The organism is Legionella bononiensis, assembly GCF_016786215.1.
GTDB classification, from domain to species: Bacteria; Pseudomonadota; Gammaproteobacteria; order Legionellales; family Legionellaceae; genus Legionella; species Legionella bononiensis.
Window position 1 is genome coordinate 1 of the sequence record NZ_JADOBG010000017.1, and the last position, 95,133, is coordinate 95,133.

The window sequence follows — 95,133 nt, forward strand, 5'->3', positions numbered from 1 at the left end:
GGAGATCCTTCACTGCGTTCAGGATGACGAAATTCTTGTAGTTGGAAATGGTAACGTCATCCCGAATGCAATGAGGGATCTCCTTGGCGTGGCATTGTGCCTGAGCTTGGAGATCCTTCACTGCGTTCAGGATGACGAAATTCTTGTAGTTGGAAATGGTAACGTCATCCCGAATGCAATGAGGGATCTCCTTGGCGTGGCACTGTGTCTGCACTTGGAGATCCCTCATTGCGTTCAGGATGACGAAATTCCCGCGGTTATTGTAAAGTGACTTATAGATTCATTAAGCCTTTGTTTCTTCTTTGTTTTTTATACCGCAACAGCTGCATTTACAACAACTGAATTTATTGTACAGCCAGGCAATTAGAAAACCGGTAATGAAGGCATTAATAAATCCACAGATACCGCCGATAATGCTGCCTTTTATGGAAGGTTCATAGCCTAAATATAATGAGGCTACCGCTTCAACAAAGGGTTTGCCATAACTGTAATAATAAGCAGATAACCCCAGGAATAACATAGATACTCCCCAAAGAACACCTAAAGACAGGCCTAGTCCAACCGGGCTTAGTTTGCAACCGTTCATAACAATCTCCTTATAAAATTGATGTGGAATAGTTCTGGGTATTTAGAGTATTCATCTATCCAGCGATGAAGCTCCAATCATTCTTATATTGACATATAAATTAATTGTTCGGTACTATATTTTCTGCTGCAGAAACAGGTGATTACAACTATTCTCGATTCCTCCCGAGTTGTGACGACAATCCTGTTTTCAGGACGAGGGATACTTTAATTTCTTTTTATTAAGGTGTCTCTATGTCTGATTTTAACCCCTATCTGAATAAACCTTCTGTCGCTATAGAACTATCCGATTTTCCAGGAGGTGTTGCTGCCTGGGGGGCTTTGCCTGCTGTGTTTGACAGTCATGATCAATCCTTTGATCGAGGAGTCCATATTCATGCCCGATTAGCTGAGATTGGTAAAAAAGTAATTGATAAATCGTTTTCTGAAATCGAAGTGATATGGCAAGGAAAAAGCATGCTGCTCACCGAAGATAGTGCCGTGAGTTATACCATGAGTTCTATTTTTGATTTTGCCATAGTCAGCATTGACTGTGATCAGTGCGGAGCTGAATTGCTCGATAAAGGCTGGTCCGCTGTACGTCCATCAATGGAACATTATTGCAGTCAATGTGGTGGTTTAACTGCAACTGCTCAACCGTGTGTTGCCAATCCAATTATTGGGTTCAAAGAGTGGCTGGGAGACATTCAGGTACAAAGACCTTCAATACGTCCCTCCAGAACAATAAGATTGGATCGTGATCGATATCCGGGCGGTTTTCAGATTTGGGGCTCAAATCCATCAATTATCTGGACAGCCAAACGTCCTGAAGAAAGTGCCATACATGTTCATGCGTATTCCAGTGAAAACAAACGTGTGGTTGATAATACCTACAGTGAGGTGTGGGTAGATGACATGCTTTTGGATATTGAAATGGTGCGTGTGCTGCAGATTCAAAGGGCAATTCCAGAGCTTCGCCATGTTTTATTCAGCCTCAATTGCCCTGATTGTAACCATCCCCATTTTGATGAAGGACAACATTCGGTAATTCCTCATCGACATCACCAATGCGAGGTTTGCCAGCATGTTTTTAGTACACCTGAGAGTATCAGCAATCCTTGTATTGCCATTCTGGATAAATTAACAGCATCTAATTATGGAGTTTTGGAACATGAATCAACTTAGTTTGCCAACCATTTATAAAGCAGGAGCTTTAATATTTGATTCTTATAAGCGCGTTTTAGCCGTTCATAAACGTGGAAAACCAGCCAAGGAACTCATAGTTCCCGGTGGCAAAATCGAAGGGGATGAAACAGATGAACAGACATTAAGGCGTGAGTTGTATGAAGAGCTGAATGTGGATGTACTTTCTATTTATCCTTATGGAATATTTCAGGCAAAAGCGATTTATGAAGAAGCACTATTGGTAATGCGTACTTATATTGTGAACATAAAAGGTATTCCTGTTCCTGGAAGTGAAATTGATCAATTGGTATGGTTGGATGCCAATTATGGTGAAAGTGGGTTTCAATATGCTTCTATATTGGGCCAACAGATTATGCCGCGATTATTTGCAGAGGGATTACTGGGAAACTGGAATGAAGTAAAAGGTATTCTGATTGATTAATTCGTTATGCAATGTGCATTTTCGGAGTCTACAATTAATTCAAATGAATTAATTGTGATGAAATTATGAATCCTGTTATTGGTTGGTTCCTGGGTATATTCATAGTAATGAATTGTTATGCTGATTCAACAAGTTCAGCGCTTCCAGAAAATGTCGTTAAGGTAACCAAGGAGAATAACGCAAAATGCGTGGTCTATCTTACTTATAAGGGAGAATTGTATTGCAGTTTTGTTGCATTACATGATGATGCAGTTGATCCCCAAATATTGACTTATGAGCAACAGAATATTCATTTTGATGACAGAGTATGGAAACCTGCATGGGGACAAAAAAGCAATGCCGGGTGGACTGTTGAGTATATTCCCGCAGGAGATAATATTAATCAATGGAAGGAGCTGGTTACGTCACAGTTTATACCAGGAACGGAAGGAGTGACTCCTGCCCAATTTAAAAAAACATTTATTACCAATCTGAAGAAAACAGGTGTTACGTATTCTATTAACACTATAAATGAACAACCCAATCAGCTGATTTTTGAATTTAAAGTGACAGTACCTGTTAATCTGCAACAAGATGAAATTCAAAAGATTACTCGAGGTAAAAACGGTATCTATGTGCTTCATTATACAATTAAAAAAGCAGAAATGAGTAAAGCGAATCGACAGAAATGGATAGAGAATTTAAAGAACAGTTCCATTAAGGAATAGTCTGTCTTGCCATGTTAATGAGTGAATATTCATAGTGTTGCCAGAACCACTGATTCGCTAAGACATCATAGGAAGGGGGCTTTAATTTCCACTTAGGTTCTATAGGGAATAAAAAATCACAAATAACTGTTCGTACTGATCTTATCTGCTTTATAATCAACTCATTATAAAAAAAGGAATTATTATGAAATTGACCTTTATGGGTGCGACGGGTACGGTGACAGGTTCCAAATATCTAATGGAATTAAATGATAAAAAAATCCTGGTGGATTGCGGATTGTTTCAAGGGTTAAAAGAACTGAGGTTACGAAACTGGGCTCCTTTTCCAATATCGCCCAAATCGATTGATGCCGTTGTTTTAACCCATGCCCATATAGATCACAGCGGCTTTATTCCTTTACTGGTAAAGCAGGGCTTCAAGGGACGAATTTATGCGACCAAGGCTACAAAAGAGCTTTGCTCCATTCTTTTGCCTGATAGTGGTTTTTTACAAGAAGAAGATGCGCGAAGAGCAAATAAATACGGGTACAGTAAACATAATCCAGCAGTACCCTTGTATACTCAAGAGGATGCCTATAATTCATTAAAGCATTTTGATGAAGTCGAGTACGATACTCCTTATCCCATGCCAGGTGATTTTGAAATAAGCTGGCATCGCGCCGGTCATATTCTTGGATCGGCATTCATACAATTTCAATACAACCAAAAGAAAGTATTGTTCAGTGGGGATATTGGTAGATTAAACGATCCAATTATGCGACCTTCAGAACTCATGAAGAGCGCGGATTATTTAATTTTGGAGTCGACTTATGGTGATAGACTGCATGATAAATCAGATCCTCTTAAAGTTATCGCCAATATCATTAATACAACATACAATCGAGGTGGCACTGTATTAATACCCGCATTTGCGGTAGGGCGATCTCAATCGATTCTCTACTATATTTATCTTTTAAAACAGAATAAATTAATTCCGGATATCCCTGTATATCTGGATAGCCCTATGGCCATTGACGCGACGGAGCTGCTGTTGAAAAACAGCAATGAACACAAGCTTAGCCCTGAGTTATGCCGTGCTGTGTGTCATGTGGCGAATTACGTCCAGACTTCAGAGGATTCCATGGCTATTGACCGGGATCACGAACCTAAAATCATTATTTCCGCCAGTGGAATGATGACTGGTGGCAGAGTGCTTCATCATTTGAAAGTGTATGTGACCAATCCCCTAAATACCATTTTGATGACCGGATTCCAGGCATCAGGTACCCGGGGTGATAGAATGTTAAGACATGAGCCTACAGTCAAAATTCATGGCGATCAATATCCTGTTAATGCCCAATTGGAAGTATTAACCAATGCTTCTGCACATGCGGATTATGAGGAAATTTTAGCCTGGTTAAGCCATTTCGAAAAAGCGCCTAAAAAAGTGTTTATCACTCATGGTGAACCATCGGCTTCCCAGGCATTGAAAGAGCATATTGAAAACACATTTAAGTGGACTTGTGAGCTGCCAACTTATTTGCAAAAGGTGGAGCTCAGTTAACGCTAGGGATAATAAATGCGTCGCAAGATTGCCTGGTCGCGAATAAAAGACTCTACCTCTACTGAGTGGAGTCTTGATAATGCGGATGTGATAAGACGCCGAAATCAATATGGACTTAATGATATTGCTGGCATAAAAGTAAATGTCTGGTATGAATTAATCATCAATACCATGACTGATCCCATGATTTGGTTTTTGTTAATTACCAGCATACTGTTTGCCTGTTTGGGTAATAATCGTGAAGCAATCATTCTGGCTTTAGCCATTATTCCATTGATTGGAATGGACGCTTTTTTACATTGGCGAACTCAATCATCGACTCAAAGCCTGATTGGAAATTTGGCGACATCAGCGAGAGTAGTTCGTTCTGGAAAAGAAATCCGTATACCTGCTATTGAATTAGTACCCGGAGACCTGGTGCTTATTCAGGCTGGGGAGCCAATACCAGCGGATGGGTTAATTCTCGCTGCAGATAAGGTACAAATAGAGGAATCCTCATTAACTGGTGAATCAATTCCGGTGACTAAAAGCTCTGGATTATCACTGCAATTAACTTATAAGGAAAGGCCTGTTGAATCCCGTTATTGGGGATTTGCCGGAACTAAAATTCTGACTGGACACGGTCTTTTAAGAGTTGTTTTTACAGGAAAAGAAACACTTTATGGACAAATCGTTCATTCTGCTTTAGCGACTGCGAAAGAGAAAACTCCATTACAGGCGGCACTCAGAAAACTGGTTTTTAATCTGATATTGGTAGCTGGTTTTTTGTGTGTGTTATTAGCAGCAGTTCGTATTGTCCAGGGATTTGGGTTAGTTGACGCTATCTTGAGCGCAGCAACACTTGCAGTAGCTGCATTACCAGATGAGTTTCCTATAGTGCTGACTTGTTACCTTGGTGTCGGTGTATATCGTTTAGCACGAAAAAAAGCATTGGTACGACGAGCAGTTTCTGTTGAGAATTTAGGCCGTATTACCGTGATTTGTTCTGATAAAACCGGAACAATTACTGAAGGGCACTTTAAAATCGCCCAATTGTTCCCCGCTGCAAGTACAGATGCTAAAACACTGTTGTATTTAGCTGCCATTGCCTCCCGTGAAGACAGTTATGATCTTCTTGATTTAGCGATCATGGATGAAGTAGACAATGCTCAGCTTAATCTTGAACCAAGATTAAGGACTTATCCCTTTACCGAGGACAGAAAACGAGAAACTTCGGTGATAGCTAAAGATTCTAAATGGTTGATTGTTACTAAAGGTGCTCCTGAAACGATTATGACGCTATCCACCTTGAATCCTCAGGAAAAATCAGAGTGGATGGATAAGGTAAAGGAGCTGGCAGCACTCCGGTTTAAGGTTATAGCGTGTGCCAAAATCGAGATGGCTGAGGATACTGATTTAAGTGAGCCCAAACAGTATTATGAATGGATGGGATTACTTGCGTTTTCGGATCCGGTTCGTCCGGGAGTCGTTGAAGCAATCGCGGAATGTCAGGGCTCACATATTCATGTATTGATGATAACAGGGGATCATCCTGCGACTGCTCAAGCTATTGCCCGGCAGATAGGGTTAGGTGCTGGTAACCCGAAAGTTATTCTTGCAGAAGAGTTGAATGAATATATCGGAGAGAGGGCGAATAAAAATTTACTGGATATTGATGTAATCGCCAGAGCCATTCCCATTCAAAAATTGGATGTAGTCAAGGCCTTGCAAAGTCAGGGAGAGCTGGTTGCGGTGACTGGTGATGGAGTCAATGATGTTCCAGCACTGAAAGCTGGAAATATAGGAATTGCCATGGGGGAGAGAGGGTCTCAAAGTGCTCGAGAAGTTTCTGATATAGTTTTGTTGGATGATAATTTTGACAGTATTGTGAATGCCATTTCTGAAGGGCGACAATTATTTAAAAACATCAGGTGCGCTTTTAATTATTTAGTGATGGTTCATTTTCCATTTATACTTTCAGCAGCCTTGATCCCTTTGATGGGGTATCCATTACCTTTTTATCCCATTCATATTGTTTTTTTAGAGTTGATTATTCATCCAACTGCTTTGTTGTTATTTCAGGACATACCTGAAGATAACGAACTTGGACCTATAGAGCGCAATAAAAATTATAATTTCTTTAGTCCTCGCGATTGGCAAAAAATAATATTCACGGGATTTGTGACCACGATTATTATCACCATGACCTTTATATTATCCCTGAAGATGGGATATACAGACAATTATGCCAGAGCGTTAATTCTGGCAATGCTCAGCTCAATCAGTATCGCGATAACCATTGCTTTGAATGGACTGAGTATTAGGGGAAAACGAATAATAATTTATATTATTGCTTTATGCACCGTCCTTTTTATTCAATTGCCAACGACTGCGGTAATTCTGGATCTTGTCCCTCTTAATTTATTGAGTTGGCTCATGGTCTTAATGACGGGGTTGATAACCTGGATTATGGTTAGGGTGAGTTGAGGTAAATGGTAGTTTGGTACGGAGCACATTAGTCTTTGTGCCGCAGCACATTATAGTACCTGCGGCAGCATTCTTCAGAATATTGCATTGAGTGTTGGATGCGTTATCTGTTTAAAGTCGGGTTGAATGATTCAATAGTTCCTTCTCGGGCCATTTTTCTTAATTCAGAAACATGAGTTGATCGAAAAAAGCCTGCTAGTCCTAGTTGAGATGATAATGAACCACTGCTTTGTTTTAAACTGGTCTCTATCATTGTTTTAAAATCTGTATAGGAGACGTGGGAATTATTTAATTTATCAATTTCTTTTAGAACTTTGGCAATGCTGTGCGGAAGGGTATAGCCTTTGTAAAAGGTTCCTCCAGAAGTTACTTTGCTCTGCCAGAAATTCATTTGCTGGTGATCATAAAAGTTAAGATTCAATCTATTGATCAGTCTATTGATGTTTTTCATGTCATTGGAAGGTTTTAAATTGGTGGACGGAATATCTGTTCGTCGTGAGATATTTGGAACAGGCCTCTTAGGTTGAAGTGCTGAAAATTGGCTCAAATCACCACTTTGTTCCCAATCGGATTGGGCTCCATTTCGTTTAAAAATTCCAACAAGTGCCTTTCCATTTTGGAATAAAGCCGCTTTAGTGGCTAATGCAGGATTTGCGTTATTGTAAATCCAGTCAAGTTGTGACATGGACGTGAATGCTTGATTGGTTATTAAGGCATTATATCTTAAATCTGCAAACCCGTTCACATTATCCGCTTTTCGCCATTCAGATTGTTTGTTTTTTCTAAAAATACCGAAAAAAACTGCACCTTCTAAAATGTATGCTGCTCGATTTTGCCCCTGGCTACAAACCCAGTATCCAGAGTGTTTCGAGGCGGGTACTTGGTCTTGCCTTATTTGAGGGGCAAAATGAGCATCAGAGAGTTGATTTTGTTGCGGTTCCAGGACGTCATGGGTTAATTGATGACGATGCGATTTTTGTAATGCAGAATAGGCTAAGCGTGGATCCGCTATCGTCGGTAAGTAGCCAATTTCCGCAAGCAATCGATTGCCTTCTTCCAGTATTAATATGCCGAGCATATTCAAACCTGAACCGTCAGGACCTGATGCCCAATTGTAGTCATGGCGACTGACTTCTATAGGTAAAACTCCTTCAACGGCCAATTGCATTGCCATTTGTTTTAGGTTGGGGTTCGCATCCAGTTTAAGACGAATAACCGTTCTCATAAATTCGAGAGTGTATGGTTCTTTTGTGACTGGATTACTGCCTCCTGCTGGGTTGTGTAGTACATGAAAATTTGCATCACAGAGTCGATCAAATTCTTTTTTATTCGGTCCAAAATAAGTGGGATAATTTTGGGTTAATTCGTCAACGATATTTTTATAATCATCAGGTAAAAAACTGGTCTTTCCTGAAAAATTATGAATGGACCATAAGGCGTTGGTTAACAGATTTTGTCTTGGATCGCTGGCACTTAGTTTGTTCTTTAAATGCAGTATTTTTTGCGCGTGATAGGCTTGTTCTGAGGAGTTCCAATTAAAAATTAAAACCTCGTTATGAATTTGAACGGTTTGGGGTACTCGGAATGTACCCAGAGGAGTAGTGTTGATTAAAGAACCATAGAAATAATCAAAATGTTTGAAAATAGCAATTTTTTGGTTGTTGATTAGAAGGTGTGGTAAAGGCATGAGATCTCAGAGTAAAAATAGTAGGTGCGAATTATAGTTATCTTAGGTCGAAATGTAAACATATTTGGCATATTTTGGCCTTCCGCTGATGTCAGAGGTTGGGTTTCAATTAGGTGATTCATTTAGATGAATGGCCGTATTTGGGTGTTAAACGGGGTGATCTCTGAAGTCGTTTAACTGTTCCGCTTCCTTACGGTCGCGGCTCGGTTTTATTGTTTTTTTTACATTCATTTCATGGTCCTTTTGGAGAGTCATTTTAATGATGGCTTGACAATTTTGAAGTTCACTCTCTAGAATGATGTGGGCAAAAATTTTTTTTATGCTCATCTTAAATCATCTTAACTTAATATATAAAGGGAACTTTAATGAACAAATTACAATTAACTGGTGCTGCTTTGGCAGTAGGTGCTGCTTCTATGTTTGCTTTAGCTCCTGCTTTCGCGGTAGAAACTACTACAGCACCTATGGTTCAATGCCAAGGCGGCAACGCATGTAAAGGTCAAAGCGCTTGCAAAACCGCTGACAACGCATGCAAAGGTCAAAATTCTTGCAAAGGAAAAGGCGTTGTTCAAATGACTAAAGAAGATTGTGATAAAGCTGGCGGCACTGTAGCTCAATAAGTCAGGTATCGCAGCAGGATTTACTCCAGGCATGTCACCCATGCCTGGTTTTACCCATTCTAAAGGGAATATATGGAATTATCAGAACTTATCAACATTCCCAAAATGCCTTTCCTGGGGTTTGGATTAGGGTTACGTCCCAATTATTATGAAGAAATCTTATCTCGTAAACCTGATTTGGATTGGTTCGAAATATTAACTGAAAATTACTTGGTTCCCGGTGGTAAGCCTTTGTATTATCTTGATAAAATACGCCAAGATTATTCTATAGTAATGCATGGCGTCTCTCTGTCTTTGGGAAGCAGTGACGTGCTTGATATGGACTATCTGCATCAATTAAAAAATCTGGCAAATCGTATTGAACCTGTCTGGATCTCGGATCATTTGTGTTGGACTGGAGTCGATAACCTTAATGTACATGATTTGCTCCCTGTTCCTTATACGGATGAGGCAATAAATCATATTGTTTCTCGAATTCAGCAAATACAAGAGTTTTTGGGACGAGCCATATTAATAGAAAACGTCTCCAGTTATCTTACATTCAAGCAATCTGAAATGACCGAATGGGCATTTTTATCTGAAATAGTTAAAAAATCGGGTTGTTATATTTTATTGGACGTAAACAATATTTATGTCAGTTCAGTGAATCATCAATTTAACCCTCTGGATTATATACATTCTGTTCCCGCAGACCGTGTCGCGCAAATTCATTTAGCAGGTCATTCCAATCATGGAGATTACATCATTGATACGCATGATGCTCCGGTTATTCAACCCGTTTGGGATTTGTATGCTGATACGATTCAAAGATTAGGGCCTGTTTCTACCATGATTGAACGGGATGATAATATGCCTCCTTTTGATGAACTTTTAAATGAACTGGATCATGCCAGGCTCATTGTGGAACAGGTCTTAGTAGAGGAGGTTCCTGCATGACGGAACTTCTCAATTTACAGAGTCAATTTCAAAAATTTTTGTTAACAGGTCATTCTGATATTAAAAATTCCATTGAACAAACGGAACGAGTTTTAATTGATACTCGTCTTGGAATTTATCGTGATGCGTATAAATTGAGATTGATTGAGAGTTTAACAACGAGTTATCCCGCATTACATGCTTATTTAGGCACTGAGGAATTTAATAAACTCTGCAGCAGTTATATCGATGCTCATCCTTCAACCTATCGCTCCATCAGATGGTATGGTGATGCTTTAGCCGATTTCGTACAACATTACTACGATAAACCCTATGCTTATCTGGCTGAGCTTGCCGATTTTGAATGGAAAATGACTCTGGCGTTTGATGCGGCTGATGATCAGGTTTTAAGGATTCAGGATATGGGCAATGTCCCCGCTGAATCCTGGGCAGGGTTGCAGTTTACGCTTCATCCATCAGTACAGCGATTGAATTATTTTTGGAATGCAATTCCTGTTTGGCACACTCTAATCAACGATCAGGATTTGCCTGAGTGGAATAAAAGCGCTAATGCAGTGTCATGGGTAGTTTGGCGAACACAGGACTATCTGATTCAATATTACAGTCTATCTGAAGAGGAGGCCTGGGCTTTAGACGCGGTGCGCCAGGGTTTATCATTCGGAGAACTTTGTGAAGGATTGTGTCATTGGGTTGCAGTAGATGAAGTAGGGATGAGAGCGGCTTCATTTTTAAAAAGCTGGATTCAAAACGGAATTTTGTCCCATTTATTAAGTTCAGATTAGATTCTGTTCGCGAACTCAAAGTGTTTCAAAGTGTGGGTTGTATTTTTGCGAAATCATCTTTGACAAGGTACACTCACATATCATTCTCCTTCAAATTAAAAAGCAATTTAAAACATAAGGATATGTCATGTTGAAGTCTAGAGAAGTTCATTCCATTGAAGATGCAAAACGCATTGTTGAAGAAAGACAACTGACTCATGTCAAAGTAGGGATATTTGATATTGATGGAGTAATGCTTGGAAAGTATTTGAGTCGTGAAAAGTTTTTTTCCGCTCTGGAACATGGTTTTGCTTTTTGTGATGTCATTTTAGGCTGGGACTCAAAAGACAAACTGTATGATAACGTACAATACACTGGATGGCATACGGGTTATCCTGATGCGCATGTTCGTATTATCCCATCGACTTGCCGCGATATCGTCTTCGAAGACAATCAATTGTTGTTTATGGCAGAGTTTGACCAACAGGCCGAATCAATTTGTCCTCGTGCCGTATTAAGACGTGTTATTAAAAAGGCAGAAGACATGGGCTTTGATGCTTATGCAGCCCTTGAATATGAATTTTTTGTCTTTGATGAGACACCTGAAAGTGTTCGTGCCAAAGGCTATCGAAATTTAAAACCGATTACTCCGGATAATTTTGGCTATTCAATTATTCGCAATACAGTTCATGCCGAGTTTTATCATCAAATACTCGATATGGCGCAACGAATGGATTTTTCAATTGAGGGACTGCATACGGAAACAGGCCCTGGAGTTCTTGAAGCCGCAATAGCCGTAGATTTGGCTGAAGCAGCAGGAGATAAAGCCGCGCTGTTTAAAACATTTATGAAAATTCTTGCCCAACGCAATAATAAAATGGCAACCTTTATGGCCAAGTGGTCTCCTAATTATCCAGGGCAGAGTGGTCACATTCATCTCTCCTTAAGGAACAGAGAAGGTGGTCAATCGGCTTTTTATGATCCGGCTACTGTTCACACTATGAGTAGAACCCAGCGCCATTTTCTCGCAGGCCAACAAAAATTAATGCCTGAATTATTGGCTATGTTTTCACCCACTGTGAACAGTTATTCGCGATTAATTCCAGGCTTCTGGGCTCCTACAGACGCAACCTGGGGGGTAGAGAACAGAACTACAGCCTTACGGGTTATTCCAGGAAGCGATAAATCCCAACGTATTGAATATCGATTAGGTTCAGCGGATGCTAATCCATATCTGGCTCTGGCCGCTGCAATTGGTTCAGGATTGTATGGCATAGAACAGGAATTGGAACCAGAACCTGAAATCAAGGGGAATTCTTATGAACAGACCCATAATAAAGAATTGGCTTTACCTCGAACATTATGGGAAGCGGCTCAAAATTTGCGTTATTCAAATGCAGCAGGCCAGTTATTTGGAAGGGAATTTGTTGAGCACTTTGCAGCAACCAGAGAATGGGAAGAACGTGAATTCAGGAAACATATAACGGATTGGGAATTAGACCGCTATTTTGAAATTATTTAACCGAATTCAGGTGTAATTTAATCGAATGACAATTGGACTAAAAATGACTGAAATTTTGAGAACTTATTCGCCTATAGATAACTCACTCTATGTTGAACGATCCTATGCAGATCAACAGGACATGGAACAGGCTTTAATTAAGGCACATTCAGCACAACAACTATGGTGTCGTTCATCCTTGGCGGAACGTGAAGAGTACTGTAATGCCGCTGTGGATGTGCTGGTTGCAGAGAAGGAGGCTATAGCCGAAGAACTGTGCTGGCAAATGGGACGGCCTATCCGTTACGCTCAAGGAGAAATTAAGGGATTGGAGGAGCGGGCACGTTATATGATTGCTGCTGCGCAATCCGCACTGGCTCCCATAGAGTTACCTGAAAAAACAGGTTTTATCCGTTATATTAAAAGAGAACCATTAGGCGTTGTTTTTGTCATTGCCCCCTGGAATTATCCTTTTCTCACCGCGGTAAATGCAATCATTCCTGCCATAATGGCGGGTAATGCCGTGATCTTGAAACATTCCGCGCAAACACCCTTAGTAGCAGAGCGTTTTGATGACGCATTTAAAAAAGCTCGTCTGCCACAAGGAGTATTTCAATTTTTGCATCTTACTCATTCTGATACAGAACATTTAATTCAATCCGAGCTGATACATTCAATTGCCTTTACTGGTTCCGTAGCCGGCGGTGAAATGGTGGAGCGTGCGGTCGCTGGTCGCTTCATTAACGTGGGCCTTGAATTAGGAGGCAAAGATCCTGCATACATTCGTGCTGACGCGAATCTGGATCATGCAGTGGAAACTGCGATAGATGGGGCATTTTTTAACTCAGGTCAATCCTGTTGCGGTATAGAGCGTATTTATGTGCATCAAGACGTCTATGAAGAATTCGTCAATAAAGCAGTACATCTGGTGAATCAATACCAATTAGGGCGCTCTGATGATCCGGCAACGACCTTAGGTCCTCTGGTTCGTGCTGAAGCGGCTGATTTTGTACGCAATCAAATTCAGGAAGCTATAGAGCAAGGCGCCGTGGCTCATGTTAACAGCGCTGATTTTAAAATGGATAAACCCGGAACACCCTATATGGCGCCGCAGATTTTGACTCAGGTGAACCACAGTATGCGTATTATGACAGAGGAGACTTTCGGTCCTGCAGTAGGGATAATGTCCGTTAAGAATGATGAAGAAGCAATACGTTTAATGAATGACAGTTCTTTTGGCTTAACAGCGGCAGTATTCACCACGGATATTAAACAGGGAATTCACATAGGTGAACAATTACATACAGGTACTTTTTTCATCAATCGCTGCGACTACCTGGATCCCGCTTTAGCCTGGACTGGAGTGAAGAATTCCGGGCGAGGATGCACCTTGTCAGCTGTAGGTTATGAGCATATGACTCGTCCTAAATCCTTTCATATAAAAACCAGTATTTAAAAGTAACAAGGAATCCATTTTTATGAATAATCAATCGTTAACCGCTAACTGGAATTATCCAACCCGGGTTCGTGTTGGTCCTGGGCGAATTCAGGAGCTGGCCAGCGCTTGTAAAGAATTAGGCATGAACGCGCCATTATTGGTTACAGATCCGGGTCTTGCTGCCACATTAATGGTAGCGAACATCATGCAAATATGTCGCGCTGCTGATTTGCATGTTGGTGTTTTTAGTCAGATTAAAGCAAATCCAACTGGCGAACAGGTTATGGCTGGGGTTAATGCATACCACTTAGGTCAGCATGATGGAGTCATTGCATTGGGTGGTGGTTCAGGTCTTGATGCGGCCAAGGCAATTGCCTTAATGGTTGGTCAAAATCGGCCACTCTGGGATTTTGAAGATGTGGGTGATAATTGGAAGCGTGTTCAGGTTTCTACCATGGCTCCTGTTGTTGCCGTACCTACGACTGCGGGAACTGGCTCAGAGGTAGGACGAGCATCAGTTATAACCGATACAGAACAACAGATTAAAAAGATTATCTTTCATCCTGGCATGCTGCCAGAGATTGTCATTATGGATCCTGAGTTAACCCTGGGTTTACCTCCATCCCTTACAGCGGCTACAGGGATGGACGCTTTATCACATTGTCTCGAAGCGTATTGTGCCACTTATTATCATCCCATGGCTGAAGGAATTGCTATGGAAGGGGTGCGCTTAATCAAGGAATATTTGATAAGAGCGTATCAAAATGGCAATGATTTGGAAGCTAGAACGAATATGTTAGTGGCTTCTGCGATGGGTGCTACCGCGTTTCAAAGAGGTTTGGGTGCCATGCATGCGCTTGCTCATCCTTTAGGCGCATTATATGACGCTCATCACGGACGACTTAATGCCATCCTGATGCCTTATGTTTTGATGGCCAATCGTCCAGCCATTGAGGGTAAAATAATTCGTATGGCCAATTATTTGTCTATAGCGAATGGGTTCGACGGGTTTATGGACTGGATTTTTCAAATGCGGTTGGAGTTGGGAATTGAACACACTCTATCTCAGATAGGTATCGATGACGCTCAATTGGATCGTGTAGCACGAATGGCTACAGAAGATGCGGCTGCTGGTTCCAATCCCATTCTGTTTGATCAGGAACAATATAGGGCTATTCTGGAAGAAGCTAAGGGAGCGTAATGAAAATAGGTATTCTTAAATGTGACAGGGTGAGTGATGTCTTTGTTGAACGGCATGGACAGTATCCAGAGATGTTTGCCAATCTTTTGCGTCCTGTAGATCCCAATATTGAATTTATAGTTTTTGATGCAGAGAATGAAGTGCTGCCCTCTGATATTCATGCAGTGGATGCTTATCTTATTACCGGCAGTCGTCATGGTGTGAATGATGGATATCCATGGATAGCTCAACTTGAAGAATTCATTCGTACTGTGCATGCAGCTCAAAAGAAGGTTATTGGCATTTGTTTTGGTCATCAGCTGATTGCCAAAGCCTTGGGAGGGAAAGTAATCAAATCACCCAAAGGCTGGGGAGTTGGTATGTCTCAAAATCAAATTGTGCAACAAAAAGATTGGATGAACCCGTTTAAAAATGAATTTAATATCCTGGTCAGTCATCAAGATCAGGTCGTGGCGTTACCTCAGGGAGCTCAGGTTCTGGCTGGAAGCGATTTTTGCCCAAATTATCTGATGCAAATCGGAACCCATTTTTTTTCAATTCAAGGCCATCCCGAGTTCACTAAAGACTATTCGCGCGACTTGATGATTTCTCGAGAAGATGCTGTTGATCAGCACCAATTTGCCCAAGGAATTAAATCATTGGAGTTACATGAAGACGACGCCCTGATTGCTCAATGGATCATCAATTTTATACGAGCTGTTTGAGGTTTGCTCATACACCGATTCATTGACTATTTTATGATCTTGGAGGATAATATATAGCCATGTAATTGGGTTTTAGAGCATTTCTTGGGGTAGTTTATGAGTAAAGTAATTGAGGCTACGGGTGATGGAGCCTGTTTATTTAATGCTCTGGCAATAGGGCTGGGTGTTGAAATAATAAGCGGTCGATTGGACGTTAAAAAAGACACGCCTGGATATCAACGATTCCTGCACGACTTTGCTCGACATCATCCTCAATTTAGACCCCAAACCTGGGATAATTTAAAAAAATGGCTGAGCTACTATAATAACTCCAGAGATTGGGAACTTATATTAGCCCCGGTCCTGTTCAAATTAAATCAACAATATCAGGAAAAACTGGAACATGACGTTTTAAATGAACTGACCAATTTTATTCGAGATAATAAAGAATCTATTGTTGGTCAAGTCGCACCTCATTATATGGATTATAGTAAATGTTCTAAAATAGATAATTTGAATTTAAAAGACAAGCAGACACTGATTAAAGAACTTATTCCATTAATTAGGGATTGGGATCAAACTCAGGATTTTAGCACCATTAAAAGTTTGGTAAGCCAGAAGGCTGGTTTTTATTTGGATTTATTGAAGCAATTAATCATGGCAGATCCCAATGCCTTTCAAAGAGGTTACAGCTGCCCAGAATTAAAAGGGATGACTGATGCTTTATCTTTACAGTTGATCGAAAATGGCTTGGAACATCCTTCTGATGAACTTATTCAAATCAGATTACAAAACAAAGAGCAGCATTGGAATGTATTGTGCAACGAATCTGACTATGAAAGGGTGATTCAATTCGGTTCACAAAAATTAGGCATGACTTCATTGGAGGCCTTTCAAGGAGTAAAACCCGTTGATGCACCAAGTGAACTGCAATTGACTTTGGATGATCAAGAGAACGTCGAGGACGTTCAACTCCACTCAGAAGAAGTTGATAATCCCGGTGCTGGAGATTGTGCTTTTTATGCCTTCGCGATTGGATTAATTAATATTATTCAGGAAGAAAACAGTTATAAAAGCAAACTCATGTTTGATCGTTTGGTTGCCTATGATGAGTCCTTGCGAGATCAATTCGATGCAATTATTAATTTTAACGTGGATTTGCCTAATAATGAATTATTGGATCAATTACAAACCACTTTAAGATTAGTCGATTATCATTATCGTCTCAATGAATTAAAAGAAGCCTGTGCCAATCCTAAAGATGATTATGCTCAATTAGTGGCAAACAGTAATTTTATCAATTTTGCCGCGCTGTATTACAATGATCCTCAAGATATCGATCCTCATTACAACGAATTTGCCAATTCAGACATCATTCAAATAGTTCTTGCCGATATTGATCGTTCACAGGTATTAGAAAATTATGAGCATTTGACTTTAGTACCATTATTTTTAACCCTGATGTACGGTGAAGAGGTTGTTCCGACCTCAATAACAAAAGATACACTTCCCAGTTCAACTTCACCGATTATTGATTGCATGAGTAATATTACCCAGCAAGCGTATTGGGGAACTCATTTGGATCTGGATTATTTGGCAAGAGCCTTTGAGGTTAATCTTCATATTTATGAAAACGCTCATCCAATTCAAGAGTTTCATGATGTACCGGAGCGTCATACAATTACCCTAAGGAATCAGAATAATGCTCATTGGGTGACTGAAGTTACAAGCGCCAAGAAAGCGAACACGGAACTTGCCAACGTTTCGCCGAAATTGAAATCGGAACAATTACGACATGAAGCAATCACTGATAAAGGGTTTAATGCCGTGAATCCTGATCAAAGTCCAGCTACGGTTTCACCTAGTCCACAATCTGTTGTACCTTCCGTTCCACCAGTAGTAACCGATACTCCCTCTCGTCCAGAGTCAAGCAGTTCCTCTGGATCTGAAAAAGCGCATCATCCTGTACAATCTATAAAAAAGAGAGAGAGTTCATCTGCTTTAAAACCAGAAGAAAGTGATGAAAACAAATTAGTTCGTTTAAAACAATGTATCGCTAATGCCACAATAGCCTATACAGAATACAGTGAAAAAAATTGTTATTTTTCGTTCTTTCATCGACATGGTAGTGCCGGTCGAGCACGAGCACGTCAGTTCAATGAAGAGTTTGCCAACGTAGGCAATTATACTGATGCGAAGAGAATGTTGGTTAATTATTTGAAAGACAGTAAAAATGGTAATACTTATGACCATTCGTATAGAACCATGCTGCTCAATGAACTGCAGATGGACAGACCCAAGGCCTCTCTGCAGAATACTTCCAAACAGTTTAATACGCTGTTGAAAACCTTAATCACTACTTTAAATGTGACACCTCTGAGTACTACGAATAGAAGATAACTGTTCGGATGTTTTAAGCGTTACAATTAACCCGGGTTTGAATTGTTAGAGCCCGGGTTGTGTATGTGAGAGTTTCATTATTTTTTAACGGGTAGTACTGTTTTTTTACCCATAAAAGTAATGATTGGCGGCAATATTGAAATTAAAATGACTCCATAGATTACCAGCGCAAAATTCTCTTTAACAATGGGTAGTGAGCCTAAAAAATAGCCAAGGCTTAAAAGACTACCAATCCAAAGCAGAGCGCTTACAAGATTGTAAAGTGTAAAATGCAGTATTTCCATAGTGCCAATACCAGCAATGAACGGTGCAAAAGTACGGATAATTGGCAGAAAACGAGCAAAAATCAGCGTTTTCCCTCCATGTTTTTCATAAAACACATGGGTTTCCTGTAAATGTTTTTTATTGAGTAACCAGGATTTTTTAGAATTAAAGATATGAGGGCCTAACAATCTGCCAATTAGAAAATTCACCTGATTGCCCAGAACGGACGCAATCAACAGTACTATTAATAAAACTATGAAACTTAAAGGATTCCCCGGTTGAGCCGCGATACTGCCTGCAGCAAACAACAGGGAGTCTCCTGGAAGGATAGGAGTAACAACTAACCCGGTTTCACAGAAAATCACTGCAAATAATGCCAGATAGGTCCAAAATCCATAGGTTGAAACAAAGGTATTCAAGTAAATGTCTATATGAAGGATGTAATGAATCAGGTCATGTAAATAGTGCATTGTCGCTCTGGATGTATGGTTTATATAAAGTATAGGCCAAGCATTGGCTTAACTCTGGTTTAATTATCTATTATCACCGAACTTGGAATTTAAACCAATCAATTCAAATAAAATAAAATTTTCTGGCGAAATTTGTATTGGGATAATACACTTAATTTAAATTGTAGGCATATATAAGGGATTTAAACTGGAGCTCTCAGGGAATAATGGTGACAATTGATGGTTTTTTCCTGAGCTCTCTTTTACTTGTTGATGACATCCCTAAGCAGGGGAGCCAGGCAAAAATGAGGACATGATCTATACCGAGTAGAGTTCTTTCTCTTGAGTGTATCTAGGCCGGCGTCCTGTGGTCAAGATGCGGGACGTCGGCAGAATAGAGTAAGAGGGGGGGGTAGAGAGGAGCAGAAGATTCTGGGGTAGATTCCTTGCTTTGCCTGGGAGGAAGAGCTAATAAGAATTCAAATTAATACTGATAAAAGAGGACTATTATGAAAATTTGGACTGAATCAGTATCGCTAATTATATTGTGCCTGGTAATTAATAATGCTCATGCCGATATCACGACGAATAACGCGTTAATTCTCAATTTTACGCAGCTGGTCAAGGCTGTTGAGAGTGGTAACGATGTGAAGGCAATTATTCATCTGGATAGATGCCAGATTACGGATCCGACCATCCAGAGTCAACTGGCGCAAAATCTTATTGGCGCATCTACTCGATTTAACTTTACTCAATACCTTCATTATAACGTACGAGTCAATGGTCAATTAAAAGATACTGTCACCACAACAATGACCAGCGCTGTAGAATTGCCTGTCCCTGGGGTATTCTGGTCTGTTTTCGGTCGATTGAGTGTTTTTGATGATGATACTGCAACACTGTATGTTGACTATTTTGATCCGCTCCATCATCACTCTCATTTGGTTGTGGAATGGCTCTGCGATATTAGTAATGGAAAAGATACTAATGGCCTGGTGCTGATTAATGGTTTTTAGTCTGAACTGGTTACAATCCATTCAGTTTTTCTACCCTCTTGCTTTGAATTGTTTCAATTCGAGTCGTAAGTTGGTTTTCAAAAGTTCATTTCCTCTGGTAATCAATAAAAAAAACATGTAATAATGATTCTGTTTATTTAAAAAAAGAATTTTTAAAGCTTCAAGATTTTGTTTTGCATGTCCGTTCCTCAGTAAACGACTCGGAGAATAAAAATGAATTTTTTAAAAAAACTCTATGTGCAGGTTCTTCTTGGCGTTTTATTAGGTGTACTTCTCGGATACATGCTTCCTGATTTTGCCGTACAGTTTAAAGTCCTTTCTGATGTGTTTATTAAAATAATTAAAATGCTGATTTCCCCCATCATTTTTCTCACTCTTGTTTCGGGCATAGCGGCGATGAATGATATGAGGCAGGTTGGGCGACTTGCAGGTGGCGCTCTATTATTTTTTATGATTATCACAACAATTGCATTAATGCTTGGATTGGGGGCTGCTGATTATTTCAAACCTGGCGTTGGACTGAATATTGATCCTGCCTCGCTGAATATAGATGAAGCCAGTTCTTATTTAGGCACATCACACAAAGCAACCAACATGACTGATTTGCTCATGAATATTATTCCCAGAACATTTATCAGCGCGTTTGTTGATGGTGAAATGCTTCAAGTGCTCTTTATTTCAATACTGTTCGCGATAGGATTAATTCTAACAGGCTCTATTGGAAAACAAGTAGTGACTGGCATGGAAGTGATTGCCAAAGTGTTTTTCAAAATAATACATGTGGTGATGTACATGGCACCGGTAGCTACTTTTGCAGCTATGGCATTCAGTGTAGGCAAGTTTGGCATAGCACCATTATTTAACCTGATTGGATTGTTAGCCTGTTACTATCTGACGTCTATTTTGTTTATTCTTTTGGTGTTGGGAACTATTTTGCAATGGTATTGTAAAATTAATATCTGGCACCTGTTACGGTATTTAAAAGATGAATTGGTCATTGTTTGGGCGACTGCATCCTCAGAAACTGTGTTGCCCAGCTTGATGCAAAAACTTGAAAATCTGGGCTGTGAGAAGTCAGTAGTAGGGTTGGTATTGCCATTAGGGTATTCATTTAATCTGGCAGGAACAGCCATCTATCTCACATTGGCAGCCATGTTTATCGCTCAGGCAACCAATACTGAATTGACCGTATGGCAGGAGCTGGCGCTTTTGGGGGTGATGATTATCAGTTCAAAAGGTGCTGCCGGAGTTTCTGGTAGTGGATTTATTGTCTTGGCCAGTTCTTTGGCGACTATTGGTCATATCCCCGCTGCTGGAGTGGTTTTGGTACTGGGAATAGATAAATTTATGAATGAAGGACGCTCAATAATCAATATGACTGGTAATGCGATAGCAACCATCATTATCTCCACCTGGCAACATTCTTTTGATTACAAACAGGCTCAATCCATTTTGAAGGAGCAAGATAAACCGGATACTCAAGCAATTTATCTCAGTGAATAGGTTATTTGTGTATTTATTTTAACCAGTTGGATGTTTTTTTAATGAAAATGTGCTATAATTTTGAGCAAATTTATGCGATTAATTATAAGTGAATTATGAAACTGCGTTCAACTGATAAGAACAAACTACTGTCCTCTGCTAATGAAGTTTATTTAGCTTATGCCGCTCTCGACTTCTTCAAATCACGAACATTTAAAACAGATAGTGGAACAAAAAGTGTTTATGAATTATGTCAACAGGCCATTAAAGAACAACAGTTCGAACAAATCGTGGTGCTCAACGGTGTGAACTATAAACTGGAGTTAAAACCAAAAAAAGATAATACCTTTAAAGTTCAGTTTTCCAAACCATTAGCTACAAAGAGCGCCCCAGTAGTTAAAAAAATAAACAGTTATCTCGATCAGGATGTACTTAATTTATTATCCAGCCAACAATTTATCCTCCAAATTCCTAAAAATAGTGACGAACCAGTCGTTTCAAACAAAATTAATAATCGAATGGTAATTGGTGGTATTGGCAAAATCGAATTGTACCGAACGCATCTAGTAACCCTTCATAATATTATTGAAAAAATTGATAGTGAAGAGGACATCAGCAATTTATTAGTCGCTTTGGCTACCGGGACAGGTAAAACCTATGTTCAGGCACTGTGGATGTTAGTTTTAACTCTTTCTGAAAATAATGGAGTTTTTGCCGTTCCTGATAGGCTGGCGCATCAGTTTTCCAAGGATTTAAAACGATTATTGCCCGATTCATTTGTTGACTCCATGTTTGTATTACGGGAACAGGAAAACAACCCTGCTGCTGAAGAAGCACTAAAATCTCTTAAAAATAAAGATACTTCTGGAACCATTATCATCGGTTCCAGTGAGTATCTTCTTGATAAGCATTATCATGACCTTGAAAATGCAGATTCAGAGCATACTTTTTTAGCATTTGATGAACAACATCTAATCATGAAAGCGGAACGTCGTCGGATCCGATTGATTGAATTGTCACAAAAGAAACTTTCCATGTTTCTCACCGCTACTCCCAATCAGGAAACTTATAAACTCTCCGGTAATAAACCGGTAGCCATTATGTCCAGTGGTCAAAAGATGGAAGCTGGGCAAGGACAGTTTCCTAAACTGGTTTCTTTTCAGGCGCGAAATATTACGGATAGAAATAAATTAAAAACCTACCAGTTTTGGACGGCTGAATTCTGGAGCAATATGTTTAACGGCTTATTGCTGCGTTTAACCAATGCCATTCAGGAAGAGCAAAGTTCAGCAGCTGTCTCTCTGGTTGACGATTTGTTGTATTATCATTTTGATAAAGAAGATGAGTCTTCTGCTCGTTGGAGAATGCAGGTTCCGGTTGCGCGTAAAATGTTGTGCATTATTGATGACAACGAAACATTGGTTAATTTTTGTAATTCTCTGCAAAACAGTGACAACTACAGTCGAGATGTGTATCGCAATGGTAATTTAGTGGATCGTTCTGATGTCGCCAATTTTTTCCATTTACCTGATGCTGAAGTTTCAGTTATTCAAAATGATTTGGATGATAAACGCAGGGCATATGACGCTTCATTAAAACCTGATGAACGGCAAGTTAGTATCTTACAAGGTCAGCCAACACTGGCAAAACAAATTAAAAATACAATTTTTCATAATTTAATAGAGTACGTGCTAACTGATATTACCGGACTTGATGAAATAGAACATAATCGTTTACGCAAGCTTAACATGAACGATTTTCAACGATTGGTTATTGAGCGGTTCCAACCACGAACGGCCATGTATTACCAACAAAAACTGGCGAAAGAAATAGACGCAGATGGAGCACGTGTTATAGGCGCGTTGCTGGCAGAATTGTCTACCGTATTGCAGCTTATGATTAACGGACAATTTGATTCCCGCCTCTCTGAGAATAATAAGGATTTAACACATTTTATCGATAACTGGTCTTTATATAATCACTTAATCGATAAAATCAAAAGAAATCGAAGGGATTTAAATCGGTCATTTGATGATTATGCTGAAAAACATTTGATGATGGGCGTGATGCAGGGCATGAAGGATGCTGAAACACCCATTGCAGAATCAAAACCATTCGCTGGATTACAGCGTCATGTTCATCGTTTGTATGACAGTAATGGAGTTCTGGAGAAAAATGCCAAAAAACGCAAACATACTTCTCTGGAAATATTAAATGATACCTCTACTGAGTCAGTATTTGATCCCTCTTATTTAAATATATCGGAAGAAGTTGCTGATAATTATTTTCGACTGGGCTTTGTCGGTATTTACGTCAGTAATAAAAAAACGGAAGGATTTAGCGATAGAAACCTGCATACAGTAATTAATATTGCTGAGGAAACCTTGAGTACTACGAATAGCCCGGATACACAGATTCAGGGCATTGGTCGAAATAGAGGGCTGGATTCTACAGTAGTACCTGCATACATACACAGTTTGGGACGTGGCCAAAAAACTGTATTTAATCTGAATAATCTGCAGAAGAATGACTATTATCCTGAATTATTTAAAGCTCAAAAAGAATATAACAATCAATATATTCAGGTTCTGGGAAATAAAGTAAGCCAACAAATCATTGATTGGGTGTACGCAAATCTTGATGAAGATGAGACTATTAATCCAGACAGATTAAAGCGGCAGGTATTAAAATTCATTGCTCACGCTTTACGAGATATCAATAATAAAAACAGCCATCAGATCAAATTGAGTCGATCACAACTGACTGATGTAGTCGATTATGCAATGAAAGGGCTTGATAAAGAAATTGCGCACATCAAGAAACCTTATCGTCTATCGTTTTTCCTGCGTGTCTTGAGCCATACATTGAATTTTATTGCTGAAACCTATTATACAGTGATACGGATTCCAGTCGCATTTCAAATTTTTTATTATTCATGGTTTGGTAATAGAACGCCTCAAGCGGACAAAAAAGATCCGAAACATCCTGATGACGTCTATATAAAAATTCTGAATAGAACCAGCTTTAAAAGTATTATTGGAAATATGTCCACAGCCCTTGAGTTTAAAAACTGGATGGGTAAAAAAACACAGGGAATAACCAAGCATATTAATAAAAATATAGTTAATTATTTGAATGAAGAGGTTATCGGTACTTATACCATGTATCAAAAGCAGTTGTTGGAACCTCTGCTAATTAATATGGTAATTGATTCGAAGAAAACTAAAGTAGCAAACGCCTTGTCTGCATGTCCTCAGAGTCTTAACTTTTTGCATGCTCATTTACCGTTTCTTGACTCTCTTGGTGCTGATAATTCAGAGCATCTTGAATCTTCTTTACTGACTTTCTTACAACAGATTCCTGGGCTTGGTGATTTGCAATCAAGTGATATAGTACATTATCCAAAGAAAATGGAGCAATTGGTATCCTTGTTCAATAATACACCAGCTGCTATTTTAGCCGCGGACTCCAAGCTGCAAACTTCTTTTACTAATCACTTGGCTCTCTTTTTACAAAATGACCTTGCAAAGTATCTTTCAGCTTTTTTAACTTACCCTGACGTGCGTGCAGTGACCGAACTATTCAGTCAAAGCAAAAATTCCCGAGCCTTTGCTAAACACCTTATGACTGATTTTATTCAAAAGGGTGTGGAATTATCTCCTGACTTAGTATTAAGTGAATTTACTACCTTTTTTAAGAAACCAGAAATTCGGTTTGTTGACGAAATTATTGAGACTTTGCAAATCAAGATCGGTACATTGCAAAATCAGATACAAGGTAATTTGTTCCAGAGTCTTAAGGTTGAAGTGGTTGATCAATTGACTGCAATAGTAGGAAAACAGCTCCTTCCTTTATTAGTGAATAATTATCCTTTGGAGTACCGTGAAGAACTGCTTGCAGAAGCATCTAATGAAGCCAATATAAAGAAATTTCTTAGTGAGCATTATCAGGAATTAATGGCTCTTGATACACACAATATAAGTCAGTTGGCTCACACTATTTTTTCAGGATTAATTGATGGACCTTTGCCAACTGCAATAAATCTAGACGTTGAAATTAAAAACGCTACTGATCTTGTTGTGAGAAAATTTGAAGAAATTGGAACTAAAAAAGTACGTAATTTGGTCGTCGGAAAAATTATGGCCCCATCATCATGGAGTTTCAACGCTAAGTATTTGTTTGACAGGCCTATTGCTGACATCTTGCAAAGTGATGAATTCCTAAATGCAATTTCTTTGTTATTGCCCTTTGATCAATGGCAGAAGTTAAAAAGTGATATGCAGCAGAATTATCCAGCTCTGATTCAAGTGGCCAGGGAGTTAATTGATATTCAAGCTGAGGGCAAGCAGGCTATATCCTCACCAGAAGTGATACTTAAGTTATTAAATAAACATCTTAAGAGACAATATCAAAGTTCAGAACAGGCCGCTCAACTAGCAATAGACCAGTTTAAGGAAGTATCGAGTAAACTGGCGGATAATCCTTTACAGAATATTTCACCCGAGTTACAAGAGCAATTTGTAGCGATTGGTTATAGTCATTTACTTCCTTTGATGGCACAGTTTATTAAAGCAGATGCTAAAAAAGAACAATTTCTTGCATTAAAACCGGAGTCTGAAAAACTCTTTGAATTGATGATTCAAAATTTTGCCAATCTGGATGGCTTAATGACCGGAAGTGACTCGGAAATTAATCTAAAAGTGTTAAATTTGATAAATCAGTTGGTTCCCGAGAGCGATAAATTAGTGGAAGCTGATATTCAAAATCCGGTGCTTCACGCTCAGACTTCCGCAGAGCAGTTAAAGAAGGATATGGTTAAGATCTCTTTAAGATCTCTCTTAAAAAGCGAACTGTTCCTGGATCTCTTAAAAAATTCATTTAATCCCCAGGATTATGAATCATTGATGGCTACATTGGGTACGGAAGAAGGGATTAATGCTTTAGCGGTGAAGATAGTTCCGTATGGAATTGAGTCCTTAAATAAAGAGACATTAGTGGCATGTATTAAATCCATTAATCCGGGTCTTGTACAGATAGAAACTTTAGATGTGCGACTGAATAATTTCCAAAAATTTATTACAGAGGTTGTTGATAATATTGGAAGTAATCTGAATAAAAATAAAACATCACTATTGTTAATGGATACAATGGCTCCTATTTTATTTCATCCAAAATTTATCAAGGTAATTGATAACATTACAGGATTTTTAAATGAACAGGATTTAACTGTAATTTTTAATGCTTTTGGACGAGAAAATCCAGATCAGGAAGCAAAGCAATTTCAACGGTTTATTTCTTTAATCAGAAATCAAAATAAGAGCAAATTGATCAAGGAATTTATGTCCATGCCAATGGATAGCAAAGAGTTTGATTTTGATCAATTACCCGCCAAAAAAATGCTGGATACGGTTTCTTCTCTTATCGAAGAAGTATTGGATTGTCATTGTTATTATAATGATCAGGACAGAAAAGGTTCAGTGGGAATGGGTGAACGGCCTAAACTTCTATCCAAAATATCGGATCAATTAGCGGGTATGCGGATCTCGTCTAATTATTCCTTTTTTAGTGGCTTCGCCAGAAAAGGATTTTATATACACGGTATTACTCAAGGGTTGAGCGCTGGTGGGGAAGTAAGTGCCGATTCCAACAAGCATATTGCGAATATTTTACAGCGAGTAAAATCACATATTTTACGCCCAATCTGGTGGAGTACTAACGTTTCTCAATTAACTCACGGGTTTATAAAGGGATGCCGCGATCTGTTGCAAAGCATGAAATCAGCATGGTATAGCACGGTTAATGGGGTTAAGTCGGCGCTTAATTGGGTGACTAACAGTCATTATTTCAAATTGACTTCCCGAAATCCTGACAGCAGCGATTTTAATGATACAGCTTTTGATTTTTCCAAAAGAGTTAATATGCTTGATCCTTTGGCAACCGATCATGTTAAAGAAAAGGATTGTCCAGTGGATGTAGTGACTCATATGGAAGATTTTGTAGCAAAACGTCCCGCAAGACCCGGCTTTTTTGGTGGTAACTTGGGTACACAAGTCAGTGTTCCAGAAGAGAGGAAATCACCACGGCCAGGTTCTGATTAATGAGCTGCTATGATTTCAACGCCTCATCAGTCCCCGTATTACGGCTGCGCCTAATACGGGCTACGATCCAGAAATGAGTGTGCCATGGCAATTACGAAAATGATGTAGCCCGTATTAGGCGCAGCCGTAATACGGGGATATCGAAGCCCCATTCCGAAGTTGTTTGTGTAATGGCATTAAAGGATCATGGTAAGTCCAAGAGTGACGGTATTCTGTTGGCCTGGTTCTCCGGACTGAATTTGAATATTTTTAAATGCCCCATAATCGTGTTCGTTTTCATATTCCACAAATACACTCAAGCCTGGCATTAATCGGTAATAAGGAGTCAGGGTGTAACGCATTTGGTTGAGCCCTTTTCCTATGGATGCTGTATTGATCGTTTTGGTTGCGAGAATACCTCTTATGCCCGTTTTAAAAAATAAATTATTGGTAATTTGAAAGTCACGATCGAATTCAAGATCGAATTTTGCACTCTCTTTATAGTAATAAGTCCTTAAATTGGTTTCAATAAAATAATTCATTAAGCCTTCAAGGCCAAATCCTAATTGCCAATAAGGCTTTGTAGCCGGTCGGTAAAAATAATTCACTCCGCCTTTAATAGCCCAGAATTGATCAATGAGATGCCAATAAAATACATCCAGATCGGCGTTTTCCACACTGCCTTTATAGATCTCTGCATCATTTGTAAATAATTGAAGTTTATTATAGTCATGGCCATATAATCCCTTAAAAGTAATTCTCTGTGCGTTATGAAAGGGATCGGCCCCCACATCAATGAACTGAGCCGCAAAAAAGCCCATAGGATGTGCCATAGGATGAAGAACCAGGGACTTATCCAGCGGTCTTGCTTCATCTACCCTGACTATAGGTCGGTTGATAAACGCCGTTTGCTTGATTTGATTTTCCGGTTTCGTTGTATCATTAACCAGCTGAATCAGAGAGGAGTACTGAAAAACACGAGACATTCCTGACATCATATGATAAATCAAATGACAGTGAAAAAACCATTGACCACTGGCATCTGTATCAACATCGGCTGTTACCATACCGCTTGGCGGTATATCAATAGTATGCAATAAAGGATCATACTTGCCATTGCCATTACGAACTATAAACCAGTGTCCATGAATATGCATGGGATGGTGCATCATGGAGTTATTGGTAAAAATCATTCGATACCGTTTACCAGGCTTTAGTATTATTGGGTTGGTTTTATATTCGGGAACGCCATTGATAAACCAGATGTAACGTTCCATATATCCATTTAAATCCATTTTTATTGTTTCTTCGATAGGGATATCAGGATCATTAGTAACCACTAATCCTGCCAGGTTCTGGTATTTGGTTCCCATGGTCTGCATCTTGGACTTTGTATTTTGGGAGTTAGCGTCGGGCATACTCTGGTGTGTTGTTTTGGTTTTATCCATAGGCATGGAGTGATCCATAGGCATGGAGTGATCCATAGGCATGGAGTGGTTCATAGGCATGGAGTGATCCATAGGCATGGAGTGGTTCATAGGCATGGAGTGATCCATAGGCATGGAGTGATCCATAGGCATGGAGTGATCCATAGGCATGGAGTGATCCATAGGCTTGGAATGATCCATAGGCTTGGAATGATCCATAGACGTGGAGTGATCCATAGACATGGAGTGATTCATGCCGGACATCATTGCTCTACTGACTGGTAACGGAGTTGGGAAAGGGGAAACTTGGGTGTAGTGTACTGATTGATTAGGAGATGTAATTAATGCCCCATATGCTGCCCCTAGGGTATCCGAAGATTCAGCATAAATAATATAAGGTTTGTTCTCTTTTATTTTGACTAGCACATCATAAGTTTCTCCAGGAGCTACAGTAAAGTCCTGAACTGAATAAGGCTTTACATCATTTCCATCCACATGGATAACCTGTGGTGTAGTATCCGGTATTTTGATGTGAAAGATGGTGCTGCCCGCTGCGCCTATAAAACGTAATCGTACCCAATCTCCTTTTTGGACTAATCCTGTCCATGGGGTGTTTTTGGTTTGACCATTCAATAAAAAAACATCATAGGCAACGTCACTAAAATCATAGATACTCATACGCATATGTTGCATCATAATGTAATCGTCCAATACATTTTTACGTTCTTCGGATGATGCTTTTTTATAGTCATGAATGAAATGCATGAGAGAGGGTTGAAGTGGAAATTTGGGTGAATAGTAATCCCCTGTTTTTTTAAGATTGGCATAGACTTGATTGGGATTGGTATTAATCCAATCGGAGAGAACCATGACAAAATCTTTGGTGTATTTATGGGGGGAGGGTTTAATCGGGTCAATGATTAATGCGCCATAGATTCCCTGTTGTTCCTGAAAACCTGCATGAGCATGATACCAATAAGTGCCTGATTGCTCTACAGTAAATCGATATTGGAAATGGTGGCCAGGAGGTATGCCTCTTTGACTAATACCAAGGACTCCATCCATTTGCCATGGAACTAATAAGCCATGCCAATGCAGGGCAGTTTCTTCTTTGAGATGATTATATACATTGATAACCACCTGATCCCCTTGTTTAAAATGCAAGGTTGGCGCAGGAATTTGATCATTAATAGCTAAAGCAGTTTTGTTTTTACCGGCGAACTGTACTGTTTTATAATCTATTGAGAAATTTACGATACGAACAGTTGCGTTAAGATTAGGTATGCTCATTAATAATAGAACGATAATCTTAAATAACATTCGAAACAAAGAGTTCCCCAGTTAACTTGAATAGCTGAGAATAAGGTTAACTTATTGCGAATTGGCTGTCACTGAAAACTATCCAATACCGTAGCGTTTATATTTATCATATGACAGGCAAAATATAATCTCACGGGCTGGAAATAGGGCCGAATATACCGATTGTAGCCCGTATTAGGCGCAGCCGTAATACGGGGTTGATGATGCACCGATCCCCGTATTACGGCTGCGCCTAATACGGGCTACATCGTATACTTAATGGACAATTGATCGTTCGTAGTGATTTTAATGGAACCTTGCTGATTAAAGAAACCGCTAGGCGCAGTGGATTTATGATCAGAAAGTTGTATTTGTTCCGGTAGAGTATTCATCAGGTAGATGAGTGCTTCATTGGAGTCCAGATGTTTAATCCATTCTTTGGAGTTGCCTCGATTATTGATGTGGTTCAGTATGAGATCAAAGAGTTTATTACAGGACGAATTATTTTTAAGTTTGCAACAATGTCTTTCAGCGAAGCGATGTAATTCACCGAACGTATTAAGTAGAAACTCCATTTGTTGTTCTGTATTTTCTGTATTGTCGCTTGGTTTATTCAATTCTTTGATGCATTTAATAATGCGTAATTGGGTTTTATAAACTTGAAGGGTGACATTGTATTTATAACAATCCAGAATTCGAGTCGCTGTTAATGCTTTATTTGTACGCGATTGATGTAAGAAGGCACTGGTATTTTCACAGTACTGGGAAATCATTTTGGAAAATTGCTTGGTTCCTTGAGGGTTCAATTCTTGTTCTGAGCTGCCATAGGCGAATATTTTAGCAGGACGAACACCTGGATTTTGTAAAAACTCATCAAGGTAATAATCTAAAATATCGATTAATTTGAAGTTATAGGAGTTATAGGCTACGTCCAGAGTGATAGCCTGGGTAATATTTTCCAATTCAAGGTCTGTAACTATAAACTGGTCGCTGTTTTTGTACGTCTTGGAATTTTGGACTTCTTTATTCAATAAGAAGCGTTGATTGGCAAGGTCATCAAAAATGACCTCAGTATCCTGATTAAATCGATTTTTAATAAATCGTTTTATTTTCAATTTTATCTCTGTATTCACTTCTTTATTTTCAGCCAGGGAAAGCGTAGACAGCTGTTTTAATAAAAGCATTCGATAGAGGATAAACTCATCTTTGACTCTGGCGGATTGTTGTAAGGGATCAAGACCTAACCCAGGTGATATTTTATTGCATAAGGACAGTAAGAACGCATAGGAATTATTGAGATAAGCGTCTATGTTATCGGCAGTTACTGATACCCCATAATCTCCGCGGGAAATTCCTAACATTTGGCGATATTCCGGATCTCCTAAAAAGATAAGCTCGGAAGTGTAACGTGGCTCGTATTTTTTAAATAAATTAAGGGCGGTCGAACATAAATAATTATAAGGATTAGCGTTATCGTTATTGTTTGAATTTATTGGAGCAAATCGCTTGATATGGTCAAAATCCGATTCATTGCCTCCTAATCCACCTTTGGACACAGGGGCACAATAAAAATCAAGTAATTTGGGAGGAGTATAGTGAGAGCAACTAATTACCTCCAATACCTGCTCTTTAATTTTTTGAATTAATTCAAATTCTTTTATCACATCAGCATGCTGGGTTTTGCTTAAATACAATTGAGTTCCGGCAATCCAGTGATTTAATAAATTGGATTTTTTCTTATTGATCGAGTTAATCAGATGTTCCGTTTGTTTTTTACTTTGAATAATCAGATCTTTGTATTCATGCCCCAGATCTATTTCCACGGCTTTACTGTGTCGGTAACGTGATGCATACTCCCTTAACCAGCCTGAAACTGAACCTCTTGCTACTTTATCGCCCTCAAAGGCGTAGAGAAATTTTTGATTGATGTGTTTGAAGTCGCGAGTATTTTCAATATCTTCCGATGAGGTTTCCTTACTTTGAATCAATTCTTTTTTTAAACGCAGATATTCATTATTGATCATGGTTATCGCATGCTGAATCTGATTCCTGTTCTCTGTATTCCGTTTGTACGTAATGAAATCGATATTATTAATAAGAAAATATGCCCCCATACTGGCAAGAAGAAACCCTACTGAAGTAATGGAGCCGATACTCCATAAAAATGCTGCCCCAAGAGTTAGCGTGACGGTTACTGCGAGAACAGTAGCTACAATAAGACCAGTTATTAGAGAGAAAACCAGAGCATGTTTTGCTAAAAAACCCGGCTGATTCATTTGTTCAAGTAAAAAATCTCGAGAGATGAGCATGAATTTTAATTGAATTTCTTGTGTAAAAGCCTGTCTGACCTTATCTGATTCGGATAATTGATTGATCCATTTAATAAATGGGGATTGAAGCTCTGATTGTATTTCAATGTCATGAACCTGATACAGCGATTGAAAACCATTGTTAAAAATTTTGCTTAATTCTCGAGCAAAATACAGTTCTATCGCAAAGTTAATTGTATCGGGTGATTTATCCTTAAGTCGTGCTCTTCTGATAAATTCAGTACGTACATCGGGTTCAATGGCTGTTCGACTTATTTTTCCCAGAAGTAACATTTCTCTGAAATGAAAGAGTTTAATGAGTTCAACTGAAATTTGTTTGCATTCGTATTTAATTAATTCAGATAATTCCTTTTGTTTGTCCAGAGTACTGGCAAATTGTTTTTGAGTATCCTCCTGGTTGCCGCTAAATTGGGTTTTGAAGTAATCGTATAAAACTTCGGTAATGGAATTTCCCAGAGTTACAGAAAACAGTTCAGCCGTAACCGAATTAAACAGTGTGTAGTCGCTTCTTTCAAAACTTAAATCAGAGACAAAATTCCTGAGTTGTTCAGGAATGAGTAGCTTGGCTTTATTGATATAATACCAGAACCCTGAAGCTTCACTGGTTAAGGATGCTGTTGTCGATGGGACCTGTTTATGGATTAGGGTATCTAGATAATGTTCGGCTAATAAACGTGTATCACCAATCAGTTCAATCCATGAATATATTTTTTCAGGATACTCTGATTGCTCTAAATACACACCGTAATGCGTGAGCATCTGATTGTGTAATTGTTGTTGATAATTGCGCTGAATCGCTTTAATTATGCTGAGTTCTCTGGAATCCAAATCTGTCATAGTGTGCTCCTGTATCGAGTTCTTACATACAGCGTTTTAATTGGATCTCTTTTGAAACGGCCAGGGAAGAGTTTTTAGATTGATGTATCGGTACGATTCATTAATAGGGTCTGTTGAGAATTCACTAGTTCAATTACCCACAAATGTCTACGTACCTCGGCTTGTCCGCGGTATCCAGTGTACTTCTGGATGGCGCGGGCAAGCACTGAGTGCTCCTCCTTTTTTATACGTCATCCTTGCGAAAGCGGGGATCCATGCGAGAATGTGGCATTGTACTAATGTTTAGGATGGATCCCTGCTTTCGGGAGGATGACAACCTTATATAAGTGCGGATTTATTGAGGACAAGCCGCACCACGTAAGGATTCTAGAGCACTTGTCAACAGCTCCTAGTCGGAAAGCTTGGTTCCATACAGCCTGTCACCGGCATCACCTAAACCAGGTACTATATATCCTTTTTCATTTAATTGTTTATCTATAGATGCTGTAAATACAGGAACATCAGGGTGTTCCTCATGGAATGACGATATTCCCTCTGGTGAAGCAAGTAAACAAAGGAATTTTATGGATTTTGGATTTATGGCCTTTATTTCTCGAACTGCTGCAATAGCAGAATTACCAGTGGCGAGCATGGGGTCTACGATAATGACGTCACGATCTTGAGTATGTTCCGGAAGTTTAAAATAATATTCTATGGGTTCAAGTGTTTTAGGGTCTCTATAGAGGCCGATATGGCCAATTCTGGCTGTGGGAACAAGTTGTAACATACCATCAAGTAGTCCATTCCCTGCGCGCAATATGGAAACAAAAACCATTTTTTTCCCTTTTAAAACAGGGGATTGCATTGTAGCCAGTGGCGTTTCGATTTCTTCATATTCTACTTCCAGATCACGAGTTACTTCGTAAGCCAGAAGCATACTGATTTCATGCATTAGAGTGCGAAATTTGACAGTACTGGTCTCCATTTTTCGCATAATCGTGAGTTTGTGTTGAACCAACGGGTGATTTATTACAACTACTTGTTTTGTGTTCATTAATATTCCTTGTTAAAAAACGGTGCCATCACTGATGATTTGTATGGGGGGGGCTCCATGAATGCGTTTTTCTTTAGCAATACGTCGACCCGCTTCCCATGTCCCTCCCTGAAGAATTTTTGCCAGGGGTAGAGAATGTACATCTTGATGCAATTGCTTTCTGATAAGGTCGGCCAATTCATCCAACAGAGCTACAGTTAGAGCCCTCCATTCGACTATTGCTTCTGACCCCGGATCTTGTGGTTTGATTAATAACTCTTTATTTTTAACATGCAGAAGTTCAGAATCAATGAGTAATCCCCCATTTCTGTACTCAGGTAAACCTGTAAGTTGATCTAAATCAGTAACTTCAACACCGATTGCTTCCAGCGGTTCGATCAAAGAGTAGGTTAACCATTGAGATAATTTATGAAATGGCACGTATTCAGAGCCGGGTTTATTTGACTTTAATGCTTTATGGGTCCAAACATCGCCCAGGGAAATACCATGGAACGATAATCTGATGGGCCACACATCATTGAAGGCATTTAAGACCGCTTGAAATAGTGTTGGTGCAGGAAGGGTCTGTGCAGTTTTTAGTGAGATAACATACTCATAAAAATCGCCAAGCCTGCCATTTTTATCAAAATATCTGGGGTTTTTTTTCAATAGTTTTCCCAGTCTATTGAGTAATGCTACTCTACCTGATACGCCCTCAAGTGGATTCGTTGCTGAAACTTGAAAACAATCGAGCAAATTCTTTTCTTCAAAGGCTATTAAACGGTCTGCGTCTACGCGATAGGGTGTTTCCGGATTATTGCTGAGCACGCCACTTTGATACAAAGCTAAACTCGCCAGCGCAAGACCTTCTGAACGTGCGTATTCTTCACCAGTCAATTTATCTTTATAACGCCATAATGAACCAGCACCAGCATCCAGAAAGACACTGATAATGACCAGTTCAAAAAGTATTTTGCCCTGTTCATCTGAAGACATATGGCTTAAATTGTTATGCAACGTCTTAACTCGATCTATGCCTCCTGCCTCAAAATGACGCCATCTGCTGTGATAGGGCACCTTAAGATCAGGGTAATTCTGCATAATGACATCAATAATGTAAGACGCAGTGGGCATCATTTTTTCAGGATTTACAGCAAAAAAGTCCAATTGATCCTGTTTTGCCAAAGCTAACAATCGATGAGCCTGACTGCGAATGGTTGCCGGATCTTTCAGTGTTTGCAGAATTTTATATATTTGTTGTTCTTCGTTATTCATGAAGACCGCGCCCCTTAGGAAGAGCTAATTCATTAATATCAATGATGCCATCCGGTGAGTAATAGCCAGCAGCTCTTTTTGCATCCATTTCAACATTGGCATCTGGTGGTATGAGATCATTGGGTATTTTAACTCGTTCAACAATTTCTATTCCCGCCTTTTGTAAGGCTTCATACTTCATATTGGACATGGAAACAAAACGGTGTATTTTGGTGATTCCCAACCAGTGAATTATATCAGACATTAATTCCTGAAAACGCATATCCTGTGCACCTGCTACGCATTCAGTTCGTTCAAAATATTTAGCAGCCGTATCTCCACCTTTTTGCCTTTTGCGTGCGTTATAGACCAGAAACTTGGTGACTTCACCTAATGCTCTTCCTTCCTTGCGATTATACACAATGAGTCCCGCACCACCTCGTTGGGCTGATTCGATGCATAATTCGATTCCATGGGCCAGATAAGGTCGGCAGGTACAGATGTCTGATCCGAATACATCTGAGCCGTTACACTCGTCATGAATTCGGCAGGTTAATTCAATTTTGGGATCATGTATGGTGGTTACATCTCCAAAAAAATAAGCAGTTAAACCGCCAATTGGGGGCAGGAAGACATCCAGATCACTACGCGTGATTAATTCTGGGAACATACCTGCAGTTTGTTCAAATAAAGTTCGGCGTAATAAGGATTCTGAAATCTGGAAGCGTTCGGCAATTCCAGGTAAATACCACACTGGTTCTATAGCTGCTTTAGTTACCACTACATCGCCTGATTCACTTAAAATTTTTCCATCGGGTTTAAGTCGGCCTTTTTGAATTGCGGTATGTAATTCCGGGATATTGATGTGGGCTTTGGTAACTGCAATAGTAGGTCTGATGTCGTAACCTGCTTTAATTTCATCTTCAAAAACAGTAGCTACCATATGACCCCACGGGTCAAGAGAGATTATTTTTCCAGGCTCACTCCATTGTTTATGAGGTCCTATTGCTACTGGTGGAGTCGTATCGGTTAGGTCCGGTACATGTTCCGGATCGAGTACACCAGCAGCTACAGCAAGCGCTCTGTAAACAGAATAAGATCCTGAATGAGTTCCTATAACGTTTCTGTTTTTGATGTTAGTCAATGATGCTACAACGGGTCCTCTTTCTTTAGGATTTGCTTCACCCCATTTGATTTTTAATGGTGCAGCAGTATGTCCAGAAGGGTGTGACGATAAAACGATATGACCTTTGGTTTTTTTCTTAATCTCTTCGGGTATCATGGTACTAATTCCTTTAGTTTTAACCTGAATTCGGCAATTAAACCAGTACGAGACACTACATTCATGCCCCTTCTTACGATTTAATTGCCTGCTTCAGGTTCAATGAACTGAGAAAAGGCAGATTCCTGGTTCAGTAACACAGGACTTACGAAAAACCCCAAGGTCGAAGCAAAAGGAATTGGTGAAACGTCTCCATTTCCTCTGAAAGTTCGTCATCCTGAGCTCAAAGAAGGTTCTACTAAAGTCAGGCACCTTGCTTGGCTTAGGAGAGCGCTCACTTCATTCGAGATGACATCACTCGAATTGATTAAAATTCCTTTTAACGAAGAGTTTGGGTTTTTTTCGTAAGTCCCGAAAAATTATCATAGCAGAAGAGATCGTCGTGTAGAAGCCGGAGAAAGCGAATCCTTTTAATAATTGGTGAGGATCAGTATAACGATTCATTGCTTCTGTCCTGAGCGTCACAGGATAGAAGCAGTGAATTGTTGTACTGGCGTCTTATACGAAATCATCCAGCCAGTCATAAACCACGGCATTGGCGTATGAAATATTTCCAACCTGACAATGACCTCCTGCTCCTTCAAAATCACTGAACACATGCGTATCAGCCCCAGTCTGGGTACAAAATTCCCTGAATTGTTTTCCGGGTTCATCCCCTTCGCTCATTCCTAGAAGAGCCAGACAGGGTATTTTCAGCTGCGTTAATGAATCTCCTACGGTAAATTTTTGTAAATATTCGAAGGTTGCTTTAAAGGTATTTTGCCCAAATCGTCTGATGAGTTGTTCTGATTGCGCTTTAAGTTGAGGGGGCATTACTTCATCGGGAATTGATTGAAGATCATTGATTCCAAAATCATCTGAATCTGGCATCTTGCATGGATCCATAGTAACAAAGGAACACATGTAGGCGTGTAAATCCAGAATGGGTGAATTGGCGATGAGCGCTTTCACTCGAGGCTCATGGCTGGCCGCACGGGTAGCAAAATAACCACCAAAACTGATACCCATTAATGCAAGGCTGTTCATGTTAATTTCATACCGAGATTCAAAATAATCAATGACTCGTTTCACGACCTGTTCAAAATCGGGCTCAAAAAAGGTAGCCGGGTATTTTCTAAAAACATCCATTTGACCTGGCCCAGCGAAATGAATGACGTTGTATCCTCTCTCGAGAGCAGCTAAACCACGCATTAAGAATTCTTCTTCCAGCGTTCCATCAAATCCACTGACTATCATTAGGGTGTTGCGTTTTACCCCATCGTTAGCAGGAGAAATAAAATAGGCAGGAAGGTTAATCCCTTTGTAGGGAATGGAATGATTTTCAAAATGAAGATCCATATTGGAAATCGCGGTACAAAAACAATCCGCTGAATTTAATCCCAAGCGTCGGTGATGTTCTGAAGAGCACGGTGAATAATATTCTGCTGCACGATAAGAGTTAGAAGCTCTGAACAGTTGCTCTCTGCCACTGATTACATGATTTTTTACCAGCCGTTCCATACCGTCTTTTTTTTGCCATTCCGCCAGCCGTTCAAATTCTCGTACCCAATCTTCAGGTGTTCCATCCGGTATCTGATGAGCTATGCTCAGGCATTCACCTACAGAGGATGCTCTGTAGGTGCTAGAGCCTAACTGCCGGATAAGCTGAAAATCCATTTCAGCATCAATAAATCCCTTGACCCTGATCGCACCACGGCTAATATCACTCACTTTTGTTTCTCCATCAATCCCTGATTTGTTGGGAGTTAATTTGTTATGTTATCAAGAATGCTGCATTGAGATAAATGACATCCAGCAGCGCTTCTATTCTATAACCTGACGTCCGCAGGGTTAATATATTGTGTCTATACGGGTTCTCAATTGAAGCCATGAGACTGAGAAGTCAGTTCACTAATACAACTCTTCAGGCGTTTTGGTTTATCTTAATTCTAGGACATAACTAATAAATTGAACAAGGACTTTAAACTCGCTATGATAAGTCCTGTTCTCATTAATCGTGTTATTGTTCAGGAAGAATCGTTTTATGACTACCTTGATTGTCTGTTTGTTGATTGCCGTTATATTGCCCTATCTGGCCAAAATCCCTGTGGGTTATGCGATGCAGAAAGCGGGTGGTTATAATAATAATTATCCAAGAGAGCAGCAGGCAAAACTGGAGGGTTTTGGTGCCCGAGCTTTGGCAGCTCATCAAAATTGTTTTGAATCATTAGCAGTATTTTCAACAGCTGCCCTGACAGCTATCGCAACCAACCATGTAACTTCAAGCATTCAACTTCTAGCTATAGTGTATATAATTTGCCGAGTAATTTATAACATTCTTTATTTAATGGATTTAGCCGCTTTAAGATCAACGGTCTGGTTTATAAGCCTGGTTTCATGTATATCCATATTGTGGTTATGCATTCCTTAATCCTGATAAATATTTTGACCGGCCATTTTTTTGCATTTATCTGCTGAGTTCATGGTACATTGTGCACGACATGACGCAGGGGAAGCCATGCATATGGATTTGAGGCAGTCATCCATATTCTCATTAATGCAATCCTGTATGTTGATTTTTACAGGAATCATATACGGATTTGTTAAATCATCCGCATAACTCAGCATGGAGACCAGCAGAAGTATCTGAAGCATCAGATGTTTTATCACGAACATTTTAGTAATCCACAGTACTGTAGTTGTTCAATAATCCCGAGAAAACACATCCCGAATTCAACAAAGGAGTTCTTGAAAGGGCGCTCTGCCAGCGTTTGGAAATCCTTCATTGCGTTCATGATGACGAAATACCAGGATTTATCGAATAGTTACAAATAAATCACATAGAGTAATGATAGTACAATTGAGTTGGTTTGTGTCAATTGTTGGCTTTTTTATGCCATTGCAGACCTGAAAAGCTTACTCTTTCTGTCAGGCTTTGGTATGGTATGTAAAGAAGTACCAGATTTTTTACAAGGATGTGAATATGTCTGACTTACAACGATTACCTAATAAAATTCATCACTTTGTTTGGCATTTTATAAAACAAAGCCCCTGGACTTACTTTCTCTTTTTTATAGCGCCTGTAGCAATGATCCTGGAAAGTAATGTGATTCCTTACTCCTTAAAAATGATTGTCGATGGGATCTCGAATCATCAAGGTGGTCGAACATCCATTTTTCAGGAAATTGCTCCTGCCCTATGGTTAGGGGGTGGTGCCTGGTTCGGTTTTATACTGATTTTGCGTTTACAGAATTGGTGGCAGGCTTATATAGTTCCACAATTACAAGCCAATATTCGAATGACGGTATATGGCTATTTAATTCAACATTCACATCATTTTTTTTCAAATCAGCTCGCCGGGAATTTGGCCAATAAAATTAGTGACTTGCCAAGATCAATAGAAGCGATACGTAAAATTATTTCCTGGAATGTTCTGACTACCTTCGCAGCAATAATCGTGTCGATGATTTTTATGTTAACGATAAACAAATGGTTCGCATTGATTTTATTAACCTGGATCGTAGTTCAGCTAACAATCAGTTTGTATTCAGCAAAGCATATCAACACATTAGCCAAGCATAATTCAGAAGATAAAAGTGAGTTGAATGGAAAAATAGTTGATTCTTTAAGCAATATAAATACCGTGAAATTATTTGCCCAAAATGAATATGAAAAAAAATACATCTGGAATACTCAAAACAAGGAAATTCAGAGTAATAAACGATTGGTTCTGTTCATAAATTTATTTCGGCTTCTGGTCGATATACCAGTCAGTATCATGCTCGTTCTCATGATTTACTCAGTCGTCAGTTTTTGGCAAAGACAATTAATCAGTACCGGTGATTTGGTGTTTATTTTCACAACATCATTTGCCATCATGAATCAAATGTGGAACCTAAGTAATGCCTTGTCCGATCTTTTTATTGAAATCGGAATAGTGAAGCAGGCGTTGGCACTTTTATCCCTACCGATAGAAGTTAAAGATAAAGCGGATGCAAAAGAATTAAAGGTTACCCAAGGGGAAATCAGATTTGAGAACGTCACCTTTCATCATAAAGAAGGGCTTAAGTTATTCAATAATAAAACATTGATTATTCCAGCAAAACAAAAAGTAGGGTTGGTAGGTTATTCAGGTAGCGGTAAAACCACCTTTATTAATTTACTGCTGCGATATTTCGATATACAAAGCGGAAAAATACTGATTGATAATCAAGACATTAGTCAAGTAACCCAGTATTCACTTAGAAAAGCAATAAGCATGATTCCGCAAGACACTCATTTATTTCATCGTACCTTACTTGAAAACATAAAATACGGTAAAGAAGATTCATCAAAAGAAGAAGTATTCACCGCCTCCTATATGGCCAATTGCATTGATTTTGTTCAAAATCTGTCAAAGGGGTTCGATACCATGGTAGGCGAAAGAGGTACCAAGTTATCCGGAGGTCAAAGACAAAGGATAGCCATAGCACGAGCATTTCTACATCATACCTCAATCCTAGTTCTCGACGAAGCAACATCCCAACTCGATTCACTAACAGAAGAATACATCCAGGAATCATTAAAACCTCTCTGTGAAGATAAAACCACCATAGTAGTAGCCCACAGATTATCAACGCTCCTCAACATGGATAGAATCCTCGTCTTCGATAAAGGAGTAATAGTAGAAGACGGAACGCATCAAGAATTAATCGAGCAAAATGGTCTATACAAATCAATGTGGGATGCACAGACAGCAGGGTTCTTGCCGGAGGAGTTGAAAGAGGGCATCATTCGCAACGAGTTTGAACAGCCGTATTTGGCGCATCTTGAACTTTCTTAAGATCAAAAAAATGCTCATGTACTGGATGTACACTCCGCTTTTTTTGACCTTAAGAAAGTCCAACCTGCACTCAAATCCGACTGTTCAAAGGAGTCCGCATGTATTTGGCGCATCTTGAACTTTCTTAAGATCAAAAAAATGCTCATGTACTGGATGTACACTCCGCTTTTTTTGACCTTAAGAAAGTCCAACCTGCACTCAAATCCGACTGTTCAAAGGAGTTTCCTGGATTACGCGCTTCGCACTTCATCCAGGCTACTATCAGAAGTAGCCCGGATGAAGCATAGCGAAATCCGGGAAGCCTATGCGCAGCATGGTACCTTTTTACTCGGTGTCTGCTTCGCGGGGCTTCCTATTAATACAGAAATTCCTTAGCCTGTCGTCTATGGGGCACGATCCGACCTGTGTGTGCTAAATGCCTGTTTACTGTTACCTATGTGTCCGGTCATTTGTGTTAGCAATGAGACCGGGTTGGACCACTCTATAAAATATGTTCCAACTTGGCTGATTTTAATTGGTCGGAGTGACAGGAATTGAACCTGCGACCCCTGCCTCCCGAAGGCAGTGCTCTACCAGGCTGAGCTACACTCCGATAATTTTAGTGAGAGAGACTAACCGTTTACTCTTCTCTTAGTTTGATAGAATGAGACTAATTATTCAAGGATTGCTGCATCTCTTGCTGCGGTTCATTCCCATGCATCATGGTATTAATTCCGGAACCTAAAAAATCAACTAAATTGATTACCGGACTGGCTAGTCCAACAATGGCCGCTATCACGGAAAAAACTAAATGAATCACGGCATCTATAATATGTATTTTCGCTACGTGTGTATTTAATTGTGTTAAATCAACAATGGATTTTAATCCCAGGTATAAGGATGCTGTAGCCAGCTCCAGGGAGATAATTGTTAGGCATATAGGTGCGGTTACTATGCTTGCTCCTTGATATAAAAATTCTTTAGGAGATTTATAAGGATTAAAAAAAAGTGATTTTATGGGTGTTTTTTTATCTAATCGGACATGGTCAAATAGATTATTGGTAGTGCCGCATTGGTCAAATAAAAAAGTATTGAATTTTTTTATGAATTCCTGGAACGTCATAAGAACCTCAGACAAATAATTGATGCATTTCATCATACATGAATAATTGTCAACTTTTAAAGAGATATTATTGAATTCAGTCGAATGATTTTGAACAGTGCCCCTGAGAGGATAGATACCCCGATGAGTTAATAAATATTCCATTAATATATTTTAGTTGATGTCATTAAATAGTTCATGTATTATACATGTTACTTTATTTTTGATCTTATTGGGCTTTTAATGAATAAATTTTTGGCGATTATTTTACTTATCCCGGGTTTTTGTAGTGCCGCCAGTATAACAAATGCTATTGGAGGTGTTGGGCCTCAAGGCAGTGTCAAACCGTATATCTGTATTCAGGATCAGAATGGAGCTGTCACTTTGGCTTTGGCGGGCAATCAATCGGGTGATGCCAATAAAGCCTCAGGTAATGCCTATTATGCTGGAGCTACATTAAGATTTGGTGGTTGTACGCCAGCGAATACTTATCTTGGTTATGTTGGTTTTAGTATCAATGCTTCCGGTAATAATGCGGTAAGTAGTTATACACCTCCTGAAGGTATTCATATTGCCTATACAAATCCTGGTATAGACAGTAGCGGTGTTGTGACTGGCACGATTAATTATACTCCAATAGAAACCAATCTGAAGTTACCACAGGCTAAAGAAAATAATACCTGGGAATTCGCAGGTATTAACTTATCTGGTCTTGAATTTGGAACAGTAATTGATCCTGTTGTTGTTCCTAATCTTTCAGTACAAGATAGCTCAGGTAGTTTTTCCGATCTGCAGGAGATGCAATCATTTATTAACGCCGGCATGAACACTGCGCGTATACCCGTCAGTTGGGGGTACTTACAATTGGATGGGGCTGGAAAGGGAACAATCAATTTAGCATATTACACGAATTACATACGTCCATTGTTACAAACGTTAACTCATGCAAAGGTACATACTATTGTTGACCTGCATGCTTATATGCGTTACTCAAAATTTGGTGAAGAATATTCTGGATGCAGTGGTAGTGGTCCTTGTCCTGATGGAACGTTGATTCTGGATGAAAAGGCTTATCAATCAGTCTGGAGCCAGTTAGCTGAGTTGATGCAACAGGATCCATTAATAGATAAAGACTATTTATTAATTGATTTGGTTAATGAACCCGTTGCAGTTCCTGATGATAAGGTATTCACCATTCAGGCCTCTTTAATCAATATGCTGCGAAACCAGAATTTTACCGGTTATATTATGGTTGAAGGCAACAGCTGGTCTGGACTTCATTCCTGGAGCAGTTATCAGTGGAAAGGAAGTGATAATCAAATATATTCTAATGCTACATTATTTACTCGTGAACATTTTGCGAAAGCAGGTATTACTGATTTATCAAAAGTTCTTATTAATGTTCACCAATATTTAGATAGTGACTACAGTGGAACTCATGATGATTGTTTGCAGGATTTAACTACCACTGGCGATAATGGTTTTAATTTGAATGAATTTGTTGATTACTTGAATCAAAATCAGTTAAAAGCCATAGTGACCGAGTTGGGTACAGGAAGAAATGCAGCAAGTTGTAAAGCTCCATTGAATGAATTTATGATTTATCTAAAAGATAACTCAGCTAAAAATAAGGAATATGGTTTTGTAGGCTGGACTTTGTGGTCTGCAGGACATGGTTGGGGGAATTACAACCTGAGGGTTAAGCCGGATTCTTATCAGATGGATGTGGTTAAGGAACTCATTCAGTAGGCTCTGTTGACCAGATATAGTCAACACATCCTGGTTTATCTCAATTAAGGTAGTTAGCACTGAGTAATCAGGGCTATTACTTTGAGAAGGAATCATCTGTATTAAAGTAGCCATGGAAGGTGTTCATTATTTTGCTCCAAGCTTCCTTGCCTTTATAGCAACTCAAAATAGGCAAGGGGATTGAGAACTGTCCTGAATGAGCAGTGAAATAAAGAAAACAGTTCACAGAATTTCGTTTTTGCTCACAACCGTTTAATCAATCCAGCCTTGCGCAATTGGTTTTTAGAAATTCTAGTAATTTCGTTGCAAAGAAAAATTGGCCAGATCAATCAGGGCAGTTTTATACTCTGAATCTGCAAGGACATTAAGGGCAGACAGTGCCTTATCTACTTCTTCTGCTGCGATTTGTTTGGTATAGGCTATGGCATTTGTTTGTTCAATTGCCAACAGGATTTCGGGTAAATAGTCTAGGCTTCCCATTTTCAAGCTGTTTTTTATTTGTTCCTGTTGAGTAGGGGTACCATGCTGCAATGCATGAATTAAAGGAAGAGTTGCTTTACCGTCCGCTAAATCATCACCAATATTTTTACCCAGTGTCTCTGCATCGGAACAGTAATCCAGCGCATCATCAATAAGTTGAAACGCATTTCCCAGGTGCAATCCATAAGCATACAGACTATTTTGTACTTCAACGGGTGAATCAGAGAGAATGGGTCCTATACAGGCAGCAGCTGCAAAGAGTAGAGCGGTTTTAGAACGAATTACATCAAAATAATCTTCAAGACTCAATGAGGGATTATGGCGGTTGGCAAGTTGCTTGACCTCGCCACAACTAATTTGGTGCGATGTATTGGCTAAAAGGTTGAGAATCGCAGAAATACCTACTTCCACCATTAATTGTACTGATTGGGTAAACAAATAATCTCCGACCAGTACACTGGCTTTACTACCCCAAATGCTGTTAGCGGTTTGTCTACCTCTTCTTAAGGTGGATTCATCAACTACATCATCATGTAATAAAGTGGCCGTATGAAAAAATTCAACCATGGCAGCCAGAGAGATATGATTTGTACCTTTATAGCCGCAGGCATTGCTGGCTAGAAGCACCAGTAAAGGACGTAATCTCTTGCCACCACTCTCAACGATGTGATGGGACAGGTCATGAATTAAAACGATCTGTGATTGAATTTTATCAATAATCAAGTTATTAACCGCGTCAAAATCTTCACTAACCAAGGCGCGTATACGGTCAATAGTCATTCTTTATCCTCTACCAATTAATCAATGCATGCTAAGGTGGGATATGTTAATTGTCAAGTGGAAGAGGGAACTTGTAGTTTTATCAAGGAGAAGATGGAGAGTTATTACTCAATTCCTGAACAGTACTTTATCAGTACTTAAATCCTTTTAAACGTTAAAAGACGAATGCAAGGCCTATTGCCTTTGTTCATTATGGTTCGATTTCATTTTTTTATTTATGTACATGTTATTGTCAGCCAGATTTAGTAAGCTCTCTGCATTGGCTGCTTGATCCGGGTAAGTCGCTGTACCGATACTAATTGTACATATTAAGTCCATTTTTTTTATATGAAAGGGTTCAGAAAATTCCTGATCTATCCGCTTGAATATAACATCGGATATTGAATCATTTGGTTTATGAGTGATAACTGCGGTAAATTCATCCCCGCCTAATCGGGCGATAATATCTTTATTCCTAAAACAGTTTTGGAGTCTTTTTGCAACTTGTAATAACAGTATATCGCCTATTTCATGACCGTATTTATCATTTATTTTTTTAAATCCATCCAGATCCATAAAAAATAAAGTTACAGCGCTTTTTGTTGATTGAGACGAATCGAGAATATTTTGAAGGTGTGTATTAAAATACGCACGGTTCGGTAAATTGGTTAACGAATCATGAGTTGAAAGGTAATGAAATTTTTGTTTATCGGCATGGAGTAAGAAATTTTGCTCCTTTAATACGGCTTCATATAGTTTATTTTCTTTCAGTAAATTATATAGAACGGTAATTATGAGTAAAAAAATAAAAACATGATTTATATTTTCAATGAAGGGAAGATATTGTTCAGGTACCTGATATACAGGTGAAATATATTGGTAGATGAAGATTGTTACTATTGAAGCAGATAAGATACTGTAGAAAACTAATCCCTCAAGTCCTATTGTTGCAGCGGCGAGTATGGGCGATAGGTAGAACCATCCAAAATAGGAACTGGATATTCCACCTAAACATAAATTGCCAACCGTCATTATCAGCAGACATAAACTGTTAAGTATATGACCGCAAACGATAATGCTGTATTTCTTTTTAAGTAGTATCAAATTACACACAGTAACGCAGCTGGCAAAAAATAATGCATAGGCAATAATCCAAAAATGCAAATATATATTAAGTGCGGTGAAATTGACGCCAATGATTAAGAGTTCAACAGTGATCATAGTTAATAGATGGTATTTTCTATCGTATTCACTGGGAAGAGACAGTTTAGTTTTATGTTTGATAACTTCCTTTTTAACCCGTGCCATTTAATGACCTCAGATCCTGGATACAAAAAGAGGTAAATTACCTCATATCAATAAGTACAGTATAGAATATTATTTGTATAGTAAGGTGTAATTAATTGTATGGCCGTTGGTCATTGGAATTGGCCTATAAATTTATGGCTCACTTGTTGTTCAAGACAGGACTTTTTTAAATACATGTTAAAACTAGTACTATCCCTGGAGTTGTCAGTTGAGAGCGTCCCAAACGGGAAGTAATCACTGACTCATGATCAGCTCATAATTCCATTGTTTGGGTTAAAACACAACTTTAAAATCTTTTTATTTTGTTACTCTTTTATTTTTATACATTGAAGCGGAAGTGCATCACATCGCCATCACATACAATATAATCTTTCCCTTCCAGACGTAATTTCCCGGCCTCTTTGGCGCCCTGTTCGCCTCGACAGCTAATGAACGCTTCGTAAGCAATGACTTCTGCGCGGATAAAGCCTTTTTCAAAGTCTGTATGAATTACGCCAGCGGCTTGAGGTGCTGTTGCTCCCTTATGAATAGTCCAAGCTCTGACTTCTTTTACTCCAGCAGTGAAGTAGGTTTGTAACCCTAAAAGATCATAACCTGCTCTGATGACTTTGTTTAATCCTGGTTCGGTTAATCCCAAGTCTGCCATAAATTCTTTACGATCAGCATCTTCCAATTCTACCAGTTCAGATTCAGTTGCCGCGCATAAGGCGACAATGCGTGCATTTTCTTCGGCAGCAAGTTTTTGCACCTTTTCCAGTAAAGGATTATTTTCATAACCATCATCATCAACATTAGCTATATAAAGCACAGGTTTTGCAGTGAGTAAAAACAGACGACGCGTTATTTGTTCTTCTTCAGAAGAAAGGCCTAAAGTTCGAACGGGATACCCAGCATCCAGATGAGCTTTGATTTTCTCGAGAGTCTTCATTTCAAAAATAGCTTCTTTATTCCCGCTTCTGCTGTTTTTTCCGGCTTTTAACATGGCTTTTTCAAGTGTTTCCATATCTGCTAAAGCAAGTTCCGTGTTAATCACTTCTATATCGCTGAGTGGATCAACGCGTCCTTCTACGTGGATTACATCTGAATTTTCAAAGCAACGTACTACATGAGCAATCGCGTCAGTTTCACGAATGTTCGCCAGAAATTGATTGCCCAACCCTTCACCACTGGAAGCGCCTTTAACCAATCCTGCAATATCGACAAATTGCATGGTTGCAGGTAGAGCCTGTTGTGGTTTTACGATCTCACTTAAGGCATCCAGACGTGGATCAGGTACAGTAACTATGCCCACATTAGGCTCAATGGTACAAAATGGGTAGTTAGCCGCTTCTATACCTGCTTTGGTCAGAGCGTTGAAAAGGGTTGACTTTCCAACGTTAGGTAAACCAACGATACCGCATTTAAATCCCATGTGTACTACCTCTTAGCTACGTTCTAAATTATTTTGCAATCGTGCAGATTGGATGATTATTTAGAATTAAGTGTTTAAATGATTCATTGCTCTGGCTATATCTCCAGACAATACCAAAGGCATGACTGCAATGCCTCTATCTATAGCGTCATAAATTTGCTGTCTATCATCGACTGAAGGTTTGCTCAGTACAAATTGATGTACCAAGTCTCTATGTCCAGGATGACCAATGCCAATTCGTAATCGGTGAAACTCACTACTTCCTAACTGCGTAATAATGTCTCTTAAACCATTGTGACCACCATGGCCACCACCGGTTTTTATTTTTATACGCCCTACAGGTAAGTCCAGTTCATCATGCACAACCATTATTTCTTCTGGTTGAATTCGATAAAATTGGCTGATTGCCCTAGTTGGCAATCCACTGTGGTTCATAAAAGTTAAGGGTAAAACCAATTTGCACAAATTGTGATTGATTTCCAGATCAGCAATTTCTGCCTGCATTTTTTTATCTAATTTATAATGCGCACTGTGTCGTTGCGCCAGAGAATTAACCAACCAACCACCAGCATTATGCCTTGTTTGTTCATAGGCAGAGCCTGGATTGCGTAAACCGATGATAAGTTTAATGGCCATAGACTGTAATTTCTTAATATGTGTATCGGATTAATCGGGTAGCAGTTGAGCGTGTTTTCATGTACGTATCTTTACAGATAACCAGGTTGAATGAACTCTGGTTATCTGCAAGAAATTAAGCCAGAGTAAACCTTACTCTGCACTTTCCTCTTCATCAGTAGTAGGTACAGCAGAAGCAGGAACTGATGTTTCTTCTTCTTCAACCGAGCCGACTTTAGGTGCATGAATACTCACGACAGGAGCGTCATGACTTCCGTCTGTAACATCAACAGTCAGATGAACGCCTTTAGGCAGTTTCAGATTGGATAAGTGAACTACATCATTCATTCCTACATCAGTCATATCCACTTCAATGAACTCAGGTAAGTCTTTAGCCTGACAACGAATTTCAACTTGCGTCATGGTGTGGTTAATGATTCCACCTGCTTTTACGCCAGAAGATTTTTGTTCATTCGTGAAATGAATAGGAACGAGTTTGATTAGAATGTCTTTTGCAGAAACACGTTGTAAATCCATATGCATTACGATTGGCTTGTATGGATGACGTTGTAATGCTTTCAAAATCACGTGTTCAACTTTACCGTCAACAGAAATATCAAAAACACTGGAGTAAATACTTTCAGTTTCCAAGGCTTTAATTACTTTATTGTGTAGAAAGTGGATTGATTTTGGTTTTTTATCGCCGCCATAGATTACAGCGGGAACTTTATTCTCAAGACGACGTAGGCGGCGGCTCGCACCTTTCCCCATATCCGTTCTTGATTCAGCTTCTAAAAGAATTGTTGACATTATATACTCCAATAAATTTAAGGATCCCTTATTTAATCCGCGACCAGATTAAATACCCGAATACTCACTAAAAATGAGTAATTTAACCGGGAAAGGGTGAAGAAGTATACAATATTTTAAAATGAACTTGAAGTCATAGCCATAATTTCATAGAATATGGCACTTTATTGAAATTGTGATAGCCAATCAGGCGAGTTGGAGAATAGTTATGTATGCGGTAATCAAGACTGGCGGTAAGCAATATACCGTAAAAGAAGGTGATGTTTTAAAAATTGAATTGCTGCCTGAAGATGTTGGCAATGAGATCAAATTTTCAGAAGTACTGATGTTGGCAGATGGCGATAAAGTCGTGTGCGGCACTCCATTTATTGCTAAAGCAGTTGTTAAAGCTGAAGTACTTGATCATGGTCGTCACAAGAAAGTAAAAATTATTAAATTCCGTCGTCGTAAGCACCACATGAAACAAATGGGGCATAGACAATATTATTCGCAAGTTAAAATTACTGCGATAAGCAAGTAAGAGGGGATAGCAATGGCTCATAAGAAGGCAGGTGGTAGTACTCGTAATGGCCGCGATTCGAATCCAAAGTTTCTTGGTGTAAAGCGTTTCGGTGGTCAATTTGTAAATGCGGGTGAAATTATTGTAAGACAACGTGGTACACGTTTCCATCCTGGAACAGGAGTTGGTTGTGGCCGTGATCATACTCTGTATGCCCTGGTTGAAGGTTTGGTACAATTTACCGTCAAGGGTGAAAAGAATCGCAAATACGTTACGATAGTTGCCGAACAAAAAGAAGAAGCTGCAAGTTAATTTGCATCAGTACATCATTATCTGTAAGAAGATTGCGGAACTTTAGATGTATTAAAAAGTGATTTCAGTATATAGGATATAGCAAATTGTTTGTAGTACCTATTTTTGATGGTATCTAGAACGTTACGATATTTGTCATCCAGTTTATAACCCCGGTAACGGGGTTTTTTTTTAGTTTTAAGGTTGGTCATGAGATTCGTCGATGAAGCAATTATTAAGGTAGACGCCGGTAATGGTGGAAATGGTTGCGTCAGTTTCAGGCGTGAAAAATTTATACCCCGTGGTGGTCCCGATGGTGGTGATGGTGGGGATGGGGGTAGTGTTTATTTTGAAGCGAGCAGTGATTTAAACACCCTGGTTGATTTTCGTTATATGCGCCATTATAAAGCAGAGAATGGCCAGCAAGGGATGGGTGGTAACTGCAGTGGAAAAAAAGGAGCTGACCTGATTATAAAGGTTCCTGTTGGCACTATGGTTTATGATATCGATACAGGAGAGTTGCTGGGAGATATTAATAAACCCGGAGAACCTGTACTTATTGCCCAGGGCGGATTTCACGGATTGGGAAATACGCGATATAAAAGCAGTGTTAATCGTTCTCCAAGACAATCCAGTCCCGGCAGTCCTGGAGAGTGTCGGCATTTACGCCTGGAATTGCGCGTTTTAGCTGATGTGGGTTTGTTAGGACTTCCAAATGCAGGAAAATCCACGTTAATTCGCGCAGTTTCCAGTTCAAAAGCTAAAGTTGCTGATTATCCATTTACTACATTGCATCCGGGTTTAGGTGTTGTTAGTGTCTCTTCACACAAGAGCTTTGTGATGGCGGATATTCCCGGACTAATTGAAGGTGCTGCAATGGGCGCGGGACTGGGGCATCGATTTTTAAAACATCTTTCTCGTACCTGTGTTTTATTGCATGTAATCGATGTTGCTCCTCTTGATGATAGCGATCCGGTAGCGTCTGCAAAGGCCATTATTAACGAGTTAGGTGAATACAGCCCGGAACTGCTGAATAAACCTCGCTGGCTGGTTTTGAATAAAATCGATATGTTACCTGATGAAGCCAGTCGACAGGAACGAATTGAGGCCATCGTAAAAGGTCTGAAATGGAACGATAAAGTGTTTGCCATTTCAGCGATTAGTGGCCAGGGAACTCAACAACTCTGTTACTCATTGATGCAATTGATTGATGAGATGAAAGAGTCGGAAGCTTAACCACTCAGCCGCATAATAGACTACCAGAGGACTGCGATAAGGTATCTGGTGTGTCTCTCCTCCTTCCTGGATTTGATTGCTGTAGTGAATGGTTAATTGCGTTGTACCTTTTGGTGGCTGTTGCAACCAATACTCTTCCAGACCACTAAGATGAAAATGTACTTGAGTGGATCTCAGATTATGAAAGTTAATTAGGTGCTGATTGCCTGGCCTTATTAATAGAGATTGTAATAAGCCTTCAGTGGCTTCATCAATTATGGTTATGGGTTCATTATTTTTTATTATCAGTTCTCTTAGATTATCGGAGGCTTTTTTGTCAATGGAAGCAATAATATGCGGTGACAGAATAGGATCGATAATTCCTTTAATTTTATCAACCATATCACTGGTACATCGAACTTTGAATTCGATATAGGGGACGTCCAGGCGGTATCCGGTTTGACAATCTATATCAGCCAGGGCCTCTTCCAGAGTCTGTGCTATTTCGCTTTCCGCCAATCCAAAAATGCGCCATTTAATAATCTGTTTGGTACTGCGTTCCATTTTCAGAAGGAAAGGAAGGGCATGGTTATTGAACATTGGCAGACATTCTCGAGGAGGTCCAGGCAGCATGATAAAAATTCTATTATTCCATTGATAATAGCACCCCACAGCACTTCCGTTAGGGTTGGGCAGTATTCTGGCTTGTGATGGAAAAAGGCATTGTTGTAAATTTCCTTCGTTAATCACTACCTGGGCGGAGTGCAGCCGTTTCTTGATATGATCCAAAGCCTCAGCATGCTGGACTAAAACATCCCCCGTGTATTTAGCCAACGCAAATCGGGTCAGATCATCTGTTGTTGGTCCAAGCCCACCAATTATTATAATAATCTCGTGGTTTTTTGCTAAAAATTCCAAACAGTTTACAATGTCCGTTTCTTTATCACTGCACGCCATCTGTAATCCCAGAGATAAACCTTCTGAACACAGGATATGCGCGATATCATGGCTGTTGGTATTGAGGGTGTCACCATGAACTATTTCATCTCCTGTAGCTAAAATGGCAATGGTCATTTATTTTTCCAATGTTAAAATTGATAATTAGAATTCTATAGCAGAATTTAAAAAATAAGTAATAATTATTAACAGGAGGTTGACATTTAGGGGCTGGTTGGGTAATTACTAAATCAAGATTTTTATTTCAGGACTTATGAAAAGCTCCCAATCTCAAAGTTAAATGGAATTTTTAATCGGGTCATTTAGATTATCTAAACTACCTTTTTAAAAATTTAAGTTACCTTGATCTTGGGTTTTTGCGTAGTTCCTGTATTTATCTCCCTAAGTTGTCATCCCGAAAGCATCTTGGGTTTTCTCCAGTGTGTGACAGAGATTATTCTTAATACCGAGAATTTAGCCACATTGTGTAGCGGTTGGATGGACAATATCTGGTGTAGTTGAAATATAAATGAGTGAAGGAGAAGTTATGGTGTTTGAAAGTCGTTATGTTGCACATGTTCCTAACGCTCAGGGTATAGTAAATTATTCGACAGAAGAAAACAGAATCTGGAATATATTATTTGAAAGACAAATGAAATTATTACCAGGTAGAGCCTGTGATGAGTTTTTGGCTGGTTTAACTACTTTGGGAATCACTGCGAATGCAATTCCTCAACTTCCTGAAGTGAGCCAAAAATTAAAGGAAAAAACAGGATGGCAGGTAGCTCCGGTCGCTGCATTGATTTCAGCACGAGAGTTCTTTGAGCTTTTGTCAAATAAATACTTTCCTGCAGCCACTTTTATACGCTGCCAAGAAGAATTGGATTATGTACAGGAACCCGATATATTCCATGAAATTTTTGGCCATTGCCCTATGTTAACTGACAAGGTATACGCTGATTTTATTCATGATTATGCCTGTAAGGTTTTAACCTTTCCAGAGGCTGATTGGCCTTTATTGCAACGTATGTTCTGGTTTACAGTTGAGTTCGGTTTGATTCATACATCGAAAGGTTTAAGAGCTTATGGCGGAGGAATTTTATCGTCCATTAGTGAAACCGTTTATAGTGTAGAAAGCGATATTCCTCTTCGTGTTCGGTTTGAACCTGTTGCCGCATTTCGAATGCCCTATCGAATTGATATGCTACAGCCGGTTTACTTTGTTATAGATGATTATCAGACCTTATATACTTTTGTATCGTCTAACATCAATGAATTATTGGAACGAACACGACAGCTAGGAGAGTATCCTCCCTTTTTTGAAGTGGATCCTGATAATCCGAATATTCATATCAGAGCCTGTTAGCAGGGGTCTCAGTTCATGATATGGAGTAGAGAGTAACGTTGTAATTTTTTAATAACTACGGAAAACGTCATTCCGAACGCGGGGTGGGAACTCCTGAACGTGATGCCCTCCTGCATCACTATGTTCGGCAAGATCCTATTTCCCTGACTTATTGAGAATTTACTGACGCTTTTTGTATCGGTTACGAAGCATAAGGAATAGGCTGTCTATGTATTGTAATGATAGAAGAGTCTTGTTAACATCGACCAACACACTTTGTTCATTGACTGGTTGGTCAAGGAGCATCATTTGATTAAAGTATTAATTGTTGATGACCATGCATTGGTTAGAATGGGTATTCGACGATTGCTTGAAGACATGTCGGATGTAGATGTAGTTGCGGATGCTGAGAGCGGTGAGCAGGCCTTGGCATTTGTCAAAACTCATAACCCTGATGTAGTTCTTTTAGATATGAAGATGCCTGGAATTGACGGTTGGGAAGTTACTCGTCGCTTAAAAAAATCAAATCCTCACATAAAGGTCATTGCGGTGACTGCAATGTGTACAGATCCTCTGCCTACCCGCGTTTTGCAATTAGGTGCCATGGGGTATCTGACTAAAGAGTCAGGAGCTGAAGAAATGGCAGCTGCAATCCGTAAAGTAGCTAAAGGTGAAAAGTACCTTAGTGCCGAAATTGCTCAAAAAATGGCAATTAATAGTCTGCAGGATGCTCAGGACTCGCCCTTTGATATGTTGTCAGAGCGAGAAATGCAAGTCATGCTGATGATTACCAGCGGGATGAATGTGCAGGATATAGCAGATCGTTTGTTTTTAAGCAGCAAAACCATCAATGGTTACAGATATCGTATGTTTGAAAAGTTAGGAATAAAAAACGATGTGGAGCTTACCTATTTGGCGATGAAACACAGAGTCATTGAACATCCTAATGATATAATTCAAGATGATTAAACTGGAAATTCGACGCAAATTTTGTAACGGAACTCCGGTTTAATTGTGTTTTAAAGTAGCAACAAAGTCCCTCAGAATACGCTATGATGCTATATAATTATCTAATTTTTGTAGTTTATGAATATTAAGCAGCCTTCCGCTGAGTTAACTCTATTTCTTAGTAAACTACCTGGTGATCCGGGTATTTATCGCATGCTTGATGAGGCAGGTACGGTTTTATATGTAGGTAAAGCGTCCAATCTTAAAAAGAGAGTGAGTAGTTATTTTAGTAAACAGAATACGGCGGTTAAAACACGATCCCTGGTAAGTCAAATTGCATCAATTGAAATTTCAGTAACCAGAAGTGAGACAGAAGCATTATTACTGGAAAGTAATCTTATAAAATCGTTAAGACCAAAATACAATATATTGCTTCGTGATGATAAGTCCTATCCCTACATTCATATTTCGAGTCATCCTGAATTTCCTCGTATTGAAAGTTATCGAAGTAAAAAAAAGCCAGTATCTGGTCTTTTTTTTGGCCCATACCCCAATGGCACTGCAGTAAAAGATACCATTCTGACCATACAAAAAGTATTCAAGATTCGAAATTGTCGGGACAGTTATTTCAATGCCCGTTCACGTCCTTGTTTGCAATATCAGATTAAACGTTGTACTGCACCTTGTGTCGCATATATAAGTCCTGAAGCTTATCGACAGTCCGTAGATGATGCCATGCGATTTTTGCAGGGTAAGTGTCAGATAATCCTGGATGAACTGACGGAACGTATGGAACAAGCCGTTGATCAGCTTAATTTTGAAGCGGCTGCAGTATTTCGTGATCAGATTAAAAATCTACGGCTGGTACAGGAGCAGCAAGCAGTGGTTCAGCTCAAAGGAGATGCCGATGTAATCGCCATCGAAGTACGCCCCGGTTTTGCCTGTATTCAGTGCGTTACGATTCGAGAAGGACAGGTATTAGCCAGTCGAAGTTTTTTTCCTTCAGTACCCAATAAGGGATTGAATGAGGAACTGGATGCTGAGGAGTTATGGCAACAAACATTTGAAGCCTTTGTTGGTTTTTACTATTTGGATTCCGTTGATAGAATCCCTGCTTTAATTATTACGAACAAAACTCTGTTGGATCATCATTCTTTAGAGGAAGTGCTGACTGATAAACGGGGTAAATCCTGTACGATACAAATTAATCCGCGCGGTATTAAATCCCGATGGATGGATTTTGCTGTAAACAATCTCCGAATCTCTATAGCAGAATACGTCAGTCAACACTCTACGATTAAGTCCAGATATCAGGCTTTGGAGAAATTATTATCGCTTGAAAAGCACATCGAGCGAATGGAATGTTTCGATATAAGTCATACCCAGGGAGAGGCAACTATAGCGTCCTGTGTGGTTTTTGATGAAGAGGGGCCATGTACTAAAGAATACAGGCGATTTAATATTGAGGGGATAACACCTGGTGATGATTATGCTGCCATGGAGCAAGCCGTTACGCGAAGATTCAAACGATTAATAGAAGCTCAATCATTACCTGATGTATTAATCATTGATGGTGGAAAGGGGCAGGTTGCCGTGGTAAAACGGGTTTTAGAGTCCTTGAAGGTACATGATATGATTTTGTTGGGTGTTGCAAAAGGGCCATCCCGTAAAGCCGGTTGGGAAAAACTGATTTTGGTTAATGAAGATCGAGAGTTTACCTTACCTGAGGATTCAAAAGCACTGCATCTCCTCCAACATATTCGGGATGAAGCACATCGATTTGCGATCACGGCTCATCGTAAAAAAAGACAAAAAGCCCGACTCGATTCTACCCTTGAGAGCATTGAGGGAGTAGGCGCAAAACGCCGACAGGCATTACTGCATCGATTTGGTGGTTTACGGGAATTGTCCAAAGCATCCATAGAAGAAATCAGCAAGGTTCAGGGCATCAGTGAACATTTAGCGATGCGGATTTATCAGTATTTTCATGGTTAACCCGCTGGACAGTATGCTATCAACCGCCCAATTTAGGTTTATCGTGCTGATCCTGAGCATCATGAGATTTATCAGAATTAGAGGGCGTATTTTCTTTTTTTGCAGGTAAGGGATTAAAGAAGTTCAGCAAGCTTCCAATGATATGCCCAAAGATGGTATCCGATGAAGTAAAGCGTTTAACTTGACTCACGGGTTCATCAACAGATATTAAAATTTTATCGATATAGGTATGACAATCATTGATGCCTACTTCGTAACGATTATAAAATTTTAATATATTACTAAGACGAACTTCATATTGTTCTTGTAAAATTTTGTGCATGGAAAGCATCCTGATTAACTGTTCTCCTGTAGTTTCTCTGGATTCTTGTTGGGAAAATTCTGTTACATCATTAGATGGTATTCCTAGCTCTATAAGTTTGGGCTTATCAACAACATCATTGATTGTAAATTTAATGAAACTATGGTGACCCAGCGAGCCTTTTAATTTGGGACTTAAAAATTCAGCTTCGATTCCCAAAATTTCATATTTTTGTTTTGTTTTCAAGAACGCGTTAAACTGTTCTGCATCACCGGAAAAATACTCCTTCAGAACCTCATCTTTTATCTCCTCCATGTAATCATGGTTTATAGAGGTAAATAGAGATTCAAATGAAGTTTCCAGTTTCCTGACTGCATGTCGGATAAGTCGAGTTTCACCTTCTTTAAGTAGCGAGTGAGGAGCGCGGTTACCTATAACAAGTCCAACAATGAATCCCGTGAATGCTCCTATGAATAAACCCGTAGGTAATCGGAAATTCTTAATATCGCTAAGGGTTAACGAAATGGATCCTACCACAGCGCCAATAATACCGGTGACTAAACCAATTATAAATCCACCAAGGTTCAGAAGCGCTTGTCTGGATTTATATAAGATACCATTTGCCCCCGTTTCCTTAATCAATGCACTGTAATTTATTGAAATTTGTTTTATGGCTTCAAATCGCTCTTTTAAGGATAACTCAGCATTTTTAATGTCGTTTATATTTTTAATAAGTGAAATTAATTGACGCGCGATAGGTTCAAGTTGTTCTGCAGAACGATCTGATGTCGCGAGATTCTCAAAGAGAGGCAATAAATAATATTTACCTTCGAATTCATTGCAACTATCAATTAATAGTTTTAATTCTTTTTGTGTTTCAGAATGTAATGACACGATAGAGTTCCTTGGTAAAATTACAGTAATTTATTCTTATGAGTTTAGACAATCCTGTTATAATGCGCTCAAACAGGATTGAATCAGTATTTATTGTTATAAATTTAACCGGTATTCTTTCGATTCCAAAGTTTGTTTGGGTTTCGATGAATCGTTTGCCGTCTCAAAAAAAACAAGTCCTTGGGAGTAAACAGGCTCTATCTCAGTTTCAGATGAATTTTCAGTGGGTTGAGATGGAACAGAAGTATTTCTGGGGGCATCTTTAAGTGCAATTGTTCTGTTGGTAGTCAAGCCAAAAACGATTGCAGTCAGACAGTTGTTTTCTAATGTTTCAATGAGCTGTTGCGTATGACTGTAAAAGAGGCCAGCATACACTTCCCTTTTATTTGCTCTAATGATGGCTAAAGCCTCTCTGAATTGATTCGTATCAAAAGTATCACTCTTGAAACACTCTAAAACGTGTTGGAGCGCTTTTATTTTTTCCCGTTTTCTTTGTGGAAAGAATAATCCCCAAAAACCCTTTAAATTAGTTTCAAGTTGTTTGATGTGTTCTTCGATATTCTTTTTGGTGGTATTTAAAATATTGGGTAATTTCTTTTCAAATTCATTTTTTTTAATTTCCAGAAGTTCTCCGCGGGATTTTTGTAATTTTGCTCCCGTTTCCAGCCATGAGGAATCATTCAACTTTCCATCTTCTGCACCTAGAAAACTCATCATTCCAAAGATGCTTTCATGCATTGAAATGGAGTTTTGTGATTGAAATGCTTTCTTTAAACCATAGTGATTAAAAGAATAAGGTTGAATGTTCTGATCAAAATAATTGGAATCAAACACATAACCGTTAAATAAGAATTTTGCTATTGCTATTGGGCCCGTGGTGCATACTACTATGGACTTTAAGTACAGGGTCCGTTCCTTTTTCATGAGATAATCCAATAATTGTTCATCAGATTTTTGAAGTATCCCTTTAATTTCATAGTATTCATTTCTAAAGAACAACCATTTAAAGAACCCGAGTTGATCCTTTAATTCACTTTTTAATCTTTGGATTACTGATTGATGGGTTTCATCAGCAGAAACTTTATTAAATTCAAGAAACTTGACTTGATCAGTCATAATTTCATTGATGTATTTCCTCAGATCTCGTGAAGTTCGCTCCTCTCCTTCGGCGAATATGCTTTTGGATCGTGCTATATAAATTGATTCTGAACGATTTTTCATGAAACTGATTAGGTATTTATTTAGAAAACTGTCTCTCCCAAATTCTTCTTCAGTTTTTTCTATAAAATCATTCGTGTATTTACCTAAGACGCTGATTATTCCTTGTTGAATTTTTTCTATTACTTCTTGTGCTGCAATTGGGTCAACTACGGCAATATAATCATTATTGGATAGTATTACGTCTTTATTTTGAGTTCGTAAACTGCCTATATTCAATAATAATGGTGCTTGTACAGGGATTCGGGCTGGGAGTTTTGACGTATCAACTGGAACATCAAAATCAGTATATGCCCCTTTTGTATAAACAGGTGATAACCATCTGAGAATGTCGCTGGCAAGAGCAGGGTTTCCTCCTTCATTGAAATGAGAAATTTCATCTTTATAAAATTCATATAATTTTTTTTCATATTCTGATTTCAGGGTGTCTGGAAATAAATGTGCATCAACGGGAGTAATTCTATGTTCTGTACAAAAGCGGTGTAAATTTTTGATTGCTTGTTCATTTAGCAAGGAAGAGTCATAAATCAGATTAATTGAATCAGTAGGGTTCTTTTCACGCATGGTGATTAATCGCATCTGATTCTCAGTATTCATAAAAATACCGGGTTTATTACTAAGCCAAATTTTGACATGAACATGAGGATTGTATTGATACAGTTTTTTTACGGCACCTGACATATTGGACATCCTGAATGCTTTGAGAACAAATTAACAACAATTGAGTGAATATTTTACATGAAAAACCTTAATAAATTATTAATTACAGTAAAAAATAAAAACAGTATAGAAATTCAGGAATGAATAAAAGCAATTTAGAAGTTGGAATCAATGGAAGGGGGCATGGAGTAGCGTACTGGATAATATCTTTGCCTATGCTGATTGAGTGGCTTAGGGATTCGGCATCAATAGGTGACTGAATTGGAGATGCCGAATTGTATTGTATCTCTTGGTTTATAGGAATCAGAAGGAACGTATTGCCCTGACTCCAGCTGTTTTTCCTTTACTCAGGTTTGTCTGAGTCCCGGTTTTAAAACTTTGCACCCAGGAATTGGAGGAGGTTTTTTCCGTTGAACACCAATAATTATCGCTGTTGAATTTACCCAATTCATTTCTCATCGCATAAATTAACGAAAGTTCATACAGTGTTGGTAAACGCCAATCGGATTGTGATTTACCATCATTATCAAAAGCAGCGGGGTTAGTTACTATGTTCTGAGCATCCCACCAGGTTACAGCAAAAGATTGATCGGTATTGGCTGCGATTAACCCATGGATTCCTGTGGCGTTGACGTAAATGACTGTTCCCCCTAGAACAGTGTCGCCTAATTGCCGCCTGATACCAGAATTTGCCGGATCAATCCACATGGTGTTGAAATCAAGGCCATCAGATTTAGCTAATATTTGTCCTGATGTCCCGCCAGTTGGCACTCCGCGTCCATCAGCACCAGTTGCCCCCTGAACTCCTTGGGAACCCGTAGCTCCAACATCTCCCTTTATTCCCTGTATACCCTGAGGTCCGGCTGGTCCTGTATCACCTTTTAATCCCTGTACTCCTTGCGGTCCTGCTTCTCCTCGGATACCTTGAGGACCAGCGGGACCTGTATCGCCTTTTAATCCTTGTACCCCTTGAGGACCGGCTTCCCCTTGTAAACCCTGAGGTCCGGCTGGACCTGTATCACCTTTTAGTCCCTGTGCTCCTTGAGGCCCAACTGGTCCAGTATCGCCTTTTAATCCTGTTAACCCTTGAGGACCTGCTTCCCCTTGTATACCCTGAGGTCCAGCTGGCCCAGTATCGCCTTTTAAACCTTGTATTCCTTGAGGACCTGCCTCCCCTTGCGTACCCTGAGGTCCAACTGGACCTGTATCACCTTTTAGTCCCCGTGCTCCTTGAGGACCTGTTGCTCCCACGGGTCCAGTAATTCCTGTATCACCTTTGATACCCTGAGGCCCTATTGCTCCTGCATCTCCTTTAACACCTTGAGCACCCGTGGGACCAGTATCTCCTTTGGGACCTTGGGGACCTGCGGGTCCGGCTGGAATTTTCCCTATTTCTTTTTTTAACTCGTCTTTAAGTTCGGACACCTTATTATCGACATAGGTTTGAGATGCCGGATTACTTTTAGCTAAAACATCAGTCCCAGTAAATAAAATAAGAAGGATGGCGGGGAGATATTTACTTATTGGCATGATTAATTTTATCCTTTTTGAATTAATATGTGTTCACTCAGGGGGGGCTGACAATTCATTAATTCAATCCCAAGGTTCCGCGACGTTGAAATCGGAATTGTCATCATATCCTGATGATGGAGTTATCAAATCATTAAATTAATACCTAACAAAATGGCTTGTTGTACGGGTATGTTTTTTACAGATCCACTGCCGTTTTCCAAATCAATTGTGACATCCGGGCTGGCTCCAAATATGCCTTGATAGGACAAACTGATATTGGCATTTGGCGTAATGGCATATCCAAAACCAGCAATTAATTCACCGGCCAATTGAGAAATATCATTAATAGTATCTCTGTCCATTTGCCAGCGTCTATATGCGCCACCGCCTTTGATTTGAATAAACAAAGGCGCGATGAATTCAGGGGTAATTCGAGCGGTAATCAGGCCATCAAGCATGGGTTTTAATGTACTGAGTACTAATAGACCGCCAACGGCTTCAATTTCTTCATCAGTCATTTTTAATCGCATTTGATTGCCGCTTTGCAAGCCGACTTCCAGTCCAAATAAAACAGGACCTTTTTGCACAAAATCTCTGCCCAGGGCAAATCGACCCAAAGCTGTCTGATGATCTCCCTGATGTACCTTTTGATAATCGGCATAACCAAGACTTGCTGAAATCGTCCAGGGATAACTGATGGTTTGTGAATAACAAATTGAATTGAGAAGGAGCATGTTCATGCACAGTGCCAATATGAATGATCTGTATTGTCTGATCCTTGATGTATTCATTGGATACCTTCAATTGGGGGTGGCGTTCATGTGGCGCAGCTACGATAGACTGAAACGAACCAGAAAAGATAAATTCGTGAACGTCCCGTTTAAATAATGGATGGAATAGTATATGAATCAGCTGGTGAATTCTATAAATTTGCTCGAATTATTAATCAGTTGCAGAAAAATTGTTAATGAATTGGTGCACTTCTAAAATACTGATTGGTTTACAGTAAAAATAACCTTGTGCGTATTGGCATCCAATTGATTTAATAACCTCATGTTGCTGTTCGGTTTCAATTCCTTTTTGGATGCTATCAATATCAAGAGCTTTTGTTAATTGAAGAATTCCTTTTAAAAGCATACGGTTTTTTGCGGATTTTCCAATTCCGGTCAGTAATTGCTGGTCCAGTTTAAGATAATCCAAAGGTAAGGATAATAGTTTAGGTAGTGACACTTGTGGGCTGCCAAAATTATCAAGACATATTTTGATACCATTTTTGTGAATTTTTCTGAGGTATTTGGCTATTTTGTTGAAATACGGTGCGATAACACGTTCTGAAATGTCCAGTATAATTTGATTTTTGGCGATATTATATTGTTCTAAATTATCATTTAACGAATCCAGGAATCGCGCATCGTTTAATTGAGTTAATGAAATATTAATTGATAGTTTCCCATCAAACTTAGATTTGAGCATTGATTGGTAATCCTGCAATGACTGTTCAATCAGCCATTGGCTAATGAGATGAATACACCCAGTCTGTTCTGCCATTGGAATGAATTCGCTCGGCAGTATTAAGCCTTCCTGTGGATGAAGCCAACGTAATAATGCTTCAAACCCAATGATTTTATTAGAGATAATATCTATTTGCGGTTGGTAATCAATGTATAGTTCATTTTTGGCAACTGCCAATTTGAGCTCTTTTTTTATGATGTCATTTCGTTTATCTTGAATGATATGTAATGAACTCGAAAACACAGCAAAATTATTTTTACCCGATTTCTTCGCCTGATACATAGCCAAATCAGCACGTTGTAACAGCTCGCTTGAGGTCTTTCCGCTTTCTGGAAAAAGCGCTATTCCTATGCTTGCCGAGATTTTCATTTGATATTCGCCAAATTGGAAACTTCTGGATAAAACATTGATGATCTTTTCTGCGATCATTTTTGTGGAGTTGTACGTGGCGTCCTTAATTAATACGATAAATTCATCCCCTCCAATGCGGGCAATGAAATCATCTTGTCTAATACAGCGCACCATACGTTTGGTCGCTGCTTTTAACAACCTGTCACCTATTGGATGTCCTAAGGTGTCATTGACTATTTTAAAATTATCCAAGTCAATAAGCAGTAATCCCAGATTTTTCCCATCAAGTTGATGCTCATACATCTTTTCAATCAATTGTTCCTCAAAGTATTTTCTATTGGCAATTTGAGTCAAGCTGTCATAACGAGTTAAATTCAGCATGTTTTGTTCGGTGGATTTAAGCTGGGTTATATCGGTTCCATAAATGTTGATTTGCTTGAATTCAGTCATCCAGATGAGCGTGAATAAATAGACTTTAGAATCTGCTTCGAGTTCAACGCGTAGTACCTGATTCGTATCGCGAGCTTTGTGGGCTTCTCTCAGTAATTGTTCTGGAATACCTGCATGCAAATCTCTCCATTGTTTTAATATTATTTTTCCTTGATTGTTTGCAAAAATCACTTCGCCAGCAGGTTGGATTCTTATGACTGGATTAGGATCCTGCTGTGGAATGCTGGCTAAAAACTGTAAGCGTCGCTGATTTAACAAACGTTCAAATTCTAAATTAACTCTACTCAGGAATAAGCGAAATAAAGTGTCATGCAGGCTGTTTGTCTCCAATTTTCGGAAAGTGAGAATACTGAGCAGTCCAACTACATCATTTTGTGCATTGATAATCGGTCCAGCCAGATAGGAGTTGACTTTCATTTGGATCAATAATTTATCCTCAGGAAAATTCTCTTGAATGTCATTAAAATGACAGATGGATTTTTGCAATATAACCTGGTTGCAAGGAGAATCTATAAGAGAGTAACTGATATTTTCTTCTTTTTTGCCCAAGACGTAATAACTTACGGTATGGGCAATGCGATGACTATCAACCAAACAAACTGAGGCGTAATCAGCGGAAAAGGCATCGTTTATTATTTTTAGAATATCATCAATAATTGCATTCAGTTCACTGTGGTTACTTATTTGTGCCAAAGACCATAAAACCCATTCAATTATCTTTTCCTGTAAAATATTAATCAGCCGCGCAAAAATCACAGAAGTTCCGTGTATTTCTGTTTTATTTATCATAATATTATAAGCAGTGATGGGTTTTTGGGAGATGCTCTCAATCCAGGTGAAATGTTGCGTGATTCCTTCTTTTGCTAATTGAAAGTATTTACGTGCTTGAACAAATTGCCGTTTACGCGAATAGGTATTCAGTTTAAATTGGTGCCAGAACAATTGATTAATGAATTTGTGATGGTTTTTTCCAAATAACCTGGTTGCTTCGTCATTCATGGCAATGACTTTTCCCTGCATATCAAAAGCAATAATGCCATCTTGCGATGTGCTTATTAGCTTTTTGATAGAATTATCCAGATCAGGTGTATTAACTTTTATATTGGATATTGTTGTTTGTATATTATTTTTTGGAGTATCCATAAATTTTATCCAGTCAGTGCTAACTTAAATATAGACATTAATTATAAATTTTGTATTAGGTCTAAACTTATTATTGAAATGACCGAAAAGAAGATAAGTGCAAAATAAATAAGTCAAAAACACAGATTTTTTAATTTTAAGCACAAATCTTGCATGTAAAATATTAAAAATAGGCATGAGGGGGCGGCACCATGAAAAAAATACTTCTAACAGCATTCATGATGTCAATGGCGGCTGTGGTTAATGCTGCAAATTTTTATGGAACAGCATTGTGTGGATATCCTCAATATGAATGTATCAAAGTAGCTGGAGGAGAGAGTTGGGAAAAATTGTTCCCTGATCCGGTTCAGCGTGACCTGGTACAAAGAGTAAATCGCAGTTATAACTATTTATGGGCTGGTAGGGAAATTGCCATACCCAGAAATTTAGCGAATATTACGATTTTTGATATCTCTCCTTTCCCGCTAAAAATCGAAGGCGAAAATGAAAAGCAGATCATTGTAGATCAAGAGAAACTTGCCTGGGCTGCTTATGATGCTGAAGGCAATTTGGTATGGTGGGGACCAATTTCTTCAGGCAGAGATAAATGTTCTGATTCAAACAGGTCTTGCCGGACTCTGACAGGTATTTTCAGGATATTCAGTAAAGAAAATGTCAAGTGTACCTCCGACGTGTTCCCTATTGGTAAAGGCGGAGCCAAAATGCCTTATTGCATGTATTTCCATAAGGGATTTGCTTTACATGGTTCAGACGATATTCCCGGACAAAGAGCGAGCCATGGCTGCGTGCGTATGTTTATTCAAGATGCCAAATGGTTAAATGAAAACTTTGTTCAACTATCCAATGAACGAAACAATTTTATGGGAACAAAGGTTATTGTGCGTCCGTTAAACGATAGTGAGAAAAAATCATGAATATAATAACGAACCGAGGATTTACTTCAATAGCAATCATGTTTTTATCTGGACTACTCTGCTTCTCTTCAATTCAGGCTGCTCCTGCAAAGAAGGACATTGCTGCTGAAGAGAAAGTAGAAAAGAAAGATAACAATAAATTCCCAACCGGATGCACGCCCGTAGGATTCAAACAAAGCCTCAAAGTATTATCACTGTATCCAGGAAAAGAGGGCGCATTACAATCCATGTACTTCTTTTTTAATCAATTACCTCAATCGGTCAGTTTGTATCAGATGCGGGATAAGGATAGTGAATACTCCACCCGTTTTAATCACACCATTAAAGCGAATTCCTGGGCCGTTCTGGCTACCGGAGAGAGAGAGTTGAAATTTATATGTACTTTAGGTGATGGTAAGACTTCGTATGGCAAAATTGTAGACTGTGCTGATACGATCAAAATTTGTGAGTACGTCAATGTGAAATTTGGATTGAATAATAAAGGAAATTTCTGGATAGTAGATAGTAATTCAAGAAACGGGGCCGTCAGTGAAGTCGTACATTATGGCATTATACCTGGAGTATAAGGTGCTATGAAAAGAGGGGAATCTTCATGAAATCACTAGTACCATGGATATGTTTTTTTGTTGCATCAGCCAGTCAACAAGTATTTGCTGATGAAGAGTTTAATGCTTATAGGTTAGGCGATTATAATAAAGCGGCCGAACCTCTAATGAGTAAGACAGGTCAGGATGCAGTTGCGGATTATTATCTGGGTCGTTTGTATCTTTATGGCTACGGTCAGTTAAAAAATAATAAACTGGCGATGCGTTATTTTACCAAGTCTGCAGAAAAAGGCTATTTACCCGCAGTGCAGTTAATGGCCAAATACAGTTTATTTCAGGATAAAAATCCAGAAGAAGCTGCACGTTGGTTTAAACAAGCTGCCTCAGTTGGCGATGTAAATGCCCAGATGTATATGGCCGCTGCATACTTGTATGGGTTTGGTGTTAAGAAAAATGTGGATGTAGCCTCTCATTATTATATAGATGCAGCAAAGAGTGGCAATGCAATTGCTCAATATGCGCTGGCAGAAAATTTCATTGACAGCCGTCACTCAGGTAACAACAAATTGGGTCTGATCTGGTTAACAAAATCAGCGAATAGCGGCAATCCTAAAGCATTAACCAAATTGGGCAGTATATATTTTGTGGGCAAACTGGTCCCTAAAGATGTTTCCAAAGCTCTGGATTTATTAAATCAGGCCGCGTCACAAAATTACGTTCCTGCTATGGTAGAACTGGGTAAAATGGCTTTGGCACAAAATGAATACGATCAGGCTTTGCAATGGTTCAATAAAGCGGCCGGTCACCAGAGCTCAGAAGCTTATTTGGAATTGGCCCATGCCTATTTACAGGAAAAAAGTCCAATTTACGATCCGAAAAATGGGTTTTTGTGGACTTTGAAAGCTGCTCAGGATGGGTTAGTAGAGGCAAAAACCGAATTGGCTAATCTGTATAAAAAGGGCATTGGAGTCAATGCTAATGAAGAATTAGCTAAACAGTGGATGGATCAAGCGGCTCAGGATGCGAAGAAATCTTCTCAAACATCACCGCTGGCTCAAATGGCTTTATGGTTAAGTAATGATAAAACAGATAAGATGGAAGATACTGTTTATCAGATGAATGGGATATTCAGTGCCTGGAAAAACCCGGTAGGACTGAGGAATAACACCTATAATCAAGCTCCACAACTTGAAGTCATTACTCGTCAGGAAATTTTTAAACCTCAGTTTGCATTAACACAACCCAATGAAATCCCTATTAACACTTATTATGATGCTTTGGTCAGTAAAAAAGTTGAGTTAAAAGACAGTGAATGGACTTTTCCTATCTATCATTTAAATAATCAAATCGAAGCATTAGAAAGGGCATACAGCCCTGTTGTTGCGAAAAATAATTTACCAGCACCTTATATTGATGCCAGTTATTACACTTATGATAATAATTCCAGTGCTGATTTAATGGATATTTGGACCCAGGGTTGGCAAAAACAGGCCAATTATATGTCTGTGTTTAACCAAATGTATTTCCGGGCCATATTAGGTGATGCGCAATCACAATTTGAAATTGGTCAAATGTTTCAATATGGTATTGGGGTGACGCAGAATGATCAGTCCGCGATAATTTTCTATCAGAATGCCGCTGAACAGCAACACTTGGGCGCTGAATATAATTTGGGTGTTCTTTATTTAGAACGTGCAAAAGACAATGCAGATTATCAAACCGCATTAAACTGGTTAACTGATGCAGCGTTTAAGGGAAGTAAAAGATCGCAATACGTACTTTCCAGAATATTAGAGACAGGAAAAGCGGGCCCTGATGGCACATTATACATCCAACCAAACCATGAACAGGCAATGTCCATGCTTTATCTCTCAGCCGCAAATAACTATGGGCCAGCAGAATATCAATTGGCTGAGTATTTGGCTCGTGAGTATAACGACGGTTTGAGTGTGGATGTGAAAAAACACAAAATTGCCTTAATTCGTCAATTGTATCAGGGGGCCGCATCGAATCGGGTTGCTCAGGCCTTGTTACCTCTGGCATTTTATAACGCCATGGATGGTGACAAACAAAAACAGGCTGAAGCCTTTAAAGTAGCCGAAAGTCAAGCTGATGCGGGAGATGAAAAGGCCGCCCTGTTATTGGGAATGCTTTATGATCGAGGCATTGGGGTAAGCGCAGATCCAGCAAAAGCGATCTATTGGTACCAACAATCTGGCCAGAATCCAGTGAGTCAATTCATCATGGGTACCTATACAACGGAAGGTAAAGGAGTATCTGTAGATAAAGAGAAAGGGTTGGATTTGCTGAAAAAATCGGCAGAAGCTCAATTCTCTTATTCCGATTTTAATATCGCTGTTCTAAAGCAACAATCGAAAGAAGATTTTTTACCTGATTTGATCACAGCTTATCGTTTAGGTAATAGTCATGCAGGTATTGTTTTAGCTGATTATTATCTGGCAGAAAATAATGATACGGACAGTATGAATCAAGCCAGGGAAATCTATACAGGATTGGCTGAAAAAGGCGATCAGTATGCGCAGTTAAAATTAGCGTACATGATGGATAAAGGGCTTGGTGCTGCGTCGAATCTTGTCGCAGCCCAACGCTGGTATCTCGCATCAGCAGAACAAGGTAATCCCGAAGCCCAATATTTATTAGGTCAATTTTACCAGTTGGGAGAGCTTGGAGAACCTGATTATAATCAGGCTAAACTCTGGTACCAAAAAGCGGCGACTCAGTTACCCAAGGCTTCCGTAGCTTTAGGTTTTATTTATGAAACTGTGGATGATAATTATGCCGATGCCTTAAAGTCCTATGAGATGGCTTCTGAACAAGGTGATGTTTTAGGAGATTATAACTTAGCTTTGATGTACGAATACGGTAAAGGAGTGCCTGTTGATTATCAAAAAGCTAAAGCCTTATTCACCACTGCAGCAGATAAAGGTGTTGATGAAGCCATGAATCAATTGGGCGGTATGTATTTTTATGGATTGGGTCAACCCCGAAATGCACAACAAGCGCTATCCTGGTATAAGAAAGCAGCTGAGCTGGGTAATAGCAATGCCCTTTATGCCCTTGGCCTGTTATCAGAAACGGGCGTAGCGACCAAGCTTGATTTTCCTGACGCTTTGAAATATTACAAAGAAGCGTCTGATAAAGGAAATGAAAAGGCTATGTTGGCACTGGCTAGAATGTACCATTATGGTTTGGGTGTAGAAAAAGATCCTAGAGTTTCAGCAAGTATTTACGAAAAACTTGCTGAGCGACAAAATGCCTATGCTCAATATCAATTGGGAACTTACTATATTGAGGGTACTGCTGGTGAGCAATCAGCCGAAAAAGGCAGGAAACTTTTAGAGCAAGCCAGTGAGAATGGCAATATGCAAGCTCGTAAAGTATTGCGTCGATTGGATGCTCAAACTCAAGCGCGGGTAAGTTATGTTGAACCCGTCCAATTAAATGATGTTCCTGTTTTGGAAGGCTCAAATGCCGATTTGATTTATCTTGATGCCTTGAATGAATGGAATCGGGGAGACGAGGTTTTATCTCGGATGATTTTACAACGATTGGTTACTCAGTATCCTAATTTTGTCCCAGCCAAACGTACTTATGAGCAGTTAAATCAAGCCAGGTTAACACGTACTTACGGTTAACTCTGTTTGGTATATGACTTAGATACTCATACTCAATCCGGCCCCTTTTTAAGGGGCTTTTTTTTATTATTATGTTCTGTCAGTAAAAAATCATTGCCTCTTTTGTAATATTTGCTCACAATCGAGTTGAAGAGTGATTTTTATTTTGGGTAGTAAAGTTGTTTCAGCAATAAAACAGGACTTATGAAAACCCCCAATTACTTTGTTAAAAAGAATTTTTAATTCGGCCATTTAGTTTATCAAAACGCCCACTTTAAACATTCCGTTTTCGTCGACATGGGGATTTTTGGTAAGTCCTGTAAAATAAAGTTGGGATGAGTTTGCTTTTATTAAGTAGTGGTATGAACAATGAGGATAGTGATATGAAGTATGCGGTTACTTTTTGTACCTTTGATGGTGAAGCAGGCGCAAATCCTTTATGGCATAGTTGTATATTACTTTCCAGAATGGATGAAGAGACAAAACAACTGGAGGTAGTCGATAATTGGGGTTTTTATGGTTTACCGACCACCAAACGTGATAATTCATGGACCAATCAATTAAAAGTAAAAATCGGATTGGATGTTGATTTGGTGGGTAATCATGGCATGTTACGTCGTGAAGAAATACGGTATCTGGATCTTGGTCGTGGATTGCATGGGACTACATTTGAATTAACCCAGGAACAATTTGAACATTTGCAGAACAAATGTTTGGAAATGGTAGAACAGCAAGAAAGTGCAATAAAAGAAATTGTTGAACCTTTGAAGATTGTAGGGAAGCCGCCCAAAGAAACAAGAATCTATCCTTATGAACAGTATTCACCCGATATTTATAAATGGGAGAAAATCAGAGCGGCACAAGATCAGCGTGAACCCAGACTGAAACCTTTTGAGGTTCGAGTATCCTGGGGATGGACCGGTCCAAGTCTTGCAGATTCAAGGACATGTAAAACACAGAGCTTGGCACTATTAAAACATGTGTTATCAGATGAACAAATTACCCGCCTTACCGATGGAGGGAAACATCCTACTGTACCGAGATACAGTGGGCCAATGGAAACCATTTATCTGCATAGCACCGGTCCTTTAAGACAACATGAAAAGAAATCCGGGGATAAAGTGTTTTATCGTGATTCTAAGGATCCTGGTGTTCGACTTTATTGGACTGTGCCGCCACAGGAAGTTGAAGCATTATCACCTGATACAATCAAGATATTATCGATTGATAAGGAATATTGTCCGAAAGTTAAATCAGTTGTGAGAAAATTACAGCAACTTGAGTGGTTACTCAGAAATGCTAAAGTTCCTGAAGAATTTCAAAAGAATCAGGATGCTTTAATTAATCAAGTGATCGCTCATTATAAAAGCTTCTCCAAAATCAAACCCAAAGAGGATAAACCATCTGTAACAGGTGTACAGGGATTTTTTTATTCATTACTTTCTCTGCCGAGAAGTCGAGCGGAACAGCGTTTACAAGAAAAAATCAAGAACGCGGAGAACTTGTTTAACGGACTCTATATGGCCCTTGTCCATCGTATGAAAATTGATCAAAATAGACCAATTGAACCTATTGATGAGATGAACTCTGAGGATGAACAGAATGACGCAAGTTCTAGCTATGAACAGGTTGAGTTGATTGATGAAAACCCCTTGGAAGCTGTTGTCAGTTATTTATCAGTGAATGAGCAAATCGAGTTATGCCGAATTATTGGACGTAACTATTGTGTTGATGATGAGTCTGAAGAAGAGTTATCTGAAGATGAACTTGATTTATCGGAAGAGCGCTTGGTTCAGAGTCATGAATCAAATGAATATGCTCAAAGTCCCAGATAAGGTTCTTCAACAGCACTCTCTTTAAGCTCCTTTCTCATCCTTGAGAGAGGAGTATAAGAACAGCACTTACGAAAACCGGGAAACGTCATCCTGAACGCAGTGAGGGATCACCTGAAACCGGCATAGTGCCTGCATTTGGAGATCCTTCACTGCGTTCAGGATGACGAAACTCAACCGTCATCCCGAGTGTAACGAGGGATCTTCTGAATGTGGCTCCGTGCCTGCATATGGAGATCCTTCACTGCGTTCAGGATGACGAAACTCAACCGTCATCCCGAGTGTAACGAGGGAACTCCTCAATGAGGCACGGTGTCTGCATTTGGAGATCCTTCACTGCGTTCAGGATGACGTTACTCTTGGTAATTCCCGAAACTTCCGAGATGATTGAGAAGTTACAAAAATTCCTTTTGCATCGACCTTGGGCTTTTTCATAAGCCCTGATACCTTCTGCATAACCTTGATCAAAGATTACTCAATTGATTGAAAGAAAAACAGAGCAAGGGTAAACTAAGCACACTCTATAAAACAAGTGAGCACAATAGGATGTTTTTGAACTTATCGGATTTACAAGCCCGGATTGCACTGATCAGAACTCAATTAATCAGTTCAGCAGAAACCTGGATAGATACTCAAAATAATGCAACTCTTAATCAGCATAAGAGTAATTGGTTGAATGCCGTAAAATCAGCAAACCGAGATGAAATGCAAAGGATGTTACAAGAGGGTGATGTTCCTCTTGTCAGATCAGATCAGTTACTGCACTCCATTAGTGTCGCTTCTTCATCTTCAGAAGAAGGTGATTCTTTAGCATTAGCAGTGGTGGATGAGTCGTCCCGGGATTCGTATTATAGAAGTGTTTACAATCCAGTTGTTGCCGATCCTGATACTCATTTAGTCTGTTTAAGCCAATTAACTACAGTGTTTGAACAATTGTACCAATTGGAAGATTATTTATCTCCCTTGGAATTTCATGTTTCATTTAGAGATTTGAAGCTGGCTCAGGCTATGGGAGTCAGTATGAATGATGAATGGTGTTTTGTAGAGAAGGGTGTAGAGACAGTGCGTTGCTATACCGCTCGATTACACCAAGCAAATCAGCAGCTTAGTCAAGCTCGCGCAGAAAATGAAAAATTGATCAGTTTGAATCAGATTCAAATAAACATCAGAATAAGGCAATTTGAAGAGACTTTAAGGTATCTGGCATCTACTGTCAGCGCGGCCTATGAGTTGGAAAAAGATTCTCGAAACAGGCTGGTTAGAATGTTCAGCGCTTATCTTCCCTGGCACGCCATGTTTCATCAACTGTTAACCAATTTATTCGGGACAGATGGTGTTACACATCCTGATAAGGATTCAATATCGTTTTTAGATTCAAGGATAACTGAAATTACAACCCTGGTTCAAAATCACAATCAAACACCCCAGGATGCGATTAGTGAGGAATACCATAGATTAATTCAGGCTGCACAATCGGAGCTTGAGAAATTTAATCGGAAATTAGAAAACATGAGAGGAAATCTGGTTGTCGCGGATCAGATGGGCGCATTACATCATGTTGCATTGTTCCTGCCGACTGGTGTTACTGGATATTATAGATTTTTTAACAGGTTACAGACCATGCCAAGACTTTTAGGTCAAGCTGATACTTCTTTGCAATATGATGATGAGCGTTTGATTGAAGGTGCAGATCATAATAGACAAGGTTATCACTCATAGGAAGAACCGAACCGGCGTTGCCGGTTCGGGTGTTTTCGAACTTAGAGCGACGGAAACACTGGATTAAGCGGCCATCGCCTGAACACGAGCGACCAGACGGCTTTTAATACGAGCAGCTTTATTTTTATGAATCAAGCCTTTGCTTGCGGCTTTATCGATCACTGGTTGTGCTTTGGTATAAGCAGCACGTGCAGCTTCCTGGTTACCAGCTTCTACCGCTTTGAGCACATTTTTAATATATGTGCGGTACATGGAACGTGCACTGGCGTTGTGTTGGCGCAGTTTTACGTTTTGACGGGCACGTTTGATTGCTGATTTAATATTTGCCACTTAGAAATCTCCACTCATTCAGATAATACAAAAGATAGTGATCATGCACAATGAGTTAGAATTTGTCAATATAGACCTTGATGTAACTTTAATAAATAAGGTATATCATAGTAGAAATTTACTTTTTTATACTTAAAGACATGTCAGCGACGGAAATTATGGTACCAAAACGACAAAGTTTATTACGATCGACTACTCTTGTTTCTGTAATGACCTTTGTATCTCGGATGGCAGGATTTGTACGTGATATGGTCATTGCCAATTTTTTTGGAGCCCAGGCAGGAATGGATGCCTTTTTTGTGGCGTTCCGTATACCCAATTTTATGAGGCGACTTTTTGCGGAAGGAGCTTTTGCCCAGGCCTTTGTTCCAGTATTGGCTGAATATCAAAAAACTCGTTCCCCAGAAGATGTTCGTACTTTTATAGCACGTATTTCAGGTTATTTAAGCGCCATCCTTACTTTGGTTACTATTGTTGGGATTATTGCCGCGCCAGTAATTATATTTTTATTCGCTCCGGGATTCAGTCATGACAGCATGCGCGCTGATTTGGCTACTGAAATGTTAAGGATTACTTTTCCCTTTTTGATGCTTGTCTCTTTAACTGCGATGGCCGGGGCGATACTGAATACCTATGGGTATTTTGGAGTGCCGGCGTTTACTCCTGTACTTCTGAACATCAGCATGATAGTGGCCGCGATCTATTTATGCCCTAATATGCCACAACCGGTTGTTGGCCTGGCCTGGGGTGTATTGATTGCTGGTATTTTACAGTTATTGTTCCAGATCCCCTTTTTATATCAACGGAATTTGTTAATAAAGCCTCGAATTGTCCGGGATGATCCGGGTGTTAATAAAGTTCTTAAATTAATGATTCCAGCATTGTTTGGGGTTTCAATCGCGCAACTTAATTTAATGGTAGACAGCATTTTTGCGTCCTTTTTAAAAGTAGGCAGCGTGTCCTGGTTGTATTACACCGATCGATTAACTGATTTTCCATTAGGGGTTTTTGGAGTAGCTATCGCTACGGTAATTCTCCCTCATTTATCACGCAAACACGCGGAACAAAGTATTACACAATATTCCCGTGCCCTGGATTGGGGGTTGCGCTCCATTTTACTGATTGGGATTCCCGCAGGTTTGGGATTGGCATTATTTGCCATGCCCTTGATTGCCAGTTGTTTCGCTTACGGTAAATTTAATGTTTATGATTTAATTCAAACTCAAAAAAGCCTTGTTACGCTTGCGTTGGGAGTGCCTGCATTTATGTTGGTCAAGGTATTGGCCTCAGGATTTTATGCGCAACAGGATATTAAAACACCTGTAAAGGTTGGGGCAATATCCATGGTGGTGAATACGATACTATGCTCCATCTTTGTTTGGCATTTTGCTCATGCGGGTTTAACCCTGGCTTCTGCTCTAGCTGGTTATGTAAATTGCGGGTTGTTATTGTTTTTATTATTTAAACGAGGTGTATTTCAACCTTCGCCAGGTTGGTTGAAATACAGCGCCCAATTATTGATTGCGAATCTGGCAGTCGCCGCCTATTTATATTATATGAATGGAACTGTATCTTATTGGTTAAGTTTTCCACCAATACTTCGATTAAGTTTATTATTGGCACATGTTTTGGCAACAGTCGTGTTGTATTTATTGGTTTTGGGCCTTGCGGGGCTTAGGCCGAATCATTTCCGCGGTCAAATGAAGGAATAAGAATGATGCAAGCTGATTTATTTTATGAAACCCACAGTGTTCGAGCGATTCCTCTTTATTTAATCTCTCAAAATCAATGGGAAGAGGGGATAGACCATTTAAGCCCTGCAGAGCGTAATTGTTTTGCTTTACGACAATTTAAAGGTAAATTGGGTGATTACTGCCTCATAATTAATACCGATGGTGTGGTTGACAAGGCATATATTGGTTCTGGAAGTGGAGTTCAGGAATCAGCGTTGGCTAATGCTGCTATTCTATTGCCCCCAGGTAGTTACCAAGTTCAGGAACAGTTAAGTCAGAGAGCTGCTGTTAACTGGGGATTGGCTCAATATCGTTTTGTAGACTATAAAAAATATGAGGTGCAACCTCGATTGTTATCGGTAAAAGAAGAACATTTAGCCGCAGTTTTGGCTTTAGTACAATCCATCTATTTAGTTCGAGACTTGGTTAATACGCCTGCCAGTGATATGGGGCCTGCTCAAATAGCTCATGCTGTAGAAGAACTAGCCAAAACCCATAAAGCACAATTCAAACAATGGATTGGTGATGAATTACTCAAAGATAATTTTCCAGCCATTCATGCCGTGGGGAGAGCTTCAGCTTCTGCTCCTCGCTTGTTGTCTTTAACCTGGGGGAGTGAGAAACACCCACGGATTACTTTGGTAGGCAAAGGCGTCTGCTTTGACAGTGGGGGGTTGGATATAAAACCCTCATCGGGTATGCGATTGATGAAAAAGGATATGGGTGGTGCGGCTCATGTTATTGGTCTTGCTCAATGGATTATGCTACGCAAGCTGCCAGTACGTTTACAGGTTTTAATTCCCGCTGTTGAAAATTCTATTGGCCCCGATGCGTTTCGCCCTGGTGATGTCTTAACCATGAGAAATGGTTTGACAGTTGAGATAGATAATACTGATGCGGAAGGCCGTTTGGTTTTAGCCGATGCTCTGGTGAAAGCTTGTGAAGACAATCCGGATTTGATTATCGATTTTGCGACATTGACTGGCGCTGCCCGTGTCGCAGTGGGAACTGATATGGCCGCCCTGTTTTCTAATAATGATCAATTGGCAGCAGAAGTAACAGCAGCTGCTAATAAGACACTGGATCCTGTATGGCGCTTGCCTCTGTTTGCTGCTTATGATGAATTATTAAATTCAAATATTGCTGATATGGCAAATTCCAGCGCTTCTCCCTATGCGGGAGCTATTGTTGCCGCGTTGTTCTTACAGCGGTTTATTACGAAAACTGTTCCTTGGGCACATTTTGATGTGATGGCATGGAATACCAGCTCTAAACCTGGAAAACCTGAAGGGGGCGAGGCCATGGGAGTCTGTGCTGTTGCTGAGTATTTATTACGTGTATACAGTCAGGATTAACGAAGGAGATTTTTATGTTCATCACGTTCCGTTGCGATGCTTATGAAGACATTACTTATTTTAATGATGTAGCAAAACGGCTACTGTCCTTAATGGGACATAGTGGGACAGTTCCCGGAGCGCTTACATCCGATCAGGTATCTGGCGCGTTACACAATTTGCAACGCGGTCTTGAATTGGAACAAAGCAAGAATCCTCCGGCGAGACACGATAAGGATGATGACAGTGAGCCTGAAATCAGTCTGGCAAAACGAGCTGTTCCTTTGTTGAGTCTATTGAAAGCTGCTGAAAAGAACAATTCGGATGTGCTGTGGGTTTCGTCAAAATCTCCCGGTATTTAGTCTGCAGTTAACGAGTATTTTTATGACTCAATATGATGGGTATGTAACTCACATTTTTGGGATCTGTATTCTTTATAGTGTAATCGACTTAATTCCTTTTCGGATTCTATGTTGGTTACCAGCTCCATTACTCTTTTGAACTTTCCATAAAAGTGAGGAATACTGTTCGCCATATTTAATAATATATCATTAAATCCTCTGGGTTCTTTATCATAGCCAATCTGGACAGGTGGGGGAGGCTCTGGACCTTCGCCCTGCAGGTTATGAGGAATAAAACTGTCGTCTCGGAACGTCCATAATAATTCATCAAGATGTTCCGCATCGTGTTTGTTATCACAATGAACAAATACACGATGTCCTCTGATGTAGGCTTTTTCTAAAAGACGACAGGCGACCAACCATTTTGCATCGGGTTGGTCACTTGCTAACAAATAAAAATCAACGCGAATTGGCGACATGACGTATCAACTGGGTTAGTAAAGGAACTGGTCTGCCCGTAGCATTGCGTTTTTTTCCTGATACCCATGAAGTACCTGCAATATCCAAGTGCGCCCATCGATAGTGTTCAGTATATCGGGATAAGAAACATGCGGCGGTAATACTTCCGGCAGTACGATCAAAATTGGCGTTAATCATATCAGCCAGAGGGCTGTCCAATGCGTCTTGATAGGCATCGTCCAGTGGCATGCGCCAGACTTTGTCCTGACTTTCAACGGCTGCCTGTTCCAATAATTTAGCCAGCTCATCATCTTTGGTCATATAACCTGTTGATACAGAACCCAGTGCGACTATCATGGCACCGGTTAAAGTAGCAATATCAAGTACAAACTCAGGATTATAACGTTCCGCATAAGTAAGCGCGTCTGCTAAAACAAGACGACCCTCCGCATCAGTGTTAATAATCTCAACGGTTTGTCCCGACATGCTGGTAACAATATCTCCAGATTTAACTGAAGCGCCGCTCACCATATTTTCAGCACTGGCAATGAGCCCTATAACATTAACCGGTAGTTTTAAAAGAGCACACGCTTTTAATGTGCCCAAAACACTGGCTGCGCCTGACATGTCATATTTCATTTCATCCATGGCATTGGCGGGTTTGATGGATAGGCCACCTGAGTCAAAGGTAATTCCTTTACCCACTAGAATAATGGGGGCGGCATTTCCTGCTCCTTTGTATTGAATATCGATTAATCTTGGGGGTTCATCACTTCCTTGAGACACTGCAAGAAGAAGTCCCATTCCCATGGCACGCATTTCATCTGGTCCCATCACTTTGCAACTCATGTGATCAAATTGTTTTGCCAATTCGAGAGCCTGTTCGCCCAGATAAGTAGGTGTACAGATATTGGCTGGCATGTTCGCGAGATGCCGAGTCATTTCAACACCAGAAACAATGGCTTTGGCTAATTCCAACGATTTTTCGCTTGCCCCAGGCAAGTAAAAATGGATTGTTTCCAACTTGTGAGATTTTGGGTTTTTCTTTTTAAAATCGAGAAGTTGATATCTGATGTTATCAATTTGCACTATCATTTGTTCTAATTGCCACTCTGCAGATTGATTAATCAACTGTGGAAGGCAAAGTAGGGCTGATGTGAAACGTTGTTTAATCAATTCATCAGTAATTTCACCGATTCGTTTTTGCAGGACAGTCGATTTAAAATCATTTTTTTTGCCGAATTGAACAATGAGTAAACTATGTCCCTGCACATCAGATTGCCAAATGGCATCACCAGGTTCTGTGGCTCTCTGGCTCAGTTTTGTAATGATTCCATCGTGTTCCTTATCCAGATTTAGTGCATAATCTGGTAGTTCTGCATCGGAAAAAATGCCCAGTACAAGGCATTCGCTTGCCGAGAGAGAGGGGTTCTGAGTTAATCCATAATTCATAGTGAGTTCCTGTTGCCACTTAAAGAGAGTTAGTTTACCTAATCTATCCGAGCAATGAAACCAACATTTTATCGAGATTTTAGATTAAATTGCGTCCCTTGAATTATCATGGGACTATGTCTTTATGGTATCCTAAAAAGTGTAGCTGCATGCATCATCCTCATGATAGGGGTATTGAGTGATAATTTTTCGTTATTTAACCAAAGAAGTGTTTTTAACTTTAATTGCATTAACCGCAATTTTAACGTTAATTTTTATGAGCAATCAATTTGTTCAATATTTAAACCGTGCTGCTTCAGGAAATATACCTGGAGTTATTATTATGAAGTTGATGATGCTGGAAATGCCCAATTTGATGGGATTGCTTTTGCCATTAGGGTTTTATATTGCATTATTGCTGGCATACGGTCGCTTGTATGCAGAAAGTGAAATGACGGTGATGGTCGCTTGCGGTTACGGCCCGAATCAACTGCTAAAGCATAGTTTTATTATGGCTATTGTAGTAGCCATTATTGTTGCCGGAATTATGATTTGGGCAAGTCCTTTGATTGCCACAGAGCGAGCAAAACTGTTGAGATCAACTGGGATAAAAACATTAATTCAAACCATTATGCCGGGACGATTTCATGCCATAAATGGCGGTCAGCAAGTGTTTTATGTTCAATCAATGAGTCGTGATCACACGAAAGCAGAACAAGTTTTTCTTGCAAAAAATTCGGTTCAGGATGACAGGATTCAATGGGACGTACTCTGGGCTGATAAAGCATTCGCTGAAGTGGATCCAGATACTGGAGAGGAATACATTGTTTTACAAAATGGGAAAGAATATCAGGGAATACCTGGGCATGCAGATTATCAGGTAGCTCAGTTTGCCGATTACAAATCACGCTTGCCTCATCCGGTAGTACGAATTAATGAGGATATTCGTACGGCAAAAACCTTCAGTTTATTGCCATTGAATAACCCCGACCTGGAGAAAGCCGCGGAACTTCAATGGCGGTTGTCCATTCCCTTGATGGTATTAACCTTAACTTTAGTTGCAGTTCCCTTAAGTCGAGTCAGTCCTCGAACCGGTAAATATGCAAAATTACTGCCTGCTATCGTTATTTATATTTTATATGCCAATTTTATGTTTGTTGCGCGTGACGCCATAGCGTCCGGAACAATTCCTTTGTGGATAGGCATGGGGTGGATTCATCTTTTAGTGATATTCCTTGGTCTGTTTTTAATCTGGCGTAATCAGGTGAAATTGGCATAATTATGAGAATAATCGAACGATATATTGCTAAAACTGTTCTCTCTGCTATTGGTTTGGTTACGCTGATGTTGGCCGGTTTGCAGATTTTTATTTTGTTTGTTAATCAACTCGATGAATTGGGAAAGATGGACTACGGCATTTCTCAGGCCGCTGTTTTTGTATTTTTGCAAATGCCTTATCAAGTCTATCTCTTCTTTCCTATGGCCAGTTTACTTGGTTGCCTGATAGGTTTGGGCCTTATGGCCAGTCATAGTGAATTGGTCGTCATGCGAGCGGCCGGAGTTTCTATTGGACAAATTACTGCAGCAGTATTAAAAGCATCCATAGTTGTGGTTATTTTAGTTACTGCATTAGGAGAAATTTTAACGCCAATGATGTCCCATTATGCCAATGATTATAAAATGTTAGCATTAAGTGGTGGTCAAACTTTGAGGACTCCCAAGGGGATATGGTTGCGTTATGGTAATGATTTTATATCTATATCCTCGGTTCAACCCGGAAATGTATTACAGAATGTTTATCAATTCCGCTTTGACGAGCATCATAATCTGCTGTTTGCTCGTGAAATGAGAGAAGTAAAATATGCCAATTATTTCTGGATGGCTTATGACGTGAAACAAACTGAGTTTGGTTCAGAACATACTAAATCCAGTCAAATGGTCTCACTGCCTTGGGACGTGCCCGTCAAACCACAAATATTGGAAATTACGGGGTCTAATCCTGATGAAATGACCCTGCATGAATTGAATCGCTATTTACGCGAACAAAAACGTAGCCAGCAAAACGCGCAAAATTACAAGATTGCCTTTCTGCAGAGAATTATTCAACCTGTAACCACTATGGTGATGATGTTATTGGCAATTCCATTTATATTTGGTCCTCTGCGTTCTTCTACGATGGGATCCAAATTGTTGGTAGGAGCAACAGTTGGATTTGCATTCCATATCCTGAATCAATTTTTTGGACCTGTCAGTCTGGTATTTCAGTGGCCTCCAGAAATAGCGGCTTTAGGACCTACAGTTATTTTTGCCTTGATTGGATTTTATTTAATGAGGCGAGTGAAATAATGGCGGTATTCAGGCACTTGATTGAATTGTTCATTAATCCCTTTTTTCTGTGTTTCTTTTTATTAGGAATATGTACTTATTTGGTATGGTTTCGTTCTTATTCTCAGTTTGTTCGCAGAACCCTGCTTTTAGTATTTCTGACACTGACAGTAATCAGTACGGGGTGGTTACCAAGATACATGACTTATAACCTGGAATCACAGTACACGATAGTAACAAAACCGGATCCCGATGTTCGATGGGTCGTTGTGTTAAGTGGTGGCCAAACTCAGGCTGCCGGATTGCCTCCCAATGACTTATTGTCGTCGGCGAGTATGAAACGTTTGATAGAGGGCGTGAGACTCCTGAGATTATTACCAGAGGCAAAGCTGGTTTTATCAGGTGGCGGCTCTGCCGGAGATCAACCTGAAGCATTGCTTTTGGCAGAATTAGCACGATGGTTTTCCATTCCAGATCACAAAGTGGTTTTGGAAACCAAGTCCATTAACACAGCAGATCAGGCTCGAGAATTGGTATCTCTGGTTAAGAATGAGCCATTTTATTTGGTTACATCAGCCGTTCATATGCCTCGAGCTATGGCTTTATGTCAAAAGCAAGGCCTACATCCCATCGCCGCACCTACTGACTTTACTTTTTTCTGGAGTACTGACAGTTGGGGCAAATTGATTATCCCTAATGCATACAATCTGGCCTATTTTTCTATTGGCTTGCATGAAGTATTAGGAAGTCTATGGGCTTTCAAGTTTATGGGGCAATGACATGCCCCATGAACTATCCCAGGATTGAAATACTGCATGGGCAGGATCAGATTCGACAAATTTGTTCGGCTATGGCGCTATGTTCCCCTGTTGGTTGTAGTGAAGCTTCCAGTTGATTTTTAGAGTCCACAGTGCGCTCTTTACTGTGAGCTGAATGTGCAAACATGCCGTTGACGCTGGCTGCTCCTTTGTGATCATGTGGAATATGTCTTAATCCAATATGAGCAATGGGGGATTCTTGTATTGCTTTACGTAGCTCTTCGAATAATTCGACGGGTAACTTGCCTAATAAATTGTTATGGAGGAATAACTCTTTTAAATGAGGGAGTGCAAGTAATTTAAGTATGCATTGAAATTTTTTCGGATTGTGGCAGCAAGCATGAAGAGACGTCTTGTTAAGACTCAGTGAAGTGAGCGTTGGATTTTGCTCTACCTTTTTAACAAATGCGCTCCAGTGTTCTTCACTCCATTGATCCAGACGGGCATTATCTAAAACTAATTGGGAAGCTTTATTGACACTGTTTAAGAATACTGTCATTTCTTTTGATTTCATGCGCCCTAATTCATTTTTTACATAAGTCAATGTGGTATTTGATGGTAGAACTTCAACAATTTTTTTCAACTCCTCCAGATTGGCATGATGGGAAAACCCGGTTACAAAATTGCCAAATATGGTTACTTCTGGCGCGAAGACTCTGGTACAAAACAATAAGACAGTTTGTTTATCGATGGTAAGGTGAGAAATCGTATCCAGATCCGCTGTAAATCGAATAGGATCATTGGGTTTTGTTATGGTTTCATGATGAAATGTCGCGACTATTTTAGCTGGGAAGCTGTCATTAAAAAGTATTTTATCGATTGGTTCATGGGGGGCATATTGATAACATTTCGCTGTTAATGCATGGAGAAAGTTTGAACGTGTTCTTTGATCTTTACATGAACACATATACTTTACTGCAATAACGGATCCTGCTGTGCTCTCTCCTAAAAGAGTATTGGGGTGCTTATGTTTCATGTAATACAAAATGAGATCGCTTAGCGATACTAATTTATCTACTTCTTGAGTTTCGGAATAGTCTAGAAATGCTTCAATAGCTTGAGTGCACTCTTCAAAACTGTATTTGTTGAAGTTGCTTGGCATAATTCTCTCCTTGAACGCTAATGCTTTAAATCATTTAAAGTATTTTGAGAAATTAATTAAATCGTGCACGATCGCACTATTTAAAAAATTAATCGTGTCCAGACTATATTGATCTTTTATGAATATCAACCCGGATTCTTATTAAAATCAGTAGAAAGCACTTATACTGCTTGACCCGCTGCCCAACCAGAGGACCAGGCCCATTGAAAATTATAGCCACCCAACCAACCGGTTACATCCAGCGCTTCTCCGATAAAAAAAAGTCCTGGGACTTCATTCACTTCCATGGTTTTTGAAGAGAGAGCATGACAATCAACCCCTCCTATAGTGACTTCAGCAGTACGATATCCTTCTGTTCCATTAGGTTTGACTATCCATGCTTGTACCAAATGGGTTACAGATTCCAAATCTCGGTTTGAAATTTCAGACAGCTTTGTTTGTGCCAGATTTTTAGGAATGAATACTTCTACAACCCGTTTGGGTAAATAATTGGATAAGACCGAGTTCAATTGTTTCTGTGGTGTTTCTACTCGGGCTTCTTTTAAGAGTTTAAGGAGTTCTTGTTCTGGTAACAGATTAATATGGATGGTTTCACCAGGCTGCCAGTAGGACGACAGCTGTAAAATTGCGGGACCGCTTAATCCACGATGAGTAAATAATACATGTTCACGAAATTGATTGCGTTCATTTTCAACCACACTATCAACACCAATACCTGAAAGTACTGATATGCGTTCCTTATCGTGGACATCTAAAGTAAAAGGAACCAGTCCTGCACGTGTTGGCCATACTTTTATGTTAAATTGCTCAGCGACTTTGTATGCGAATGGACTGGCTCCCATAGTTGGAATTGAAAGTCCACCGCTTGCGATCACCAATGAATGGCATTGAAATGATCCCCGACTGGTATTAACTTTAAAGCGCTTATCACCTGTTTTTTGAATTTGTTCAATAGACGTATTTAAATGGATCTCGGCTTTGGCTTTTTCACATTCTAAAAGCAACATATCCACAATATCTTTTGATTTATTGTCGCAAAATAATTGTCCCAAGGTTTTTTCATGGAAAGGGATGTTATGTTTTTTTACCAGATTGATAAAATCCCATTGGGTATAACGCGATAGCGCGGATTTAAAAAAATGCGGATTGTGTGAAAAATATTTGTCTGGCTCTATGTAATAATTGGTGAAATTACAGCGTCCACCGCCGGACATTAATATTTTTTTCCCTGCTTTATTCGCATGATCCAGAACAATGACCCTACGCGAACGTTTACTGGCTTCAATGGCGCACATGAGTCCGGCGGCACCTGCACCTATAATGATGACATCTATTTCTTGCATTTAGGATAAAGCTCGTTTAATACCAGCAGATGAACCGTATGGATTTAGGTTTACTGCCAATGTGTTAAGGATTTTTTATTCAAATAAGCCGTAATCTGTATGGGTTGAGGTACCACTCTTAATTTAATGGTAGTTAAGCTTAGGCTGTACAGTTACCATCAATGGAGTACTAGTCAAATTTAATGCATAATGTATCATTTTATAATCCACGAAGCTATAAATAATACGTTCATTGTGAAGGCTTAGGCGTCCATTTGGACCGTTCTCAATAAATCCGCGAATTGTGTCATTCTGAACTCAGTAAAACCTTTCTAATTGCAGGTTCAATTCCACGCTCAGGAGATCCCTCATTACATTCGGGATGACGGCTGAGTTTCGTCATCCTGAACGTAGTGAAGGATCTCCAAATTCAGGCATGGTGTTACATTCAGGAGATCCCTCATTGCATTCGGGATGACGTTTCTCTACATTTGGGATGACGATTCCCTGCGTAATTGTGACTTTACTCTATTCAGACTGGATTATTTGATGATGGGATATTTCTGAATGGAATGGGTTTGAATGGTTGCACCCTTGGATCGGCTGATAGAGAAGTTGGCTGCTGGATTAGTTCCAACTTTTGTTGTTTTGATTTTTTTTTGATATCGCGTTCCAGCTTCATTGCTAATGGTTTATCTCCGTCAATTATCCAGCATTGGGCAATATGAAGGGGCTTAAAGCTTCGCGTATATTTACAACCTCCAGTACCATTCAGATGAGATAAAAAACGTTTTTCCAGATTATCGGTATAACCCGTGTAATAACTTTGATTTTCACAAAGAAGAATATAAACCCAATAATCTTTTTTAGACATATATCCAACCTTAATCTATCCTTTAAACAGTATGTTTGGCTTAATCAAATACTAACCTTTGAAACATGGCAGTTATCTTAGTATATCATGATGACACTGCCTATTCTCAGAGATAATACAGTTTGATTTTTTAAGCAGATTGGGTATGAAAATTACTGAAAAGGAGTTCGGCATGAATATTTCGTTTATTGGTCTTGGTAAAATGGGATCAGCAATGGTCGAGCGTCTGTTGCAAGCAGGTTATCCCGTTACAGTATTTAATAGAACCCCATCAAAAGCCTTGCCCCTTGTAAAGCTGGGTGCAAGGTATGCTGATTCGTTAATTCAAGCAGTACAAGACGCTGATGTAGTGATGAGTTGTTTGTTGAATGATCAGGCCGTTCTTGGGATGGTTAATGAGTCAGTACAACACTTTAAACCCAAGGCAATTCATGTATGTTTGTCAACAATATTACCTGATACTTCAGTAACGCTTAGGGAGTTACATGAAACGAATAACAGTAATTTCGTTTCTGCTGTGGTTTTGGGTATCCCTAAAGTAGTGCAAAAAGGTGGCGTTACTGCTTATTGTGCCGGGGCTGATAAAAACCTGGAAGTCGTTATTCCTTTGCTTAAATCGTTCTCAACTGAAGTTATTTGCCTTGGTGATAATATAAAAGCAGCAAATACATTAAAAATATGTCTAAATTATAGTCTGGCAACAGCGTTGGAGCTTATTAGCGAACTGTATGTATTTGCAGAAAAAAGTGGTCTTGATAGTGAGTTTGTTAAAATGAGTCTTCATCAGATTTATGGTCATCCCGCCTTCCAACTTTATATTGATAAAATTCTTGAACGAAATTTTGATGAAGTAAATTTTGATATGATTGGTGGAAATAAGGACATCACTATATTTCAGGAGGCTTTTGCAAGAGCAGGTGTTGTTCCTGAATTAGGAAATGTAATTAAATCCCGATTTATATCTGCATTGGCGAATGGAATGGAGCATAAAGATTGGAGTGGCATTTATGAGATCATACGAGATCAATCGGGTTTGACGGACTAAGCTCATAAGCTACTGTTTTTAATGATGATTCTAAAATGAATTTTGGTGATTGCGTCTTAACCTATAAGGGGGAGGACTTACGAATTAACGAAGAGATCGAGCTTTCTTCGTAAGTCCTGTGGGTCTGATGAGCGCAAAATCGGGCCATTCGTTTGAATTATTTAAGAATAGTTCCATCGGCACTTTTTACTATCTTGGTACCATCAGCGTTCGTTTGAACTGATGAGCCATCTGTATTGATTATCAAATTTGAACCATCAGGATTTTTTTGCATTGAAGATCCATCGGTATTTTTTATAATCTGGGTTCCATCGGATTTACTCTCAACAGAAGAGCCGTTAGCATTTGTTATCAGTTTTGAACCATCAGCATTTTCTTGAACTGAGGAGCCATCGGCATTTTTTATAATTTTTGTTCCATCCGTTTTAGTAAGAACAGATGATCCATCCGAATTGGTGATTAATTGTGAGCCGTCTGAATTACTTTGAACAGAAGATCCATCTGCATTTTTAATCAGGGAGGTAGTTGTCGAAGAATTAGTTGTATTTTCTGCATAGGCAACGGAACCAAAGGATAGAGTGATTAATAGAAAAGTAATTAATAATTTCATTTCAGATTGTTTAAAACTATTGAACATGTTCATGGTGATGACCTCTTCCGTGTTTATTCAATGATTAATTTCAATTTCATTACCAGATACTTATTGATATCTAATAATTCATCGGTGTGTTGATATGAATTTTTGTTTCACAGAATATCACACAAAATGTGTATAAAAATTATACTACAGCAACCCATTTATTTCCATTAAATGCTTAGTTAATTCCTTGAAACCGTGAATTACATAGAACAATATGTGTATTGCTGCCATAATATGTCAGCATAAGAATTAGATGAAGGTAGGACCATTGTCCCGTACAGACCGCTTATTTGAGTTGATCCAGATTTTGCGCCGGCATCGATATCCGGTAAGCGGAGCAATTCTGGCCGCCGAGTTAGGTATAAGCCTAAGAACCCTCTATCGCGATATTGCAACCTTACAGACACAAGGAGCCAGCATTGATGGGGAACCAGGATTAGGTTATGTGTTACGTCCCGGATTTATGTTACCCCCCTTAATGTTTTCTGAGGAAGAAATCGAAGCTTTGGTTCTTGGTTCACGATGGGTTGCCAAACGTACTGACAGTCAGTTAAGTTCGGCAGCAAAGAACGCCTTGGCCAAAATAGCTGCCGTACTTCCTGATGACTTACGGCATCATCTGGATGCTTCAGGGTTATTAGTCGGTCCGGCAAATACCATTGCAGCGGGTGATGAAGAGTTAGCGACGATAAGAAAGGTGATACGAGGAGAGCGAAAATTATTAATCTCGTACAAAGATAATCACGAGAACTTGAGCGAGCGAATTATCTGGCCCTTTGCTTTAGGATTTTTTGAGCAGGTTCGCATCGTCGTTGCCTGGTGTGAGCTTCGTCAGGAGTTTCGCCATTTTCGCACGGATAGGATAATCAAGTTAAGCAAGTTGGATATTCGCTATCCTGCCAGGCGTCAGGCCTTATTGAAAAAATGGCGTGAACTTCAAGGTATTCCTGTTCAATAACTTTCCAATCACTACTGACACATTCTGTCATGAATAGCCTGTACACTGGTCTCCTTTCAGGAATTATTAACAATGCCTTTGGTCTAGACCATTAAGTTAATTATATTGGCTATTTTGGTAGCCCGAATTAGCGAAGCGTAATACGGGGAAATAATGGAGTGTGTTGCCACTTCGATCCTGTATTACGCTTCGCTAATACAGGCTACGAAGGGTGTAGATTATTTATTTTCGTAGCCCGTATTAGCGGAGCGTCATACGGGGAAATAATGGAGTGTGTTGCCACTTCGATCCTGTATTACGCTTCGCTAATACAGGCTACGAAGGGTGTAGATTATTTATTTTCGTAGCCCGGCTACGAAGGGTGTAGATTATTTATTTTCGTAGCCCGTATTAGCGGAGCGTAATACGGGGAAATAATGGAGTGTGTTGCCACTTCGATCCTGTATTACGCTTCGCTAATACAGGCTGCTAAGGCTTAACTTAATGGCTGTGGGCGGGCTATTAACAGGAGTGTTTTTCATGTTTCAAAATTGGCTGGCAGTAGCTTCTGCAGAGCATGTACGCCGTGGTCGTGAATCAGGGTTTATGCAGGTTTGTCATGGAAAGAAAGCACCATTAAAGCGCATTCAACCAGGTGACACCATTATATATTACTCACCCACAGTCAGTTTTGGTGGAACAGATAAACTTCAGGCGTTTACCGCAATAGGAACAGTAAAAAATGGAGAGGCATATCAGGTTGATATGGGCGATGGATTCTGTCCATTTAGACGGGATGTAGCCTGGTGTAATGCTACTGAAGCGTTCATTTCCGCCTATCTTGACGAACTTGAATTGACCAGGGGAAAGCGTAATTGGGGGTATCCACTTCGTTTTGGATTGTTATTAATCAGTGAGCACGATGCGAAGCTGATTGCACAGGCAATGAATGTTGTGATTAATCTTTAAGTCATGACATTGGGCAATGGTATTTATTATTTTTTATTATTAGGAATATGATGATGTACACAGAACCGAGAAGAGTAGAAGTTGATGGGTTTAATGTAGCTGGGTTGAGTGTTCGCACCATAAACGGTGATGAGTTCAACCCGAATAAGGCCAGGTTGCCTTTACTTTGGGAGCAGTTTTTTTCTTCCGGAATTGCTGAAACAATTCCCGGTCGTTTAAATAAGGCATCAGTTTTCGGGGTGTATTCTCATTATGATTCTGATGAAAACGGATATTACACAGTAACTGCAGGCCTGGACAGTACAAACCTGAGCAATGTATTGGATTTAAGTCAGGTTGAGATACAGAAGGGAAGTTATCTTGTTTTTGAAGCTCAAGGTGCTTTCCCTGAAATTGTCGTTCAGACCTGGGAGCGTATTTGGGTTTATTTTCGGGATAATAAGGTTCATAAACGAGCCTTTCAAAGTGATTTTGAACAGTATTCTGGGCCAAATCAAATTGCAATTTACATAGGCATTTGCACGAAATAGAACTAAGGATGATACTTCAAGAAGATTGTGTCGTCTGAATTTGATCTTTCCCTGTTTAGGACTAATACTTAGTGCACAGGGAAAAATAATCTCAATAGATGGAATAAATTATGAATGAACTCGACATTTTGAAATTATTTTATGATGAGATGAAAGAGAAAAGTGTGACGCGCGATAAGGTCTTTCTGAGTATAGAACAAGATGCTGTTGATAAATTATCTCAAAAGTTGGGAACTCCACTGACCATGGAGTATGTTCATAAATTAACCGACATTTGTATCGCAAACGAATGGCTAGAACGTACTACCGCTGACATTCATTATAAGTATTTGTCTCTGACAGAAGCCGGTTTACAGATGGTTATACTCAGCGAATACAGTAAAGCGCGCTAATTTTTTAACTTAAAAGATCACAATCTTAGAGAAATTAAGTTAAAGAGTGTCATTCAAGGGTATAATCTTTAGGCAAAACTCGGTAAAATAGATCACTTTATTCTTTTTTTTGTTGCCACTATGCCAAAACGAACTGATATTAAATCCATCCTGATTCTTGGAGCGGGTCCAATTGTTATTGGACAAGCATGCGAGTTTGATTACTCCGGTACTCAAGCAGTACGTGCATTGAAGGAAGAGGGGTACCGGGTGATATTGGTTAATTCTAATCCAGCAACCATTATGACGGATCCTGAACTCGCTGATGCAACCTATATAGAGCCAGTTCGCTGGAAAGAAGTTGAAAAAATAATTGAAAAAGAACGCCCTGACGCTTTATTGCCCACTATGGGAGGGCAAACTGCATTGAATTGTGCTCTGGATTTGGTTAGAGAAGGGGTTTTGGCCAAATACTCTGTTGAAATGATTGGCGCTACAAGAGAAGCAATAGACAAAGCGGAGGATAGAGAAAAATTTCGTCAGTTGATGATCAAAATAGGTCTGGATATGCCTCGTTCCGCTATTGCTCATAGCTTGGAAGAAGCCATTCAGGTTCAGGCACGATTAGGATTCCCTGCTATTATTCGTCCTTCATTTACCATGGGCGGCAGTGGTGGAGGGATAGCTTATAATCGTGAAGAATTTGAAGAAATCTGTACCCGAGGTCTGGAGCTTTCTCCAACTCATGAGCTGTTGATCGATGAATCAGTTCTGGGTTGGAAAGAATATGAAATGGAAGTGGTTCGCGATAAAAATGACAATTGCATTATTGTTTGTACTATAGAAAATCTGGATCCCATGGGGGTTCATACTGGAGATTCAATTACGGTCGCTCCAGCTCAAACACTAACCGATAAAGAATATCAGCGCATGAGGGATGCCGCGATAAAAGTATTGAGAGCAGTAGGTGTCGATACCGGTGGCTCTAATGTGCAATTTGCGATCAATCCAGAAGATGGACGTATGCTTGTTGTAGAAATGAACCCGAGGGTATCGCGAAGTTCTGCCCTGGCTTCGAAGGCAACTGGTTTTCCAATCGCCAAGGTGGCCGCGAAATTAGCGGTTGGTTATACCCTGGATGAATTAAAGAATGAAATTACTGGTGGTAAAACTCCAGCTTCTTTCGAGCCGAGTATTGATTATGTAGTCACTAAAATTCCGCGATTTAATTTTGATAAATTTCCGCAAACCCCAAATACCTTAACTACTCAGATGAAATCTGTGGGTGAAGTGATGGCAATAGGCTCCAATTTTCAGGAATCGTTACAAAAAGCGATTCGTGGCCTGGAAATTGGACGATGTGGCTTACATTCTCTGTTCCAAAAAGGGGATATGGCTCGATTGAGAGGACATTTGCGTGAACCTACTCCTGACCGACTCTGGTATATAGCAGATGCCTTCCGACAAAATCTGTCTCTGGAAGAGATTCATATGGAAAGTCGCGTTGATCCCTGGTTTTTGGCACAGATCGAAGAGCTTGTACAACTAGAGCGTTTGGTTTTTGGGAAATCCATTCATGAGTTGGATAAAGCGACCATTAGATTATTAAAGCATCGTGGTTTTGCTGATGCATACCTGGCCAAATTAATGTATTGCACCGAGGCTCAGGTTCGAGCGCGTCGAATTGAATTAGGAGTGATTCCTGTCTATAAACGCATCGACTCGTGTGCCGGTGAATTTCCCAGCGATACCGCCTATTTATATTCGTGCTATGCCGGCAGTTGTGAAGCGCGCCCAGAGAGCGATAAGAAAAAAATCATGATTCTGGGGGGCGGACCAAATCGTATCGGTCAAGGTATAGAATTTGATTATTGTTGTGTGCATGCTGCCATGGCGTTAAGGGATGCAGGTTATCAAACAATTATGGTTAATTGTAATCCTGAAACAGTATCAACGGATTTTGACACATCAGATCGTTTGTATTTTGAGCCTGTAACACTTGAGGATGTGCTGTCCATAGTTGAAGTGGAACAGCCTGATGGTGTTGTTGTGCACTATGGCGGACAAACTCCTTTAAAATTGGCCAGAGATCTTGAAGCAAATGGAGTGACAATTATTGGTACATCTCCTGACGCTATTGATATGGCCGAAGACCGAGAGCGTTTTCAACAACTCGTTACGGAATTGAAGCTGCATCAACCTGATAATGGCACTGTACGAAGCGAAGCGGAAGCGATTGATCTGGCTAATCGTATTGGTTACCCATTAGTTGTACGGCCGTCTTATGTTCTTGGCGGTAGGGCTATGGAAATTGTCTATCAGGAAGAAGATCTCCGTTATTATCTCTCACATGCTGTTGCTGTTTCTAATGATTCACCCGTTTTACTCGATAAGTTCTTAAATGATGCCATAGAGGTTGATATTGATGCGATCTGTGATGGAAAAGAGGTATTAATTGGCGCCATCATGGAACATATAGAGCAGGCTGGTATTCATTCAGGTGATTCTGCCTGTACTTTGCCCCCGTTTAGCCTGAGCGTAGTAGTACAGCAGGATTTAATGGAACAAATGCGGCAAATGGCTTTAAAATTAGGGGTGGTTGGTTTGATCAATGCCCAGTTTGCGATTCAGGCGGATGATATTTATGTTTTGGAAGTAAATCCTCGTGCTTCAAGAACAGTCCCTTTTGTTTCCAAAGCCACAGGTTTGCCCTTAGCTAAAATTGCGGCACTGTGCAAAGTAGGTATTAGCCTGAAGGACCAAGGGTTAACGCAAAATCATCACATGCCTTCTTTTTATTCAATTAAATTGCCCGTTTTTCCATTTATAAAATTTTCAGGAGTTGATTCCATACTGGGTCCAGAAATGAAATCAACTGGCGAAGTGATGGGTATTGCCAAGCGTTTTGGTCAGGCTTATGCTAAAGCTCAGTTGGGAGCAGGTTGTAATATAGCCAAGAGACGACGTGCTTTTGTTTCTGTTCGTGATGCGGATAAAACCCGCGTGGGGGAGATAGCTAAAAGATTAATTGAACTGGGTTTTGAAATTATTGCCACACGCGGTACGGCTTTGGCACTACAAGCAGCCGGCGTAGACTGCAGGCGTGTCTTTAAAGTAGCCGAAGGCAGGCCGCATGTGCTGGATTTTATAAAGAATAATGAAATTGATTTTATTGTGAATACGACTGAAGGCAAGCAAGCGATTGCGGATTCATTTGCTATTCGACGCAATGCGTTACAGCATAAGGTTAGTTATACTACGACATTATCAGGAGCCGAGGCTGCTTGCCTGGCGATGAAATATGAAGATAGGGAAACAGTAACTCGATTACAGGATTTACATTAGAGGTGGATATGAGTAAACATCCTATGACAGTACAAGGTGCAGAAGCACTTAAAGAAGAATTACAACGCTTAAAGTTCGTTGATCGCCCTCGTATCGTTGAGGCTATCGCTACCGCACGAGCCCATGGTGATTTAAAGGAAAATGCGGAATATCATGCTGCCCGAGAACAGCAAAGTTTTAATGAGGGACGAATTCAAGATCTAGAAGCTAAATTATCTCATGCGCAGATTATTGATATCAGTAAGTTACCCAATAATGGGAAAGTTGTATTTGGGGCTACAGTGACTGTATGCCATCTGGCAACTGATGCTGAATTAACCTATCAAATAGTTGGCGAAGATGAGGCCGATATTAAGCTAAATAAAATATCCTACAGTTCACCAATTGGTCGTGCTTTGATTGGTAAAGAGTTGGATGATACGGTGACTGTTAATACTCCCGGCGGTATGGTGGACTATGAGATTATTGATGTTAAGTATTGTTAGTCTACGATGACAGCAACATGTTTGATTCAATGTTAATAATCGTTTAGGGATTTATATAAAAATCCTGAGTCATCGTGCATTTTTATAAATTGCGCCAATCAGATTTGGATTATGAAATCCCCAATCCATTTGAGTACAAGGATTGGGGATAAATTACAGGTTTATTCAGGAATATCAACGATTCAAATCATTTCATGTGTTCGACATACAATCTAAAGTTACTTATTGAAACCAGGCTCCATTTCATGATGTCGATCTCACTTTATTTGAATCTAAACTGGTTATCCTCCCGGTTGCTTAAGTCGTTTACTAAATCCGAAACGGTCTTAATGCCTTGTTTGGTATAAAGGTCGCTTTTTTGTAAAAATTTACATATTGATTGACCTAACTCACCATTCTTCAAGGCACCTAAATGAGGAGTTAAGTTAACTCGTTCTCCATTTAAAGCAGCTTTTAATGCTTCTACCGCGGCAAATTTTTGCGTTTTACTGTAACCAAAACCAAGGCAAAAAAAGGTTACTTTATATTCTGGATTAGGTCCCTTAAAATTTGCTCTTTTAGTTTTGTAGTCATCGAGAATGTCAATGAATTCTGACAGAGTTGCTGCTTTATATTGTGAATAGTCTGCCTTGACTTGTTTAAGTACTTTATCCATAGAGGCATTTATCACATTCTTCCAGTTAATAGAATGGTCGCTTTCTTGTGGAACAGTTGGTTGAGGAGAGCGTGACGGATGCTCTTCTATTACAGGAATTGGCGCCACTCGTTGCTCCACTCTGGGCTCAACTTTGGGCTCAATTCTTGGTTCAACCTTTTGCTCAACTCTGGGCTCAACTTTGGGCTCAACTTTGGGCTCAACTTTGGGCTCAACTTTAGATTCAACTCTTAGCTCAACCTTTTGCTCAACCTTTTGCTCAACTCTGGGCTCAACTCTGGGCTCAACTCTGGGT

At 39.6% G+C, this 95,133-nt stretch carries 76 protein-coding genes and 1 tRNA gene; 45 read left to right on the plus strand and 32 right to left on the minus strand.

Going from position 1 to position 95,133, the window contains the following annotated elements:
* On the plus strand, positions 1-271 hold a 271-nt coding region (locus IZU94_RS10855), incomplete at its 5' end, for a hypothetical protein (RefSeq protein WP_238400700.1).
* Between the two features lie 12 nt (positions 272-283).
* On the opposite strand, the gene IZU94_RS10860 is transcribed toward IZU94_RS10855, so the two are convergent.
* Complete coding sequence (locus tag IZU94_RS10860; RefSeq protein ID WP_203110562.1) at positions 284-586, minus strand: bacteriophage holin; 303 nt, start codon at positions 584-586, stop codon at positions 284-286.
* A gap of 233 nt (positions 587-819) precedes the next feature.
* Between IZU94_RS10860 and IZU94_RS10865 the strand changes: the two genes are divergently transcribed.
* From IZU94_RS10865 to IZU94_RS10885, 5 genes are all read left to right on the plus strand, one after another.
* Positions 820-1,749, plus strand: coding sequence for a hypothetical protein (locus IZU94_RS10865; protein WP_238400412.1), 930 nt, complete (start codon positions 820-822; stop codon positions 1,747-1,749).
* Entirely contained in the window at positions 1,736-2,191 is a 456-nt protein-coding gene (locus IZU94_RS10870; RefSeq protein ID WP_203110563.1) for an NUDIX hydrolase, read from the plus strand. Before IZU94_RS10865 ends, IZU94_RS10870 begins: the two co-directional genes overlap by 14 nt.
* Positions 2,192-2,256: 65 nt before the next feature.
* The gene (locus tag IZU94_RS10875) at positions 2,257-2,898 is read left to right on the plus strand and encodes an HI_0983 family protein (RefSeq protein ID WP_203110564.1); all 642 of its coding nucleotides are present in this window, start codon (positions 2,257-2,259) and stop codon (positions 2,896-2,898) included.
* A 184-nt stretch (positions 2,899-3,082) separates the two neighbouring features.
* Positions 3,083-4,441, plus strand: a complete 1,359-nt coding sequence (locus IZU94_RS10880; RefSeq protein WP_203110566.1) for an MBL fold metallo-hydrolase RNA specificity domain-containing protein — start codon at positions 3,083-3,085, stop codon at positions 4,439-4,441.
* A gap of 15 nt (positions 4,442-4,456) precedes the next feature.
* The gene (locus tag IZU94_RS10885; RefSeq protein WP_203110568.1) at positions 4,457-6,907 is read left to right on the plus strand and encodes a cation-translocating P-type ATPase; all 2,451 of its coding nucleotides are present in this window, start codon (positions 4,457-4,459) and stop codon (positions 6,905-6,907) included.
* A gap of 103 nt (positions 6,908-7,010) precedes the next feature.
* Here IZU94_RS10885 and IZU94_RS10890 read toward each other — a convergent pair whose 3' ends face one another.
* Positions 7,011-8,594, minus strand: a complete 1,584-nt coding sequence (locus tag IZU94_RS10890; RefSeq protein WP_203110570.1) for a hypothetical protein — start codon at positions 8,592-8,594, stop codon at positions 7,011-7,013.
* A gap of 147 nt (positions 8,595-8,741) precedes the next feature.
* Complete coding sequence (locus IZU94_RS10895) at positions 8,742-8,921, minus strand: hypothetical protein (RefSeq protein ID WP_203110572.1); 180 nt, start codon at positions 8,919-8,921, stop codon at positions 8,742-8,744.
* A 38-nt stretch (positions 8,922-8,959) separates the two neighbouring features.
* Between IZU94_RS10895 and bufA2 the strand changes: the two genes are divergently transcribed.
* The 8 genes from bufA2 (at position 8,960) to IZU94_RS10935 (ending at position 18,134) form a co-directional block, all read left to right on the plus strand.
* Positions 8,960-9,214, plus strand: coding sequence for a BufA2 family periplasmic bufferin-type metallophore (gene bufA2 / locus IZU94_RS10900; protein ID WP_203110574.1), 255 nt, complete (start codon positions 8,960-8,962; stop codon positions 9,212-9,214).
* 72 nt (positions 9,215-9,286) lie between these two features.
* Positions 9,287-10,150, plus strand: coding sequence for an MNIO family bufferin maturase (gene bufB, locus IZU94_RS10905; RefSeq protein WP_203110576.1), 864 nt, complete (start codon positions 9,287-9,289; stop codon positions 10,148-10,150).
* Complete coding sequence (locus IZU94_RS10910; RefSeq protein WP_203110578.1) at positions 10,147-10,932, plus strand: HvfC/BufC N-terminal domain-containing protein; 786 nt, start codon at positions 10,147-10,149, stop codon at positions 10,930-10,932. The genes bufB and IZU94_RS10910 overlap by 4 nt, the downstream gene beginning before the upstream one ends.
* A 127-nt stretch (positions 10,933-11,059) precedes the next feature.
* Complete coding sequence (locus IZU94_RS10915) at positions 11,060-12,433, plus strand: glutamine synthetase family protein (RefSeq protein WP_203110580.1); 1,374 nt, start codon at positions 11,060-11,062, stop codon at positions 12,431-12,433.
* 43 nt (positions 12,434-12,476) lie between these two features.
* A complete protein-coding gene (locus IZU94_RS10920; RefSeq protein ID WP_203110582.1) occupies positions 12,477-13,868 on the plus strand; it encodes an aldehyde dehydrogenase family protein in 1,392 nt (463 codons plus the stop codon).
* A 22-nt stretch (positions 13,869-13,890) separates the two neighbouring features.
* The gene (locus IZU94_RS10925) at positions 13,891-15,051 is read left to right on the plus strand and encodes an iron-containing alcohol dehydrogenase (protein ID WP_203110583.1); all 1,161 of its coding nucleotides are present in this window, start codon (positions 13,891-13,893) and stop codon (positions 15,049-15,051) included.
* A complete protein-coding gene (locus IZU94_RS10930; RefSeq protein WP_203110584.1) occupies positions 15,051-15,755 on the plus strand; it encodes a glutamine amidotransferase-related protein in 705 nt (234 codons plus the stop codon). The genes IZU94_RS10925 and IZU94_RS10930 overlap by 1 nt, the downstream gene beginning before the upstream one ends.
* A gap of 96 nt (positions 15,756-15,851) precedes the next feature.
* A complete protein-coding gene (locus IZU94_RS10935) occupies positions 15,852-18,134 on the plus strand; it encodes a hypothetical protein (RefSeq protein WP_203110585.1) in 2,283 nt (760 codons plus the stop codon).
* Positions 18,135-18,211: 77 nt separating this feature from the next.
* On the opposite strand, the gene IZU94_RS10940 is transcribed toward IZU94_RS10935, so the two are convergent.
* Positions 18,212-18,868 carry a DedA family protein gene (locus tag IZU94_RS10940; protein WP_203110586.1) on the minus strand — a complete coding sequence of 219 codons (657 nt, stop codon included), beginning with the start codon at positions 18,866-18,868 and terminating at the stop codon, positions 18,212-18,214.
* Positions 18,869-19,356: 488 nt separating this feature from the next.
* On the opposite strand from IZU94_RS10940, the gene IZU94_RS10945 reads away from it, so the two are divergent.
* The 3 genes from IZU94_RS10945 to IZU94_RS10955 all read left to right on the plus strand — a co-directional run bounded on the left by IZU94_RS10945 (position 19,357) and on the right by IZU94_RS10955 (position 27,443).
* Positions 19,357-19,863 (plus strand): hypothetical protein, encoded by a 507-nt coding sequence (locus IZU94_RS10945; RefSeq protein WP_203110587.1) that lies wholly within the window; start codon positions 19,357-19,359, stop codon positions 19,861-19,863.
* A gap of 213 nt (positions 19,864-20,076) precedes the next feature.
* Positions 20,077-21,366: a C4-dicarboxylate transporter DctA gene (gene dctA, locus IZU94_RS10950; protein WP_203110588.1), complete on the plus strand. Its 1,290-nt coding sequence runs from the start codon at positions 20,077-20,079 to the stop codon at positions 21,364-21,366.
* A gap of 95 nt (positions 21,367-21,461) precedes the next feature.
* Positions 21,462-27,443, plus strand: coding sequence for a DEAD/DEAH box helicase family protein (locus tag IZU94_RS10955; RefSeq protein WP_203110590.1), 5,982 nt, complete (start codon positions 21,462-21,464; stop codon positions 27,441-27,443).
* A 176-nt stretch (positions 27,444-27,619) separates the two neighbouring features.
* Here IZU94_RS10955 and IZU94_RS10960 read toward each other — a convergent pair whose 3' ends face one another.
* The 6 genes from IZU94_RS10960 to IZU94_RS10985 form a co-directional block, all read right to left on the minus strand.
* Entirely contained in the window at positions 27,620-30,169 is a 2,550-nt protein-coding gene (locus IZU94_RS10960) for a copper resistance system multicopper oxidase (protein WP_203110592.1), read from the minus strand.
* Positions 30,170-30,411: 242 nt separating this feature from the next.
* The gene (locus IZU94_RS10965) at positions 30,412-33,315 is read right to left on the minus strand and encodes a hypothetical protein (protein WP_203110594.1); all 2,904 of its coding nucleotides are present in this window, start codon (positions 33,313-33,315) and stop codon (positions 30,412-30,414) included.
* A 388-nt stretch (positions 33,316-33,703) separates the two neighbouring features.
* Complete coding sequence (gene upp / locus IZU94_RS10970; protein ID WP_203110596.1) at positions 33,704-34,348, minus strand: uracil phosphoribosyltransferase; 645 nt, start codon at positions 34,346-34,348, stop codon at positions 33,704-33,706.
* A 12-nt stretch (positions 34,349-34,360) separates the two neighbouring features.
* Complete coding sequence (locus IZU94_RS10975; protein ID WP_203110598.1) at positions 34,361-35,602, minus strand: URC4/urg3 family protein; 1,242 nt, start codon at positions 35,600-35,602, stop codon at positions 34,361-34,363.
* Positions 35,595-36,863: a GTP cyclohydrolase II gene (locus IZU94_RS10980; RefSeq protein WP_203110600.1), complete on the minus strand. Its 1,269-nt coding sequence runs from the start codon at positions 36,861-36,863 to the stop codon at positions 35,595-35,597. Before IZU94_RS10980 ends, IZU94_RS10975 begins: the two co-directional genes overlap by 8 nt.
* 498 nt (positions 36,864-37,361) lie before the next feature.
* Positions 37,362-38,573: an alpha/beta hydrolase gene (locus IZU94_RS10985; protein WP_203110602.1), complete on the minus strand. Its 1,212-nt coding sequence runs from the start codon at positions 38,571-38,573 to the stop codon at positions 37,362-37,364.
* A 313-nt stretch (positions 38,574-38,886) separates the two neighbouring features.
* On the opposite strand from IZU94_RS10985, the gene IZU94_RS10990 reads away from it, so the two are divergent.
* The gene (locus tag IZU94_RS10990; RefSeq protein WP_203110604.1) at positions 38,887-39,273 is read left to right on the plus strand and encodes an MAPEG family protein; all 387 of its coding nucleotides are present in this window, start codon (positions 38,887-38,889) and stop codon (positions 39,271-39,273) included.
* On the opposite strand, the gene IZU94_RS10995 is transcribed toward IZU94_RS10990, so the two are convergent.
* On the minus strand, positions 39,270-39,518 hold the full coding sequence (locus tag IZU94_RS10995; RefSeq protein WP_203110605.1) for a hypothetical protein: 249 nt from the start codon (positions 39,516-39,518) through the stop codon (positions 39,270-39,272). The two genes, IZU94_RS10990 and IZU94_RS10995, sit on opposite strands and share 4 nt — an antisense overlap.
* A gap of 307 nt (positions 39,519-39,825) precedes the next feature.
* Here IZU94_RS10995 and IZU94_RS11000 point away from each other — a divergent pair, with 307 nt between their 5' ends.
* Positions 39,826-41,664 carry an ABC transporter ATP-binding protein gene (locus IZU94_RS11000; RefSeq protein ID WP_203110606.1) on the plus strand — a complete coding sequence of 613 codons (1,839 nt, stop codon included), beginning with the start codon at positions 39,826-39,828 and terminating at the stop codon, positions 41,662-41,664.
* 515 nt (positions 41,665-42,179) lie between these two features.
* Here the strand turns inward: IZU94_RS11000 and IZU94_RS11005 are convergent.
* Positions 42,180-42,256, minus strand: a tRNA-Pro gene (locus IZU94_RS11005).
* A 57-nt stretch (positions 42,257-42,313) separates the two neighbouring features.
* Positions 42,314-42,766, minus strand: a complete 453-nt coding sequence (locus IZU94_RS11010; protein WP_203110607.1) for a hypothetical protein — start codon at positions 42,764-42,766, stop codon at positions 42,314-42,316.
* 222 nt (positions 42,767-42,988) lie between these two features.
* Between IZU94_RS11010 and IZU94_RS11015 the strand changes: the two genes are divergently transcribed.
* On the plus strand, positions 42,989-44,494 hold the full coding sequence (locus IZU94_RS11015; RefSeq protein WP_203110608.1) for a glycoside hydrolase family 5 protein: 1,506 nt from the start codon (positions 42,989-42,991) through the stop codon (positions 44,492-44,494).
* A gap of 291 nt (positions 44,495-44,785) precedes the next feature.
* Here IZU94_RS11015 and IZU94_RS11020 read toward each other — a convergent pair whose 3' ends face one another.
* The 5 genes from IZU94_RS11020 to IZU94_RS11040 form a co-directional block, all read right to left on the minus strand.
* Positions 44,786-45,754 (minus strand): polyprenyl synthetase family protein, encoded by a 969-nt coding sequence (locus IZU94_RS11020; RefSeq protein WP_203110609.1) that lies wholly within the window; start codon positions 45,752-45,754, stop codon positions 44,786-44,788.
* Between the two features lie 174 nt (positions 45,755-45,928).
* Positions 45,929-47,041 (minus strand): GGDEF domain-containing protein, encoded by a 1,113-nt coding sequence (locus IZU94_RS11025; protein WP_203110610.1) that lies wholly within the window; start codon positions 47,039-47,041, stop codon positions 45,929-45,931.
* 319 nt (positions 47,042-47,360) lie between these two features.
* Positions 47,361-48,452, minus strand: a complete 1,092-nt coding sequence (gene ychF, locus IZU94_RS11030; protein WP_203110612.1) for a redox-regulated ATPase YchF — start codon at positions 48,450-48,452, stop codon at positions 47,361-47,363.
* A gap of 66 nt (positions 48,453-48,518) precedes the next feature.
* Entirely contained in the window at positions 48,519-49,088 is a 570-nt protein-coding gene (gene pth, locus IZU94_RS11035) for an aminoacyl-tRNA hydrolase (RefSeq protein WP_203110614.1), read from the minus strand.
* A 132-nt stretch (positions 49,089-49,220) separates the two neighbouring features.
* Entirely contained in the window at positions 49,221-49,877 is a 657-nt protein-coding gene (locus IZU94_RS11040) for a 50S ribosomal protein L25/general stress protein Ctc (RefSeq protein ID WP_203110616.1), read from the minus strand.
* 208 nt (positions 49,878-50,085) lie between these two features.
* Here IZU94_RS11040 and rplU point away from each other — a divergent pair, with 208 nt between their 5' ends.
* The 3 genes from rplU to cgtA all read left to right on the plus strand — a co-directional run bounded on the left by rplU (position 50,086) and on the right by cgtA (position 51,903).
* Positions 50,086-50,397, plus strand: a complete 312-nt coding sequence (rplU, locus tag IZU94_RS11045) for a 50S ribosomal protein L21 (RefSeq protein ID WP_058474356.1) — start codon at positions 50,086-50,088, stop codon at positions 50,395-50,397.
* A 12-nt stretch (positions 50,398-50,409) separates the two neighbouring features.
* Positions 50,410-50,688: a 50S ribosomal protein L27 gene (gene rpmA / locus IZU94_RS11050; protein ID WP_058474357.1), complete on the plus strand. Its 279-nt coding sequence runs from the start codon at positions 50,410-50,412 to the stop codon at positions 50,686-50,688.
* Between the two features lie 189 nt (positions 50,689-50,877).
* On the plus strand, positions 50,878-51,903 hold the full coding sequence (gene cgtA / locus IZU94_RS11055) for an Obg family GTPase CgtA (protein WP_203110618.1): 1,026 nt from the start codon (positions 50,878-50,880) through the stop codon (positions 51,901-51,903).
* On the opposite strand, the gene IZU94_RS11060 is transcribed toward cgtA, so the two are convergent.
* A complete protein-coding gene (locus tag IZU94_RS11060) occupies positions 51,859-52,956 on the minus strand; it encodes a competence/damage-inducible protein A (protein WP_203110620.1) in 1,098 nt (365 codons plus the stop codon). The genes cgtA and IZU94_RS11060 overlap by 45 nt on opposite strands.
* 409 nt (positions 52,957-53,365) lie before the next feature.
* Between IZU94_RS11060 and phhA the strand changes: the two genes are divergently transcribed.
* The 3 genes from phhA to uvrC all read left to right on the plus strand — a co-directional run bounded on the left by phhA (position 53,366) and on the right by uvrC (position 57,106).
* Positions 53,366-54,184 carry a phenylalanine 4-monooxygenase gene (gene phhA, locus IZU94_RS11065; protein ID WP_203110622.1) on the plus strand — a complete coding sequence of 273 codons (819 nt, stop codon included), beginning with the start codon at positions 53,366-53,368 and terminating at the stop codon, positions 54,182-54,184.
* Between the two features lie 288 nt (positions 54,185-54,472).
* The gene (gene letA, locus IZU94_RS11070) at positions 54,473-55,132 is read left to right on the plus strand and encodes a two-component system response regulator LetA (protein ID WP_203110624.1); all 660 of its coding nucleotides are present in this window, start codon (positions 54,473-54,475) and stop codon (positions 55,130-55,132) included.
* 117 nt (positions 55,133-55,249) lie between these two features.
* Positions 55,250-57,106, plus strand: a complete 1,857-nt coding sequence (gene uvrC, locus IZU94_RS11075) for an excinuclease ABC subunit UvrC (RefSeq protein ID WP_203110626.1) — start codon at positions 55,250-55,252, stop codon at positions 57,104-57,106.
* A gap of 19 nt (positions 57,107-57,125) precedes the next feature.
* Here the strand turns inward: uvrC and IZU94_RS11080 are convergent, their stop codons facing one another.
* From IZU94_RS11080 to IZU94_RS11095, 4 genes are all read right to left on the minus strand, one after another.
* Positions 57,126-58,301, minus strand: coding sequence for a GlsB/YeaQ/YmgE family stress response membrane protein (locus tag IZU94_RS11080; RefSeq protein WP_203110628.1), 1,176 nt, complete (start codon positions 58,299-58,301; stop codon positions 57,126-57,128).
* Positions 58,302-58,397: 96 nt separating this feature from the next.
* Complete coding sequence (locus tag IZU94_RS11085) at positions 58,398-60,209, minus strand: glycosyltransferase family 88 protein (protein WP_203110630.1); 1,812 nt, start codon at positions 60,207-60,209, stop codon at positions 58,398-58,400.
* Positions 60,210-60,482: 273 nt separating this feature from the next.
* On the minus strand, positions 60,483-61,712 hold the full coding sequence (gene lcl / locus IZU94_RS11090) for a collagen-like adhesin Lcl (RefSeq protein ID WP_203110670.1): 1,230 nt from the start codon (positions 61,710-61,712) through the stop codon (positions 60,483-60,485).
* 122 nt (positions 61,713-61,834) lie between these two features.
* On the minus strand, positions 61,835-62,431 hold the full coding sequence (locus IZU94_RS11095; protein ID WP_238400408.1) for a hypothetical protein: 597 nt from the start codon (positions 62,429-62,431) through the stop codon (positions 61,835-61,837).
* Between IZU94_RS11095 and IZU94_RS11100 the strand changes: the two genes are divergently transcribed.
* The gene (locus IZU94_RS11100) at positions 62,430-62,579 is read left to right on the plus strand and encodes a hypothetical protein (protein ID WP_203110676.1); all 150 of its coding nucleotides are present in this window, start codon (positions 62,430-62,432) and stop codon (positions 62,577-62,579) included. The genes IZU94_RS11095 and IZU94_RS11100 overlap by 2 nt on opposite strands.
* A gap of 54 nt (positions 62,580-62,633) precedes the next feature.
* Here the strand turns inward: IZU94_RS11100 and IZU94_RS11105 are convergent, their stop codons facing one another.
* Positions 62,634-65,147: an EAL domain-containing protein gene (locus IZU94_RS11105; RefSeq protein ID WP_203110633.1), complete on the minus strand. Its 2,514-nt coding sequence runs from the start codon at positions 65,145-65,147 to the stop codon at positions 62,634-62,636.
* 191 nt (positions 65,148-65,338) lie between these two features.
* Here IZU94_RS11105 and IZU94_RS11110 point away from each other — a divergent pair, with 191 nt between their 5' ends.
* From IZU94_RS11110 to IZU94_RS11130, 5 genes are all read left to right on the plus strand, one after another.
* Complete coding sequence (locus IZU94_RS11110) at positions 65,339-66,061, plus strand: L,D-transpeptidase (protein WP_203110635.1); 723 nt, start codon at positions 65,339-65,341, stop codon at positions 66,059-66,061.
* On the plus strand, positions 66,058-66,627 hold the full coding sequence (locus IZU94_RS11115) for an endopeptidase IV (RefSeq protein WP_203110636.1): 570 nt from the start codon (positions 66,058-66,060) through the stop codon (positions 66,625-66,627). The genes IZU94_RS11110 and IZU94_RS11115 overlap by 4 nt, the downstream gene beginning before the upstream one ends.
* A gap of 26 nt (positions 66,628-66,653) precedes the next feature.
* On the plus strand, positions 66,654-70,262 hold the full coding sequence (locus tag IZU94_RS11120; RefSeq protein ID WP_203110637.1) for a tetratricopeptide repeat protein: 3,609 nt from the start codon (positions 66,654-66,656) through the stop codon (positions 70,260-70,262).
* 314 nt (positions 70,263-70,576) lie between these two features.
* A complete protein-coding gene (locus IZU94_RS11125) occupies positions 70,577-72,076 on the plus strand; it encodes a hypothetical protein (RefSeq protein WP_304601480.1) in 1,500 nt (499 codons plus the stop codon).
* 543 nt (positions 72,077-72,619) lie between these two features.
* Complete coding sequence (locus IZU94_RS11130; RefSeq protein WP_203110638.1) at positions 72,620-73,792, plus strand: hypothetical protein; 1,173 nt, start codon at positions 72,620-72,622, stop codon at positions 73,790-73,792.
* 63 nt (positions 73,793-73,855) lie between these two features.
* Here IZU94_RS11130 and rpsT read toward each other — a convergent pair whose 3' ends face one another.
* Positions 73,856-74,122 carry a 30S ribosomal protein S20 gene (gene rpsT, locus IZU94_RS11135; protein ID WP_058474373.1) on the minus strand — a complete coding sequence of 89 codons (267 nt, stop codon included), beginning with the start codon at positions 74,120-74,122 and terminating at the stop codon, positions 73,856-73,858.
* Between the two features lie 140 nt (positions 74,123-74,262).
* Between rpsT and murJ the strand changes: the two genes are divergently transcribed.
* Genes murJ through IZU94_RS11150 form a run of 3 tightly spaced genes read left to right on the plus strand, consistent with a single transcriptional unit; the run spans position 74,263 to position 77,551 of the window.
* Positions 74,263-75,834, plus strand: a complete 1,572-nt coding sequence (gene murJ, locus IZU94_RS11140) for a murein biosynthesis integral membrane protein MurJ (protein WP_203110639.1) — start codon at positions 74,263-74,265, stop codon at positions 75,832-75,834.
* Between the two features lie 5 nt (positions 75,835-75,839).
* Positions 75,840-77,210: a leucyl aminopeptidase family protein gene (locus IZU94_RS11145; RefSeq protein ID WP_203110672.1), complete on the plus strand. Its 1,371-nt coding sequence runs from the start codon at positions 75,840-75,842 to the stop codon at positions 77,208-77,210.
* A 14-nt stretch (positions 77,211-77,224) separates the two neighbouring features.
* Positions 77,225-77,551 (plus strand): DUF1840 domain-containing protein, encoded by a 327-nt coding sequence (locus tag IZU94_RS11150; protein WP_203110640.1) that lies wholly within the window; start codon positions 77,225-77,227, stop codon positions 77,549-77,551.
* Between the two features lie 20 nt (positions 77,552-77,571).
* Here IZU94_RS11150 and IZU94_RS11155 read toward each other — a convergent pair whose 3' ends face one another.
* Both IZU94_RS11155 and IZU94_RS11160 read right to left on the minus strand, forming a co-directional pair.
* Entirely contained in the window at positions 77,572-78,009 is a 438-nt protein-coding gene (locus IZU94_RS11155; protein ID WP_203110641.1) for a DNA polymerase III subunit chi, read from the minus strand.
* The gene (locus IZU94_RS11160) at positions 77,990-79,441 is read right to left on the minus strand and encodes a leucyl aminopeptidase (RefSeq protein WP_203110642.1); all 1,452 of its coding nucleotides are present in this window, start codon (positions 79,439-79,441) and stop codon (positions 77,990-77,992) included. Before IZU94_RS11160 ends, IZU94_RS11155 begins: the two co-directional genes overlap by 20 nt.
* A 178-nt stretch (positions 79,442-79,619) precedes the next feature.
* Here IZU94_RS11160 and lptF point away from each other — a divergent pair, with 178 nt between their 5' ends.
* Genes lptF through IZU94_RS11175 form a run of 3 tightly spaced genes read left to right on the plus strand, consistent with a single transcriptional unit; the run spans position 79,620 to position 82,524 of the window.
* Complete coding sequence (gene lptF / locus IZU94_RS11165) at positions 79,620-80,699, plus strand: LPS export ABC transporter permease LptF (RefSeq protein ID WP_203110644.1); 1,080 nt, start codon at positions 79,620-79,622, stop codon at positions 80,697-80,699.
* Positions 80,700-80,701: 2 nt separating this feature from the next.
* Entirely contained in the window at positions 80,702-81,766 is a 1,065-nt protein-coding gene (gene lptG, locus IZU94_RS11170) for an LPS export ABC transporter permease LptG (protein ID WP_238400404.1), read from the plus strand.
* Positions 81,766-82,524 (plus strand): YdcF family protein, encoded by a 759-nt coding sequence (locus tag IZU94_RS11175; RefSeq protein ID WP_203110646.1) that lies wholly within the window; start codon positions 81,766-81,768, stop codon positions 82,522-82,524. The genes lptG and IZU94_RS11175 overlap by 1 nt, the downstream gene beginning before the upstream one ends.
* 46 nt (positions 82,525-82,570) lie before the next feature.
* Here IZU94_RS11175 and IZU94_RS11180 read toward each other — a convergent pair whose 3' ends face one another.
* The 3 genes from IZU94_RS11180 to IZU94_RS11190 all read right to left on the minus strand — a co-directional run bounded on the left by IZU94_RS11180 (position 82,571) and on the right by IZU94_RS11190 (position 85,861).
* Entirely contained in the window at positions 82,571-83,665 is a 1,095-nt protein-coding gene (locus IZU94_RS11180; RefSeq protein WP_203110648.1) for a hypothetical protein, read from the minus strand.
* 161 nt (positions 83,666-83,826) lie between these two features.
* Positions 83,827-85,008, minus strand: a complete 1,182-nt coding sequence (locus IZU94_RS11185) for a BaiN/RdsA family NAD(P)/FAD-dependent oxidoreductase (protein WP_203110650.1) — start codon at positions 85,006-85,008, stop codon at positions 83,827-83,829.
* A 511-nt stretch (positions 85,009-85,519) separates the two neighbouring features.
* On the minus strand, positions 85,520-85,861 hold the full coding sequence (locus tag IZU94_RS11190) for a GIY-YIG nuclease family protein (RefSeq protein ID WP_203110652.1): 342 nt from the start codon (positions 85,859-85,861) through the stop codon (positions 85,520-85,522).
* 145 nt (positions 85,862-86,006) lie between these two features.
* Here IZU94_RS11190 and IZU94_RS11195 point away from each other — a divergent pair, with 145 nt between their 5' ends.
* Positions 86,007-86,906 (plus strand): NAD(P)-dependent oxidoreductase, encoded by a 900-nt coding sequence (locus IZU94_RS11195; RefSeq protein ID WP_255541655.1) that lies wholly within the window; start codon positions 86,007-86,009, stop codon positions 86,904-86,906.
* Positions 86,907-87,063: 157 nt separating this feature from the next.
* Here IZU94_RS11195 and IZU94_RS11200 read toward each other — a convergent pair whose 3' ends face one another.
* Positions 87,064-87,549 carry a hypothetical protein gene (locus IZU94_RS11200; RefSeq protein ID WP_203110656.1) on the minus strand — a complete coding sequence of 162 codons (486 nt, stop codon included), beginning with the start codon at positions 87,547-87,549 and terminating at the stop codon, positions 87,064-87,066.
* A gap of 250 nt (positions 87,550-87,799) precedes the next feature.
* Between IZU94_RS11200 and IZU94_RS11205 the strand changes: the two genes are divergently transcribed.
* The 6 genes from IZU94_RS11205 (at position 87,800) to greA (ending at position 94,183) form a co-directional block, all read left to right on the plus strand.
* A complete protein-coding gene (locus IZU94_RS11205; protein ID WP_238400403.1) occupies positions 87,800-88,504 on the plus strand; it encodes a helix-turn-helix transcriptional regulator in 705 nt (234 codons plus the stop codon).
* Positions 88,505-89,023: 519 nt separating this feature from the next.
* On the plus strand, positions 89,024-89,452 hold the full coding sequence (locus tag IZU94_RS11210) for an EVE domain-containing protein (protein ID WP_203110660.1): 429 nt from the start codon (positions 89,024-89,026) through the stop codon (positions 89,450-89,452).
* Between the two features lie 47 nt (positions 89,453-89,499).
* Positions 89,500-89,982, plus strand: coding sequence for a GyrI-like domain-containing protein (locus IZU94_RS11215; protein ID WP_203113952.1), 483 nt, complete (start codon positions 89,500-89,502; stop codon positions 89,980-89,982).
* Positions 89,983-90,092: 110 nt separating this feature from the next.
* Positions 90,093-90,374, plus strand: coding sequence for a hypothetical protein (locus tag IZU94_RS11220; RefSeq protein WP_203110665.1), 282 nt, complete (start codon positions 90,093-90,095; stop codon positions 90,372-90,374).
* 120 nt (positions 90,375-90,494) lie between these two features.
* Complete coding sequence (gene carB, locus IZU94_RS11225; protein WP_203110669.1) at positions 90,495-93,698, plus strand: carbamoyl-phosphate synthase large subunit; 3,204 nt, start codon at positions 90,495-90,497, stop codon at positions 93,696-93,698.
* 8 nt (positions 93,699-93,706) lie between these two features.
* Positions 93,707-94,183, plus strand: a complete 477-nt coding sequence (gene greA / locus IZU94_RS11230; protein WP_058474415.1) for a transcription elongation factor GreA — start codon at positions 93,707-93,709, stop codon at positions 94,181-94,183.
* A 262-nt stretch (positions 94,184-94,445) separates the two neighbouring features.
* On the opposite strand, the gene IZU94_RS11235 is transcribed toward greA, so the two are convergent.
* A partial coding sequence (locus tag IZU94_RS11235; protein ID WP_439649230.1) for a hypothetical protein occupies positions 94,446-95,133 on the minus strand: 688 nt, incomplete at its 5' end.

Coding starts and splice junctions, on each gene's coding strand:
- IZU94_RS10860 (WP_203110562.1), bottom strand. CDS start 586: ATGAACGGTTGCAAACTAAGCCCGGTTGGACTAGGCCTGTCTTTAGGT.
- IZU94_RS10865 (WP_238400412.1), top strand. CDS start 820: ATGTCTGATTTTAACCCCTATCTGAATAAACCTTCTGTCGCTATAGAA.
- IZU94_RS10870 (WP_203110563.1), top strand. CDS start 1,736: ATGAATCAACTTAGTTTGCCAACCATTTATAAAGCAGGAGCTTTAATA.
- IZU94_RS10875 (WP_203110564.1), top strand. CDS start 2,257: ATGAATCCTGTTATTGGTTGGTTCCTGGGTATATTCATAGTAATGAAT.
- IZU94_RS10880 (WP_203110566.1), top strand. CDS start 3,083: ATGAAATTGACCTTTATGGGTGCGACGGGTACGGTGACAGGTTCCAAA.
- IZU94_RS10885 (WP_203110568.1), top strand. CDS start 4,457: ATGCGTCGCAAGATTGCCTGGTCGCGAATAAAAGACTCTACCTCTACT.
- IZU94_RS10890 (WP_203110570.1), bottom strand. CDS start 8,594: ATGCCTTTACCACACCTTCTAATCAACAACCAAAAAATTGCTATTTTC.
- IZU94_RS10895 (WP_203110572.1), bottom strand. CDS start 8,921: ATGAGCATAAAAAAAATTTTTGCCCACATCATTCTAGAGAGTGAACTT.
- bufA2 (WP_203110574.1), top strand. CDS start 8,960: ATGAACAAATTACAATTAACTGGTGCTGCTTTGGCAGTAGGTGCTGCT.
- bufB (WP_203110576.1), top strand. CDS start 9,287: ATGGAATTATCAGAACTTATCAACATTCCCAAAATGCCTTTCCTGGGG.
- IZU94_RS10910 (WP_203110578.1), top strand. CDS start 10,147: ATGACGGAACTTCTCAATTTACAGAGTCAATTTCAAAAATTTTTGTTA.
- IZU94_RS10915 (WP_203110580.1), top strand. CDS start 11,060: ATGTTGAAGTCTAGAGAAGTTCATTCCATTGAAGATGCAAAACGCATT.
- IZU94_RS10920 (WP_203110582.1), top strand. CDS start 12,477: ATGACTGAAATTTTGAGAACTTATTCGCCTATAGATAACTCACTCTAT.
- IZU94_RS10925 (WP_203110583.1), top strand. CDS start 13,891: ATGAATAATCAATCGTTAACCGCTAACTGGAATTATCCAACCCGGGTT.
- IZU94_RS10930 (WP_203110584.1), top strand. CDS start 15,051: ATGAAAATAGGTATTCTTAAATGTGACAGGGTGAGTGATGTCTTTGTT.
- IZU94_RS10935 (WP_203110585.1), top strand. CDS start 15,852: ATGAGTAAAGTAATTGAGGCTACGGGTGATGGAGCCTGTTTATTTAAT.
- IZU94_RS10940 (WP_203110586.1), bottom strand. CDS start 18,868: ATGCACTATTTACATGACCTGATTCATTACATCCTTCATATAGACATT.
- IZU94_RS10945 (WP_203110587.1), top strand. CDS start 19,357: ATGAAAATTTGGACTGAATCAGTATCGCTAATTATATTGTGCCTGGTA.
- dctA (WP_203110588.1), top strand. CDS start 20,077: ATGAATTTTTTAAAAAAACTCTATGTGCAGGTTCTTCTTGGCGTTTTA.
- IZU94_RS10955 (WP_203110590.1), top strand. CDS start 21,462: ATGAAACTGCGTTCAACTGATAAGAACAAACTACTGTCCTCTGCTAAT.
- IZU94_RS10960 (WP_203110592.1), bottom strand. CDS start 30,169: ATGTTATTTAAGATTATCGTTCTATTATTAATGAGCATACCTAATCTT.
- IZU94_RS10965 (WP_203110594.1), bottom strand. CDS start 33,315: ATGACAGATTTGGATTCCAGAGAACTCAGCATAATTAAAGCGATTCAG.
- upp (WP_203110596.1), bottom strand. CDS start 34,348: ATGAACACAAAACAAGTAGTTGTAATAAATCACCCGTTGGTTCAACAC.
- IZU94_RS10975 (WP_203110598.1), bottom strand. CDS start 35,602: ATGAATAACGAAGAACAACAAATATATAAAATTCTGCAAACACTGAAA.
- IZU94_RS10980 (WP_203110600.1), bottom strand. CDS start 36,863: ATGATACCCGAAGAGATTAAGAAAAAAACCAAAGGTCATATCGTTTTA.
- IZU94_RS10990 (WP_203110604.1), top strand. CDS start 38,887: ATGACTACCTTGATTGTCTGTTTGTTGATTGCCGTTATATTGCCCTAT.
- IZU94_RS10995 (WP_203110605.1), bottom strand. CDS start 39,518: ATGTTCGTGATAAAACATCTGATGCTTCAGATACTTCTGCTGGTCTCC.
- IZU94_RS11000 (WP_203110606.1), top strand. CDS start 39,826: ATGTCTGACTTACAACGATTACCTAATAAAATTCATCACTTTGTTTGG.
- IZU94_RS11010 (WP_203110607.1), bottom strand. CDS start 42,766: ATGACGTTCCAGGAATTCATAAAAAAATTCAATACTTTTTTATTTGAC.
- IZU94_RS11015 (WP_203110608.1), top strand. CDS start 42,989: ATGAATAAATTTTTGGCGATTATTTTACTTATCCCGGGTTTTTGTAGT.
- IZU94_RS11020 (WP_203110609.1), bottom strand. CDS start 45,754: ATGACTATTGACCGTATACGCGCCTTGGTTAGTGAAGATTTTGACGCG.
- IZU94_RS11025 (WP_203110610.1), bottom strand. CDS start 47,041: ATGGCACGGGTTAAAAAGGAAGTTATCAAACATAAAACTAAACTGTCT.
- ychF (WP_203110612.1), bottom strand. CDS start 48,452: ATGGGATTTAAATGCGGTATCGTTGGTTTACCTAACGTTGGAAAGTCA.
- pth (WP_203110614.1), bottom strand. CDS start 49,088: ATGGCCATTAAACTTATCATCGGTTTACGCAATCCAGGCTCTGCCTAT.
- IZU94_RS11040 (WP_203110616.1), bottom strand. CDS start 49,877: ATGTCAACAATTCTTTTAGAAGCTGAATCAAGAACGGATATGGGGAAA.
- rplU (WP_058474356.1), top strand. CDS start 50,086: ATGTATGCGGTAATCAAGACTGGCGGTAAGCAATATACCGTAAAAGAA.
- rpmA (WP_058474357.1), top strand. CDS start 50,410: ATGGCTCATAAGAAGGCAGGTGGTAGTACTCGTAATGGCCGCGATTCG.
- cgtA (WP_203110618.1), top strand. CDS start 50,878: ATGAGATTCGTCGATGAAGCAATTATTAAGGTAGACGCCGGTAATGGT.
- IZU94_RS11060 (WP_203110620.1), bottom strand. CDS start 52,956: ATGACCATTGCCATTTTAGCTACAGGAGATGAAATAGTTCATGGTGAC.
- phhA (WP_203110622.1), top strand. CDS start 53,366: ATGGTGTTTGAAAGTCGTTATGTTGCACATGTTCCTAACGCTCAGGGT.
- uvrC (WP_203110626.1), top strand. CDS start 55,250: ATGAATATTAAGCAGCCTTCCGCTGAGTTAACTCTATTTCTTAGTAAA.
- IZU94_RS11085 (WP_203110630.1), bottom strand. CDS start 60,209: ATGTCCAATATGTCAGGTGCCGTAAAAAAACTGTATCAATACAATCCT.
- IZU94_RS11100 (WP_203110676.1), top strand. CDS start 62,430: ATGCACAGTGCCAATATGAATGATCTGTATTGTCTGATCCTTGATGTA.
- IZU94_RS11095 (WP_238400408.1), bottom strand. CDS start 62,431: ATGAACATGCTCCTTCTCAATTCAATTTGTTATTCACAAACCATCAGT.
- IZU94_RS11105 (WP_203110633.1), bottom strand. CDS start 65,147: ATGGATACTCCAAAAAATAATATACAAACAACAATATCCAATATAAAA.
- IZU94_RS11110 (WP_203110635.1), top strand. CDS start 65,339: ATGAAAAAAATACTTCTAACAGCATTCATGATGTCAATGGCGGCTGTG.
- IZU94_RS11115 (WP_203110636.1), top strand. CDS start 66,058: ATGAATATAATAACGAACCGAGGATTTACTTCAATAGCAATCATGTTT.
- IZU94_RS11120 (WP_203110637.1), top strand. CDS start 66,654: ATGAAATCACTAGTACCATGGATATGTTTTTTTGTTGCATCAGCCAGT.
- IZU94_RS11125 (WP_304601480.1), top strand. CDS start 70,577: ATGAGTTTGCTTTTATTAAGTAGTGGTATGAACAATGAGGATAGTGAT.
- IZU94_RS11130 (WP_203110638.1), top strand. CDS start 72,620: ATGTTTTTGAACTTATCGGATTTACAAGCCCGGATTGCACTGATCAGA.
- murJ (WP_203110639.1), top strand. CDS start 74,263: ATGTCAGCGACGGAAATTATGGTACCAAAACGACAAAGTTTATTACGA.
- IZU94_RS11145 (WP_203110672.1), top strand. CDS start 75,840: ATGCAAGCTGATTTATTTTATGAAACCCACAGTGTTCGAGCGATTCCT.
- IZU94_RS11150 (WP_203110640.1), top strand. CDS start 77,225: ATGTTCATCACGTTCCGTTGCGATGCTTATGAAGACATTACTTATTTT.
- IZU94_RS11155 (WP_203110641.1), bottom strand. CDS start 78,009: ATGTCGCCAATTCGCGTTGATTTTTATTTGTTAGCAAGTGACCAACCC.
- IZU94_RS11160 (WP_203110642.1), bottom strand. CDS start 79,441: ATGAATTATGGATTAACTCAGAACCCCTCTCTCTCGGCAAGCGAATGC.
- lptG (WP_238400404.1), top strand. CDS start 80,702: ATGAGAATAATCGAACGATATATTGCTAAAACTGTTCTCTCTGCTATT.
- IZU94_RS11175 (WP_203110646.1), top strand. CDS start 81,766: ATGGCGGTATTCAGGCACTTGATTGAATTGTTCATTAATCCCTTTTTT.
- IZU94_RS11180 (WP_203110648.1), bottom strand. CDS start 83,665: ATGCCAAGCAACTTCAACAAATACAGTTTTGAAGAGTGCACTCAAGCT.
- IZU94_RS11185 (WP_203110650.1), bottom strand. CDS start 85,008: ATGCAAGAAATAGATGTCATCATTATAGGTGCAGGTGCCGCCGGACTC.
- IZU94_RS11190 (WP_203110652.1), bottom strand. CDS start 85,861: ATGTCTAAAAAAGATTATTGGGTTTATATTCTTCTTTGTGAAAATCAA.
- IZU94_RS11195 (WP_255541655.1), top strand. CDS start 86,007: ATGAAAATTACTGAAAAGGAGTTCGGCATGAATATTTCGTTTATTGGT.
- IZU94_RS11200 (WP_203110656.1), bottom strand. CDS start 87,549: ATGAACATGTTCAATAGTTTTAAACAATCTGAAATGAAATTATTAATT.
- IZU94_RS11205 (WP_238400403.1), top strand. CDS start 87,800: ATGAAGGTAGGACCATTGTCCCGTACAGACCGCTTATTTGAGTTGATC.
- IZU94_RS11210 (WP_203110660.1), top strand. CDS start 89,024: ATGTTTCAAAATTGGCTGGCAGTAGCTTCTGCAGAGCATGTACGCCGT.
- IZU94_RS11215 (WP_203113952.1), top strand. CDS start 89,500: ATGATGATGTACACAGAACCGAGAAGAGTAGAAGTTGATGGGTTTAAT.
- IZU94_RS11220 (WP_203110665.1), top strand. CDS start 90,093: ATGAATGAACTCGACATTTTGAAATTATTTTATGATGAGATGAAAGAG.
- carB (WP_203110669.1), top strand. CDS start 90,495: ATGCCAAAACGAACTGATATTAAATCCATCCTGATTCTTGGAGCGGGT.
- greA (WP_058474415.1), top strand. CDS start 93,707: ATGAGTAAACATCCTATGACAGTACAAGGTGCAGAAGCACTTAAAGAA.